This is a genomic window from Undibacterium sp. Ji49W (genome assembly GCF_049340205.1).
Lineage (GTDB): Bacteria > Pseudomonadota > Gammaproteobacteria > Burkholderiales > Burkholderiaceae_D > Undibacterium.
Map to the genome: position 1 here is coordinate 1 of NZ_JBMPOW010000006.1, position 114,145 is coordinate 114,145.

Below are 114,145 nucleotides of genomic sequence, written 5' to 3' on the forward strand. Positions count from 1 at the left end.
GGATTATATTCACTACTATAATCACGACCGGATCAAGGTCAAACTAAAAGGACTGAGTCCTGTGCAATACAGAAATCAGTCCTTGGCTACTTAGATAATTAACGTCCAACTTAATGGGGTCACTTCATTGTACGAAGCTCTTTTATTTTGTGGTTTGCCTGATTTTCTACTTTTTTCTTTGCTTATTTTTCAGGCTGTATGACGACTTTGCCAGTGACCTTGCGTGCCGCCAGGTCGTTCAGGGCCTGGGCTGTATCTTTGAGTGCATAGCGACCCGAAATGTGCGGCTTGATTTTTCCTTCGTGCAGCCAGGTCATCAATTCGCGCATGGCTGCCAGGTTGGCTTTGGGCTCGCGTCGGGCAAATTCACCCCAGAATACACCCACCAGCGAAGCACCTTTCAGCAAGGTCAGATTCAAGGGTAGTTTAGGGATTTCGCCATTGGCAAATCCAACCACCAGATAGCGACCACGCCAGCCGATTGAACGGAAGGCTGGTTCAGCATAAATGCCACCAACCGGGTCATAAATCACGTCGGGGCCTTTGCCCTCGGTTGCTGCCTTGATGGCTTCGCGCAAATCTTCGGTACTGTAGTTGATGGTGTGATCTGCACCATGTTGTTTGCAAATGGCCAGCTTCTCATCGGTTGATGCAGCAGCAATCACACGCGCACCCAGTGCTTTGCCGATTTCTATTGCTGCCAGGCCAACGCCACCGGCGGCACCCAGAACCAGCATGGTTTCGCCAGCTTTCAGTTGTGCACGGTCAACGACGGCATGGTGGGAAGTGCCGTACGTCAGGGTGATTGCGGCTGCCGTGTCAAAGTCCATGCCGGGTGGCATGGGCATGATGGCATGGGCCGGAACCACCACCTGTTGTGCAAATGCACCATTGCCGACAAAGGCGATGACCTTGTCGCCCACTTTGACATGGCTGACACCTTCGCCAACTGCACGGACGACGCCGGATAATTCACTGCCAGGTGTGAAGGGCAATTCAGGTTTGAACTGGTACTTGTTCTGTATGATCAACACGTCAGGAAAATTCACCCCTGCCGCCTTGACATCTATCGCAACCTGACCCTGCCCGGGTACAACATCTGCCAGATCTTCAATCACCAGCGTGTCGGGTAAACCCCAGTCTTTGCAAATAACAGCTTTCATTTTGATGTCTCCATAAAATAGTACGACCGTTTGATTTTGTGATTATGCCGCAAAAATCTATTCTCTGTAGAAATTTATATTTCAGCATCAGGTAGAATACAAAGCATGAAAATTCTGATCAGTAATGATGATGGTTATTTGGCCCCGGGCATCGTTGCACTGGCGGCTGCAATGTCTGCATTTGCCGAGGTCACGGTGGTGGCGCCTGACAGTAATCGCTCCGGCGCATCGAATGCGCTGACCCTGGACCGCCCCTTGAGCGTGCAGCGTGCTGCAAATGGATTTTATTTCGTTAACGGCACGCCGTCTGATTGTGTGCATATCGCCCTGACAGCGATCATGAAGGACAAGCCTGATCTGGTCGTGTCCGGCATTAATCAGGGGCAGAATATGGGGGATGACACCCTGTATTCGGGTACCGTGGCTGCCGCGACAGAAGGATTTTTGTTTGGCATCCCGTCTATTGCCTTTTCGCAAACCGAGAAAGGCTGGCAACATCTGGATGCTGCTGCAAGGGTGGCGGAAGAGATCGTCAAGCGTGGCTTTCCTGAGTTGCCCGCTCCATTTTTGCTGAATGTGAATATTCCCAATCTGCCTTATCAGGATATCAAGGGCATACGCAAGTCGCGGCTGGGCAAGCGGCATACCTCAGAGCCTGTGATCCACATGACAGACCCACATGGCCGTGATATTTACTGGATAGGTCCGCCAGGTGCTGCAAGCGATGCCAGCCCGGGGACGGACTTTGATACGACAGCCAGAAATTTTGTTTCAGTCACCCCTTTACAGATTGATCTGACAAATACCCGGCAACTGACGCACCTGAATCTGGATTTCGCATGACAAACAAAGACAAGCGATTTCCCTTGCCCTTGTCATCGGTCGTCAACCAGAAAGATAAAAACGGTGACCGTTCGCTGAACCGCACGGCAATGCCGCAGACGGCCATGCGCAATGCGGCCCATCATTTGAGCGGCAAGGCTGCGCACCAGACTGCGCCCAGGGCTGAACCCAGATTTTCTCAGGGCGGAAATGTTGGCAATGCAGGTAATACAGGGACGGCTGGCCTGTCACCCTCATTACTGTCCGGCCCTCTGGTGTCCGAAGGTGTGCGGCGGGCCATGGTGGCCAGGGTTGCGCAACAGGGCGTGAAGGATACGACGGTGCTGGCGGCCTTGCAGGCAGTGCCACGCCATTTGTTTCTGGAATCAGGGATGGCGAGCCAGGCTTATGTGGATGCCTCTTTGCCGATTGGTCATCACCAGACCATTTCCCAGCCCTACATCGTGGCACGCATGCTCGAGATCATGCGTAATGGCGCGAATCTGGGGCGTGTGCTGGAAATTGGTACCGGCTGTGGCTATCAGGCGGCAGTGTTGTCGGTGGTGGCGAAAGAAGTGTATTCGATAGAGCGTATCAAGGCCCTGCATGAGTTGGCAAAAACCAATTTACGCCCCATGCGAATTGCCAATATACGTCTGCATTATGGCGATGGCATGCTGGGTTTGCCTCAGGAAGCACCGTTTGACGGTATTATATTGGCTGCTGCCGGCATGGAAGTGCCGCAAGCCCTGTTGCAGCAATTGCGCGTTGGCGGAAGACTGGTGGCGCCGGTCGGTGGCAGAAGCCAGGTGCTGCAACTGATAGAACGGGTTTCAAATTATGAATGGACTCGTGCAGTGATGGAACAATGCCATTTTGTGCCTTTGCATTCTGGCGTCATTTAGGACGCGTTGTCGGGTGGCAGCGAATTTAACTGATTAAAAAGAGAAATGAAGACAATACAGCAGATACTACAAGCAGGTGTCGTACTTACCGTACTGGCGGGATTGAGCGCCTGTACAACCAATTTACCCAATCGCGCACCTGTGGTGGAGCGCGGTGTTGAGCAGAAACCAAGTGACACTCCTCCGGTCGAGGCTGCGGTCAAACCACCTGTCAAGGCACCAGATAATACCCGTGGTACCTACGTCGTCAAACGTGGCGATGGCTTATACCGTATCGCACTGGATCATGGACAAAGCTATGCCGATCTGGTCGCATGGAATGACCTGAAAAATCCGAATGACATCAAGGTGGGGCAAGTGCTGCGTGTAGCACCGCCAGATGGCACGGCAACGGCGCAAACGTCCGGCATTGCCAATTCTTCAGTCGAAGTAAAACCACTGACGAATCCTGCTACCAACAAGAGTGGTCCGCGTGGTGACAAGCGTCCGTACTCCGAAAGTAATCTGGCTGAATTGCAGAAAACAGATGCGACAGTCGTTGCATCTGTGACACCTACTCCGGCTGTCAAGCCTGATGTGCCCGTGCCAGCCAAGGCAGCAGAACCGGTAGCGCCAGAATCCGATTCCGTCGATTGGATGTGGCCAGCCGAAGGCAAGGTTGTGGCAAGCTATGATGATGCAAAAAATAAAGGCCTGGATATTGCAGGCAAGTTGGGGCAGGATGTTCTGGCGGCAGGAGCAGGTAAAGTAATGTATGCCGGTAGTGGTATACGCGGATATGGTAATCTCGTCATTATCAAACACAACAGCAGCCTTTTATCTGCTTATGCGCATAACAAGGCGATTCTGGTGAAAGAAGGGCAGTCCATTACCAAGGGGCAAAAAATAGCCGAGATGGGAAATTCTGACAGCGAAACGGTGAAGTTGCACTTTGAAATACGATTGCAGGGCAAACCGCTGGATCCGATGAAATACCTGCCAGGACGTTAAGCTGATACATGTAGGAAACTTGATAGTCGCTGTAAGATGTCTCCGGGAGTCCATATCTGTAAGAGTGAGAAAGATTCCCCAAATAATAATTGCCCATGCGGAATGAATTTACCGGATACGTGAATTAATACAGGTCATCATGCACAACAATTTAAGTACTTACAAGATGGGAAATTCTGCCGCAAGTGACGACCCGGATGTTGCCGGCGAAGCAGCAGATGCGGATGCGCGTTTGCAGGGCGATGCCGCCGATGAGATGGCGGATGATGTTGGTGAGATTTCCCGCGACGCTCAGGAAGAGCAGGGTGATGATCCGGCTACCCTGATTGTTGCCCCTATTGATGAGTTGAAAACGGTGCTGGCGGCAGAACTGTCAACCGACACGACACAGTATTACCTGAACCAGATTGGTACCCGCCCCCTGTTTGCCTCTTCCGAAGAGCTGCATTACGCAACACTGGCGAAGCAGGGTGATTTTGAAGCCCGGCAAAAGATGATAGAGCACAATCTGCGTCTGGTGGTATCGATTGCCAAGCATTACATTAATCGCGGTGTTGCCCTGCTCGACATGATAGAAGAGGGCAACCTTGGGCTCATGCATGCGATAGATAAGTTTGAGCCCGAACGCGGTTTTCGTTTTTCCACCTATGCAACCTGGTGGATACGTCAGAGTATAGAGCGCGCCATCATGAACCAGGCCAGAACCATACGCCTGCCAGTCCACATGGTCAGGGAACTGAACCAGATACTGCGTGCCAAATACCATTTGGAATCACAAAGGCGGGATGGTCGCGATGCAGCGCTGGAAGATATTGCCTTGCTGGTCGACCGGCCGGTGGATGAAGTGCAGGATATTCTCACCCTGTCCGAACATGCAACATCGCTGGATACGCCGCTGGATAATGATCCGCAATCCAGTCTCATGGATATGCTGCCGGGCGACAGTGACGATGCGCCGGACATTCGTGCAGAACAGCATGAAATGACCATCCTGGTGCGCGACTGGCTGTCCAAGTTGCCTGACAAACAGCGTATCGTCATCGTAAGGCGCTTTGGCCTCGATAATGATGATCCGGCAACACTGGAAACCCTGGCCGATGAAATGGGTATCACCCGTGAGCGCGTGCGCCAGATTCAGCAAGAGGCCTTGATCAAATTGAAGCGGTCTTTTGCCTCGCGCGGTGTTGGGCGGGATTCTGTGCTTTAAATGGCATTTGTCTGGCACTTGTTTTGCACTTGTTTCGCTCTTTTCGCACAGCCATCAGTTCTGGGGCTTGCTGACGTGTGCCAGTCTTGAATAGTTGATTTCAACTATTTTTGGGCGCATGTCTGTGCATCTCTTATAATTCCGTCTTTTAAAATTCCACTTCTCAGCGGTGCGGCGTGTAGGTCGCACTGTCAATTTCCATGAATACACTAGAAATTCGCTCTTTAGATATGGACGCACGTGGCGTCGGTAATTTGCAAAACGAAGACGGTTCGACTGGCAAGGTCGTCTTTGTAGATGGCGCACTGCCAGGCGAACTGGTCGAATTCAGTACCTATAAAAAGAAAGCCAGTTGGGAAGCCGCGACCATGACCAGTCTGGTGCGTGAATCATCGCAAAGGGTGGAGCCGAAATGTGAATTTTTTGGCACTTGCGGTGGCTGTTCCATGCAGCATCTGGATGCCAATGCCCAGGTGGCAATGAAGCAGCGCGTGCTGGAAGATAATCTTTCGCATATAGGCAAGGTCAAGGCAGATATCATGATGCGCCCCATCATCGGCCCAACCTGGGGTTATCGCTATCGTGCCCGTTTGTCGGTGCGTCATGTGATCAAAAAAGGCACGGTGCTGGTCGGTTTTCATGAGAAAAAATCGCGCTATGTTGCGAATATGGAAACCTGTGAAATCTTGCCGCCCCATGTTTCAGCCATGCTGATGCCTTTGCGTGGCCTGGTGGCATCCTTGTCCATCGTCGAAGCATTGCCGCAAATCGAACTGGCGATCGGTGAGGGTGTGACTGCCATGGTGTTGCGGATCATGGCGCCGCTTTCCAAAGACGATGAAGTCAAGCTGAAGGCGTTTGCTGATCAGTATCAGGTGCAATGGTGGTTGCAGGTCAAGGGGCCGGAAACGGCAGAGCCATATTACCCGGCGACTAGTGACTTGCATTATCTGTTGCCGGAATTCGGTATCAAAATGCCATTCAAGCCAACTGATTTTACCCAGGTCAATCACCATATCAACCGGGTGCTGGTGGCGCGGGCTTTGCGTTTGCTGGATGTGCAAAAAGATGAGCGTATTGCTGATCTGTTCTGTGGTCTGGGTAATTTTACTTTGCCTATTGCCACATTGGCAAAAGAAGTGGTCGGCATAGAGGGTAGTGACACCCTTACCGAACGTGCGCTGGAAAATGCACGCCATAACGGACTGGCACAAAAAACCTCATTCAGTACCAGGAATTTGTTTGAAGTCACTGCGGATGACTTTGTAAAGTTGGGTAAATTTGACCGCTTCCTGATTGATCCGCCGCGTGATGGCGCTATGGCGGTTTGCCAGGCCTTGATAGATCTGAGTCAGACTGCGCCACAACTGTTGCCCAAGCGCCTGGTCTATGTATCCTGCAGCCCATCAACCCTCGCCAGGGATGCCGGCATGCTGGTCAATCAGGCCGGCTACCGTCTCAGTAGCGCCGGTGTTGTCAATATGTTTCCACATACCTCGCATGTGGAATCCATGGCAGTATTTGACCTTGTTTAGCTTTAACCAGACCCGATAACGATGTCTTGATGCATTGCTGGTGCTGGCTTCCGCTTATTTGCCGGTTTGCCGGTGCTGCGAATGGCTTTGGGGGTAATGCCCCGAAGTCATTTGATTCATTGTATTTCTTGAAAGACATATCTGATATTGTGGTTTCATGGTAAAATCTAAGGTTAGATGAATTCTCGAATTTTTTCTTAACCCTTTCTTTTTATTGGAGTTTTTAGATGGCTATTGAACGTACATTGTCTATTATTAAACCTGACGCAGTTGCAAAAAACGTGATCGGTCAAATTTACAGCCGCTTTGAAGGCGCTGGCCTGAAAGTAGTTGCTGCTCGCATGGCACAATTGTCCCGCGCTGAAGCTGAAGGCTTCTACGCTGTTCACAGCGCACGTCCGTTCTTCAAGGACCTGGTTGACTTCATGATCTCCGGTCCGGTAATGATCCAGGTTCTGGAAGGCGAAGGCGCAATTTTGAAAAACCGTGACCTGATGGGCGCGACGGATCCTAAGAAAGCAGAAGCTGGCACTATCCGTGCAGATTTCGCTGATTCTATCGATGCAAACGCTGTTCACGGTTCCGACGCTGCTGAAACAGCTGCTGTGGAAATCGCTTACTACTTCCCAGCGTTGAACGTGTATTCACGTTAATTCGGGCTTTATCTGAATTTGGCGTTTTAAGACTTCACCCCGTGCAGCGCTGTGCAGTACGGGGTGTGAAAGAAAGATCATGACGGTGCTCACAAATTTATTGGATCTGGATCCAGCGCAACTCGTCGCTTATTGCGGCGCGTTGGGTGAGAAGCCGTTTCGTGCCAAGCAATTGCAACGCTGGATACACCAGTTTGGTGCCAGTTCGTTTGAAGAAATGACTGACCTCGCGAAATCTTTGCGCGAGAAGCTCACCACGCGGGCCACTATTGCCGCTCCCGCCATTATCAGCGACCATACCTCTACTGACGGTACGCGCAAATGGCTGGTTGATGTCGGGCAGGGCAATGCGGTTGAGACTGTTTTTATCCCTGAAGAAAACCGCGGCACCCTGTGTATTTCTACCCAGGCTGGCTGTGCGGTGAATTGCCGTTTTTGCTCCACCGGCAAGCAGGGTTTCAACCGGAATTTGAGTGTAAGCGAAATTATTGGCCAGTTGTGGATGGCTGAATTCGAATTGCGCAGGACCAAAGGTATCGTTCCCGGCCCCAAAGGCGAGCGTCAAATCACCAATGTGGTGATGATGGGCATGGGCGAACCCTTGTTGAATTTTGAACCCACGGTAACGGCATTGCGCCTGATGCTGGACGATAATGCCTATGGCCTGTCGCGTCGCCGTGTAACGGTTTCCACCAGTGGTGTGGTGCCGATGATAGACAAGCTGGCGCAGGAATGCCCGGTAGCGCTGGCGGTATCGCTGCATGCATCGAACAATACCTTGCGCGATGGTCTTATTCCCCTGAATAAAAAACATCCGCTGGAAGAGTTGAAGGCGGCCTGCAAACGCTACCTTGAATTTGCACCACGCGATTTCATCACCTTTGAATACTGCATGCTGGATGGCGTCAACGACACCGATGAGCATGCGCGTGAACTGATTCAACTGGTGCGCGATGTGCCTTGCAAGTTCAACCTGATTCCGTTTAATCCCTTCCCGGAATCAGGTTTGAAGCGTTCTGCCAATCCCCGTATCAAGGCGTTTGCACAGATATTGCTTGATGCAGGCATCGTTACCACCACGCGTAAAACCCGTGGCGATGATATCGATGCGGCTTGCGGACAGTTGGCCGGTGAAGTGCAGGATAGAACACGCGTGCAGGAACGCATGCAAAAGATGGCGGAATATCAAAAGAAGTTTGGCGAAAATTTTGGCAAGATCGTGGAGATCAATCAGTGAAAATTTTTCAAATGCGTCACCACCTGTTGACCGGCATGCTCATCTTGCTGGCATTGGGGCTGTCAGCTTGTGGGTCCAAGCCGCGTCTTGAAGGCGATCAGCCTGAAGAGAATATCTCAAGCGAGAAAATGGAAGCGCGCAAGCGTGCCTCCATCAGGATGCAACTGGCAATCGACTACTACAAGCAGGGCCAGCAAAAAGTCGCATTGGAAGAAATACGTCAGGCATTGTTGATTACACCTGATCTGGTTGATGCATATAGCGTGCGTGCTCTGATTTTCATGGAAAGCGGCGAGAAGCAACTGGCTGAGGAAAACTTCCTGTATGCGCTGAAGCTGTCGCCAGGGAATTCGGATATCGAAAATAACTACGGCTGGTTTTTGTGCCTGAATGGCCGTGAAAAACAGGGTCTGGCCTATCTTGATAAGGTGATCAAGGATCCTGCTTATTTGACGCTGGGCAAGGCTTTGAATAATGCAGGCCTGTGCAGTCTGCGTTTGAAGGACCCACTGGGTGCCGAACGCTATTTCTTGCAGGGCTTGCGCGAAGATCCGGGCAGCCCGGCAATCAACGCCAACCTGGCCAAGATACTGTTTGACCGTGGCGAATATTCGCAGGCGCGTTTCTATATCAATCGTGTATTGAAATTTGACGTATTGACGGCAGACGTATTGTGGCTGGCAATCAAGATAGAAAAGAAAATGGGCGATGAAGGTGCTGTCAGTGGCCTGGCAACGCAATTGCGTCGTCGTCATCCTAATTCCAAAGAGTATTCTTTGTATCAGCGCGGGGTGTTCAATGAGTGAAGCAGGAATGAATTCACCTGTCGAGCCGATGACACCTGAACAGTCTGAAAATAAGGTTGCGCTGTCGGTGGTGCAGACCGCCGGTGCACAATTATCTGCTGCGCGTATTCAGCAGGGTATGAGTCTGCAACAGGTTGCTGATCAGTTGAAGCTGTCGCAGCGACAGATTCAAGCGTTGGAGAATAATCAGTTTGAACTGTTGCCGAAGATGGTGATCGTGCGTGGTTTTGTGCGCTCCTATGCAAAATTGCTGCGACTCGACCCGGTGCCGGTTGTTGCCTGCTTGCCGAGTGAAGCGGGTGTTCCGGGTCTGGATGCGGATTTGCGTCCTACACTGGCCACCCCCTTCATGGAGTCGCGCACACCATTTTTGGGTCGTCAGGACAATAATAACCGCAAGTACCTGATCGGTGCAGCCTTGCTGGGCGTATTTGCCTTGCTGTTTGTTGGCGGGCAAAAGCTGGAGCAGTCCGGGTACTTCAAAGGATTGTTGACACCATCCGCGACCAAGGCAACAGAAGAAGCCAGTGCCAGCGTGGAGCCGGTAGCGGCAAGTGTTGCCAGTGTTGTAAATGAGTCGACGACACCGAAGTTAGCCGAGGCACCAGCCTCAAGTGTCAGCATGGCCGGCAGCAGTACCCGCCAGGAAAATCAGGAACAGGCTGCATCAGCTGTAAAATTGTCTCAGGATGTGGCACCGGCTTCAGCCGCGACACCAGCACCTGTGCTTGCACCGGTTGCCGCTGCGCCCGTTAGTGTGCCTTCTTTGAGTACGCCGCTGGTGGTAGCTAGCCCGGCCACTGCAGAGACTGGAAATAATCAGTTGAAGCTGAAATTCAAACAGGATTCGTGGATACAGGTCAAACGTGAGAATGGCACTGTCGTTACCTCGCACCTGGCCAAGGCTGGTACAGAAGAGTTTTTTGACATGAAAGAAGCCTTGCAAGTCAGAATAGGCAATGCCGCTGGCGTGGAAGGCTGGTTGCGTGGTAATGCCATGGGTATCGTGCCGGGCAAGGACAGCAACGTTGTTAATTTGAATGTGAAGTAAAGATGACGGATTTTTTATCGGAAATTGCCTCTGGCCCTCAGTTCAGGCGCAAATCCCGTTCGGCCAGCGTCAGTTATGGCAGCCGTGAAGTGATCGTCGGTGGTGGGGCGCCGGTTGTTGTGCAGTCCATGACCAATACCGATACGGCAGATGCGATAGGTACCGCTATCCAGATCAAGGAGCTGGCGCGTGCCGGGTCCGAACTGGTCCGTATTACCGTGAATAATCCGGAAGCCGCTGCTGCCGTACCGGCAATACGCGAGCAACTCGACAGAATGGGTATTGATGTCCCGCTGGTGGGTGATTTTCACTATAACGGTCACACGCTGTTGCATGATTTCCCCGATTGCGCCAAAGCCTTGTCCAAGTACCGGATTAACCCTGGTAATGTAGGCAAGGGTGCCAAGCGTGATACGCAATTTGCGCAAATGATAGAAATGGCCTGCCGTTACGACAAGCCAGTACGCATAGGTGTGAATTGGGGCAGTCTCGATCAGGCCTTGCTGGCCCGCATCATGGATGCCAATGCGCTGCGTCCAGAACCCTGGAGTGTGCAGGCGGTCATGTATGAAGCATTGATCACGTCTGCCATAGAAAGTGCCCAGAAGGCGGAAGAGCTGGGGCTGGCTGGTGACAAGATCATCCTGTCCTGCAAAGTGTCTGGCGTGCAGGATCTGATCGCCGTTTATCGTGAACTGGGACGTCGTTGCGATTACCCCCTGCATCTTGGTCTGACCGAAGCAGGTATGGGTAGCAAGGGCATTGTTGCCTCGACAGCCGCATTGGCGGTGCTGATGCAGGAAGGTATAGGCGACACCATCCGTATTTCTCTAACCCCTGAGCCAGGCGGCGACCGCTGCCGCGAAGTGATCGTGGGGCAAGAGATTTTGCAAACAATGGGTTTGCGCAAGTTTACCCCCATGGTGATCGCTTGCCCGGGTTGTGGCAGGACCACATCCACCGTCTTTCAGGAGTTGGCCGACGATATACAGACTTTCCTGCGGAGTCAGATGCCGAGCTGGAAGCTGGAATATCCCGGTGTGGAAAATATGAATGTGGCAGTCATGGGTTGTATCGTGAACGGTCCCGGCGAATCCAAACATGCCAATATCGGTATTAGCCTGCCTGGTACGGGTGAATCCCCGGCAGCTCCAGTGTTTATTGATGGCGCCAAGGCGCTAACCTTGCGCGGCGACAAGATCGCCGAAGAGTTTCAGGCCATAGTCCTGGATTATGTAAAAAGTCACTATGCGCCAGCTAATGGCGTGTCAGATCATTGAATCAGGTAGCAAGCATGTCGGAAAATAAAAAAGCAGAAAAAATTGCAGGCATCAAGGGCATGAACGACCTGTTGCCGGACGAGGCCCCTTTGTGGGAGTTGTTTGAAAATACCGTGCAATCGGTGTTGAAGAGCTACGGCTTTCAGCAAATTCGTACCCCTATCGTCGAATCGACCCCGCTGTTTGCGCGTGGCTTGGGTGCGGTAACGGATGTCGTCGAAAAAGAAATGTATTCTTTCGAAGATTCCATGAACGGTGACAAGCTGACCTTGCGCCCTGAGGGCACAGCCGGCGTGGTCAGGGCAGCTATCGAACATAATCTGGTGTATGACGGTCCAAGGCGTTTGTGGTACACAGGCCCGATGTTCCGCCATGAGAGGCCGCAACGCGGGCGTTATCGCCAGTTCCATCAGGTGGGTGCCGAAGCTCTGGGTTTCAGTGGTCCGGATATTGATGCCGAACTGATCATGATGTGCCAGCGTTTGTGGGATGACCTGGGCTTGCAGAATGTGCGGCTGGAACTGAACTCGATCGGCGATGCCGCCGAAAGAGCACAGCACCGTGCAGCACTGGTTGCCTATTTTGAGCAGCATCTGGATATTCTGGATGCAGAAGCACAACGTCGCCTGCACACTAATCCTTTGCGCATACTGGATACCAAAAATCCGGCGATGCAGGAAATGGTCAATGGCGCGCCCAAGTTGCTGGATTATCTGGGTGAGGAATCGCTCGCCCATTTTGAAGGCGTACAGAAAATCCTGCGCCATAACAGTATTCCCTTTACCATCAATACCCGCCTGGTACGTGGCCTGGATTACTACAACCGTACCGTGTTTGAATGGGTGACGGATGAGCTGGGTGCTCAGGGTACAGTCTGTGCCGGTGGCCGTTATGATTCTCTGTTCGGTATTTTTGGCGGCAAGCCTACGCCATCTTGCGGATTTGCAATGGGAATAGAGCGCTTATTGGAATTGATGAAGCTCAACGGTGATCTGCATAAGCCAGCCTTGTGCGATGTGTACCTGGTACACCAGGGTGATGCCGGACAGGTTCAATCCATGGTACTTGGCGAACGATTGCGTGATGCCGGGCTGGATGTTGTGTTACATTGCGCAACGGCGGCGGGTGCAGGCAGTTTCAAGTCGCAAATGAAGAAGGCAGATGGCAGCGGCGCAGCCTATGCCGTTATTATTGGTGAGGATGAAGCCAGTAATAATACCGTCAGTATCAAGGCCATGCGCGCCGACGATGCTGAAAACAATCAGGTCAACGTGCCATTCGATACGGCGGTGGATTATCTGGTCGACCAGATTGCCGGTGTGGAAGATGCTGATCATTGCTGCGACGACCCGACTCACATCCATATTCATCATTAATACGCATTAGTACGATTATTAACGTTAATAATATAGATAACAATAGACACTATGGCATACGATTTAGAAGAACAAGAGCAGATAGACAGCCTGAAAGATACCTGGAAAAAATACGGCAATCTGGTTACATGGCTGGTGATTGTTTGCCTGGGCGGCTACGCAGCCTGGACTTACTGGAATACCTATCAGGGCAATCAGTCCTTGCAGGCTTCGCAGTTATATGAGGAAATGCAAAAATCAGTGACTGCCAAGGACAATGCCAAAGTGCAGCGTGCTGCTGAAGATTTGAAAGAAAAATTCCCGCGTGCAGCCTATGCACCCATGGCGGCACTGGTTGCTGCAAAGAGTGCATTTGATGCGGGCGATCTGAAAGCGGCTAAAACCCAGTTGCAATGGGTGGTTGATACGGCAAAGGTCGATGAATACAAGGCCATTGCCAAAATTCGCCTGGCCGGTATTGCCCTGGATGAAAAAGCCTATGACGAAGGCCTGAAACAATTGTCTGGCAGCTTCCCGGCAGAGCTGGAAGCAGATGTGCTGGATGCCAAGGGTGATATTTATGTGGCCCAGAATAATATCGCAGAAGCACGTACTGCCTATAAAGCTGCACTGGACAAGATGTCGGAAAAAAATCCGGGACGTCAGTCTTTGCAAACCAAGCTGGATGCCGTTGGCGGTGCAGCTGAAACAAAAGTTGTTAGTAAATAACAGGAGCCATACATGCAATTTTCTGCCAAGCTGCTGGTTACGGCGTCTGCACTTTTTGCCTTGAGTGGCTGTTCTACACTGTCATCCCTGAATCCTTTTTCTTCCAAGTCAGAAAAAAACACACCTGCTGTTCTGACCGACATTAAAACCACGATGTCCATCAAGGCGAGCTGGACTGTGCCTGTTGGTGCTGCCGGAAATTACCTGTTTACGCCAGCTTCGCTGGCGCAGAACGTGTATGCCGCTGCGGCCGATGGCACGCTGATACGGGTCGAAGTTGCAAGCGGTCGTACCGTCTGGAAAATCAATGCAGGCATGCGTCTGACTGCAGGTGTCGGTGTTGATGCCAGCACGATTGCCGTAGTGGGTGAAAAAGGTCAGTTGCTGGCATTTGATCTGGATGGCAAGCTGCGCTGGAAGACGCCAGGCACGAATGAAATCCTGTCTGCACCCGCAGTCGGCCAGGGCCTGGTCGTAGTGCGCAGCATTGATAACAAGATATCTGCGTATGACGTCAATACTGGCGAGCGCAAATGGTCCGTTGAGCGGCCTTTGCCACCTTTGACCTTGCGTCTGGCACCAGGCATCGTGATCACAGAGCAACAGGTGCTGGTGGCTTTGCCGGGCGGTCGCATGTCTTCCCTGGCGCTGAATAATGGTGGCCTGCGCTGGGAAGCCGTAGTCGGTGAGCCGAAAGGCGCGACCGAACTGGAGCGTGTAGCAGACGTATCCGGCATTCCGGTGATTCTGGGTCGTGATGTATGCGCCAGTTCCTTCCAGGGCCGTGTAGCGTGTTTTGACGTAGGTACCGGTGCTTTGCGCTGGAACAAGAACTTGTCCAGCGAGGTTGGTGTCAGTGTTGACGAACGTTTCGTCTTCGCGGCTGATGTCAATGGCGCAGTAAATGCCTATGCCCGTACTGGCGGTGCCAGTGCGTGGCGTAATGATAAATTGAGTAACCGTCGTTTATCTGCCCCCATTTCATTCGATCGCGCAGTAGCGGTGGGTGATTTGGCAGGTTATGTCCACTTCCTCTCAAGGGAAGATGGTTCGTTCATAGGACGGGTAACTACCGATGGTAGTCAGATTTTAGCGGCACCACTGGTGGTGGATGCTAAACTGATCGTCCAAACAAAATCAGGATCACTGGTTGCACTTGCAACCGAGTAATAAATAATGAAGCCGGTTATCGCACTTATAGGCCGACCTAATGTCGGCAAATCCACGCTGTTCAATCGGCTTACCCGTTCTCGTGATGCTTTGGTAGCAGACTTGCCAGGTTTGACGAGAGACCGCCATTACGGTGAAGGCCGTGTTGGTGAGCGTCCTTTCCTGGTGATTGATACAGGCGGTTTCGAACCTGTTGCCAAGGAAGGCATCATGCATGAAATGGCCAAACAGACCAAGCAGGCAGTGGCTGAGGCTGATGTTGTTGTATTTATTGTCGATGGCCGTCAGGGCCTGACGCCGCATGACAAGACCATAACCGATTTTCTGAGGAAATCTGGCCGTTCTGTCATGCTGGTCGTCAACAAGGCCGAGGGGATGAAATACACCTCGGTGACTGCCGACTTTTACGAGCTGGGTCTTGGTGACCCGTATGTCATTTCCGCCGCCCATGGTGACGGTGTGACTGATCTGGTTGAAGAAATGGTGGACATCGCGTTTGCGCAACGTCCACCAGAACTGGAAGAACCGGAACCAAACGTACGTGGCATCCGCATAGCTATTGTAGGTCGCCCTAACGTCGGTAAATCGACGCTGGTGAACACCTTGCTGGGCGAAGACCGCGTGATCGCCTTTGATATGCCGGGTACTACCCGTGATTCTATCGAAATCCCGTTCGAGCGCGAGGGCAAGCATTATTCCCTGATTGATACCGCTGGTATACGCCGGCGCGGCAAGGTGTTTGAAGCGATAGAAAAATTCTCGGTCGTGAAAACCCTGCAATCAGTGTCTGAAGCCAATGTCGTCTTGCTGCTGCTTGATGCGCAACAGGATATCTCGGAACAGGATGCCCATATCGCCGGCTTCATTCTTGAATCTGGCCGTGCCCTGGTGGTTGGTGTGAATAAATGGGATGGTCTGCAAAGTGACAGGCGGGATGAAATCAAGATGGATATTGAGCGCAAGCTGAATTTCCTGACGTTTGCCAAGTTCCATTTTATCTCTGCACTGAAATCGACCGGTATCGGCCCTTTGATGAAATCGATAGATGCTGCCTATGAAGCGGCGATGTGTAATTTGTCGACACCAAAACTGACCCGTGCACTGATTGAAGCAGTAGAGCATCAGCAACCCAAGCGCAAGGGCTCGATCCGTCCAAAATTGCGCTATGCGCATCAGGGTGGGCAAAATCCGCCTATCATTGTCATTCATGGCAATGCACTGGAGGCGATCGGTGACGTGTACAAACGCTATCTTGAAAAACATTTCCGTGAAACTTTTTCTCTCACGGGAACTCCATTAAGAATAGAAATGCGATCGGGCAAGAATCCGTTCGACAAATCAAAATAATGGAAATAATGCCAGTTCCGATAAAAATTCGGTGCTGGATATGCAATAAAGATAAAAATAGATTACATTACTTTGTAATCAACTTCTTGGATTACTTGTATTTTGCCAAGTAGTCCCCAACTCCTGATCACAACAACACAATGGAGCTGTTATGAGTAATAAAGGGCAACTACTACAAGACCCGTTTCTGAACGCTTTGCGTAAAGAACATATCCCTGTATCAATTTATCTGGTGAATGGCATCAAGCTGCAAGGCCATATTGAATCGTTTGACCAGTACGTTGTTTTGCTGCGTAATACAGTGACACAAATGGTCTACAAACATGCTATTTCGACTGTTGTTCCAGCACGTGCAGTCAGCATTAACACCGAGTCTGAAGCAGAGTAATTTTTGAGCGCTGAATCATTGGAAAGAAGTCGTCTATGCGCGCCGCTCTAGTCGGTGTGGATTTTGGCAAAGACGACTTTGCCGCTAGTTTAGAAGAATTGACTTTGCTCTCGCAATCAGCGGGGGCGGAGCCGGTTACAACCATCACTTGCAAGCGGGCAAGCCCTGATGCGGCGTTTTTTGTCGGTTCCGGCAAAGCGGATGAGATAGCACATGCTGTCGCTGATGCCGCGCTGGATATTGTGATTTTTAATCACGCATTATCGCCAGCCCAGCAAAGAAATCTTGAACGTCACATGAAAGTCAGGGTGGTAGACCGTACCAGCTTGATTCTCGATATTTTTGCCCAGCGCGCCCACAGTCACGAAGGTAAGGTGCAGGTGGAGTTGGCTCAGTTGCAACATCTCGCTACGCGCCTGATTCGCGGCTGGACCCATCTGGAGCGTCAAAAAGGTGGTATCGGTCTGCGTGGTCCGGGTGAAACGCAGCTGGAAACAGATCGTCGCCTGTTAGGTGAGCGGGTCAAAATGCTGAAGCAGAAGCTGGAAAAACTGCATAAGCAGCGTGAGACTCAGCGCCGTTCAAGAGGTCGCAGCAATACTTTGTCGGTTTCCCTGGTAGGTTATACCAATGCCGGGAAATCAACTTTATTTAATACCCTGACAAAGGCCGGTGCCTATGCAGCCGACCAGTTATTCGCGACTTTGGACACAACATCCCGTCGCCTCTATCTGGGAGAGGCCGGTAGTGTGGTAATTTCGGATACAGTAGGCTTTATTCGTGAGCTGCCACATCAACTGGTTGCCGCGTTTCGTGCCACACTGGAAGAAACCATTCATGCTGACCTGCTTTTGCATGTCGTGGATGCCGGTAGTCCGGTAAGATTCGACCAGATACAGCAAGTGAATGAGGTATTGAAAGAAATCGGTGCCGACCATATCCCGCAGATGCTGGTCTGGAACAAGATAGACCTGGCGGGTATAGAACCATCGGTTGACCTGGATGAGTGTGATAAAATCCAACGGGTTTTTTTGAGCGCTCGTACTGGGGCAGGTATCAGTTTGTTGCGTGAATCGATAGCTCAATTTGCGCTGGAAAAAGCGTCAGCTTCGGGGCAAGTGGTATTGCCTCAAGATAATGACGCACGCTTTAATCTTCAGTAGTCCAACCCACTATTCATTGGATAGCGACAGAATGCTTGTTTCACTTCTCAAAAGAATTGGTTTGACCATGTCGTTGAACGACCCTCAATGGGGACGTGGTTCACAAAACAATAATCAGAATAATAATAACAATAAAAAGCCGCCCGAAGGGCCGCCTGATCTCGACCAGCTATGGAAAGACTTTAGCCAGAAACTGAGCCGCCTGCTTGGCCAAAAAGGCAATGGCGGTGGCGATAATGGCGGGTTTTCGCCTGATTCTTCCGGTGCCAAAATAGGCGCTTCACTGATTGTTGGTATTTTTGCCATGATCTGGCTGGCGAGTGGCTTTTTCATCGTTCAGGAAGGTCAGACTGCCGTCATCACGACCTTTGGTAAATTAAGTCATCAGACTTCTGCCGGTTTTAACTGGCGCTGGCCTTACCCTATTCAGGGCCATGAAATCGTCAATGTATCCCAGGTGCGTACCATTGAAGTCGGCTATCGTTCGAATGTAAAGAACAAGCAGGCGCGTGAGTCCTTGATGCTGACCGATGATGAAAACATCGTTGATATTCAATTTGCAGTTCAGTATAAATTGAATAATGCCGCAGACTGGCTGTACAACAACCGCGATCAGGAAGACATGATACGTCAGGTCGCCGAAACCGCCGTGCGCGAAATCGTCGGTAAGAACAAGATGGATTTCGTCCTGTATGAAGGCCGCGAAAAAGTCGCACTGGATGTCAGCACCAGCATGCAAAAAATTCTGGATATCTATACTGCCGGTGTACAGATTACCAATGTGACCATGCAGGGCGTGCAGCCGCCTGAACAAGTGCAGACAGCATTTGATGATGCCGTCAAGGCGGGGCAGGACAAGGAACGTCAAAAGAATGAAGGTCAGGCCTATGCCAATGACGTTATTCCAAAGGCGCGCGGTGAAGCATCCCGTCTGTTGCTGGATGCAGAAGCCTATCAGTCACGCATCGTTGCCAATGCTGAAGGTAATGCCTCGCGCTTCAAGCAGGTGTTGACCGAATACCAGAAAGCACCGGCCGTTACCCGTGACCGTATGTACCTGGAAACCATGCAGCAGATTTTTGCCAGCACCAGCAAAGTGATGGTCGATACCAAGGCTGGCAATAACATGCTGTATTTGCCTATAGACAAAATGATGGCGCCATCTGATTCGTCTGCTGGCAAGGCAGCTTCAGCAGCCACCGTGCAGCCAACGGCACCGTCTGCCGAACAGATTCCTACTGTGGAGATGCGTTACAGCAAAGATGGAAGATCAAGAGATAGCCGTGACTCTCGTGACAGGGAGGTACGATAAATGAATAAGCTCATTTCAGTTGTTGTGGCCTTGTTTGCAGCCATACTGGTGGCGTATTCCACCATATTCGTGGTCGATCAACGTTCACACGCCATTGTGTTTGCCTTGGGTGAGGTACGTTCTGTCATCAGTGAGCCTGGCCTGCATTTTAAACTGCCGCCTCCGTTCCAGAATGTGCTGTTCCTGGACAAGCGTGTCCTGACCATTGATTCTCCAGAAGCCGATCGCTTCATTACGGCAGAAAAGAAAAACATCCTGGTTGATTCCTACGTCAAATGGCGTATCAAGGAACCAAAGCTGTACTACGTCAGCTTTAACGGTGAAGAGCGTCGCGCTACGGACCGTATGTCACAGATCGTCAAGGCCGCCCTGAATGACGAAATTACCAAACGCACCGTGCGCGAAGTGATTTCCGGCGAGCGTGGCAATGTCATGGATGCAATCAAGAAAAAAGTCGCAGAAGAAGCAAAGCAGATCGGTGTGGAAATTCTTGATGTGCGTTTGAAGCGGGTTGATTATGTCGAACAGATCAATAATTCCGTGTATGACCGCATGAAGGCAGAACGTGCTCGTGTTGCCAATGAATTACGCTCTACCGGTGCTGCTGATTCTGAACAGATTCGTGCTGATGCTGACAAGCAAAGAACGGTGATACTGGCAGAAGCCTTCCGTGAAGCAGAAAAAATGCGTGGTGCCGGTGATGCTGAAGCTTCACAGATCTATGCGCAGGCATTCGGACAAAATCCTGAGTTCTACAAGTTTTATCGTAGCCTGGAAGCTTATCGTAACAGCTTCAAGAATAAGAGTGATGTGTTAGTGGTTGATCCTAATTCTGATTTCTTCAAATACTTTAAAGGCTCTGGTGCTTCCGGCGGTAGTGCGCCCGCAGTAAAAGGCAAGTAATTCATTTGTTTTCTCGACAGCGATCTGCACCTCAAGGTGCAGGTCGCTGTTTGTCGGATTGGCCTAGCCAAATTTTTTTGTTTTTTACATAATTCCCCATGCCAAATTGGCTTTTACCTGAAAATATTGCGGATATCTTGCCCTCTGAAGCGCGCAAGATAGAAGAGTTGCGCCGCGCCTTGCTGGATCACTTCCGCCTGTTCGGTTACGAACTGGTGATGCCACCATTGCTGGAATACATAGAATCCTTGCTGACCGGGGCAGGACAGGATACTGACTTGCGTACTTTCAAGCTGGTTGATCAGATGTCTGGCCGTACCATGGGCCTGCGCTCGGATATGACAACCCAGGTTGCCCGTATTGACGCGCATTTGCTGAACCGCCGTTCGGTCACCCGTCTTTGCTACGCAGGCAGCGTATTGCAGACCAGGCCGTCTGGCCTGCATGCCACGCGTGAGCCTTTGCAGATTGGTGCCGAGATCTATGGTCATGCCGGTCTGGAAGCAGATGCCGAAATCCAGGAGCTGGTGCTGGGTTGCCTGGCGCTGGCAAATATCCGTGATGTGCGTCTGGATTTATGTCATGTGGGCGTCTTGCGCACTTTGCTGGCAGCAGATCCGCTCGCCAAGGCGCAGGAAAACACCCTGTTTGCCCTGTTGGAGGCAAAAGACCTGCCAAGCATAGACAAGCTGAGCCAGAATTTCTCTGCCGAAGTCAGGGCTGCCTTGCTGGCCTTGCCTGGCCTGTATGGCGACGCGTCTGTTATTGCCAGGGCACGTGCTGTCTTGCCGGCAATGAAAGGCATTGACGTTGCTTTGGATGAACTGGAATATCTGGTCAACCTGACCGGTGGCGCCCATGTCACCATCGATCTGGCTGATTTGCGTGGCTACCACTATCACAGCGGCGTTATGTTCAACGTATTTGTGCCTGGTTTGCCGAATGCTGTCGCGCGCGGCGGGCGTTATGATCACGTGGGCGAGGCTTTTGGTCGCCTGCGCCCTGCAACCGGTTTTTCTCTGGATTTGCGCGAGCTGGCACGCCTGCTGCCCACCGCCGAGAGAAAAGGCGCGATACGCGCCCCCTGGGGCAGTGAGCAACTGTTGCGCGAGAAAATTGCCCAGTTGCGTAGCGAGGGTGAGATCGTGATTCAAAGCATGCCCGGACACGAGAGTGAACAAGACGAATTTGATTGCAATCGCGCACTCACTTTCGATGGTGGTAAATGGATTCTTCAAAATGTAGGTTGAGTGATGACACAAACTAAAATTGCAAAAAACGTTGTTGTAATCGGTACCCAGTGGGGCGATGAAGGCAAAGGAAAAATCGTTGACTGGCTGACCGATCACGCACAAGGCGTAGTTCGTTTTCAGGGTGGCCACAATGCTGGCCATACGCTGGTGATAGGCGGCCAAAAGACAGCCTTGCAACTGATACCTTCCGGTATCATGCGCGCCGGTACTGCCTGCTATATCGGCAATGGCGTGGTGTTGTCCGTGCCTGACCTGTTGAGAGAAATCGACAAGCTGCAAGCCAATGGCGTGGAAGTGGTGTCGCGTCTGAAAATTTCGGAAGCCTGTCCGGTTATCCTGCCTTACCATACTGCACTCGATGCGGCGCGTGAAATCGCCCGTGGCGCTGCCAAGATCGGTACTACCGGCAAGGGTATAGGCCCGGCCTATGAAGATAAAGTTGCTCGTCGCGCGATTCGTGTCGCCGATTTGCTCAATGAAGAGCGCTTTGCTGAAAAGCTGCGTGATAATCTCGATTATCACAATTTCGTACTGACCAATTATCTCAAAGCGCCAGCCGTTGAATTCCAGAAAACCTTGGATGACACGCTGGCCAATGTGCCGCGCATCCGTCCTATGGTGGCGGACGTATCGAGTGCCCTGTATGCAGCCCATAAGGCTGGTGCCAGCCTCTTGTTTGAAGGCGCGCAAGGCAGCTTGCTGGACGTTGATCACGGGACCTATCCTTTCGTTACTTCCAGTAACTGTGTCGCTGGCAATGCCGCTGCTGGTTCTGGCGTTGGTCCCAACATGCTGCATTACATCCTGGGTATTACCAAGGCTTACACTACGCGTGTCGGCTCTGGCCCTTTCCCGTCTGAGCTGCCGACGGATGCAGGTGTTGGCAAGCATCTGGCCAGTGTTGGTCATGAGTTTGGTACGGTTACCGGACGTGCGCGTCGTTGCGGCTGGTTTGATGCAGCCCTGCTGAAACGCTCGGTGCAGATCAATGGCGTTTCCGGTATGTGCCTGACCAAGCTGGACGTACTTGATGGTATCGAAACACTGCGTCTGTGCACTGGCTATAAAGTGGATGGCAAAGTCGTCGATATCTTCCCTGTTGGCGCTGAAGAAGCGGCACGTTGTGAAGCGATTTATGAAGAAATGCCAGGCTGGACTGATACTACGGTCGGTGCCAAGAGCATGGACGCGTTGCCAGTCAACGCCCGCAACTATATCCAGCGGATTCAGGAGCTGGTCGGTGTTCCGGTAGATATGGTATCTACTGGCCCGGATCGTGAAGAAACGATCGTTTTAAGGCATCCATTTATTTAAGAAGGAAAATAAGAATATGAATATGCCCGCATCAACAGACAAGGACTTATGGGTTTCCTGGGAAGCCTATCATCGCTCGATTGAACAACTTGCCTTGAAAGTACATGAAACCGGCTGGAAATTTGACCAGGTATTGTGCCTGGCGCGCGGTGGTTTGCGTCCAGGTGATATCTTCTCGCGTATTTTTGATGTGCCACTGGCGATATTGTCCACCAGTTCTTACCGTGAAGAGTCTGGTACCGTGCAGGGCGCGCTGGATATCGGCAAGTATATTTCCATGACCAAAGGTGCCTTGCAAGGGCGTGTGCTGGTGGTGGATGATCTGGTTGATTCTGGTGTGACGCTGGAAAAAGTACTGGTGCATTTGCGCGAGAACTTCCCGGCAGTGACTGAGGTCAAGTCAGCCGTAATCTGGTATAAGGCATGTTCATCCGTGGCACCGGATTATTATCTGGAGCACCTGACGACCAATCCCTGGATACATCAACCTTTTGAAGAATATGACAGCATCAGGCCGCATCAATTGAATGCCTGGCTGAAAAAAGGCGCGAAGTAAGGGTATCCCAAAAACGGAAGCATAGCCTTCCGTTTTTTTATGCCTGTCTTGGTCTTGGTGCAGAAAGTGATTGTTGATGCTTTAATGGTGAGGTGAGATGGAGATGTGGTAGTGCAGGGAGGTGATGGTGGTGAGCTTGAGAAGTCAGATGGCGCAGAAATGAAAAAGCCCGCTGACGAATCAGCGGGCCATCAATTTGGTGGTGCCCACGGAGGGACTCGAACCCCCACACCCGAAGGCACATGGACCTGAACCATGCGCGTCTACCAATTCCGCCACGTGGGCAACAGAAGGCATTATTATAGAGCATTTACGTCGTTTTGGGTGAATTCCGGGCGAATTTCTCAAAACTTTCAAAATGAAAATCAAAACTATGCAAATGAGTTGGATTTGATTTTTGTCCGGATGAAAAAAACGCCATGAATAATGGCAAAATCAGGGATACAGCAATGAACTGGAGTGGGCTTGGTAGTGGAGATGAAAATGGACTTGAGAAAGCAGGGCGTTGCGGAAATGAAAAAGCCCGCTGACGAATCAGCGGGCTTCCAATTTGGTGGTGCCCACGGAGGGACTCGAACCCCCACACCCGAAGGCACATGGACCTGAACCATGCGCGTCTACCAATTCCGCCACGTGGGCAACGGAGAACAACATTATAAATTAATACGGACTTTTGTCAAGGCACATGACTTGATGAATACAAGAATTGTTAGGTGAAAGAGGTTTGCTCCGGTAAACTAACGCCTGACTATGGTTCTGGCACAGGCCAGATTAACATTTAAAGAAGACATATAAGATTTGAATAAGCATTTATACCCTATCCCCAGTCGCGAAGAGATACTGGGCGTTCTACGTACTAACAAGGCAAAAATGACGGCTTCCGCCATTGCGGATGGTTTGTCGGTTAAACCTGAGGAGTTAGATGGCATGACACGACGATTAAACGCGATGGAAAGGGATGGGCAGATTAAAGTGGACAAAGGTGGAAGTTACACCATCGCCAATCAGGATAATTTCATCAGCGGAAAAGTCAGCAGCCATCGTGAAGGCTATGGTTTTCTGATACCGGATGACGGCAGTGAAGACCTGTTTTTGCCAGAGCGCGAAATGCAGAAAGTGCTGCATGGTGATCGCGTCATGGCACGCGTGGTCGGTACTGACAGGCGTGGCCGGCTGGAAGGCGGCATTCTGGAAATTCTGGAACGGGCCAATACCCATGTCATCGGTCGTTTGCTGAACGAAAACGGTGCCTGGATCGTGGCACCTGAAGACAAACGCTTCAGCCAGGATATTCTGTTGACCGGTGCACCGGGCAAGGCAAAAGCCGGCCAGGTCGTCAGCGTCGAGTTAACCGAGCAACCGACCCGTTATGCGCAACCAGTAGGCAAGATAGTAGAAGTGCTGGGTGATGTTGACGACCCTGGTATGGAAATCGAAATCGCCGTCAGAAAATTTGGTGTGCCGCATGAATTCTCAGAGGCGGTCAAAAAGGCTTCCTCAAAATTGCCGTCTGAAGTACGGGATGTGGACCTCAACGACAGGGTTGATCTGCGCGATATTCCGCTGGTCACCATCGATGGTGAAGATGCACGCGACTTTGATGATGCCGTGTATTGTGAACCCATCAAAATCGGTCGCAGCAAAGGCCACCGCCTGATCGTGGCGATTGCCGATGTCAGCCACTATGTGCAGCCGAATGATGTGCTCGATGAAGAAGCCCTGTTGCGCAGTACATCCGTGTATTTCCCGCGTCGTGTCATCCCCATGCTGCCGGAACGCCTGTCGAATGGCTTGTGCTCACTGAATCCCGACGTTGATCGGTTGACACTGGTGTGCGACATGGTGATTACGCAGGATGGTGAAGTCACGGCTTACCAGTTTTATCCGGCAGTCATTCACTCCGCTGCACGTTTCACGTACACTGAGGTAGCGGCCATCCTGGGCAATACCAAAGGCCCCGAAGCCGGCAAGCGCCTGACGCTGGTGCCACACCTCCTGCATCTGTATGAAGTCTTTCAGTCATTGCTGAAGGCGCGCCAGGCACGCGGCGCGATCGACTTCGAAACGACAGAAACCTACATCGTTTGCAATCCATCCGGCAAGATAGAAAAAATCCTGCCACGCACGCGCAATGATGCTCACAAGCTGATCGAAGAATGCATGCTGGCGGCTAACGTTTGCGCTGCCAATCTGCTGGAAACCTATAAGCATCCCGGCACGTACCGTATCCATGCCGGCCCGACCAAAGAAAAACTGACCCAGGTCAGAAATTTCCTGAAACAGGTTGGCCTGTTCCTTAACGGTGGCGATTCACCGTCGGCATCTGATTATGCCGAGTTGATGAAAAAAATCAAAGGCAGGCCAGACGCGCCGCTGTTGCAGACCATGTTGCTGCGTTCCATGCAGCAGGCGGTATATAGCCCGGACAATATCGGTCATTTCGGCTTGTCTTATGACGCTTACGCGCATTTCACCAGCCCGATTCGCCGTTACCCCGATTTGCTGACGCATCGCGCCATCAAGGCTATTTTGCAGGGACGTAAATACGAACCCAAAGGTATAGATCTGAGCCTGTTGAACACCACGGTTTCCAATGCGGCGCGCAAGCAGATGGTGGCTGACAAGGCTGCCGGCAAGAAAAAGGTTGAAAAAGATCTGACGATCTGGGACGCACTGGGTGTGCATTGCTCCGCCAACGAAAGACGGGCGGACGAAGCATCACGCGATGTTGAAGCCTGGCTGAAATGCTATTTCATTCGAGGCAAACTGGGTGAAGAGTTTACTGGCATGATCACTGGCGTTACCCAGTTCGGTATTTTTGTGCAGCTTGACGAAATTTATATCGAAGGCCTGGTGCATGTGACTGAACTGGGGGCCGATTACTTCCAGTTCGATGACGCACGTCATGAATTGCGTGGCGAACGCACAGGCAAGCGTTATCAATTGACAGATAAAGTCCGTGTCGTGGTGAGTCGCGTTGATCTGGATGCGAGAAAGATTGATTTGAGTATCGCGCAACCCGCTTCCGGCAAATTGCCTGGTGGGCCAGGTGAACAAAGAAGTGTCGCCGCATCAGATAAAAACCGTAAAAATCCGGCCAATGCGAGAAAGCTTGCCCAGGAACCGGAAGAAAAATTAGCCCCCGTTTTTTCCAAATCGGCCAAGGCCGCGGCGGTAAAAAAAGTCGGTGTCAAAGCAAGTGAAGACAGTTTTTCTGGGGGACGTCGCCAGAAATCTGCTGCCGCACCTGCCAGTGCCAAGACAAAAGCACCTGGTACGGCTGGCAAGTCAGCAAAGAAAAGACGTTAGTAGATAATTGAAAAGAACAAGATGAAAAGTAAAATGATATTTGGCTTCCACGCGGTGACTTCACGTATCCGCCATGAAGCCTCTTCCGTCGACGAAATTTACGTCGATTCCGCCCGTGTGGACAGGCGCATGCAGGATTTGCTGAGTACAGCAAAAGCTGCCGGTGTGCGAATTATCCTGACAGATGACCAGCGTCTCAGCAATATCGTCGGTACCCGCCGTCACCAGGGCGTAGTGGCGAAAGCCAGTGAGCTGTCACTGGCCCGCAATCTGGATGAATTGCTGGATGCCATTGATGGTCCACCATTGTTGCTGGTACTCGATGGCATTACCGATCCGCACAACCTGGGTGCTTGCCTGCGTGTTGCTGACGGTGCTGGTGCGCATGCGGTGATCGCCCCCAAGGACAGGGCCGTGGGTTTGAACGCCACAGCAGCCAAAGTCGCCAGCGGTGCGGCCGAAACCGTCCCTTATATTACCGTGACCAATCTGGCCCGCACCTTGCGCGAGTTGAAAGAGCGTGATATCTGGCTCGTCGGTACGACGGATGAAGTCGAAAAGAATATCTATGACGTTGACTTCAAAACCGGCAGCGCCATCATCATGGGTTCTGAAGGTGAAGGCATGCGTCGCCTGACACGTGAAACCTGCGACGTGCTGGTCAGCGTTCCCATGTTTGGCTCTGTTGAAAGCCTGAATGTCTCAGTGGCTTCGGGTGTATGCCTGTATGAAGCACGTCGTCAGCGTCTGGTAAAAAACTGACGCTAAAGCTCAGTTCGCCGCCCGCCATTCCCTGGCGGGCATCAGGGGCTCTCCACGGGCCTTTGTGAAATACGCTACTATCTATCTCCCGCCAGAACATTTTCAAATTTCATGTTTAGCCGCTTAAGAGAAGACATCGCAAGTATCATCAAAAAAGATCCCGCAGCCCGCAATGCGTGGGAGGTGATTACTTGTTATCCTGGTTTTCAGGCGATTCTCATGCATGGATGGGCGCAATGGTGCTGGACACGTGGCATGAAGTGGCTGGGGCGTTTTATTTCCCATATTGCCAGGGTATTGACCGGCATAGAAATACATCCAGGCGCGACGCTGGGACGCAGGGTATTTATCGACCATGGTTTTGGTGTGGTCATAGGCGAAACAGCCGAAATCGGTGACGATTGCACGATATATCAGGGGGTGACACTGGGTGGCACTTCTTTGTCCAGAGGTGCCAAACGCCATCCTACGCTGGAGGCGGGCGTCATTGTCGGTGCCGGTGCCAAGGTACTGGGTGGTTTTACGATAGGCGCTGGTGCAAAAATCGGCTCCAATTCCGTGGTGTTGAAACCAGTACCTGCCGGTGCAACGGCGGTAGGTAATCCGGCGCATATTATCAAGAGAGAAGTGGCGTCCGCCGATTCAGAGGCAGCGCAACTATTTACTGCCTATGGCGTGACGCAAAATAGTGATGATCCTATTTCCAAGGTCTTGCACAAGCTGATAGATCATGCCGCCTCACAGCAGGAACAGATAGAAAAACTGTCCGCCGCGCTGTCGGGCGCAGGTATTGTTTGTGACGCCGCACAAAAAGCAGAGAAGCTGAATCCTGAACAGATCAATAGCCTGGTAGATTGATTGGTTTTTTGATCGGGCTTTTTGATTGGACTTTTTGATCAGCCCTTTGTCAGCCAGTTCAGGTTTTTTCTGATGAGGGGTAGCAATTCGCTGGCAGTCAGACCTATGGGGCCGGTCCCTTGTTCCACCAGTTCATCCGCCGCATAGCCATGTGCCCAGGCAGCTATTCTCGCGGCTTCTGCGGCGCTGCAACCCTGTGCCAATAAGGCGCCAGTAACACCAGCCAAAACATCACCAGTGCCGCCGCTGGCCAGTGCCGGGTTGCCGGTGGTGTTGATGGACACATCCCCATTCGCTTTACAAATAATACTGCCGGAACCTTTCAGCACAACAACGGCGTTCAATTGCTGTGCCAGTTTGCGTGCAGCAAACAACCGGTCTGCCTGCACTTCTGCCACGCCTTGCTGCAACAATCGTGCTGCTTCCAGCGGATGTGGAGTCAGCACACTTGCTGCGGTTCTGCTCGCCAGAAGCTGCGCAAGAGCCGGGTCTGCGGCGATCAGGTTCAGTGCGTCTGCATCCACCACCAAGGTTTTTGCTGATTTGATCGCTCCGATCAGCAAAGCCTGTACAGCGGCTGATGTACCCAGGCCGGGGCCGATGACGACATGGTGATCCTCAAAATCCATTTCTTCAGGTACACGAAACATGATTTCAGGATGCAGACTGTCATACTGCGGGCCAACACCTGGAATGCAGCAATAAATGCGTCCGGCACCAGAAAACTGTGCTGCCCTGGCAGCAAGGATGGCCGCACCCACCATGCCGCTGGCACCACCTATGATGATGACATCACCATAACTGCCTTTGTGGCTGTTTTGTTTGCGTGGTTGCAATATGCCTTTTAGTGATTCGGCGGTATTCAGATGGGCTTTGGCGGGCGGGAACAAGCTTGATGGAATCCCCAGGCTTTCAACGCTGACCTGGCCAGCATAATCCTGCCCTTGACCCGTATGCAGACCCGGTTTGTCACCAATAAAGCTGATGGTATGTGTCGCGCAAATAGCGATGCCATCCGTGCCTGCAAGTTGCCCGGTTTCTGCGCTCAGGCCACTGGGCACGTCGAGCGCCAACAACGGGATGGCATTCTGTGCAGCAAGCTGGTTGATATGTCTTATCAGCCCGGCGATGGCACCTTCTGGCGCACGTTTAAGACCTATTCCAAACAGGCCATCGATGATCAACGCCCAATCTGAAGGCAAGCTTGCCAAGGCGACTGCATCGATCAATTGAACATGGTAGGACTGGGCTTTGCGCAGACTGGACAATGCATCGCTGGAATAATCAACCGCATTACCACATTGCACAACATGTACGGCATGGCCCCGTGAAGCCAGGATTGCAGCAACTTCAAAGGCATCGCCACCATTATTGCCCGGGCCAGCGAGAACAAGGATTTTTGCTGGCAAATTGCCGACCAGTTCAATGGCCAGGTTGGCGGCTGCCAGTCCGGCTTTTTGCATCAGCGATTTAGTGCCTGGATTTGCCTGATCAAGCTGCATGCTCAGCGCACCTGTTTCTATCGCACGAATTTCTGCCACGCTATACACGCAACCAAATCTGTCATTCTGATTGCCCATGGTTTTCATAGTGATTTATTTGGGTTGTAGTGCAGGCGGAAAGGGCGGCGGCTTTATTGACGGGACATTCGATTGTCCGACAGCCTGCATGGCTTCTATGCCTTGCTGGAACAGGTTTTCCAATGGCACAAGCAAATACGGCATGATCAGTGCCAGCATCAAAAAGCCGACACCGATGGTAATCGGGAAGCCGATACCGAATAAATTCAATTGAGGAGCGGCACGCGTCAGTATGCCCAATGCCACGTTGGTAACCAGCAAGGCTGCAACGATGGGCAGGGATAAATGCATGCCCACACTGAAAATCTGCTCACCCCACAGGGCCATTTTCTGATAATTCAGCCCGGTCTGAAAGGTGGTTGAAATCGGTATGGTCTGGAAGCTTTCAACCAGGGTGGCTAGCATCGATAAATGCACATTCGCCGTCAGCATCAGCAGCGTGGCAGTCAACACCAGAAACTGCGCAATTGCCGATGAACGCCCCTGTGTCTGCGGATCAAAGAAGGTAGCAAAACCCAGGCCCATGGTCAGACCGGCCACCTCGCCCGCCATTTCGATGGCAGAAAAAACGACACGCATGACAAAACCCATGCCCAGGCCGATGATCAATTGCTGGGCCAGCACCAGTATGCCGTTCAGGGATACAGGATCGAGTGCAGGGACTGCGGGTAGGGTGGGGGCCACGATGAGTGACAGCACAATACCCAGCGCCAGCTTGATCTGTACCGGGACGGTATTGTTGCCGAAGGGGGGCGCAACTGCAATCATGCCCAGTATCCTGGTCAGCGGCCAGATAAAGGAATTGATCAGTGCGATCAGTTCATTGCTGGAGAAGGAAATCATTGGTATGACATGTCAGCGCTATGCGTGGCCGCACCTATCCCGCCATGGTTGCAATACTGGTGAACATCTGGCGCATGTAATCCGTCAGTACGGTCAACATCCAGGGGCCGGCAATAATCAGGGTGACAAAGATACCCACCAACTTGGGAATGAAAGACAGTGTGGTTTCATTGATCTGGGTGGCAGCCTGAAAAATACTGACGATCAAACCTATGCCCAGCGCGACCAGCAGTAAAGGGGCGGAAACCATCAGGGTCACTTCCATGGCCTGGCGGCCGAGTGTCATTACGCTATCCGGGGTCATAATTAGCCTTGTTGAAGCCTTAATAAAAACTTTGTGCGAGTGAGCCTATCAATAATTGCCAGCCATCCACCAGGACAAACAACATCAGCTTGAAGGGCAGCGAGACAATTGCCGGCGACACCATCATCATACCCATGGACATGAGCACACTGGCGACCACCATATCGATGATCAGGAAGGGGATGAAAATGGCAAAGCTGATTTGAAAGGCGGTTTTCAATTCACTTGTGATGAAGGCCGGTATCAGGATACGCAGTGGTACATCTTCAGGACCCTGCAATTGCGGGGTATTCGATAATTTGACGTACAGCGCCAGGTCCGACTGCCTGGTCTGCTTCATCATGAATTGCTTGAGCGGCGTGGCACCTTTGTCCATCGCTGCCTGCATGGTGATCTTGTTTTCAGTGAACGGTACGTAGGCTTCGGCATAGATTTTGTCAAACACCGGCCCCATGACAAACAGGGTTAAAAACAGCGACAGCCCGACCATTACCTGGTTGGGCGGCGCTGACTGCGTACCCAGGGCTTGCCGCAGCAAGGATAGTACGATGATGATGCGGGTGAAGCTGGTCATCATCAGCAATGCCGCCGGGATAAAGCTGAGTGCCGTCAGGAACAGCAGGGTCTGAATACTAAGCGAATAATTCTGGCCACCACCGGCAGCAGGCGTCGTTGTAATGGCTGGCAAGCCACCTGTTGTTTGTGAAAAAGCCAGTTCAGGCAGCAGCAGGCCACTCAGAAAAATGGCAAGCCAGACCAGTGGCAGGGAGGAGCGCAAAGTTTTCATGCAGATGTAATTACTTGTTGTCAGATCGTTCGGTAGAACGTTTATCCAGCGTGCGTTTCAGCCATGCAGAAAATGGATCATTGGTTTGTGCCTGTGCCGCCTGTAATAACAACTCTTCCTGTTTTGGCATGCTGCCCAGATTGTTGATATTGTTGGCGGTGACGCCCAGAATCAGCCACTGATCGGCCACTTCCACCACCATCACGCGTTCGCGGTTGCCAACATTGATGCCACCGATGATCTTGACCTGTATCTTGTTGCCACCCTGTATGGGGCCCAGGCGCTTCATGACCCATGCAGCGGCTACCACCAGTGCCAGTACCAGCAGCAAGGCCATGATGATCTGCAACAGCCCGCCACTGGGCGATACGGCAGAGGTATCTGCCGCCAGAACACTGCCAGACCATGCCGCCGTCGCCAGTACTGCATAAAAACGTGGGAAATACTTCATTTGTTCAGTTTGCGTATGCGCTCGGCAGGCGTGACGATATCGGTCAGGCGTATACCAAACTTGTCATTTACTACCACCACCTCGCCCTGGGCAATCAGACAGCCATTGACCAGTACATCCATAGGTTCACCGGCCAGACCATCGAGTTCCACCACCGAACCCTGTGCCAGTTGCAGCAGGTTCTTGATGGCGATTTTGGTCCTGCCCAATTCCACGGTCAGCTGTACCGGGATATCCAGAATGAAGTCGATGTCATTATGGGTTTCCGGTGCCTGGCTTTTGCCGCTGAACTCTTTGAAAATGGCAGCTGTAGGCTGTGGCTCGCTCTTTTCTGCTGCCGCAGCTTCCGCTTTTTCCTGCTCTGCAATTGCAGCACCCCAATCATCTTCACTGATTGGTGCGTCGCCGTTATCATCCATGGTTCTCTCCTTGTGCTACTTCCTGTACGCTGGAACTGATCAGTTTCTCAACGCGTAAAGCATACTGTCCGTTAAATACTCCATACTTGCACTCCATCACAGGCGTGCCATCGACTTTAGCTGAAATGATTTCCGGAATGGATAAAGGGATCACATCGCCTTCTTTCATATTCAGGATATCACCCAGGGTGACACGGGTCGTACCCAGGTCAGCAACGATTTCTACTTCGGCAATCTGTATCTGCTGCGTCATCAGACGCACCCAGCGCTTGTCCACTTCCAGCGTTTCACCTTGCAAACTACTGGTCAAAATGTCGCGGATAGGTTCTATGGTGGAGTAGGGCATGCACAGATGCATCTCGCCACTTACCGGCCCCAATTCTATCGTGAAGGTAGTGGATACCACCACTTCATTCGGGGTGGCGATATTGGCGAACTGGGTGTTCATTTCTGAACGTATGTATTCAAACTCGATGGGATAGACCGGTTCCCATGATTTGGAATAGGTTTCAAAAATGATTTCCAGTATGCGGTGGATGATACGCTGTTCAGTCTGGGTGAAGTCGCGACCTTCCACACGGGTGTGGAAGCGGCCATCGCCACCAAACAGATTATCTACCAGCAAAAACACCAGGCCAGGATCAAGCACGATCAGCGAGGTGCCGCGCAAGGGCTTCATGTGGACCAGGTTCAGATTGGTTGGTACCACCAGGTTACGGATGAATTCACTGTACTTCGATACCCTGACAGTACCTACCGATACTTCGGCACTGCGGCGCAGGAAATTAAACAGGCCTATGCGCAGCAGGCGGGCAAAACGTTCGTTGATAATTTCCAGCGTCGGCATACGGCCGCGGACGATACGCTCTTGCGTGGCAAGATTGTAGGGCCGGACACCGGAGGTATCCTCCAGTGATTGCGAGTCGTCCTGATCTCCCGTGACGCCCTTTAAAAGGGCATCAACTTCTTCCTGGGAGAGAAAATTATCTGACATAGTTTATTGAACGACGAAAGAAGTAAAGAAAACGCCACTCACTTTTTGTGGCTCCCCTTTGGCTGTAAATGGCTGGCTAACTTTTTCAATGATTTCATTGACCAGTTTTTCCTTGCCTTCACCGGACAAAATTTCGGTTGCATCCTTGCTCGACAGCAGTAACAGCAGGCGGCTGCGTATTTGCGGCATATTCGCCTTGATCAGATTGACCTGTTCTTCATCCTGCACTTGCAGTGTCATGCTGATTTGCAGATATTTGTCACCGCCATCAGATTGCAGGTTGACGGTAAACGGTTCCAGCGCCAGGAATACAGGTGCTTTTGCAGGTTCAGCCTTGTGTTCTTTTTCTTTATTGGCAGAACCTTTTTTCATCATGACAAGAGCTCCACCACCAGCTGCCACCAGTAAAAAGACGGCAGCGGCGATCATGATAAGGAGTTTCTTTTTAGATTTGCCCGCTGGTGGGGCATCACCTGAATCAGTCGCTGCTTTTGCTGGTGCTTTCGCCATGGTTTTCCTCTCGATGGGCATTTATTGCCATGATTTATAGGTATTATCGGTGATACGAGGCTCTTAATATCCAAGAAAAAGAAGGTGTATTGCCGCTTAGCTCTGTCATTTGCGCGATGAAAGCAGGGTCATGCTGCATTCACAGCCAGTTGCGGTCAATGTCCGCAAACTTCATGGATTTAGCCTTTGGCAATCATTCTACATGCATGTAGGTGTTTTTTTCCAGACACCCTTGGGTGAAAGCGCGGCAGATGGTGAATTTAGGTGACATTCATCAATGAAGAAGCTTGCTGGTGCAAACTTCTTGAGTAGTCTGTTCTTAAGAAGTCTGTGCGGCCATAACCAGTCTGGATAAGCGCATGAACGCGCAGGAGCGCGCTCGCCAGGCCCGTCAGAGATATGGCGGCCCTGTTTTTACCGGGGTCAGGCGAAGGTATCTACTACGCCATTGCTGACTCTGACTTTAGCCTGGCTGCTGGTTGCAGCTAGCGCTGTACTGTCGCCGACGTCGCTGCCTTGACGTGATGTACCTGTGCCCCTGGCTTGTTGCTGGGCAAAATTTTGCCCTTGACCTGCACCTGCGGCCTGTGAATTGACTGAGAAACCTGTCAATTGCACGCCGGCATCGCTGAGCATCTGACGTAATCGGGGCAGGGCTGCTTCCAGTGCTTCCCGGACTTCTGGCTGGGCGGCGGTAAAGCTGGCATTGGCCTGGTCATTGCTGACTTTCAATACAACTTGCAGCGGGCCAAGATCTGGCGGGTTCAGCGTTAATTCGGCAGATTGCATGGCTTCGCCTACCATCCATACGACTTTTTGACTTACTGCCTTATCCCAGCCCGGGTTGCCTACGCGGGGGCTGATATGGTCTATCGCCATGGCATTTGCCGCATTGGCTTGTGCATTGCTGACGGCCTGTGTGGCAATCGGTGCCGGAGCGATGACCTGAGGTGTTTCCTTGCTGCTTTCGGCCGGTTTGATTTCGGCCAGCTTGTCTGCAATCGCATCACGGGCTTGCGCGACATCACTGGCAAAGTTTTTGGCTGTGTCAGCCGCTATCGCCGTGGTGGCATTGGCCGCCTTGTCGGACGCTTTGCTGCCCATTACGAGATCACTGGTGACGACTTCCGGTTTGCTTGCATCTGCCAGCGCGGCGCTATCAGTTTTGACGGTAGTATCTTTCGGTACCTGTACCGGTGTCAGGGCGGGGGCGGTTGTTAGTGTTGCATCGCCACTGGTCAGCTTATTGTCTATGGCAGTATTGACGGTGGTATTGGTCACTGTCTTGGCTGTGGCCTTGGTTTCAGTAGTTGCCTTGCCTGCCAGTAATTGCGCGGCGATGGCATTGATATCGGCTGCGCTAACGCCCGCATCGCCTACCGCCTTTTCCGTGCTGACTGGCTTAATGTCGTTAGCGGCGGTCTTGGCGTCAGCGATGGCTGCGGCAAGCTTGTCTGCGGTTTCTGCATACTTGCTGTCACCAGCCAGGGCTATTACATCTTTCGTATCTGTTGCGGTGTTGCTGGCAGCGAGCGTGCTGACATCTACACCGGCCAAGGTGTCAGTGGCACTGGCATCAGTGCTGACAGAGGCAGCCTTGCTGGTATCTGTGATCGCAGGTGCCGGGGCCAGGTTGCCTACCAGTGCCAGTATCTGGGCGCTAAGGTCTTCTGCCGGCGCCGTGTTTTTTTCATCATCCTTGCTGACTTTGCTGTTGTCATCCGTATCGTCGGCAGGGGAACTGTTTTTTACCGGTGTGCCGGGGGCATTGTCGGCGGTATTCTGTTTGTTGGTATTGTTATTAACATTGTTGCCGGAATTACTGGACGTAGCATTGGCACTGGTATTGGTGGACTTCGGTGCAGTCGCAGGTTTTGCCACATTGCGATTGACGTCGCTGTCCGGTTTTTTGACGTTGGAAATTTCTTTGTTCAGCATCTGATTGAAATTGTTTCCGGCGTCGCTGGACGTGGTGTTTTTTGCCGATTTAGCGCTTCCAGCCTGTTTGTCCAGGGAAGTCAGTAAGGTTGTCGCTTGCATGTGAGTACCTGTTAAATTTTTGACTAACGCTTATAAAAAAGGGCGCGGGCAGCCATTTCATCGGTTTGTTTCTGGTCGCGCTTTGCTTCTTTTTTTTGCAGCACGTTATGCGCACGATTTTGCAAAGTGTTATATGAAAGGCGCTTTTTTTCCGTCGATTGCCATTCTGTTTTTGCCATGACGATGCGGTGTTCCGCATCCATGACTACTTGCTTTTGTCCTTCAATGGCAGTATCAAGCTTGCCGAGGAAGGACAGGAAATTCGTATACTGCGCAGCACTTAAACCTTTTGTTGCGCCATCTTGCAGTCGTTGCGCATAGTCATCACGGTATTGCTGCAATAAGCTGAGCTTTTTCTGTGTATCTTCATGAGCGCGGATTGCCTTTCCCAGAAGTTTGGCGGCGTCGTCCACTTCTCTTTCTGCAATTTCGATCAGTGTGGTAATAGGGGATTTTAGTGCCATGGTGATTCAAGTATAGTAGGTATCAGAGATTTCTATCCGTTGAATAGGGCCTGAAGTGCCCCCAAGCTCTCTGGTATGGTACTTTTTTCGGTGATGTCTTGTTGTAAAAATGCAATTATTTTGGGCTGTAGCCGAATCGCTTCATCCAGTAATGGGTCGGAGCCCGGCGAATACGCACCGACGCTGATCAGATCCCTGGCGCGTTCATAGCGTGAATACAATTGCTTGAGTTTTCTTGATAGCTGCTGATGTTCTGGTGTGGTAATACTGTGCATGGCCCGGCTGATCGACTGTTCTATGTCAATGGCAGGGTAATGGCCGCTTTCTGCCAGGGTGCGGTTCAATACGATATGACCATCCAGAATCGCCCTGGCGGCATCGGCAATCGGATCTTGCTGGTCGTCGCCCTCGGTCAGTACCGTGTAAAAAGCGGTAATAGAGCCGCCACCGCTTTTACCGTTACCAGCGCGCTCTACCAGAATAGGCAGCTTGGCAAAGACGGATGGCGGATAACCCTTGGTTGCTGGTGGTTCGCCGATGGCCAGCGCAATTTCTCTTTGTGCCATGGCATATCTGGTCAGCGAATCCATGATCAGCAAGACACTGCGTCCCTGGTCTCTGAAATATTCAGCGATGGTGGTGGCATAGGCTGCACCTTGCAGGCGCATCAGGGGAGGGGCATCCGCCGGGGCTGCCACGACCACGGAACGGGCCAAGCCTTCGGTGCCCAGAATCTGTTCTATGAATTCCTTGACCTCACGACCACGCTCACCGATCAGGCCAACTACGATGATATCGGCAGAGGTATAGCGCGCCATCATGCCCAGCAGCACACTCTTACCGACGCCAGAACCGGCGAACAGGCCCAGGCGCTGGCCCCGGCCGACGCTGAGCATGCTGTTGATGGCCCTGACACCCACGTCCAGCGTATCGACGATGGGAGCGCGTTCCAGCGGGTTGTAAATACGCGCGCCCAGCGGGGCGGATTCATGCGTGCCTAGCGGGCCCAGGGTGTCCAGCGGGCGGCCATTGCCGTCCAGCACACGCCCCAGCAGTTCATAGCCTACCGGTAAATGCCTGCTTCTGTCACTGGGGCGGCGGCGGGGGTGATTGACGACTTCATGTGCATCGGGCTCCGCCGGAAAGACGGGAGCACCGGGGGTAACGCCATCAAGATCGCTATGCGGCATCAGAAACAGGCGTTCACCTTCGAAACCGACCACTTCGGCATCTATTTTGGCACCGCTTTGCAGATGAATGGAGCAGGCACTGCCTACCGGCAAGCGCAGGCCAACCGCCTCCATCACCAGGCCGGTGACACGGGTGACGCGCCCTGACAGTGAGGTGGTGCTGACATGCGATAGCTGCTCGCGGCTGTTGTGCAGCCTGGCTTTCCAGTCGCTGATGTAGGCTTCTTGCATCGTATCGGTCTGCCTAGACGGCGTTCACAAAATTGTGTTGCATGCTGTCCATGAGTTTTTGCCAGCGTGTCGCATAACTTGCATCCAACAGGTTGTGCTGTGTTTCCAGCTTGCAGCCACCGCGTTCTATATGTGGGTCAGAAACTATGCGCCAGCCATTTTCAGTCAGCGATTCACCCAGATGGTTTTTGACGATGACAGCATCATCCGGATGCAGCAAGACCTGCGCCGGTTGCTGGACTGTACTTATCTGATTGATTGCATCTTCAACGATAGGCAGTATCAGTTCAGGTTCAGTGTCAAATTTGATTTTCAGCATGGCTTTGGCTAGGTCTATTGCCAGTTCCAGCACTTCATTGCTCATCTGTCCAGATGCCGCCTGCAATTGCTGTGAAAACCCTTGTGCCATCTGTTGCAGAGAATGAATTTCGACCTGCACCTGTTCCATGGTTTCTGCGTAAGCAGTTTCCTGGCCATCTTTCAGACCACGTTCATAGGCTTCCTTGTAGCCGGCGGCAAAACCTTCCTGGCGCGCGCTTTCCCGCAGCTTGTCTGCTTCCATACGACTGATGGCGGCGGCCTGCGCGCTTGCAACTTTTACTTCTTCGACATGTGCCGGCCTATTGTCGCCAAACGAGGTCATTTCCCAGCGTTGAAAGGCGGTCAGATCACCGCTACGCACAGGATTAGACATAAGCGTCTTCGCCTTTTGCACCCAGCATGATCTGGCCTTCGTCGGCCAGGCGACGGACGATCAGCAAGATCTGTTTCTGCTGTGTTTCCACTTCTGACAGACGTACCGGGCCCTTGGATTCGAGATCTTCACGCATCATTTCAGCCGCACGTTGTGACATGTTCTTGAATATTTTTTCCCGCATATCCTGATTCGCGCCCTTCAGGGCCACGATCAGTGAATCAGACTGCACTTCACGCAACAGCAGTTGTATGCCCTTGTCGTCAATTTCGAGGATGTTATCAAAGACGAACATTTCATCCATGATCTTCTCGGCCATGTCGCCATCGTATTTCCGGAGATTGTCCATGACGGATGCTTCGTTTTCACCGCTCATAAAGTTCAAAATTTCAGCCGCAGCGCGCACACCGCCTATGGATTTTTTCTTCAGGCTTTCATTGCCGGTCAAGAGCTTGGTGAGTACGTCGTTCAGTTCGCGCAGGGCAGTAGGCTGAATACCATCCAGGGTGGCGATACGCAATACGATGTCATTGCGCAAACGCTCGGTAAACTGGTTCAGGATTTCACAGGCCTGGTCACTTTCCAGATGGACCAGGATGGTGGCAATAATTTGTGGATGCTCGTTCTTGATCAGTTCGGCAACCGAAGGGGAATCCATCCACTTCAGACTTTCTATACCGCTGGCGTCCTTGCCGCCCAGAATGCGGTTCAATAGCGAGGCAGCCTTGTCGTCGCCCAGGGCCTTGGTCAGCACGTTACGGATATATTCATCCGAGTCCAGCCCGACCGAAGAACTGAGGTCGGCCGCCGCCTTGAAGTCATCCAGGACTTTGGCGATGGCTTCATGCGGTATAGGGCCGATCGCAGCCATGGCTGCACCGATCTTTTGTACCTCACGCGGGCCAAGATATTTCATGACCTCGGCCGCACCGTCTTCACCCAGCGCCAACATCAGGGTGGCTGCTTTTTGAACTCCGTCTTCACTCATTGCTGACCCATGCCTTTACAACGTTTGCGACTATCCTTGGATCGTCTTTTGCCAGGGCTTTTGCCATTTCCAGATTCATTTCATAGCTGGAACCCTGACGCGTATTCTGGTGCTCTGCCTCTTTGGAAAGATTGACGATGGCGGCTTCTTCTTCCTCGCGCTGTTCTTCTTCCAGGGCTTTCTGTTTTTCCGCTTCCAGCGCTTCCAGTGTTTCCTTGTCTTTGCCCATTATCTTATACAACATGGGTTTGAGGTAACCAAAAAACAGGTAAGCCAGTACCAGTGCGGCAAGTGCATATTTACCAAATTCCTTTGCCATTTGGATGACATCTGGCTGTTTCCACAGTGGTAATTCCACTATAGTTTCTTTTTCAGGGCTGGCAAAGGGACTATTGACCACATTCAGGGTGTCACCACGATCTTTGTTGAAGCCCATGGCTTCCCTGGCAAGATCAGTAATTTGTGTTTTTTCTATGTCCGTCAGAGGGCGGGTTGAGGTTTTTCCTGCCTTATCAGTTTCTGTCTTGTAATTAACGACGATGGCCACTGACAGGCGCTTGACACCACCCATGGGCTGCTGGGTGTATTTGATGGTCTTGTCTACCTCAAAATTGGTGGTCGAGTCTTTTTGCATCAAACCGGCATTCGCTGCACCAGCCTGACCAGTCGCGGCTGCACTGGCAACGATGGGGGCGGTTGCCGGTACGGGGGGCTGGTTACTCAATGCGCCAGGTATGCCTGAAGGATTGGCAGATTTGTTGTAGGACTCGCTGGTTTGCTGGCTGCGTATGGTGGACGCTTCCGGCGGTGAGTTGGGGCGATAGCTTTCAGCCGCCTGTTCTGTCCTGGAGAAATCAATATCCGCCGTCGCTTCAGCCCGCACATTGCTGGAGCCGACGATAGGCGAAATAATGGACTCTATGCGTTTGACGATGTTTTGCTGATATTCCTGCACATACTTCAATTGCGAAGGGTCAAGATTATTATTCGCCATCTGTTTGCTGGGATCAGACAGCAGATTGCCGTTCTGGTCAACGATGGTGACGCTCTTGGCCGACAGTTCCGGCACGCTGCTGGCGACCAGGTGAATGATGGCGCTGACCTGTTGCTGATCCAGCACGCGGCTGGGGTAAAGGTTCAGCAAAACCGACGCAGTGGGCTTTTGCTGATCACGGATGAATACGGATGATTTGGGTATAGCCAGATGCACACGCGCGGTCTGCACCGCAGAAACTGCCTGTATGGAACGTGCCAGCTCGCCTTCCAGCGCGCGTTGAAAATTGACTTGTTCCAGGAATTGCGAAATCCCCAGTTTCTGGTTTTCCATCAGCTCGAAACCGACATTGCCGCCCTTGGGTAAACCTTGCGCTGCCAGTTTCAGACGTGCGTCATGCACTTGATTGGCAGGCACAAGAATGGCATTGCCGCCGTCCGAATATTTATAGGGCACGTTCAATTGCTGCAAGGATGCGACGATGGCACCGCCATCTCTGTCATTGAAATTGGAGAACAGGACTTTGTAATCCGGCTGCTGGCTCCACAGCCATACGCCCACCATGATGGCCAATGTGATGGCAGCACCCACCGCCAGCAAGATATTGCGAATGGCAGGCGTTTGCTGTAATCCGAAGATATTCGGAAGAGCAGGGCCTGGTGGGGCAAGTACGGTATTTTCTGCGGTTGCCATAAATTACCTTGTGCCAATAATTGTGTCGATGAGTTGCATGCGAGTACTTCCGGAGATGAGTTTTTTCCTTGATACCGATTTTCCACTGAATTTGCAAAATCAAAGGCAGGAAAAACACTGGTTTTCCTGTTCTTTTCCAGCTTCGCTTTTGTTTTCAAGCTGTTAATGTAGCAGTCATAGAAGTCTGAAAAAAAGGTGATGTGATGAATATCGGCGGAATTGACGCAAGTCGCATAGAAGCCATGGTGGCACAGTTGAAGGCAACTGCGGCAAGAATGGAAGCCAGTGCAGGCGTGGGCACGGGTTTGGGGGTAAATCAGGCGGACAATGTCAGTCCACCAGGCAAGCTCGATTTTGCAGATGCGCTGAAAGCCTCGCTGGATAGCGTGAACCAGGCGCAAACGAGTTCGCAAAAGCTGGGGGAAAAATTTGCCATGGGGGATGATAAGGTCAGTTTGTCCGACGTCATGATTTCCATGCAAAAAGCGAATATATCTTTCCAGACAACGGTGCAGGTCAGGAACAAACTGGTGTCTGCCTATCATGACATCATGAATATGCAGATATAGCCCGTGTATCTTATGCCAGGCAATTTGTGTATTGATTGCCTTGATTGTGTCTGCACAAAAAAACAAAGGGGCAATTTTGCCCCTTGTTCTTTCTGATGGTCTCTTGTTGTCTAGCGTATGCCAGTCATTTTGGCATTGCGCTCACGTTCCAGTTTCATGATGTAACGCTGAACACTGGCAAGCACGTTGTTGGACATATTGATGAACTGGCACCCCAGACGGCGATTGGTTTTGCCATTCAACAAAATAAGATCCTGTGAATTCCTGACTTGCAGCACCACATCCACCAATCCTATGGTTGGCAGATCAAGTTTGCAATGCTCATAGATAACACCTATGGTGCTATCCATGGCTTTTCTTTCATCCAGTATGGCGATGCCGCCGCAACTGATATCAACCAGCGACAGTTTCAGGGTTTCTTGCCGGGTATCCACCTGTACCGGTACCAGGGCACGTATCGGCGTCGATAACGGGGTGTTGATACGATAATACTCGCGCCTTTGCAGGCGTATCACCGTTGCCGGGATACTAAACTGGAAAGCAGGGCGGTCTTCAAACGTGATCAGTTCCAGGTTGTCGGATGAAAACTGTATGCTGATCTTGTCCAGCAAGCCTTCAAAAGAAACCCGTGGCGCTTCAGTAATGCGTTGATTTGCCAGTTGGCTTGGTGCACTGTCGATGATGATTAAATTATTGGTGTCATCAACTTCCAGAATGGACGTGATGAATACTTCGGAACCGCTGTTGATCAGCATGCTGATCAATTGTTTGCTTTCCCTTAAACCGCGTAACAAGCCGATGATCTCCCTCCGGGAGTCGACCTGGAAGGGGCTCTGGTTTTCTGTACCTAGGCTCGGAGGTGAGGATGGCATATATTTTTATAATTACATTCAGTAAATGGGCAATCAAACCGGTTTTTGCCCTGGCGTCTCCGAAATTGCTTCTGAGTTTCCTTTATCAATATGGTAAAGCCAAGCGAGAAGTTCTGCAACTGCGCGATACAAAGCTGGAGGAATATCTCGGTCCAGGTCGACTTTCATCAATAAAGAGACCAATTCCTTGGATTGGTGCACGTGCACACCATGTTCTTTAGCGCGGGCAATGATTTCTTCTGCAATCAGGCCTTTGCCCTTGGCAACCACACGTGGTGCCGCATCGCCATTCTGGTAAGCAAGGGCGACAGCATTCTGAATCTGCGGTTTGGGCTCATTCATCTTGATTGACAACGAAAGACATCAATGGCGAGCCGGCCATTTGCAATGCAGATGCTAGCTCGCTGGCATGGCTTTTTAAAGCGGCTACCGTGTCACCCTGCGTGGCACGCAGCGACAAACCAACGGTGTTCGATTGCAGGTTGATGGTGGCCGTTACTTTCCCCAGTGTGGGAAGATCAAAACTGACGACCGATTGCCAACTGCTATCTTCACTGCCTGCCTGTGTATGCCGCGCCTGCTCGCTTTCCTTCCTGATTTCCCAGTCAATTTTCTGCCCGGGGAAAAGCTCTCCCTGCCATCGTACAACGTTTTGTTCCAAAACATTGAGTTGCTGGTGAATAATTTGCCCCATTTCCTTATTGATGGGTGTGGTATTGCTGGCCTGCAAGCTGTCTGCTGCTTTCGATAAGCTGAGCTGGGATTGCGGTTCACTGCGAATATCGGCGATATCCCGTTTGCCTTGCGCCCATTCTGCGACATGAGATTCATAAAACAGGCCGCTGGTGCTGATCTGATTTTGTAGTTTGGTCGCGGTCCTGATGCTGTCTTTTAATTCTGAAGGGCTGGCAAGAATGGGTACTTCGCTGCTGATACTGGTTTTCGTGCCGGTCTGACGTCCGGTTTGTAAAATTTGGTCAATCATTTTCCCAGTGTTGCTTAATGACGTCGGTGCGCTGCTCAGATGGTCTGGCGTGGTGTCGACAACATTGATATTGGGCAGCTGTGATTTGCTGATAATTTCGCTGGTTTTGGATGGTGCCAACTGCTGTAGTGCCGGTGCCAGCGCCTTGTCCAGGAGTGCGTTGCCGGTTTGCGGCAAGCTTTGTTTGCCGGACAGCGTGACTACTGTCGATGCATCCGCTTCGGGAGCTGCTTCAGCAATGACAGCAGGGGTATTGCTACCGGTCGTAGCTGGTAAGGCGGCTGCCTTTCCTGTCTCTGCTGTCTGCGGCGCAGCATAGTTTTGCGAGGGGGATGGCAATCCGGGTTTGCCCGGATCTGGTGTTAGTAACTGTGGTGCGTTGGTGGGTAACTGATGGGCACCCGTGTCGCTTTCCAGTAAAAAAGTCGGGCGTGGTTCAGTACCTATGAGGCGCAGGGGAATTTGGTCCCCGGTCTTGCTGCCTTCGGGTAACAACATTTTTGCTGTTATACCCGCTACTCTTACGGTAAAACTGCCATCCATCAGTTTCGACAGGACTTCACCCTTCAGTAACTGGCCCGTGACCAGTTGCGCCAGTCGCGGAGTGATGTCCTGCTTGGTTTCAGTAATCGCGCCTACGGCGGCCGGTGCCTCGATATTGGCTACAGGTTTAGTGAGTATATCGAGCCGCGCAGGCATAGTCGTCAGGCGCTATTGCCAACACCATAAGTTCTGGAGAGCTTCTGGCTGGTGCTGGAGCTTTTCATCATGTCAGATAACTGTGCCATCCAGGGTTCGGTAATGTCGCGAATTTCCCTGTCGTCAGCCAGAATCTGTTTGATGATGCGGATTTTTTTGTCGCGCATATCGGCTGGAAGATCGGAAGGAATTTCATTTTCACGCAATAGCTGGACGCGGCTAGAGCAATCACTTTCCAGTCGCCCCAGCAGTTCCCAGTCGCGTGAACGGGCGGCTTCCAGCATATTGCCCGTAATCGTTGCGACATTTTCATACAATGTAATCAGTTCCAGACTATTCATCTTGATTCAAGCCTCAACAAAGTTGGCAGGACGAGGAGACAGTGGGTCAACGTTCATTTTTGGCGCTTCCATGACAGCTTCACTGACAGGTGCAATTGCTTCCCACGAAGTTTTCAGATCCTTCAACAGATTCCTGACTTCATTGAGCATGCCGTCGTTGTTTTCCAGATTCGCCTTGATCAAACGGGCGGTCATGTACTCGTAAAGGGCATCGAGGTTATTGGCGATTTCGCCGCCTGCTTTTTTATCAAGGCTGGCGCGCAGGCCATTTTCGATAATGGCAATCGCTTTCGAAATCGACTGACCTTTAGAGGCTATTTCTCCATTGCTTAAGTGCTGCGAAGCATTGGAGATCGCCACGATTGCGCCTTCAAAAAGCATCACGATCAATTTATGGGGGCTGGCAGCAACAACACCAGTCTCTATGCCAACCTTGGCATAGGCATTTGCACCACGTACTTGAGATGAGCCAAACATAGCGATTAATCCTCTCTGATATTTTCTATTCTACTAACTACTGATATTGCTTATGCTGCTGATCCTGCTTTTTACTTCGTACTGGACGTCAATGCCGCCAGTTGCTGCGACAGGAATGAACTTGTATTGTTCAGGCTGCTTACAATCGTATCCAGGGCAGTAAATTGCGCGCGATAACGTGCTTCCGTGTCAAACAGACGGCTATTCAATATGTCGCGCTGCTTGCCGATATCTTTGATACTGCGATTGATACCGTCGGTTGCGCCCGAAATTGAACCAGAGGTGCCGACCACAGTGGAAAGCAGGGACGTTACCTGGGACGCATATCCTCTGGAAAAGTTGACTTTACCGCGTGCGCCGAGCGAGCCACCGGTGATGAGTATTTTCAAACCCTCTGCATCTGAACCGGTGGCACCAGTCAGGTATTGCCCAGAGCCAGCGGCAGTAATTCCATTCAGTTTGCCTGCGACATCAACCCCGGCAGTGCCGTTAAGAACAGTGCCTGTCAGGCTGGCTGCACCAGTACCCGTACCGTTAGCCAGCGTGACATTGGATGCGCTGCCATAATTGGTTGATTGCAATTGCAGGAAGCCACTGCCATCAATGGTGGCAGTCACTGTTGAGCCATTGTCTTTAAAAGTGGAATTGCCATTGATCGATGTTTGCAACAGAGTTGCCAGCGACGATGCTGTGTATGAACCCGCTGCCAGGGCGACGGCTGCAGTTTTACCATTCAGTGTGACATTGATAGTGGTGTTGGCCGCAATGGTTGTGTTGGCCGCTGTCAGATCCAGATCTCCCTTCAAGCCACCCTGGGTGGCGACGGCAGTTATTTCAAGACCATACGAGCCTTGCTTGGTTGCTGTAGTAGAACTGCTATAGCTGACCAGGCTGTCTGTTGCCTTGCCGACCGATGCAAACAAGCCGCTTATTTCTGAATAATTGGTACTCAGGGCCGTCTGCAATTTGGATGAGTCGACAGAAAGCGTGCCATCTTTTTGAAAGCTGATACCTATGCTTGACAAGGTGGTGATATTTCCACCCAGACCATTTACGGCAGTACTTAATGTAGACCTGACCTGGCTCTGGATGTTTCTGGCGGTCGAGTCACCTATCAGGATGCCGCCCGTTTTGGTGCTTGCATTGTAGCCCGTTAAGGTCTTCAGTGTTGCCTGAAAGTCATTAAATCCTTTTACAAAACCATTAATGGCCGATTGAATACCGCTGGTATTGGTGCTCAATGAAAGGCTGGTGGTGCCAACTTTGCTCAGATTCAGTGTGGTGCCCTGTATAGCACCAGTCACGGCATTTGAAGCGCTGGAAATGGCAATGCCATTGACGGTCAGCGCGGCATTCTGTGCTGTGGTTGTTTCTGTAAAATTCTGAGCACCTGCCGGATCATAATTAACCAGGCTTTGTATAGCGGCATCACCAGACGCCGTGATCTTGAGACTGGATGTCGCTCCGGTCTTGGCTGAAGTAAGTACAAGATGGTAAGGCGTAGCACTACCGTCGCCAACAATGGCGGCGGTTGCGCCGACATTCGCGGCATTAATTGCATCGCGTATGCCTTGCAACGAGTTATTCGCGCCGTCGATTGTGACGGTGCCAATAGACTGGGTTGCATCCTGTGTGAACGTAGCGCCTGTGTACACGCCGTTTGCTGACGTGCCACCGCTAATGGCGCCGAACTCAAAAGTGATGGTTGTGCTGGTACCGCTTCCTATGCTGGCGGTGGAGCTGGCCTGGCCAGCACTGGAAATAGTTTGTGCCTGTGCGAGCTTGGTCACATTGACATTATAGCTGCCCTGGGTGGAGACACTGGTAGTGGTGGCTGACAAAATGGAGCTATCACCGGCAGATGCATTCAGAGACTGAAAGGTACCCAGATTGCTGAGTCCGGTAACATTCGACTGAAACACACTGAGTGCGCTGTTGAGCGTACCGTAAGCAGACAGCTTTGCCTGAAAGCTGGCTTCTTTTTTCGCCAATGTGGTCAGGGGCTGGCTCTCGACCGTCATTAACTTTGAAATCAGACCGTTGACGTCCAGATTGGCGCCTAAGCCTGTAGATTGTATGCCCACGTTATTCCCCCTTGTCAGACCGTACTGTACTAAATTATCGGCTAAGGCAAACTAGACTTTAGAGGGGAATTTACGTGCCAATTTAAAATTTAGGTGTAAGACTGACTAAATAAATGATTAAGCTTGCTGTTTAATTAAGAGACCTTGTAGTTTATCTAAGGAACGCGATATTTCAAGGGCTTCTTCGGAAGGAATCTGACGCAAAACCTCTTTGGTTTGCTGGTCAACCACCTTCACGACTACTTTATTACTATGTTCCTCTACACTGAATTCTAGAGACTGTGACAGAGACTGGATAGTTTTATTGATATCGTCGACTGCCTTGGTCACTTTGTCGATTGCTGGCGGTGACGATGCAGATGATGCGGCTTTGACGGCATCGATGGTCTGAGTTGAAGCAGCTGCTGACTTGTATACCTGTGCGTTGCTGTCAGTTCCTGCTGGTCTATCCGTGATCAGTTGTCCAGATTGAGAAGTATTCCCTATCGATCGGATGTCCATGATCTTTTCCTTCAAGAAAAATACCCCTGGTCAAAATCTTGACCAGGGGGACATGCTTTATGCTTTAAGTATAGACCTAATTTACATAAGCCTACTGCTATTAGCCACGCAACAGGGCCAGAACGCCGTTTGGCAAGCCGTTAGCCTGAGCCAAAATCGCTGTACCAGCTTGTTGCAAGACCTGACCACGTGTCAGAGATGCTGTTTCCTGAGCGAAGTCTGCATCGCGGATACGGCTGCGGGATGCTGTCAAGTTTTCAGAGTTAGTCTGCAAGCTTTCGATCGCGGAAGAGAAACGGTTTTGATACGCACCCAGAGAAGCACGGGAACTATTGATCGATTGCAAGGCCGCATCAATCGTCGTCAACGCGGCGGTGGCCCCGGCAGCAGTACCCAGATTCAGTGAAGATACACCCGCACCGACAGTGACCGAAGCAGAAGTGAAGCCACCAGTCAGGTTGGCAGCTGTCAGACCAGTACCAGTACCGTTAGCCAGAGTAATACCGGCAGAGCTGGTGGAAGTCAGGGACAGTGTCGATGTTGCAATATCAGTTGCACCAGTTGCAGATACAGTGATACCTGTGTTGGCAGCAGCTGCAGCAGCATTGGTGCTGGCAGTCACAGTGATGTTACGGCCATCAGCAGCAGCCAGTGCAACTGCACCAGTTGTTGTATTGAATGTTGCAGTAACGCCTGTTTGTGTACTGATTGCATTAACAGCAGCTGCAACTTGAGCACCACGTTGTGCGCCGGAAGTCGAAGCACTCAAGGCACCCAGATTTACGCCGTTAATAGTGATGTCGCCGGAGGCAATCGCTGTTGCGGATGTGCTGGCTGTACCGGCAACTGTAGTGGAACCTACAGTGGCTGTAACACCTGTGCTGCCGCTGATCGCATTGATCGCTGCTGCTTTAGCGATACCGCTGCCTGTGGAGTTGGAGAAAGATACGCCGTCAGCTGCAGATGCGCCAACCTGGAAACCGTTGATGGACAGGTCACCAGCAGCCAGGGCTGTAGTAGTAACTGCACCGGCACCGGCTACTGTCGTAGCGTAACTGGAAGATGCGCCAACACCCAGAGCGCTAGATTTTGCGCTGCTGATGGAAGCGATATTGATTTGATCGTTTGCGGTACCGTTGGCGCCAACTTGGAAAGTTTGTGCAGAGAAGCTACCGTCGAGCAGGTTCACGCCGTTGAAGTTGGTGCTGCTGGCAACGCGGTTAATTTCAGAAATCAACTGACTTGCTTCGTTGTTCAGAGCAGCACGATCAGAAACGCTGTTGGAGCCGTTGGCAGATTGTACGGCCAGATCACGGATACGTTGCAAGTTGGAACCGATCTGTTGTAACGCGCCCTCAGCGGTTTGCGCCAGAGAGATACCATCGTTCGCATTACGTGCAGCTTGATTCAAGCCGCCGATTTGAGAAGACAGACGTTCGGAAATAGCCAGACCAGCGGCATCGTCTTTCGCGCTATTAATACGCAGACCGGAAGACAGACGTTGCAGGGAAGTGTTCAGAGCAGATTGGGATGTGCTCAAGTTACGTTGTGCATTCAGCGATGCAATATTGGTATTAATAACAGCCATGGTGATTCTCCCTAAGTTATTCAAATTGGCGTAGTAGCCTGAAACTTTGGTCTTTCGTGCTGACTATTGGACCGCCGTTGTAAAGGGTATCGGTACAGACTAAAAAAGTTTTAGCGTGTTTCTGAAAATAAATGTTATTTTTTTCGCTCAAGTTTTAAAGATGTTTCCGTTTGTCGGCGCTTTTTTTGAATACTTTAGGGCTAAATTTGATTTAGTTTTAGGGCCTTATTTAACATATGGAAACGAATTCATTAGCTATACAATAAGCCTGAGCTGGGTAGTTTCTGGTATTTTCCTGTTTAAAGAGGCAAAGCTGTCTTCACAGTAGTGTAAAAAAGTACAGAAATACGCAGAAATGTAAAATCGGTTTGGTTGAACGCCTTATTGGCGTGTTTGGGCTTATTTGTTTAATAATAATTACACCTTATCAGGGCGCAGGCATGAGTAAATCCAGTTTTGATGCACGAAAGGCAATGCGCGAAGTTAACAAACACTTTGATGCAGGTGCTTTACCCCAGGCCAAACAGGTTTGCCTGAATATCATCAGACATTTCCCCCGTCATCCTGATGCCTTATATGCACTGGCCAGGATATGCGGTGACTTGAATGAGTGCGATGAAGCCATGCAGTATCTGAAGCTGGCATTCGACGTCATGCCGCATTTTCCGGACAACAGAAAAGTCGCTTTCGGTATTTTTAATAAATACCTGCTTGGTAAGCAGTATGTGCAACTGGAAGAAGCCAGTTTGTGGCTGTCCAGATATTTACCGCGTGACGGTATAGTCTGGGATTATCTGGGTGTGGCCCGCATCGAGCAGGCCAAATTTGCCGATGCGCTCCCAGTTTTGACCAGGGCGCTGGAACTGCTGCCAACCAATCCGCACATCCTGGTGAATATGGGCAATGTCCTGATTTCTCTGGAGCGGTGTGCGGATGCCATCGTATATCTTGAAAAAGCCCTGGCGATACAGCCCAATATGGTAGTGGGTCTGAATAATCTGGGTAATGCCATGCGATTTATTGGCAGGACCGAAGACGCCATAGAGAATATATCGAAGGCTATACAGATTGATCCAAGTCAGCCATACCTGTTTAATAATCTTGGACTGGCTTACCGTGAACACGGTATGTACAGCTTCGCCATTTTGCAATACCGGCATGCTCTCGAACTGCAACCGGATCTGTTGCAGGTTTATCCCAACCTGATTGACGCCCTGCGCCAGAATGGCCAGGTACAGGAATCGATAGAATGTGGTCAGCATGCATTGACGCTGACCCACGATATTCCCGAAATCTGGGCTGCTTATGGCGATACCCTGCGTGAAGCCAATCATCTGGATGCGGCTATTGAAGCCTATATCAAGGCTTTGTCATTCAAGGAAGATGGACAATCTTCTTTCAATCGCAAGATCTACACCAATTTATTGTTTTGCCTGAATTACCACCCGGACCTGACGCCAGAGGTGATTTATAACGCCTACCATGAGTTTGACCTGCGCTTTGCCGCGCCGCTGAAGGCGCAATGGAAGAAGTTTGAGAATGCGCGCGTTCCCGGCAAGCGTCTGAAAGTGGGTTATGTGACCCAGGCTTTCTATAATCATGTCTGTAAATACTTCCTGCTGCCGCTGCTGGAAGGGCATGACAAGGATCAGGTAGAAGTCTATGCCTATGCCAATCCGCCTTTTGAAGACGATGTCACCGGGTATTATAAAAAACATATAGACCACTGGGTTCCAACCCGTGACATGACGGATGACGTGCTGGCCGAAAGAATACGGGCTGACGGCATCGATATCCTGGTCGATGTGGCTGGCCACACCAACGGCAACCGCCTGCCGGTATTTGCCCGCAAGCCGGCCCCGGTATCCCTGCACTGGCTGGAATATGGCTACACCACGGGTTTAAGTGCCATTGATTATTACCTGACCGACAAGCCGACCATCACCGACAATTGCGCACATCTGTTTGCCGAAAAAGTCTGGTGCCTGGATGGACCCGCCTATGTATACAGGCCAGACACCAGAAAGGCAGAATTGGGTCCGCCGCCTTTTGAATCAAATGGCGTAATTACCTTTGGCAGTCTGTCGCGTTCGACACGTATCAACCACCGGGTGGTGCGCGTATGGGCAACCATACTTGACGCCATGCCAAATTCGCAACTGATTATCAATAGTGGCGATTTTAAAGATCCCCAGGTACAGGATGAAATGGCGTCACGCTTCATGCGGTATGGCATAGACCGTTCAAGATTGCTGATTGGTTTCACTTCACCTTCATGGGAAGTGCTCAAACATATAGATATTGGTCTGGATTGCTTCCCGCATAATTCCGGAACGACCTTGCTGGAATCATTGTATATGGGCATTCCTTTCATCTCATTGACAGACAGGCCATCGGTAGGCCGTATCGGTGCCAGTATCCTGACAGCAGCAGGGCATGAAGAATGGATTGCCGCTACAGAAGATGAATACGCCCAAAAAGCAGTTATCCTGGCGCATGATCTTGATACCTTGCGCCGCCTGCGTGGCAGTTTGCGCACAGAAATGGAACAGTCGCTGCTGATGGATGAGCCGGCATTTGCCCGTTCGGTAGAAAAAGCCTATCGTCAGATGTGGAATATCTATTGTGAAGGACCCGAGCAATGAAAGCAGTGATCCTGGCCGGTGGTTTGGGCACGCGGATTTCCGAAGAGACGCATCTCAAGCCCAAACCCATGATAGAAATTGGTGGCCACCCCATACTCTGGCACATCATGAAATCCTATTCTGCCCATGGCGTGAATGAATTCGTGATTTGCTGCGGCTATAAGGGTTATCTGATCAAGGAATATTTTGCCAATTATTTTTTGCATATGTCGGATGTCACTTTCAACATGCAAAACAATAGTATGGAAGTGCATGAACATCATGCCGAACCTTGGAAGGTGACGCTGGTGGACACCGGCGAAGACACCATGACTGGCGGCAGGCTCAAACGGGTTGCCCGTTATCTGCAAAATGAAGAGGCGTTTTGCTTTACCTATGGGGATGGTGTGGCCGATCTCGATATCGCTGCCTCCATCGCCTTTCATAAGGCGCATGGCAAACTGGCGACCGTAACAGCGGTCTTGCCGCCTGGTCGATATGGTGCACTGGAACGTGACGGCGATCAGGTGAGCGGTTTTACCGAAAAACCGCGTGGTGACGGTGGCTGGATCAATGGCGGCTATTTTGTGTTGTCTCCCAAGGTGCTGGATCTGATCGATGGTGATCCGACCAGTTGGGAATCGGAACCTCTGAACGGCCTGGCAGCACGCCAGGAATTGATGGCTTTTGAACATTCAGGATTCTGGCAACCCATGGACACCCTGCGTGAGAAAAACCTGCTGGAAGATTTGTGGCAGTCAGGAAATGCCCCGTGGCGAGTGTGGTAAACATGACGGCAAGCATACAAAACATTGTTCAACATAATTGTGCTATTCCCGATGCCGAGTTTTGGTGCGGTAAACGGGTGCTGCTGACCGGGCATACCGGCTTCAAAGGCGCCTGGTTTGCCAACTGGCTGGCGCACATGGGCGCGGTTGTGCATGGGCTGGCGCTGCCACCAGAGTCGCGCCCCAATCTGTTTGATGCGCTGGAGATTGATAAAAAGATACATAGCCACTTTGGTGACATACGCCAGTTTGATACCGTCAAACTGGCCGTGGATGCGGCACGGCCTGACATTGTCTTCCATCTGGCCGCCCAGGCACTGGTCAGGGCCAGTTACAAGCAACCGCTGGCGACTTTTGAAACCAATGTCATGGGTACCGCCAATCTGCTGGAGGCACTGCGTGGCCGTCCGGACGTGAAAGTCGCCCTGATGGTGACCACGGACAAGGTATATCGCAACCGCGAGCAGTTGGCACCATACCCCGAAACCGCAGAATTGGGCGGGCATGACCCGTATAGCGCCAGCAAGGCCGCATCAGAACTGGTATTGGCCAGCTATCGCGATTCTTTCCTGCACGAGCAGGGTACGGCCATATTGGCCGCACGCGCCGGCAATGTCATCGGTGGTGGAGACTGGTCAGAAGACCGCCTGCTGCCGGATGCAGTGCGGGCCTGGCGCAACGGCGACACCCTGCACATCAGGCGGCCCGATTCAGTACGTCCCTGGCAACATGTGCTGGAGCCACTGTCTGCTTATTTATGTCTGGCACAACATGCCTGGAGCAATCCGGCGACCAGTCCGGCATGGAATATAGGGCCGGATGGGGCTGCCAGTGTCAGGGAAGTGGTGCAACTGGCGCATGCTGCCTATGGCAAGGGCCAGATTGAATTTGCCACCGAAATAAGTGGCCCGCATGAGGCCGGATTACTGGCGCTGGATGCCAGTAAGCTCAGACAGACGCTGGGCATAGCTCCGCGCTGGAAACTGGGTACAGCGGTAGAGCACAGCATGCGCTGGTACCGTGATTTTGAAAATGGCATGTCGGCAGATGCGCTGTGCGCGCGCGATATGGATGACTATCTGCATGCGGCGCAATTCTTCGCAGAACAGCCAGGCCAGCCTGCATGAACGATATGCTGATAACTTCAAAAGGGCTATGAGTATGTCCGGGCGATTTGATTTCTTGGCCACACCGATAACGGGTTTGCAACTGGTGCAAAGGAAGCCGCGTGGCGATCAGCGCGGTTATCTGCAAAGACTGTTTTGTGCAGAGGATATGCAAACGCTTGGCTGGACAGCACCGATAGCGCAAATCAACCACACCTATACTGCCCGCAAGGGCACATTGCGCGGCCTGCATTTGCAATTGCTGCCATTTGCCGAGATGAAGCTGGTCAGTTGCATGAAGGGGGAGGTGTGGGATGTCGCGGTGGACTTGCGCGCAGGTTCACCACATTTTCTGCAATGGCATGCCGTCCTGCTGTCGGCAGAGAATCAACGTTCTTACCTGATACCGGCTGGCTTTGCCCACGGTTTCCAGACCATGACAGATGACGTGGAAATGCTGTATTGTCATAGTCAGCCCTACATGCCAGCCAGTGAAATGGGGGTGCATCCAATGGATAAGCGCCTGGCCATCACCTGGCCCCTGGCGGCGAGCGAAATGTCAGACCGGGATAATCAGGGAATATTGCTGGATACAGATTTTCAAGGAGTAAATGTATGAAGTGCAGGCATTGTGGCCATGAATTGACCCAGAGTTTTCTTGATCTGGGTTCTGCCCCTCCATCCAATGCATATTTGCGTCCGGATACCTTGAACACTTCTGAAATCTGGCTGCCCATGAAGCTCATGGTGTGTGATGCCTGCTGGTTGGTGCAAACCATAGACTTTACTGGCCGTGAAAATCTGTTTGATGCCGAATACGCATATTTCAGTTCATGCTCGTCAAGTTGGTTGCAGCATGCCAAACGATTTGTGGAAGACATGCGCCGCGAATTCAAGCTCGGCGAACAAAGCCTGGTCATGGAGGTGGCCGCCAATGACGGGTACCTGCTGCAATATGTGATGGAAGCTGGCATCCCCTGTTTTGGCGTGGAACCTACTTCCAGCACGGCGACAGCAGCGCGCGAAAAAGGCATACGCATCATAGAACGCTTCTTTGGAGCCGAACTGGCGCATGAGTTGCTGGCCACCGAGGGGCGGGTCGATCTGGCGGTGGCAAACAATGTACTGGCGCACGTGCCAGATATCAATGATTTTGTCCGTGGCTTTGCCGATATTCTTAGTGAGCAGGGTGTGGCCAGTTTTGAATTTCCGCATTTGCTGAACATGGTGCAGCAAAATCAGTTTGATACTGCCTACCATGAGCATTATTCTTATCTGTCCCTGCATGCAGTCAAGACCGTGTTTGAACGCAATGGCCTGCATATATTTGATGTGCAGGAATGGCCTACCCATGGTGGCAGCTTGCGTGTGCTGGCCCAAAGAGCCGACATTCGCCATTACCCTGAAAAAGATAGTGTCAGCCAGTTGCTGCAAGTGGAGCACGAAGCTGGCATGACGACCCTGGATTTCTACCGGCGTGCCCAGGAAAGGGCAGAAGAAGCCAAGTTTGGCTTGCTGGAATTTTTGCTGGATGCCAAACGCAAGGGCAAGCGCGTCGCCGCCTATGGCGCGGCAGCCAAAGGCAATACCCTGCTTAATTTTTCTGGCGTGCGCCCGGACCTGTTGCCCTATGTGGTCGATATCAATACGCATAAACAGGGCAAATACATGCCCGGCAGCCGGATACCAATTGTCAATGCCGCTTACCTGCTGGCAGACAAGCCGGATTATGTGCTGATCCTGCCCTGGAATCTGAAGACGGAAATCATGCGTGACCTGGCTGCGGTTGAAGAGTGGGGTGGGCATTTTGTCGTGGCAGTTCCCGAGTTAATGAAGATTTAAGCATCACCTGACAATGATGAGAGTAACGATGAAAGTGCTTGAGGCGTGATAGACATACATCCCGACGCACGTGTATCCAGGCTGGCTGATATTGAAGATTCAGTCAGGGGGACACGTATTGTTGTCGCTGCCTTTGCCTGCATAGACAGTTTCGTCAAGATCAAACCCGCAGGTGGTGCCGGCGACGTCATCATCGGTGAGCGTAGTGTGGTGAATTCTGGCTGTGTACTGTACACAGGAAATGGTATCCATATAGGCAATGACGTGGCTATCGCGGCCAATTGTACGTTTGCCCCGGTCAATCATGCATATCAGGACAAAAACAGACGTATCAATCAGCAAGGCTTTTTGCCCAGCAAGGGTGGCATTGTGATTGAGGATGATGTCTGGATCGGCGCCAATTGCATCATTCTGGATGGTGCTATCCTGCGTAAGGGTTGTGTTATCGGGGCCGGGTCTATCGTCCGTGGCGAAATTGCTGCCTATTCGATACAGGTTGGCAACCCATTGAGGCAGATAGGGGAGCGCAAATGATATCGAACGCGCTTCAGGCTCCACGTGCAACCCTGATCGGTGGCAAAGGCTTCATAGGCAGGCATTTGCACCTGACCTTGCAGGCCGCGGGCTGGAACAGTTATGTCGCTGAAAAAGCAGACCCACGCCTGATGGATGAAGACCTGGGGCATGTTTTTTACTGTGCAGGTCTGACGGCTGACTTTCGCCAGCGACCCTATGCAACAGTAGATGCACATGTCCATCTGCTGTCCGATATATTGCAACGCAGCCAGTTTAGCAGCCTGACTTATCTGTCCAGCACCCGTGTGTATGCCGGGGCAACGTCTACTGACGAGCAGGCCGCACTGACAGTAAATCCGAATCTTGCGGGCGATTTATACAATATCTCCAAATTGATGGGCGAAAGCTTGTGCCTGAACAGCCAGCGCAATGTCAGGGTAGTGCGCTTGTCGAATGTATATGGGCAAGGCATGCCGGAGCAGAATTTTTTATCCGAAATACTGCGCGATGCTGCCGGTAATAAAAAACTGTTGTTCCGTTCCGCCGCCAGCTCTGAAAAAGATTATATTGCCGTGGCTGATGTTGTGCGTTGCCTGCCGCTGATTGCAACGGCAGGTGAATCAGGTATTTACAATCTGGCCAGCGGCCATAATACTTCTCATGCCAGCCTGGCTGCGCAATTGCAGACACTGGGTGTGGCCTGTGCATTTGAAGAACAGGCGCCCGAACTACGCTTTCCCCGGATTTCTACGACAAAACTGCATACCTTGTGTGGCTCCATGCAAGGTGATTTGAATACTGAACTGCCGGTCCTTTTTAACTATTACGCCAGGATGCCATGAACCCGATCAAACAATTCGAAGCTGAACGTGACCAACGCATAGAGCAACTGGGCCAGGATAGCGAGTTCAGGGAACAGTCGCGCAGCTGGCTGGAACAAAGCATGCGACGCCAGTATGTGTACAACTTTTCCTGGCTGGGCCGGCCCATCATACAAAACCCCATCGACATGGTCGCCATGCAGGAAATCATCTGGAACGTGCAGCCTGACCTGATTATAGAAACCGGCATTGCGCATGGCGGCTCGATTATTTATTCGGCTTCAATGCTGGAATTGAATGCCGCCTGTGGCGGTAATCCGGATGCTCTGGTGCTCGGCATAGACATCGATATCCGCCAGCACAACAAGGATGCGATTTTGCAGCACCCAATGGCCAAACGCATACAAATGCTGCAAGGTTCCAGTGTTGCGCCAGAGATTGTGCAACAGGTGCAGGATATTGCACGTGGCAAGCAGCGTATCGTTGTGTTCCTGGATTCAAATCACACGCATGAGCATGTGCTGGCAGAGCTACAGGCGTATGCTCCGCTGGTCAGCAAAGACAGTTACTGCGTGGTGTTTGACACCTTTGTGGAGGATGTGCCGGCAGATGTCTTTGATAACCGCCCCTGGCAGCCAGGCAACAGCCCCAAGACAGCAGTGCATGAATACCTGAAGACACACCCGGAATTTGTCATCGACAAGAGCATACACAACAAACTGCAGATTACTGTCGCACCAGATGGCTTCCTGAAGCGCATACAGTAAGTTGCCTGGCCCAGGGGTTTGCGGATAAAAAACGCAGGCATCAGGCCTGCGTTTTTATTGATGCGTGCTGTTTGATAGCTCAGGGTGCCTTGATCACCCGGTTTTTGCCTGACTGTTTGGCCTCGTACATGGCTTTGTCTGCCCGTTTGATAGTGGCATCCTGCGGTTCTTTCGGGTTGCGCAAGGCGACACCGGCACTGAAGGTAATAAACAGCCTTTGTTCGTTTGCCGTAAAAAAGTGCTTGGTCAGCTCGCGCTGCACACGTATCATCGCCTGCGCGGCTTCCTCTAGCTCGGTTTCCGGCATGATGATGACAAATTCTTCACCACCATAGCGGGCTACCATATCGATAGAACGCAGGGTTTGCTTGACTATGCGCACCAGATGCACCAGTGCTTCGTCACCTGCCGCATGGCCGTGAGTGTCATTGAGTTTTTTGAAATTGTCCAGATCAAGCAAGGCAACACACAACGGGGTTTGCCGGCGGTCCGCACGGTCTGCTTCACGCTCGAACACATCATCCATACCGCGTCGGTTCAGGCTGCCGGTAAGCTGATCTTCCCTGACCAGTTCACTCATCTGGGCGAGTTTGTTTTCCAGTTCCTTGATGCGTGCTTCTGCTTCAGTGACTTCTTTCTGTGCCGCCACGATCATGTCCCTGGAGCGCAGGGTTTCAACCTGGACTTCCTTGGTTTCATTGAGAATACTGGTGATCAGGCCGTTGACTTCAGCAATATCTCTGGCGGTACTCAATTGCGCTGAATAGGCTCCCATTTTATGCTGGTAGGCACCAGTACTGTCAGCCATGGCGTTGAGCCTGTCGATAAACGCCGTCATCATATTTTTGACGGAGGTTTTTGACTCTGCAATGCTGGATTTCAGTATGCCCTGCTTGTAGATCACGTCTTTCAGGCTGCGGGTGGCTTCTTGCAAGGCGCGGTGATCTATTGGGCCGGCTATCAGATTCTGCACCACTTCAATCTGGCCGCGCAGCCAGTTATCGTTATCGAGCAGATCATGAATATTCGTCAACAATAAATCAAACAGGCGCAACAGTAGTTCCTGCTGTTCTGCACTGTCACCGCTTTGCAATTCGATTTGAAAGCATAATTGTTTGAGGCGAGCGGCAATGTGGTTCAGTTCACTTTCGTTGCCTGCAATTTTGACTGCCTGTGCCAGACTTTCAGATTCGCCGGCCAGCGGTGGGCTGGGTTTGAGCAGCGAGGTCAGCGCCAGCGCCAGTGTGCGATGCAGCAAATCTTTGAGCAAGCGTACCCGCGTATCTTCAACTGGCACATCATCCACTAGCGAGATATTTTTTGTCTGCGGCACCGGTGCCGGATCAACCAGGCTGATATTGTTGCTGCTTGGTGCGGGGGGCGGGGCGGTAATGCGTTCTGTCAGTTGTGTCAGCGCACGACCCAGGTCAGGCCAGTTGCCGGATTTAATCGCACGATTAACGCGCAGGCCAAAGGTCGATAAATCGGTTTGCGAGGCTTGCAGACCGGTAGCGAAACTACCCAGTAAATTTTCGGCTTCCGATACAGGAGCTAAAGCTTCGGCAACGACTGCCGGTGGTGGTTCAATCACACCGGATATGTCGTTATACAGTTTCTGGTATGCGTCAGGTGTAGGCGCAATTCTTTGTATGGCCAATTGCCGGAAGGTTTCGCGCGCGATGTCAGTCGGGGTTTTGAATTGCGAATTATTTGGAGTTTTTGACATGGTGCTCTGCCAATGGCGTTACCAACAAAGGTGTTGCAATAAAAGTATTGCTGAAGTTCTGGTCGGATTACACATCGATATTGCCTTCTAATCTACAAGCTGATTCTTGATGGCATAGTGCGTTAACTCTGCATTGTGCCGCAATTTCATCTTCAAAAGAATTCTCGAGCGGTATTCGCTAATGGTTTTTACAGAAAGTGACAATTCTTTTGCAATGTCACTGACCGATTTGCCCGAGGCGATCAGCGTCATGGTTTGAAACTCACGGTCTGAAAGAGTCTTGTGCAGGGCATCTTCATGTTCCTGGTTGAGATTGTTGGCCAGTTCCTGTGCCAGTTGCGGGCTGATGTATTTCAGGCCGCGTGCAATCTGGCGTATGGCATCCAGAATCTGGCTGCCTGCGCTTTGCTTGTTCAGGTAACCAGCTGCCCCGGCTTTTAGTGCCCGCACTGCATACTGGTCTTCCCTATGAATGGAAAACATCAGCACGGCAACCGCAGGGTTTTCTGATTTGATCTGTTTCAGCACTTCGATACCGTTCTTGTCGGGCAGGGAAATATCCAGCAAAATCACTTGCAGCTCATGCTGGCGGCATAGGCGTATGGCTTCCAGGCCGGTTTCTGCTTCGGCAACGACGGCGATATCCGCACTGGTAGCTATGATGCTTTTAATGCCTTCGCGGACAACCGCATGATCGTCTACGATAAGTACATTAATTGCTGCTTTTTCTGTCATGCAAAATCCATTTCTTGTTCAGACATCTGCACATTACTGAAGGATGCAAAGCTTGCCACACCATGCGGGCATCGCTAGAGGGCTTGGTTTGAACCAGATCGTAGCGGTAACATTCTTGCTTTAAATTTAATTGCATCCTACATGCAGATCCTAGCTATTTTATAAGGGATGCACAGATTTTGGTGCTACAAAGAAAATTAAATCCTTCAAGTCCGTTACAATCACGCAATGAGCAAAGCATTTACCAAAGAGTCAGACTCCGATGACGACGAAGAATTCGCCGCACCGGCTATTCCTGCTGGCGTAAAAAACTACATGACGCCGGAGGGACACCAGCGCATGAAGGAAGAGTTCTTGCATCTGATGGACGTGGAACGACCCGAAATAGTCAATATTGTGCATTGGGCGGCGTCAAATGGTGACCGCTCAGAGAATGGTGATTATATCTATGGCAAACGGCGCCTGCGTGAAATAGACCGGCGCATACGCTTTCTGACCAAGCGCCTTGATATTGCCGAAGTATTTGATTCCAGCGTCCATCATGGCTCGGATCAGGTATTTTTTGGTGCCACCGTTACCTATGAAAACCAGCATGGCGATGAAGTGACTGTCCGCATCGTCGGAGTAGATGAATTTGATCCTCTGCAAGGCAAGATCAGCTGGATATCACCAGTGGCCCGCGCCCTGATCAAGGCCAGGATAGGCGATACCGTGACCCTGCGCACGCCTGGTGGGGTTGATGAGCTGACGATTCTGGAAGTTGACTACCCGGCGTGAACTTGCGGCAGTATGGTTTGCTAGCTGGCGTGTGTTTGCTGCTGAGGAGGCCCAGGTAGCTTAGCCGTGTTCTCTGACAATGCGCGTGACACCGGTCAGGTGTTTAATATTGCGCATGATTTTGGCAAGGTGGGTGCGACCTTCTATCTGTATTGTGAAATGGATATTGGTCATGTCATTGGCATCGCCGTCTTCCATGTTGACATGACTGATATTGGCATCGGATTCGCCGATTTCGGCAGCGATGCGTGCCAGGGCGCCGCGTTCATTGGTGACGGTGACCGCAATGCGGCAATCAAAGCGACGGTTCAGGTCTTCACCCCAATTAACGTCTATCCAGCGGTCCGGTTCCTTGATGTGAAGGCGCTTGGCGTGTTCACAATCATCGGTATGTACGACCAGACCCTGATCGCGTTTCAACTGGCCAACAATGCCATCGCCGGGAATAGGCAGGCAACACGCTGCCAGTTGTACCGACAGACCTTCGCTGCCATAAATGATGACAGGGTCACGTTTATTGGCCATCTTGTCGCCATACTGCTGGAAAGGAATGGAAGGGGAATCATCCTCAACCAGATCCAGAATGTGTCTGGCAACCAGCGAGGCCATGCGCTTGCCTATGCCGATGTCGGTATGAATTTCATCCAGTGACTTGGCACTGGATTCATTGAGTAGTTTATCGATCAGTGGCTGTGGCAGATCGGGGTTCAGGTTCACTGACAGCAATGCCTGCGCCAGCAACTGTTTGCCCAGTTCGGTCGATTCATTCAGGTTGATGGTGCGCAGGTAATGCCGGATCGCCGACCTCGCCTTGCCTGTGCGCACATAGGTCAGCCAGTTCGGCGTAGGGCGCGAATTGGGCGAAGTAATGATTTCAACGATGTCGCCATTCTTTAATTCTGAACGCAGCGGTACAGGTTCATGATTGATGCGGGTGGCGATGGCCTGGTCACCGATATCGGTATGAATGGTGTAGGCAAAATCCAAAGCGGTTGCGCCGCGGGGCAGCGCAATAATTTTGGATTTTGGGGTGAATACATAGACGGAATCAGGAAACAGGTCGATTTTGACGTGTTCCAGGAATTCAGCCGAATCACCGGTTTGTTTCTGGATATCCAGCAGTGATTGCAGCCAGGCATGTGTGCGTTGTTGCAGGTCAGTCAGGCTGCCTTCTTCATTCTTGTACAGCCAGTGTGCGGCAACGCCGGATTCGGCCACATGATGCATGTCGCGGGTGCGGATCTGGAATTCGACTGGCGTGCCATACGGGCCGATCAGGGTGGTGTGCAAGGACTGGTAACCATTCGTCTTGGGGATGGCGATATAGTCCTTGAACTTGCCTGGCATGGGCTTGTACAGGGCGTGCAGGCTGCCCAGTGCGTAATAACTCTCACGCAGGTCGGTTACAACGATGCGAAAGCCATATACATCCAGTACCTGGGAAAAACTCAGGTGTTTGTCATGCATCTTGCGATAGATGCCGTACAGCGTCTTTTCGCGCCCATAGACTTCGGCCTTGATGCCAGAGTCTGCGAGGGTGGACTTGACTGCTTCCATGATCTTGTTGACCACTTCGCGGCGATTGCCGCGCGCTGCCTTGACTGCTTTGGACAGGGTGCGGTAACGCATGGGGTATAAATGCGAAAACGCCAGGTCCTGCAACTCACGATAAATATTATTTAAACCAAGACGGTGCGCGATAGGCACATACACATCCATGGTTTCGCGCGAGATACGGCGTTTTTTCTCGGGCGACATGACGCCCAGGGTACGCATATTGTGCAGGCGGTCAGCCAGTTTGACCAGGATGACGCGGACGTCGCGGGCCATCGCCAGCAACATCTTGCGGAAATTCTCTGCCTGGGCTTCGATCTGGCTTTGGAATTCAATTTTTTCCAGCTTGGACAAGCCATCCACCAGAGTCGCCACCGGTGCGCCAAAGCGTTCTATCAATTCCTCTTTTTTGACGTCCTGATCTTCCATGACGTCATGCAGCAGTGCCGCCATGATGGCCTGCACGTCCAGTTTCCATTCAGCGCAGATTTCTGCAACAGCAATGGGATGGGAAATATAGGGTTCGCCCGACTTGCGCACTTGTCCCAGATGCATTTCATCTGAAAAGCGATAAGCTTCCTTGACCAGCTTCAATTCGCTGGCAGACATGTATTCACCGATGCGATTGGTCAGCGCGGTGATGGATGCTACACCTGTGCTATTGGCAGGCACGCGCAAGCCGCTCAGGTCGTCGAGTGGCGAAGCATGTTTTGCGGGAATGGCGCGCGCAGGAGGAAGCACGACTGATGCTGATTCGGCCGGTTTGATTTCCAGAGATGAATAACTGTCATTAAGGTTCATTCTGAGTGGTCCCGGCCGATGAATACTGGCTTGATATGAGCGTGTTGGATTACGATATCAATAAATCTATCGTAGAACGACGCTTAAACAGGTACCTTCTTCAACATTTCAATACCGATTTTGCCTTCAGCGATTTCGCGCAGGGCGATCACGGTAGGTTTGTCCTTGGAGTCTACTTTTGGCGTATGGCCTTGCAGCAATTGGCGGGCACGGTAAGTAGCACACAGGGTCAACTGGAAGCGGTTAGGGATTTGTTTCAGAGCGTCTTCAATGGTGATACGTGCCATGTTTTTTTCCTAAATACTAAATTATTTACAAAATACTAAAAAATGCCAATGCTGCCAAGTGGGGTTTTGCGAATTAATTCGGATTGGCGTGAATGCCAAGCTGGGCAAATAGCTCGTAATGGCGAGTTGCCTGTTGTGCAAATCGGCAGCGCGTTGCTTTCACGATTGCATTTAATTCTGACAAGGCTATCGCAAAGTCTTGATTAATAATAACATATTCGAACTCAGGAGAGTGTGCCATTTCACCGCCCGCAGCCAAAATGCGCTTGGTAATCACATGCGGTTCATCCTGGCCGCGTTTTTTCAGGCGTTCTTCCAGCGCCGGAATCGATGGCGGCAAGATAAAAATGCCGACAGCACCGGGAAATTGCTTTCTGACCTGTTGCGCGCCTTGCCAGTCAATTTCCAGCAAGACATCGGTGCCAGAACGCATCTGGTCTTCAATAATGATGCGTGACGTACCATAATAATTGCCATGCACTTCCGCCGATTCCAGGAATTCGCCTTGCGCCTTACGGGCCAGAAAGTCTTCTGCCGTAGTGAAATGATACTCACGACCATTCTGTTCGCCTGGTCGTGGCTGCCGTGTGGTGTACGAAATCGACAACTTGATCGCCGGTTCCTGAGCGAGCAGGGCATTCACCAGGGTCGATTTGCCCGCACCAGAAGGCGCGGCGACCACGAAAAGACTGCCGGCAGTCGAAGTATTGGCTTGCATGGGTCGGTCCTCCGGTGTGGTTAATTCTGGTCAATAACTAAGCGTTTGATGTTCAAGAAACAGGCATGAAAGCGCTGTCTGCCTTGCTTGCTACCCGCTTGCTATTATTTCCCAGAGAAAATAGTGGCGGGAGTATAAGCAAATGTGCCTGCTTATTCAAGGTTTTGCACTTGCTCGCGCATCTGTTCTATCAATAATTTTAATTCCATCGAAGCATCCGACAGTTCTTTTGAAGCCGCCTTGGAACCCAGGGTGTTGGCTTCGCGGTTCAGCTCTTGCATCATGAAATCGAGTCGTTTGCCGACCTGTCCACCTTTTTTCAGGATATGCCGGGTTTCGGTCAGATGGGCAGACAGGCGTGCCAGTTCTTCGGCCACATCGACACGGATGCCATACACGGTCACTTCCTGACGGATACGGTCGAGCGCTTCTTCGCGAGTGATGGTCTGGCCGGCATTGGACCCGCCTGACTGCAAGGCCAGCCCTAGTGCTTCTTCCAGCCTGGTGGTGGCTTTTTGCTGGAATTGCTGCACAATTTGCGGCATCAGCGGCGTAATGCGGGTGACAATTTCTTCCATGGCCGTGATACGGCTGATCAATACCTGCTCCAGTGCGGCGCCTTCACGTTCACGGCTGGTGACAAAAGCTTCCAGCGTTTTGTTGATGGTATCGTTGATGGCGGTCTGCAAAAACTCGGCATTGATTTCACCTTCTTCAATCACGCCCGGCCAGCGCAGGATTTCATTGGTGGTGAGGGGCGCGGCTTCAGGGAACCGGGATTTCAGCGTCGTCTGGAAAATGGACAATTGCTCCAGCAGGCTGGCATTGAGCGATTTATGATTGGTTTCTGCGACTTTTTTACCAAAACTGAAGCGGCACTCGACCTTGCCACGGGCTAGTTTGCGTGTCAGCGCTTCCCGGAACTGTGATTCGACCGCACGAAATTCATCGTTGATCCTGAATTGCAGGTCCAAAAAGCGCGAATTGACACTTTTAATCTCTATGGTAATGGTGCCAGCATCGGTTTCATTGGTGCTGGTGGCGTAGCCAGTCATGCTAAAAATGCTCAAAGTATTTCCTCTAAAAGGGATGAACTGTGTATAAGATTGGCAAAATTGCGCAATAGACACTAGGATATTCTTTACAAATACCGCAATAATCAACACAATCCGTTTTGTAAAGTGAATTGGAAGATTGATGGCCGCACAAAATAACGCACCTCTACCAGATGGACTGGAAATTGCCGGATACCGCATTGTAAAGAAAATTGCGTCCGGTGGCTTCAGTATTGTATACCTGGCTTCTGATGAAGACGGCAATGCCGTCGCCATTAAAGAGTATTTGCCAAGTTCACTCGCCTTGCGTCAGCAGGGCGAGCTGGTACCTGCGATCTCGAATGAGAATTTGCCGATTTATCGCATAGGCCTGAAATGTTTTTTTGAAGAAGGCCGTGCACTGGCCCGCATTTCTCACCCCAATGTGGTGAGTGTTATCAATTTTTTCCGGGCGAACGAAACGGTTTATATGGTAATGGCCTATGAATCGGGGCGTTCGCTGCAAGAGCATATCTTGCGTCGCCGCGACAAGGGTGAAAAACCGCTGGTGTCAGAACGCTTTATCCGACGCATGTTCAATCAGGTCATGAATGGCTTGCGTGAGGTGCACACCAATAAGCTGCTGCATCTGGATTTAAAACCGGCCAATATTTACCTGCGCCTGGATGGTACGCCGATTCTGCTCGATTTTGGCGCTGCCCGGCAAACCCTGAAAACAGATATACCCAAGTTGTACCCTATGTACACGCCAGGCTTTGCGGCACCAGAGTTATATCAAAAAAATGGTAACCTTGGGCCCTGGACTGATATTTACAGCATAGGTGCTTCGATATTTGCCTGTATGGTCGGTGCGCCGCCACAACCGTCTGACCAGCGCAAGACCAATGACAAGATGGAAGGGCATTACCGTAAGCTGGAAGGTTTATACTCAAGCGAATTGATCGAGGTGGTACGCTGGTGTCTGCAACTGGATTCGCTGGAGCGTCCGCAAAGCGTGTTTGCCCTGCAAAAAGCATTGGCAATACAGGCGCAGCCACAGCGGGAACTGACTTTCATGGAAAAAATTCGCTTGAAGATAACCACTTTCATCAATGGCAAAAGAAAAAAAGTAGAAAGCGACCATACAACAATTCAAGAGAGTACCTTGAATTAGGTTGCATTTTTATAAATGGTGACGTCTTTGACGCCACTTTTTGTGCCAATGAACAGAAGTTCCCATTAACTGAATTAAATCAGAATTAACTTTTATATCACATGCGTTTTTCCGTTTATCAAGAAAGTCATATTGGTGGCCGTAAGGTCAACCAGGATCGAATGGGGTATAGCTTCACTCGCGATTCGATTTTGCTCTTGCTGGCGGATGGCATGGGTGGTCATATCATGGGCGAAATGGCCGCTGCCATTGCCATGCAGACCATAGGCAATCTCTTCCAGCAGCAGGCGCACCCGATGATAGGGCGCCCGGAGCGGTTTATGGAAGACAGTTTTTTGGCTGCGCATCAAGAGATACATCGTTATCGCGCCATCAACAACTTGCCGGAAACCCCGCGTACCACCATCGTCGCCTGCCTGATCCAGAATGGTTATGCCTACTGGGCGCATTGCGGTGATTCGCGTTTGTACTGGATACGTCAGGGGCAGATTCTGCTTCGTACCAAAGACCATTCACGTCTGGAAACCTTGATTGCCCAAGGCAAGGTTGATCCGGCAGAGCGCCATACCCATCCCGACCGCAACAAATTGTTCAATTGCCTGGGTGCGCCGAATGCACCTATCGTTGAATTGTCGCGCCGTGCAGTCTTGCAGCCAGGTGATTTGCTGTTGCTGTGCTCCGATGGCCTGTGGTCGGTATTGCCCGACCATATGCTGGCACAGCGCCTGCATGACCATACCATCGTGCGGGCCGTGCCTGAACTGATACGCTCTGCCGTCGATATTGCCGGCAAGCAGAGTGACAATGTCACCGCCCTGGCCATGATGTGGGAAGGTGATGACAGGATGGATAATTCCACCATCATCTCCACCAATACGCTGCCCATCGGTTCTGTCACGACCACCATACAGGCGCCTATGGATGCCGAAGTGGAAACCAGCGATGGTGACGTCTTCAATGACGCCGAAATAGAAAAGGCTATTGCCGAAATCCGCAACGCGATACACAAATCGTCACGCATTACTTCTAAAAACTAAAATACATGTCAAATACATTTCGCCCTAGCGGGCGTACAGCGGACGCATTGCGTCCGGTTGTCATCAGCCGCCATTTCACCAAGCATGCAGAAGGCTCGGTCCTGATCGAGTTTGGTGACACCCGCGTTATCTGTACCGCCAGCATCGAAGACAAGGTGCCCGGCTTTTTAAAAGGTAAGGGCCAGGGCTGGTTGACTGCTGAATACGGCATGCTGCCACGTTCCACCCACAGCCGCATGGACCGCGAAGCAGCCAAGGGAAAACAATCTGGCCGCACCCAGGAAATCCAGCGTTTGATAGGCCGTTCATTGCGCGCTGCTTTTGATCTGGAAGCATTTGGTGAACGCACGCTGCATATTGATTGTGATGTCATCCAGGCAGATGGCGGCACGCGTACTGCTTCGATCACCGGTGCCATGGTGGCAGCGTATGATGCGTTTTCAAAACTGGTTGAGCGTGGGCTTATCGCGCGTGTGCCAGTCAAGCATTTTGTCGCTGCGATTTCGGTTGGTGTGTATCATGCCCACCCTGTACTGGATCTGGATTATCTTGAAGATTCGCAATGCGATACCGACATGAATGTGGTCATGACAGAAAACGGTCATTTTGTCGAAGTGCAGGGCACTGCCGAAGGCGAAACCTTCGATCGTGTCACCATGAATCAGTTGCTGGATCTGGCGCAGGAAGGCATCAACGACCTGATCGCCTTGCAAAAACAGGTGCTGGGCTTGCAGGCGAGCTGAAGAGGGTAGCGCTATGAACAAAAAAATCGTCCTGGCATCGAATAATCAGGGCAAGTTGAAAGAGTTTTACCAGATACTTGCCCCGCTGGGTATCACGCTGTGCTCGCAATCAGAATTTCAGGTGCCGGAAGCAGAGGAGCCTTATCCCAGCTTTGTAGAAAATGCCCTGACCAAGGCCAGGCATGCATCGCGCCTGACGGGCCTGCCTGCGCTGGCAGATGATTCCGGTATCTGCGTGAATGCCCTCAACGGTGCTCCTGGTGTGATTTCTGCCCGTTATTCAGGTGAACCCAAATCCGACCTGCGGAATAATCAAAAACTGATTGCTGATTTGGCTGGTATTGCTGACAAGTCAGCCTATTATTATTGTGTGCTGGTGTTTGTGCGTTCTGAATTTGACCCGCAGCCAGTGATTGCTGATGGCGTCTGGGCAGGGGAGCTGATTGCTGATGCCCGTGGTGAAAACGGTTTTGGCTATGACCCGCACTTTTTCTTGCCCAGCCTTGGCAAGACCGTGGCCGAACTGTCGGCAGAGCAAAAAAATCAGTTATCCCATCGTGGGCAGGCTTTGCGTGCCCTGGTTGAAAAACTCAGATGATACCGATCAAGCCTATTCCGGCAACACCTGCAGTTCAAGCAGCTAAACGCGATTTATCGGCGGTGCCACAAAACGTGGCCAGCCAATTCTTGTCGCCGGGCAGCCTTAACCTGACGCAATTGCCACCGCTGTCGCTGTATATACATTTTCCGTGGTGCGTTAAAAAATGCCCTTACTGCGATTTCAATTCGCATGAAGTGCGTGGCAGCTTTGATGAGCAGGCGTATCTGGATGCGTTGCGGGCTGATCTTGAAATGGCCTTGCCCCTGATCTGGGGCCGCAAGATATACACCATCTTCATTGGCGGTGGCACCCCCAGCCTGATGTCGGCAGCCGGGTTGGACCGGTTGTTGTCAGACGTACGCACCCTGTTGCCACTCGATGGTGCGGCTGAAATCACCATGGAAGCCAATCCTGGGACCTTTGAAGCAGAAAAATTCCGTTCCTACCGCCAGAGCGGCATCAACCGCTTGTCCATCGGCATACAAAGCTTTAATTCGCGCCACCTGGCAGCGCTGGGCCGCATCCATGATGGTGACGAGGCACGTCGCGCCATTGATATCGCCAGGGCAAATTTTGATAATTTCAATCTGGACCTGATGTTTGCCTTGCCCGGCCAGACCCTGGAAGAGGTCAGGCAAGACGTGGAAACTGCCATCGCTTTTGCGCCACCGCATTTGTCCCTGTACCACCTGACGCTGGAACCAAATACCTATTTCGCCAAATACCCGCCAGCCATACCGGATGACGACCTCAGTGCCGAAATGCAGGACCTTATCCATGCCAATATGGCCGCTGCCGGCTATGGTAATTACGAAGTGTCAGCCTATGCCCAGGCAAAACGCGAATCGCGACATAACCTGAATTACTGGAACTTTGGCGATTACCTCGGCATAGGCGCAGGTGCACATTCCAAGCTGTCATTTCCGCACCGTGTGGTCAGGCAGGCACGCTACAAGCAGCCGAAAGCCTATATGGATGCCGTGGCAAGTGGCAATGCAGTGCAGGAATCCGCTGAAATCCAGCCGGATGAAATGGGTTTTGAATTTATGCTGAATGCCTTGCGCCTGCAAGGCGGGTTTAACGTCAACCTGTTCCAGGAACGTACCGGCATGCTGCTCAATACCATTGAGAGCGAGTTGCTTGAAGCAGAAAAGAAGGGCTTGCTATACCGCGATCACCAGACCATCTCGCCCACGCCTTTGGGCAAATTGTTCTTAAATGATCTGCAACAGATTTTCTTGAAAACTACCTGAAGCTGACAGGTACATCATCCATCAATTTTGTAAAATGCTTATGCATTTCGTCAACAGTTTGTCATTCATGCATATCTTGCAGTGAAGCATTTTTACGACACCTGCTTAAGCAGATAGCAAGTTCTGGTCTGGTTTTTAAAGGAAACAGGCTGTCCTGCCGTTAATAGTCGAAATACCTCATGTGTTGCATTAAATTGTGTTGCAATTGGTAAATTCTCAAATTAATATCTGTAACAATTTTTGATCCAAATTGCGCTTCCACCTATGACACAAAACCGAGGAATTGGCACATTTTTGCCAGTCATGAACGGCAAGCAGCAACTACAGGCATTACAAGCTGATTTTGGTGATATGCCTGTGGGAGAAGTGTTTTCAATTCTTCAGTTCTTGAACGAAAGTGAATTCTTTTCCAGGCTAAGCCCCATTTCATTGCTGGTAAAAATCAGTGATGTTGCCCAGATCCCTGTCGATCTGGACACGCGCCTGCCTGTCGCAAGGCTGAAACTGTGTGTGCCAGAGACGCATGCCAGCGATAAAGAGATACAACTCAGGTTAAAGCATTTTTCTTCACTGGGCGTTGCTGTGCTGCTGGATGATTTTAACGCCAGTTGTGACCCCGCCTGGGAAGGTGCCAGACACCTTGCGGTGGATTGCCACGCTGCCATACCAGCCCAGGTCAAACCCTGGTTGGGGCGCCTGCATACTGGCATACACCTCGCAAAAAACCTGTCCAGCGCTGTTATGCAAGAGCAGGCCGACGAGGCAGGTTTCAAATGGTTTGCTGGCGACTATGCGTTTAATCCGCCCGCCAGCAACAAGGCCGCCGATGCCAGCGCCAGAACGCGTTTGCTGAAGCTGTTGGGCCTTGTCGCCAGGGACGCAGAATCGCGTGAACTGGAAGAGCTCTTTAAACAAGATACTACGCTGTCTTTCATGCTGTTTAAACTGGTTAGTTCAGCCGCCTTTGCGCAGGCCGTGCGCGTATCCAGTTTTGGCCAGGCCATCAACCTGTTGGGCCGACGGCAGTTGCAACGATGGCTGCAATTGCTGTTATATGCACGCCAGCACGACAATGGTGGTGGCTTGAACCCCTTGATGCCACGCGCTGCCTTTCGCGCCAGCCTGATGGAAGCTATCTGCCACAAGCAGGGCGGCAACAAAGACCAACTGGATTGCGCCTTCATGGTTGGCATGTTTTCATTGCTGGACAAACTCTTTGGCAACCCGCTGGCAGAAGTGCTGCAACCGCTGAATTTGCATACTGATGTGTTGGATGCCTTGCTGCACAAATCCGGACAACTGGGCAAATGCCTGGACCTGGTAGAGCGGGCTGACCGTGCGTATGCCCATTTCGACATGACGTTGCTTGGCGAAACCGGACTCAAGCCAGACGAGTATTATGACTGCGTGATCTCTGCCTATGCATGGGTCAACCAAGTTTGCCAGGACATGTGACCATGAGCATGCCGTCTGCGATCAACGAACTGGAAATCGGTGTCAGCCTGAGCGAGGCAGTCTTGTGCCTGCAAGATGAAGCGCTGGATGCAGAATTGAATCGTATCGCCAGTGCCATTTTTAACGATGCCAATGCTGCCTTCAAACGTGGCTTGCACGATCCAGGGCAGATGCCGGACGCCATTCATTGTGCAGCCACTGCCGAAAGTTATTACGTGCTGTCCGGTAAAATGGGACGCATCAATCAAGCCGACATACAAAAGCTGAACATCCTGGCTGCACTGACGGCCAGACTGTTTTCACGCCGCGCTTTGCTGGACAAGCAATACCAGGCATCCGCCCAGGCACAACTACAGCAGACCCAGATACTGGATCAGATTCATGAATCCGTCATTACCATGGATCTGGCAGGTTTCATCATCAGCTGGAACCGTGGTGCAGAAAAACTCTTCGGTTATGACGCGCATGAAGTCATCGGCAAGAACATTCTTTTTCTGTATGACGACGAAGATCATGATGACCTCAAGCTGTACGACAGTTTTTTGGAGCAGGGTGGGCGCGAGATGGAAGTGCGCCGCAAAAAGAAATCCGGCGAAGTATTCTGGGCCAGCCTGAACCTGTCACCCTTGTGCGACAGCCATGGCATGCCCATAGGCATCATCGGCTATTTAAGCGACATTACTGCACGCAAAGCGGCCGAAGACAAAATCAATTACCTGGCCTATTACGATGCCCTGACCAACCTGCCTAACCGCAGCCTGTTCAAACAACTGGTGGACAATGCCCTGTTGCAATCACAGCGCAATAACACCAGCGCCGCCATTATCTTTATTGACCTGAACCGCTTCAAGCTCATCAATGACACCCTGGGTCATGAAATAGGCAATGAACTGCTGCGCCAGGTTTCTTCACGGTTTTTGACTACCCTGCGTGAAAACGACATCGTCGCCCGCCTGGGCAGTGACGAATTTGCGATTGCCCTGCTGGATATTAACCAGCATTTCCATGCCAGCCTGGTAGTGCAAAAGCTGCTGCACGCGCTGGAGAATGCGTTTGTCGTGGAAGGGCATGAACTGCGGGTAGGTGCCAGCATCGGCCTTAGCGTTTTCCCTCAAGATGGCGCTGGTGCAGACATACTGCTTCAAAAAGCAGATATCGCCATGGTGAAAGCCAAGCGCAGTGCCGGCAACGTATCCGGCAGCTTTTTGTTTTACAGCGACAACATGAACCAGAGCATAGCTGGCAGGCTGTATCTGGAATCTGCCATGCGCAAGGCGCTGGAAAACCAGGAATTTTATCTGGTATACCAACCCAAGGTAGACTTGGCCAGCGGCAAAATCATCGGCGTTGAAGCACTGCTGCGCTGGCATCATCCAGAAAAAGGTTACATCTCACCAGTAGAGTTCATCCCCGTTGCCGAAGAAACCGGCCTGATCCTGCAAATTGATGAATGGGTGCTGGAAACCGCCTGCGCCCAGGCCAAAGCCTGGCAAGACAGCGGCATTGCACCTTTCCGCATTGCCGTGAATGTGTCAGCGAGAGAATTTACCAATAACCTGCCCGTGCGTGTTAAAGAAGCCTTGCAGCACCATCAGATATCACCCCAGTGGCTGGAACTGGAAATCACCGAAGGCATGCTCATGCACAGCTCGGAAAGCGTCATCGCCATCATGGAACAAATCACCGCACAAGACGTGGTGCTGGCGCTGGACGACTTTGGCACCGGTTATTCCAGCCTGTCATACCTCAAACGTTTCCCTATTGAAACGCTAAAAATCGACCGTTCTTTCATACAAAGCATACCCACCGACCCCAACGATTGCGCCATCGCCAGCGCCATCATCCTCATGGCCAAACAGTTACACCATAAAGTCATCGCAGAAGGTGTAGAAACCCGCGAACAACTCGATTTTTTGATCAAAGCTGGCTGTGACGAGGTACAGGGCTACCTGTATTCCAAACCCGTCAGCCCGGAACAAATCATCAGCCTGCTGGACAAGAATTTTCATACAGAAATTTGAGCCTTGTTGAACAGGCATAATCAGGGTATAATTGGTGGCTCGGAAGCTTGGCAGAGCGGTTGAATGCACCAGTCTTGAAAACTGGCGAGGTGTTATAGCCTTCGTGAGTTCGAATCTCACAGCTTCCGCCACGGAATACGAAAAAGCCCTTGATTATCAAGGGCTTTTTCTTTTCGTGCTTTCGTCAGCATGCCATTTGTGCCATTAATTGTTGGCTAGCATTGGAACGGTCTGGAAGCATCTACAACTCTAAATTACAGATTAATGTACTAGCAAATCGCACGCAGGATTATGCATTTACCGAAACATTTCTCAAATTGTTTTTGTCTTGTGTTCATATTCTTCATCTAATTCTGCCTCAGTTTCCAACCTAACCCAACGCTGAAGTTTCTCGCTCTTAAGCCAATCTGGAACACCATCTTTATCAAACGACGGGGTATCACATTCACGTATGTAAACCGTTTTGGATTCGTCAGCAATCCGCCCCCCCTGAATATACGACCACCAATATTTAGGTCACGAATCCGATGCGCGAATGGGATGTCATATTCGCTGGGTAATGGAATACTGAATTGATCGATAGCATTCAATAGCGCTTTTTCATTGCTATTTTCCAAATACAACTCCCATGCTTTCTTGAGTTCAGTTATAGCTGCGGTGTATAAAGTTAGAGTGAGGAGCGCCGCGCGGCTTCATCGCTCGGCGTCTCTTCGGCTGTTAAGTTAGGAGCACTTTGGCTTCGTTTGCGGGAAGTGCCCGCGGCAAAACCAGCAAGCACGACGCTCCCAAGCCAGAGGTAGTAGCCGAATAGCACCTCGTATTTATAGCTACCTGAACTGCCTACTGGAATAGTTCCGTTAAGCAGGAAGGTAAGAGCCATCATAATCGCCAATATTGAAGCCCCGAGGGCGGCATTGTAATTTTTACTCTCAAACTTAGACCAGGAAAACCAAAGTAATGGATTGGCTAACCACGAGAAGTGCCCTCCGAATAGTCCTATCGGACCCAACAAAAGCGCTGCCCAACCATAGTAGACGCCTGCCTCGGCATAGCCAATAACAGGGTGATATGCAGGCGTCACCAAACAAATAAAATAGAGAACAAGACTCAGCATTGCAAGGAGGCGTGGTGAAATTTTATTTGTTTGCATTGTCTACGTGCGTCCTAACTTCGAATAGGGTGGAAAAAATTCCGTCTAACCTAGGGGCTGTTAACATTCAATAAATCCAAAGGTAAGCAAATACAAGATTGATGAAGGAAAGGAAGTTTCTATCCAATTTTTCATACCGTGTTGCAAGCCTGCGGAATTGCTTTATGCGATTGAAAAAACGTTCAACAACGTTTCTATCTTTGTATAAGTGGCGGTCATATTCACGCTGCACCAGCTCGCGTAGGCGCGATTAGTGAAACGTAATCGCACGCATGTCGATGCTGAAAAATATCAATAACCACAACTGAATCATGCGTGCGAATACGCTGGGCTATTCACGCCTAAGCGGGCTGGAAAACCATTCGATGCTAGCTTGCATTTGGCTTGACAGGAATAACAGTATCTACGCGCTCTATTTATAAAACAAACCAATTGATCCCATAATTAATGAGAATATAAATCCCAATGTCGCCACAATAACCGTGACTTTGGGCGACATTTTTTTGTACTTAAACCAAAGCAATCCATAGAAAAATAAAGATGTAATTAATGCTGAAAAAAAGAAAAAAAACTTATTGGACTCCATTTTAAGCCTCTGTGAAATTGCAAAGAGCAGGGACAGATCTGACATTTATGCATTCTCAACCCGTCGAGCGATTACGCGAAGCTATTCGTACCTACGCTTACTTCCACTTTCAAAAAATTGGTTGCAGCCCAGGCACGACTGGGTGATAGGGTATCCACTGTTGGATTTAGCGAGCGCAATATATATTTGTATAGCTTGGGTGAAAGACCTTCCAAATTCATCCCAGAAAGATATTTTTCTTCGTCGGTCATTGCGATACTACTCATCGTCTGTATAGAGCAGACAACTCATGTGCTTATCATCGATCGCGCAGAAAAAAAGTTCCGTGGTATGACCAAACATAGTGTTCCAGCTGAATGACCTATAGTTGCCCTTAAAATGGAAATTAACAAAAGTACGTGGTTTATGAAAATCCTTTAGGAAATCCATCGCAATTTTTTCTAGATATTCATCTGAATATTTCTGAGACGAATACATAGACATTTCATTTTGCAGCAAAAAAATAAGGTTGGGTATTCGTTTAGGCTCATCAATTTCATGCAAAATTTGAGGATGAATTGCAATACGTGTTTCCCCGAGAGCGTTGAGTTGTTGAATCGCTTGCTTGTTACCAAATATAGATGCGATTGATGAGGCGGTTTTTTCTCCAGTATTGTTGGCAAAATATTCGATTGCCAAATACCCATCGAACCATAACGCTTTGTATTCATCAAGAGTTGCCTTAAATGAGGCTGGTATTTTCAAGTAATCGTTCCTAATTTAATCTCTGATGCGTTTCGGCGGTTAACTTTGTACGAATACGCGGGGAACCATAGAATCTATTCGTGCCTACGCGGGCTACATCTGACATTCACACATTTCAATCCCGTTGGGCGATTAGGCGCTGCTTGTCGACCTTACTTGGGCTTCGGAGTCAGGCTGGTCGCTTCGCCATACCCATCCTGCAGAATGCAAGTCGCATCGTGTGACAACCCAGCTATCAATGATCATTTCAAGTCCAGTCGCGCCGCAAGTCTCACAGATTGCCAGACTTCGCTCAGCCACATCGTCTAAGTAGTCGGTGAACGCCGTGTCGTTGTGTGGAGCAAGATCAAATCTTAATGCCCCCCATTTTTGGAACGCACACGTTATCGAGATATGTGGAGGTAAATTTTCGAATACTTCGTCGACTAAGGGCAGCCAGCCTTCACCACAAGTGTCTCGGATCGCTTCTCGCGCCTGCAGCCTAGTCAAACCATTCGCCAATTGAAGTCTCCGTAGTTTTTTGGCAAGTATCACACACGTGCGAGGTGTCAGGTCTCTTAACCATACATTCTAAGTCATTGATTTCCAATCAGTAAATTTCAGTGTTTGCTTCGGCGCGATTTTCGGCATCGAGCCGATTACTACACTGACATTCATGCATTCCCAACCCGGCGGGCGATTATGCGCAGCTAATCGCCCTTACTCGGGCTGAATACCTGAAGAGCCGAATTTTTAAATGACTCAGCCTCTGGACCAGGCTTTGGCGGTGGATATCCTGATGGAATATCAAGGCTCATAATTCCCCCCATGATTCCCCCTACTATACCACCAGCGATTCCAGCTTGAACCGGTGACATATTTGCAGGCGTACTTCGCATTGCAAGCGCTTGTATGGCCGTAGAATCTTCATTTTTTGCTTCGAAAGCTAGGGGTGCTTTTTCTCTTTTGGCTATAGCTTCTCCAAACGTTTTTGCGCTGTACGCAATACGACTTGGTGTAAAGTAAAAAAATGGCATCAGCGACGAGTCATTAGGAATCCAAATTCCCCCGTAAGCAAATATTATATCGTCACCTAGCTTCCACCAAACTGACGGAAGTTGGCCAATGTAATATTTTCCAATGGAATTTTCCAAATGCAATCGGTAAGGACCATGCAATATTCCGATAGTAGATTCTTTTCCAAATGCGCCAATGACTGTGTAAGAAAGATTTTCTTTCAGTTCTATTGGAGGGGCATTATTTTTGGGAGGTTTTAAATCTGCTATCACGGGAGGTGTTGCACATGCAACCATCGTCACAATAACGGTTGCAAAAACGAAAACTTCCAAGAATTTTTTAATATCGGAAAAAAAGGTTGTTTTTGTATTTTTCATCTAAAGGAATTACTTTCTATTTGTTTGCAAGTTTGACTTAAAGGCTAGAGGGAGGGGGGCAGCCCGCGTAGGCGCGAATACGCGGGGCTTGTACCTACGCTTGCTGACCACTGATGAACTTCACATGGCGATTACATCTTTTAATTTAGCTCATTTCGCGAAAAAACGTGCAATGGCATTGCTTTCAAATGTCGGCTCATTTAACTCTGCAAATAATGTTATAGGCAAAGTCATTTTTCCACTGTTTGATTTGATGACTAAAGAAGATTTTGAGACAATAATCAAGTTTCCAACAACAACTGGTGCGGACTTACCAGGAGCAACACAGCCTACGGCGCTCTAGTTGAGCGAATAAGTTCATCTAATATCTTTACAAGCGAAGAACTAAATAAATTACTAAATGAAAATAAGGCGAGTTGGTTGCTTTTGGTTTAATTGAATACAAATTTGTACGATGTTTTTAAAATTAATACCATTAGGCGCAGGATCAGGTTTGACATTCATACATTTCTAGTCCGATGAGCGATTACGCGCAGCTAAACGCCCCTACGCGGGCTGAAAATCGCTAATATGCGAGTTCAAGGTATGTCAATAACAAAACTTCCCCGCAGATCAAGCATCTGATTCTTGGTTTCATTTCTTACTTCTACTAGCACGTTAATTTCGCATCGATATTCACTGGGCACAAAGTCACTGAAATCATTATCGTGCTCAAATACATTTATTTGTATCAGCAAAGGCATGCTGGGTGTCAGAATGATCGATGGCCTTTTTCCTGGTGTAATGCGTTGGCCGTATCCAAACGACAAATCTTCATCTTCAACCTTGGTGAGCATGGCGTATGTGACGTCGACAGGACCGGTGATCTCAACGGGGACATCAGTCATGATTTCGATATCTACCGGAAATTCATGAACTTTTGTTGAGTATAGAAAGCCCTTAGCCGGGCGGACGACGATATGCATAATTTGTTTTACATTGGGTATCGGTGGACTAGCTTATCATTATTGCCCTGGACGATCTACTGTGCATGGTTGTACCATTGGCGTGTGCGCCGCTGGAGGCGTCGCGGCTGTTTTTGTCATCTACTATGTCTGTCACTCCCCTGAAACCCGCATATCTTATACTTGCGCTTATAGCGCATTTATTTATTTTGTGACATGCTACCCTTACAGCGCTGAATTCCCAATCCTTGGTAATCGGCAGGGTTTGTATGTGGCAACTCTATGGTCGTCACCGGTACCAGAAATTCGTTTGAATTTTAAATTGCATATGTATTCAGCGAAATGACGCTACGTCGAATTTAAGGAGCTGCAAAATTGTATTGTTACGTGGGTAAATTATTACCTTGGTTTACTCGCTTGATGGCCTTGATGTTGATGCTGGTGATGTGGGCTGTGCCAGCCAGGTCGCAACAAATGCCGCTTCGGTACTTCACGCAACAAGATGGTCTTAGCAATCTGTCGGTCAGTGCAATGGTGACTGATAGAGATGGCTATATTTGGGTTGGTACTGAAAATGGCTTGTTTCGGTATAACGGCAGCGAGTTTCGTCGCTATTCCAAAGCTGAAGGGCTGGCCGAACCATTTGTGGCGGCCTTGCATGTTGATTCGCAAAATCGTTTGTGGGTTGCCGACAGTGACACGCTGTATGTCATGAGGGGCGGGCGTTTTGTACCTATCCTGGATAATGGCAAGAAGCTGCCCATCGTTGCTGGTCAAAAATTAAGTTCTTCGCCTGATGGCACACTGTTTTTCGTCAGTCAGCAACGCTTGTATGCGCTGACCATGCAGGGCGACAAACCTCAGTTGTCTGTTCTTTTCCCGAACCAGCAAAGCCTTACTCTGTCGGTACCGGATACCTTGTTTGGTGTGCACAGGGATAAAAGCGGGGATATCTGGCTGGGGTGTGGGCAATCCATTTGTGAATACAGTGACACAAAGGTGCGTGTGTGGGATGTGTCGCTGGGTGTGCCGGGCGACCAATGGCTTAGCTTTCATCGTGACAGTAGTGGGCAGCTTTGGGCCAGAGGCGAGCAGCATATTGTCGTTCTGGAAGTTAACGATACCCGTTTTAAAGATAGAACACCACCAGGCGACATCTTGCATAAGAAGGGCCTGGTCACCTGGATATCTGCCGATGCCGAGGGCAGGGTGCTTACGAATGCTGATCAGGCACTGATACGCTGGAACAAAGATCACTGGGAAAGTTTTGGCAGGCAGAATGGCTTAAAAATAGCCGGTGGCCTGACTGGCTTGCTGTTTGACCAGGATGGCGGCATGTGGCTGGGTTCTCGCGGGCTTGGCTTGATCAAGTGGCTGGGGTCCGGTAATTGGGAAAGCTGGACCATGGCGCAGGGCTTGCCTGACGATGTGGTGTTGTCAATGGCGAGGGGGCAGGACGGTGTTTTTCATGTGGGCACGCGTTCCGGGCCGGCGCAGCTAGAGCCGCGCTTGCGGCAATTCAGGGCCATTACAGATGGACTTGGAAAAATTGATCATCAATGGTCAGGCATGGTGGTCGACAGCGCGGGAACAGTGTGGGGGGGTACCTTTAGCGGGCAGTTGATGCGTTTCGACGCGCAGCGCCAGACTTATAAAGAGGTAGCGAAGCTCCCTTTGATTATACAGATGCTGTCGGATACCAGAGGGTATATCTGGTTGGCGACAGTCAATGGCCTGTTTGTTGTTGATACCAATGCCAGCAAAATTAATGTAACCCGTCCAACTGGTTTGGATGGCCCGGATACGGAAAAAGCCGCAATGATCAGGGATTTGTGCCAAAGCCCGGATGGAAACATCTGGTTTCTGGCCCGAAATCAGTTGCTGCGCTTTGATGGTAAAAACTGGAAGAATTTTGAGGTGAAACTCAAAGACGCGTCACCCCAATTAGGTGCCCTCAGTTGCGCTGGCGATAATAGCTTATGGATTGGTACACGTTTGGCTGGTTTGGTGCTGGCAAAAGTCAGCAATGGGGCATTGCAAGCAATCCAGCAAGATTCCCCCGTTTTGAAAAACAAGATGATATTTTCTTTGCTGGAAGACAGCCGGGGTTGGTTATGGATAGGTACTGATGCAGGTATCGCAGTCTGGAACAAAAAACAGTGGCGATTATTTAATCAAAGCAATGGCTTTGTCTGGAATGAAACCAATGGCCGCAGCTTTTATGAAGATCCTGACGGCGCAATGTGGATTGCAACCAGCAACGGCATTTCACACATTCTTCGTCCTGAACGCTTATTCAAGGCGTATGAACTCAGTGCACTGATCGAAAATATTCATCGTGGTGACGCGTTCTATTCAGTTGACAAGGCAATTGAGCTGCCTTGGTCTACAAAGCCATTGGAGTTTGTGTTGGCCAGCCTCAATTTCAGGAACCGTGGTGCGCTTGAATTTAATTACCGGCTTGGCGGATTGGAAAAAAACTGGTCCACATCGGCGACACCTAAAGTACGCTATACGGCGCTGGAACCCGGCAACTATCGTTTCGAATACTTTGTCAGCAACTCTGACGCGCAGCAAGCTTCCGCTATCAAGTATCTTGAATTGAGCATCCAGCCACCATGGTGGAAAACAATGTGGTTTTATATGTTGATGGGTACGGCTTTTCTGATTCTGGTTTTTGTGATCCATACTTACCGCTTACGCAAGTTGACCGAACTCCAGGCCAAGACGGAAGCCATAGTCAAAGAACGGACCAGGGAATTGGAGCTTTCTCGCGAAGAACTTAAAATCCGCGCTTTGAGGGATGGTTTGACGTCGGCATGGAATCGTTCTGCCATGCTGGAAATTCTGGAAATGGAACTGGGGAAAGCAGAACGTCAGAAAACCCCTTTGCTACTGGTCTTGCTGGATCTGGATCACTTCAAGCGCATTAACGATACCTACGGCCATCCTGCTGGCGATGCAGTGTTGATAGAGGTGGTGCGCCGCCTCAATGTCACGGTGCGTCAGTATGATGCGGTTGGCCGCTACGGCGGCGAAGAATTTTTGATCATCCTCCCCGGGCTTGATTTAGTCCATGGAAAAGGCCTGGTTGAAAGACTGCTTCAATCGATCCGTGAAGAGCAGATTGCCATTGGCGAACAACAATCTATCAACGTCACTGGCAGTTTTGGTGTGATCGCTTTTGATTCACAAAAACCAATGACAGCAACTGAATTGATCTCACACGCAGATCAGGCTTTGTATCGGTCGAAGCAGCAGGGACGGGATAGGGTTGAGTATGTGGGTTGATTGCTGCGCTGGTTTTGCGGGCATCAGTATTGAAGTTTGTGATGCGTAGCATCATTTAATTGTGAATACGCATTTGTCGCTGTAGTTGATGGTTCAAAGAGTGGGTCTTGTTCGAGTTGATCATATCGGTTCATGCACGATGTCACAAACCTGTAAGGTTTTTCCTTTACACTAAGTCAAACATCTCCTCGGTGTTGACGTATTTTTAAGCAGCCTTCGGGCTGCTTTTTTTATGGATAATACATGTCAGTCGTTCGTGATGTAGTAGTTGCACATCGTGATCAGGCCGCTGAGTTTGTCGGCGTCTTTTCTGGTCAACAGAATATCTCTTACTTCGATAATCTGGGTGCGGCTGGGAATGATTTCTGTCGGGCTGCGGCACATCCAGTCGATTAATATCGATGTGATCTTTTTTCGCCCCAATTTGGCGACTTCCTTGCGGGTTGGAACGTAGGTCTGAAAAGAGTGATTCTTTTGTTTGGAAGCGGAATTTTGTGCAGCCAGCAGATTTTCATCTGGCACACCAAACCGGTCATGCAAGTACTGCATACGTATGCTCCTTAATTATTTGGCAGAGCGAAAAAGGCATCATATGCATGGTGCCTGAATGGGTTCTAGTGTAATCCTATATTTGCAGATCGTCTTTTTTGTCATGCAGTATTGTTGAGCTTACGCAAAAATAATGGCTAAATTGGCAAAAAAATATCAGATTTTTTGTTGTCAATGCCAGGCCAGAGGCGGGGAAATCTCAAGGCGATGTAAGCTGCCTCGACACTTCAGGAGTGGAGAGGTGCAGGGCGGTGTTTTTTCGAAATTCCGCTGGTGATGTGCCGAATCGTTTGCGGAATATTTTTCCCAAATAACTGACGTCTGAAATGCCTGCTTCGTCTGCGATGGTGGCAAGGCTGTGGTCAGAATTGAGCAGGCGCCATTGCACGTGCTGTAACCTTATTTCGTTCCAGTAGTTTTTTGCGGTCATGGCATGGCTTGCCAGGAACAGGCGGTCCAGTTGGCGGCGGCTGATGCCGACCATGCTGGCAAGTTCGTCGGCAGTTTTGCTGCTGCCAAGCAGGGTACGCATGAGTGCAATGGCACGACCTACATGGCGTCCTGTATTGACTTCGTTATCCAATGACCGCAGTTGATGACCGCTGCTGCGCGCTTCATCCACCAGCATGTCCGCCAGACCTTTCAGTGCCCTGGTGCGCCCACAGGCACGTGTCAGCATTTCTACGGCAAGGTCTATCGCTGCCGTGCCACCGGCGCATGAGATGCGGTTGCCATCAAAACAGTACATTTGATCGCTCATGACTTCTATGCGGGGAAAGGCGGCGCGAAATTCAGTTTCGTGTCGCCAGTGCAGTGCGACCTTGTGACCTGTTAGCAGTCCACATGCCGCCAGCAGGAAGCAGGCGTTGTCGATGCAAACCAGCTTTACCCCATGTCCTGCTGCCCGACGCAGGATGTTTTTATAGTGCGGGGCCAGTGCTTGTGTCACTTTGGCACTTCTTCCACCAAAAACAACCAGGTAATCAAAATCTTGATAGCTGATTTCCGCAGGGGTGACCTGGGTTTGTACGGCAACGCCGCTGCTTGATTCTACGTGACCAGGTTCAAGGCCCAGGATATGCCATGTGCAGTGGCGCTGACGGCTGTAATCCGCTTCATCTGCGGTAAAGCGCAGCTTATCCAGAAAACCCCCGAAGGGCAGCATCGCAAATTCTGGCAATGGCAGTAACAGGATGCGGATGTCTGCCACAAGTGTTTCAGTATGCATTATTAAAATGTCTAAAATTTATCTAAAAACGTCTAAATAATACCATTGATGATTCGTCCTGTTCTTTACACTATTTCAGGTCTATACAGCGCAAGAGATTGGGAGAATTACATGGCTTTGCATATCTGGATTATTTACGCTATCGCAGTATTGGGTCTGTCGCTTACACCCGGGCCGAATGGATTGCTGGCGATGACGCATGGGGCTTTGTACGGGGTAAAGAAGGCTACCTACACCGTTGTGGGAGGTGTAGTGGGTTTTACCTGCCTGATCGCTTTGTCGATGTTTGGTCTGGGGGCATTGCTGCAAGCATCGTCGAATGCTTTACTGGTGTTGAAATTGGCCGGTGGGATTTATCTGGTCTGGCTTGGTATCCAGCTATGGCGTGCGCCTGCGCTGGACCTTGCTCTGCGAGGCAGTACGGAGGTGCCACGTGCTGCCAGTTTGTTTCGCCTGGGCTTGCTGACTGCGGTTGCTAACCCGAAGGTGTTACTGTTTTACGGCGCTTTTCTGCCGCAGTTTATTGATTTGCAGCGGCCGCTGTTTCCGCAGTTTGTCATTATGACGGCGACATTTGCCGTCATCGAATTTTGGGGCGAATATTTATTGGCAAGGCTTGCGCATTACGTCCGCCCCTGGTTGGAACGGGGCAAGAAGCGTTTCAATCGCGTTTGTGGAACGCTGTTTGTTTTTATCGGTGCTGCCTTGCCCTTGATTAAGTAAGACAGCACCACACTGCACTTTAAGCCCGCAACCGCAGTAATGGCGTACTTTGCCTGGTCCTGAAGACAGACACAGCGCTCATCAGTTCGCCGGACTGTTCGTTCAGGCTGGCAGCAGCAGCGGCCATCTGCTCTACCAGTGCGGCGTTTTGTTGTGTGGTCTGGTCCATAAGCGTGATGGCTTCGCCAACCTGTGCAACGCCGCTGGATTGTTCTGAGCTGGAAGCGGTGATTTCGGCGACGATTTGGCTGACTTTGCGGATGGACCCAACCACTTCATTCATGGTGGTGCCTGCCAGATCCACCAGTTGGGAGCCTTTTTCTACTGATTCAACACTGGTGCTGATGAGGGATTTGATTTCCTTGGCGGCATCGGCACTGCGACCGGCGAGGGATCGTACTTCGGTGGCGACGACGGCAAAGCCGCGCCCTTGCTCACCCGCTCTGGCAGCTTCCACCGCCGCGTTCAGGGCCAGGATATTGGTCTGGAAGGCGATGCCATCAATCACGCCTATGATGTCCTGGATTTTTTTGGATGATTCATTGATGCCACGCATGGTGCCAACAACTTGTTCAACGACCGCACCACCGCGTGTGGCTACTTCGGACGCTTGTGCTGCCAGTTGATTCGCCAGTCTGGCGTTGTCTGCATTTTGATTCACGGTGGAATTGAGTTCTTCCATTGAGGCCGCTGTTTCTTCCAGCGAGCTGGCCTGGCTTTCGGTACGGTTGCTCAAATCCATGCTGCCAGATGCAATTTCATCGGTGGCCTGGGCGATGCCGGTGGCAGAGCTGCGTACGCCGTTGACCAGTGATTCCAGCGAGGTCTGCATTTGTTGCAGCACGCCCATCAGGCTGCTGTCGCTGGCATTGTTGTCTATGCTCTGGGATAAATTACCTTTGGCAATATTCGCCAGGGCTTCCCTGGCCTGGACCGGGTCGCCGCCCAGTTCTTTGTGCAAGGTTTTTTGGCAAAAGAAGTTCAGGAAGATGGCAACCAGGCTGGCCAGCACGGCCAGACAGATTGACAGGGTGATGGCAAAACTGACCTTGTCATTGACGTTGGTATGCTCTTGCGCGGACCGTTTTCCAGCCTCATCGCGTTGCTTCAGCAATTCGCCACGCAGGTTTCTCCAGGCCGGGGTTTCTTCTGCATTCAGTATGACCGTTGCATCGCCTTTTTCTTTGAGTATGGCGACGATCTTTTCTTGTGTCTGGGCATGAATCGCTCTCAGTTTAGGCAGTTCTGCCAGGCTAGCCGTGGTGCCGTTTACGGCAGATACTTTCTGTGCCTGTTCAAAGGCTTTATCGTAGGCCACTTGTGCCGCCAGAAAATTATCGACGCCTTTCTTGTTGGATGGGTCCAGCACGACGTTTCTGAGTGCCTGGCCCATTTGCAGGCCCTGGGCATACATTTCAGAGATGTTTCTTTCCAGCGCCTGTTCAGTCGAAATGTAGTTGTCAAACTGGGCGCGGGTTGACAATAAGGAAGTAATGGAGGTCGCTAAACCTATGGCAAACAGTAATGCGGGTATGGCAGAACACAAGACTATCTTGACTGAAAATTTCATGCTTACTCCTCAGTGTTGCCGTTGATTGGCACGCTATTGCACGGGTTGAATGGTGATTCAGGTATAGATATTGGCAACTTGATGTCAGCAGTTCGCAGACCATTTCTTGCAAGGCTGGCATCTGTTATTGATGAGTGTAACAAAATGTTTATGCAGCTTCGTGAAATATTTTTTTGAAGCATCACTTTGTGTTGCATTCACGAGCAGGTCAAACACAGAGGCTATCTGTTGATTGTCCATGCAGGCATAACCCAGTCGCACTGCCTGCAAAACGCAGTGCGACCAAATTATCAGTTTTAATGAAGTTTTCCAGATCCCTTACGGGTAGTAGCCAGAAGTTGGGCTTATTGTTGAGCTTGTTGTTGAGCTTGTTGTTGAGCTTGTTGTTGAGCTTGTTAGGAGTGCTGATGAGTTGGGTAATCTGCCGGTGAAAGACCAGGCAGATTTAACCATCACGCGAGCACGTCGGCAGGCTTGAGTACGGGTTGATGCAGCCGTATCAATTCGTTCAATGGCTGTGGCCGGCACATCACAAAGCCCTGTATCAGGGTATCGCCAAACTGGCGCAGAAAAGCCAATTGGCTATCGGTTTCCACGCCCTCGGCAATGATATTGAGGCGCAGGTTGCGTCCCAGTTCTATGATGGTACGGACGATGGCGCGATCCTCGGCCTGGTCTGGCAGCCCGCTGATGAAGGAGCGGTCTATCTTCATGGAGGAGATAGGCAGATTTTTCAGGCGCGACAGCGACGAATAGCCCATGCCAAAATCATCGAGGCTGATGCCAAACCCGAGTTGTCGCAGGCTGTGCATGATGGGTATCACGCGATCCGGCTGTTGCATCAGCATACTCTCGGTCAGTTCCAGACAAAGGTGATGCGATGAAATGCCAGATTGCACAACCACGGCGCTGAGTTCTTCCGGCAAGGTATTGCTGGTAAATTCGGATGGCGCCATGTTGACGTGCATCTTTAAATCGCGGAAACCGGCCTTGTGCAGAAGGGCCAGGTCGTGGCATGCTTGTTTCACCACCCAGCTACCGATCTGGACGATAAGGTGGCTTTGTTCTGCAATGGGAATGAAGATGTCGGGCCTGACCATCTCGCCGTTCAAACGACGCCAGCGCAGCAGGGCTTCGACTGCGACGATGCTACGGTTGCCATCGAATATGGGTTGATATTCAAGAAACAGGCCTTGATTCGTCATGGCCTGGTACAGCTCGACTTCCATGGTCAGACGTTGTGCCAGATCGGACTGCTGCATTGCCAGCGTCTGGGTGGTGCTGGTGGAGAAAAAACTGAGGGCATTGCGACCGGTTTTTTTGATGCGATACATGGCTGTATCTGCACTGCGCAACAGGTCTGGACTGCTCATGCCATTTTCAGGGAAAATACTGATCCCTATGCTGGCCGAAATAGCGACTTCATGACGGTTGAATAATACCGGCACCTGGGCTGCATCCAGTACCTGTTTGGCCAGCGCATCCAGCTGCTCTACAAATGGTGTGGATGACGTATCCGGGTGTAGCAGGATGGCGAATTCATCTCCACCCAGTCGGCCTACCAGGTCACGGCCAGAGACGAGCGACTGCAGACGCTGGGCGAAATCCTTCAATACGACATTGCCCGCCTCATGACCAAATGCATCATTCACCGGTTTGAAACGGTCAAGGTCGATAAAGATCAAACCGAATGGTGTTTTGTTGGTGGCGTTGTCCAGACAGGTTTTTTCCAGCATGCGATAAAAATGGCTGCGGTTGGCCAGTTCGGTCAAGCCATCTATCTGCGCCAGTTGGCGTATGGTTTCCTGTTGTTCCAGTCTTTGAGCGGTTTGTGCGATCAGGGCGCCGATGCTGGCTGAAACGGTGGGTAACTGGGCTTCGCGCTGGCGTGACAGACGGCTGTAAAATTCCAACACCCCGGGGCTGTGGCGTTCGCCTTCGTCGGTAACATAGGCAACCGGAAAGACATAGCCCGAACGCAGCTTGCATTGACTGGCGCTGTTGTTGCGCAAAAATTCATGATCACTTTGCATGTCTTCCACCCAGCGCGCTTCACCTCTTTGCCATACCTGGCCAACCAGGCCATCACCGGGTGCCATGTGCATGCTGAGGCTTTCCTGGGTAAAGCTGCCCAAGGCATCCTGAGCACCATGCCAGTAATGCCTGCAACTGAGTTTTTGCTCTCCCTGTTTGTCGGTTTCCAGTGCCCAGTAGGCACCCCATTCCCAACCCAGGTTTTCGCAGACCAGCTGTATCAGTTTGGTGACAGCACTGCCGAGTGTATCGGTGCCAACAAATAAACGGGTCGATTCAAAACTTAATCTTTCGCGCATCGCTGCATGTTTGCTGGCTGTAATGTCCAGCAAGACGCCGGCGATCAGGCCAGAATGAAAAGTCGCTTCCGGCAGGATGACCATGCGCAGCCAGCGCATGCCATGGATTTCACTGATGACACGTATGTCGCATTCTGTTTTCTGGCTGTCTGCCGGTGGAGTTTTCAAGGCAGTTGTCAGGGTGCTCAAATCGTCGAGTACCACCTGATTGAAACCGCTTTCAAGATTTGCATACCAGCCGGCGCTTACCCAAAGCAGGTCTGCTGCATGTTGGGATAACACCAGTTCACCACTTTTTGCATCCAGCCAGCAGCGGCCAAAAGAGGCTGCACTTTCGATGGGGTCATAGCGGCAGGATTTTGCCAGAATCTCGCTCAGTTCAGATGTGGTATGGCGTCCTGACATGCAGTTAGGCCCGGGTAGAGGTGGGGAGACAAATTCATGTATGTCGTAAAGATTCATGGTTGCCCTCGGAAGTGGTATTTTTTTAGAGCAATTTTTATACCATTTATATTTTACTTTCATTTTGAGCAGGAATAAGCGTCATTCCTGCACTTGTCAGGTCTTGTCGGCCTGTGCTGGCGTAGCGCAGGGGAAATCCGGGACAAAACATGCACCATGAAGTAACACTTATGCTGCGGTGCGCTCAGACCTTGCACTAAAGTTGTACCTGATTCTCTTGTGCGAACGCACATAATTTAATGTTAATTGACATTCACAAAAGAAAATTTGCATAGTAGAATAAAAACTGGTCAGACCGGAGTTTAATTCGGTCTGGCCAATAATTTGTTGTTTGAAGCAGGTATTTCTGTATTGATAAAACAGGCAGGGGTAGTGAGGTTTACCGCATTTTTTGTTTTATTTTTAATGATGGTTTGGGCATATGAGAAATGATTCACGCAAGGTCAGGCAGTGTTCATCACGCATTTCAGGCTTTACGCTACTGGAATTGCTGGTGGTGATCGCCATTATTGGCTTGCTGAGTGCATATGTCGGGCCCAAGTATTTTTCCAAGGTTGGTGAATCGCGGCAGAAAGTCGCCAAGGCGCAGATTGAGTCATTCAGCAAGGCGCTGGACAATTACAGGCTGGATGTAGGCCGTTATCCGGCTGCGGATGCCGGGCTGAATGCATTATTGGTCAGACCAGTTGGTGTTGCCCGCTGGAATGGGCCTTATTTGCAAAAAGCGCTGCCCATGGACCCTTGGGGCAATGCGTATATCTATCGTATTCCTGGGCGTAATGGCAAGGAATTTGACCTGTCATCGCTGGGCGAAGATGGCCGTGCCGGTGGTATCGGTGAAGCAGCAGATATCAGCAACTGATGTCTGCAACTAATGTCAGCAACTGATCACTGAGGCCAGCATGCGTTACGCCGTTCGCGCAGTAGGCCGTGATAATCGCGTGCACTTGCTGGAACTGGAAGCAATGGATGCCGATGGCGCATCACGTGCGGCTGTGGCAAGGCAGATGACAGTGCTGGAAGTGCGGCCTGTATCGGTACAGGTCCAAAAACGCGGCAAAAATTTTTCACTGGTCTTGTTTACTCAGGAGTTATTAGCGCTGTTGCAAGCCGGACTGGGCCTGATAGAAAGCCTGGAAGCTCTGGGTGAAAAAGATGCGCAAAGCGAGACCGCAAACATCGTGGCCCGTTTGCTGCTACGGATGCGGGATGGCTTGCGGTTTTCAGTTGCTGTTGCCGCCGAGCCTGAGCATTTTCCACCTCTGTTTATCGGTATTGTCAAAGCAGCAGAACGCACCAGCGACTTGCCGCAGGCCTTGTCGCGTTATATCGAATATCAGGTACGTATCAATGGCATTCGCAACCGCATCGTCAGTGCGGCAATCTACCCGGCGATATTGCTGATTGTTGGTGGGCTGGTCAGCATGTTTTTACTTGGTTATGTCGTGCCCCGGTTTTCTGTGGTGTACCAGGGCAGTGGCAGGGAATTGCCACTGATGTCGCAATGGCTGATTGCCTGGGGCGCAACCGTTGCCGCGCATGGCAAGTTATTGCTAGCGGTTGCCGCAGGCATGATTTTCGTTTTGTTTGCGTGGTGGCGCCGGCTAAAACGCTCGGGGCGTCTGATGTTGATGCTGACGCGTTTGCCTGGTATTTCGCAGCGCGTGAATATTCTGGAGCTGGCACGCCTGTACCTGACCCTGGGCATGTTGCTGGAAGGCGGTATCGCAGTTGTCAATGCACTGGAAATGGTCGGTGGCACCTTGTCTGCGCACAGGGCCAGGGCTTTGTCGGCAGCGCGCTGTAGCATCGTTCAGGGAGGTAATTTTTCTGACGCGTTTGAGAAAAATGGTTTAACGACACCGATTGCCCTGCGCATGTTGCGGGTGGGTGAACACTCGGGGCAACTGGGTTTGATGCTGACACGGGCAGCGCTGTTCTACGATGCCGAAACAACGCTCTGGATAGAAAAATTCAGCAAAACCTTTGAGCCGGTGTTGATGGCACTGATAGGTATCGTGATCGGTTTGATCGTGGTGCTGTTGTATATGCCCATCTTTGATCTGGCGGGTACTTTGCAATAAAGGGATAGCAGGTTTGATCGCAGTATAAATGTGCTGCGCCAATGTGGCGTAGCCCCGAATCAGGGAAAGGAGCTTGTAAGTATGATGGATACTGTGCATACCGCACATCTCAATTCCCGACATTCTGGGAGCAGTTTTTTTATTGAGCTGGAAGCGCTGACTCAACTGGAACCACGTGTTTTGTTGTCGCAGACAGCAGCCTTGTTTCAACTGGCTGTGATAGACATGGCAGGTATGCTTGCCTACGAACCGGCGTTTGAATGTCTGCCACTGGCACGGGCACAGGTAAGGCAATGCGTATTGCTGCGTAATGCGCAGGGACTGACAGCGGTGGTCTGCGATCCCTATGATCAGAATCTGCAAATCTGGCTGGAAACACTGGCTGCCGAGCCATTGCAATGGCGACTTGCCCTGCCGGGCGAGGTACATGCTTACCTGGCCAAGCAGGAGGAATCGGTACGCTCCGTCGATGTGCTGATTCATGACCAGCAAGCTGACGGCGAGCACAAGAATCTGCTGGAAAATCTCAGTTATGCAGCCTTGAGTGATGCGGGAAGTCCCGCTGTCAAACTGGTTAACTCCACGCTATATTATGCCTTGAAGACGGGTGTATCTGACATCCATTTCGAGTCGACCCCGAGTGGCATGTTGACCAAGTACCGTATTGACGGTGTGCTGGATCAGGCGGCGCAGGTGACGGGCAAGGCATTGGCTGAACAGGCTGTTTCCCGCATCAAGGTATTGGCCGAGCTGGATATTTCTGAGCGCAGGGTGCCACAGGATGGCAGCTTCAGGGTGGCCGCGCAAGGGCGCGAGATTGATTTGCGGGTATCCATCATGCCCAGTGTGCATGGTGAAGATGCGGTGATACGGATACTGGACAAGCAGGCCATGGTCAGTGCGCATGGTGGCCTGACGCTGGATGCATCGGGTTTTGCTGATGACCACCTGGCGACCATACGGCGCCTGGTGGCGGAACCGTATGGCATGGTACTGGTGACCGGACCAACCGGGTCCGGCAAGACCACGACCTTGTATGGTGCGATTACCGAGATCAATACGGGCCGGGCAAAAATCATCACGATAGAAGATCCGGTTGAATACCATTTGTCTGGCATCTTGCAGATACCTGTGAATGACAAAAAAGGCTTGTCGTTTGCACGTGGCCTGCGCTCCATATTGCGACATGACCCTGACATTATCATGGTCGGAGAAATCCGCGACCAGGAAACCGGTGAAATAGCCGTGCAGTCAGCGCTGACCGGGCATCTGGTCTTGTCCACCGTACATGCGAATAGCGTGTTTGATGTATTTGGCCGTTTTGCCCATATGGGGATCGATCCGTATTCGTTTGTCTCGTCGCTCAATGGTGTCATCGCACAGCGCCTGGTCAGACTCAATTGCAATCACTGTAGTAGCAGTTATGAACCTGATGATGAGGAATTGCTACGCAGCGGACTGGAGCGCTCCAAGGTGAAAAATTATCATTTCAGGCGCGGGACAGGTTGCGGTGATTGTCGTGGTACAGGGTATCGCGGCCGCCGTGCTGTAGCAGAAATATTGACACTGGATGATGCTTTGGCCGAATTGGTGATAGAGCGCCGGCCTTTGAGGCAGATCAAGGAAATGGCACGCGCCAGCGGTATGCGCAGCCTGTTTGAAGATGCATTGAAGCTGGTCGCCAATGGCCAGACTACCTTAGAGGAGGTGAAGCGTGTCACTTTGGCGGGTTGAAAAAAATTATTTGAACATCGGTGGCCAGGAAATATGCCTAACTCGCGCCGATGGTAGCCCACCACACAAACTGGCTGCAAAGCCGGGTGACTGGCAAGCCTTGCGCGAGGAACTGCATGGCCTGCTGACAACAAAAGCTGCTTTGATCGTCGTTGTAGCAGATTGCTGGGTGCGCTATTTTTTAATGGAATTGCCAGATGAAATAGTCAACCTGGATGATTCTTTTCTATTGTTGAATGCCCGCTTCGAGAGCTTGTATGGGCAACCTGCGGCTGAATGGATGATACAGGCTGACTGGCACAAGGGAGAGCCCATGCTGGCCTGTGCATTGCCGCACAAGTTGTTGCAGGCGATAGATGCTTATGCCTTACGCAGTCTGGTGCCGCAACTGATTGCAGGTTGGCGGCAGCAATGCGCAAATTTGCCGCCGACCGGCGCCTGGTGCTTGTTGCAGGATGGTATCAGCACCTTGCTGTATTGGCAGCAGGGTGTATTGCGGCTGGTACGTCAATTGCGCTGCACGGATGTGGATGCCTTGCTGTCGCTGGAATTGCTGAGACTGGGTGAACAATTGCCCGCCGACAGATTCTGGACTGGCGATGCCAGACCGCTGCATTGGTTGCCATTGGAAGCTGCCGCATGAAACCGATGCAAATCGACTTTGCAGAGAAAAACAATCCCTGGCGCTGGGACAGCCGGAATCGTGGCGTGCAGGTATTTCTTGTCTTGATCTCGCTGGCGTCATGTGTGGCCATTCTGATCTGGCATGGCTGGCAAGGCATGCAGAGTGAGCTGGTCAGACTGGATGAAAAGCGCGTGCAGGTACAGTCTGCCCAGGGGCAGGGTGTTGATGCGGCGCGCACGCAACTTGGTAGTGACGAGGCGCTGTTATTGCGTCAGTCAGAATTGTTGCGAAACCTGCACTGGGAAGCGATCTTCCAGGCATTTGAGGCTGTGCCAGGCGTTGGGCTGGATGCATTTGAACCTGAGTTGGCACGCGGTGTCGTCAGGCTGCAGGCACATAGTGGTGATATTGCAGCCATGCAGGCCTATTTGCGTGATTTGCAGAAAAGTCCGGTTTTTTTGCGGGTGAACTTGTTGCGTCATGAATCGCAGGTGCCCCAGACAACGCAGGATGCACGGGTCAATTTTCATTTCGAGGTCATCCTGGCGGAGCCATATCGCTTGCCGGCTCCAGAAGCGAAGGAGTCATCTTGAATCGATTTGGCGACTGGCGCTGGCATCTGGATATTTTTGTATTGCGCTATGGCTGGTGGCCCTTGGTTGGTGCCACTGTTTTGCTATTGAGTTTGTTGTTATGGCAGGTGTGGCTGCCGATGCAGGAAGCCCGTGTGCGGGCAGAATTGCAGGAACTGTTGGCACAGCCGGAAAATATAGTTGAAGGAACACCAGTGCAGGCAGTGAATGCGCTGAATCTGCCTTTGGAATCAATGGCGAGTGAAAGTGTGCAAAGTGTCTTGCTACTGGCAAAAAAGTATGGCTTGACCATTGCGCAGGCTGACTACAAGCGACATGAAAGTGGTCGCATAGGGCGCTGGCAGTTGCAATTGCCCGTGACTGCCAGCTATCCGCAGATACGCCGTTTTATGCGGGCTGCGAAGGATATTCACGGTCTGTCGATGGATGAGCTGGGTCTGCGCGGTAGTGAAGCCGGGGTTGAGGCGCGCTTGTCATTTTCCATCTGGTTTGAAGTGGAAAAACCAGTTGAAAATCTGGATGTGGCACCCGTTGAGGGAGGTCGCTGATGTCAAAAAGACTGGCACTGATGCTGGCAATATTGGCTGCTATTGGCTTGTTGATGGTATTGGACCGGCCAGCGCCTTCGGTTGTCGCGGAGGTAGAGCCGACCAGGCCAACAAGGCGCGCGCCGGGTGTTGCAACTGACATAAAAAAAGAAAAGAAAACGGACGTGGTAGACGCACCCATCCCTGATTTGTTTGCCGATCATGCCATCCCGGCAGTGCATCAACAGACTCAAGACGCTGGCGCAGAAGGGAAAGATATTGCGGCGGAACAGGAATTCAGTTTGCTGGGATTCAAAGAAGAAAGTGGCAGGCGCGAAGCTTTTTTGATGCGGAATGGTGAAGTATTGATCGCTCATACGGGGGCGGTGTTCGAAAAGCGTTATCGCGTAATGGGCTTGCAAAAAGACAGCGTGCTTATCAGAGACAATCAGTCTGGTCAGGAAATCCGGATCGGCTTCAGGGTGAATCAATGAAACGAATGGCGAGAAATGCGTTGTTGATATGGGGGTTGCTGGGTCTTTCGGCATGCGCGACTACGGCCCAGACAAAACCAACAGAAATTCGTGCCTTGCTGGATGCCGGTAAACTGGAGGAGGGCATTGCACAACTGGAAGCGCTGTTGAAGCAAACACCAAACCATGTTGAAGCCCGTGTTTTGCTGCTCAACGCCCGGCGCCAGTTGGTGACCCAATTGCTGAACAAGGCGGCACAGGATGTGAGGCGCGAAGCCTGGGATGACGCCCAGTCTGCCTACCGCCAGGCTGCGGCGCTTGGTGAGGTAGAGCAGGCCATGCTGGGTGTACGCACGCTGGCCGCCAGCCAGTATCAATCCAGATTACTGAAGAATGTCAATGAATTATGGGATGCCGGCAAGCCGGATGAGGCGCGCAAGGAATTGCATGCCTTTCTCACGGAATTTCCACGCCATGCCAAAGGTTTGCAACTACAGCGAAAAATTGGCGAACCAGAAGCGCGCATGCAGAATGCGGTGCTGAGTACGGCATTCCAGAAGCGTTTGAGCTTGCAGTTCCGGGATGCTCCGGTGAGAGCGGTGCTGGAAGCGATGTCACATTCATCGGGTATCAATTTCACACTGGACCGGGATGTACCTTCCGATTTACGCGTCAATCTGGACTTGCGGGATACCACGGTAGAACTGGCATTGCGTAACCTGCTGATGAGCGTGCAGTTGGAGCAGCGTGTCGTCGATGAGCGTACTGTCCTGATTTATCCTAGTGATCAGGCCAAGCAGCGCAGTTATCAGCAGTTAAGCATACGCAGCTTCAAAATTGCCAATGCCGAGGCCAGGCTGGTAGCAAATAGTCTGAGGACATTGCTGAAGACCCGCGATCTGGTGGTAGATGAAAAACTGAATATGCTGGTCATACGTGACACCCCGGAAACCATACGCATGGCAGCCAAACTGGTGGCGCTGCATGATGTGGCTGAGCCGGAAGTGATGCTGGAAGTGGAAATACTGGAAGTGCAACGCAGTGATCTGGAAGCGCTGGGGGTCAAATGGCCAGGAAATATCGGTTTGAGTCCACTCGCCAAATCGAATTTGAATGAAGATGGCAGCATCAACAGTGGCGCTTTTACCCTGCATGATTTGATGCATATCAATTCGCGCAGTGTGCTGGCAACGGTGGATGCGATGAAGCTGTCTGCCACCGTCAATCGTGAAAACATCAGCGTACTGGCGAATCCCCGTATACGTATTAAAAGCAGAGAAAAAGCGCTGATCAAGGTAGGTGAACGGGTGCCTAGTATATCTTCCAATGTGACGGCGACCGGGGTGACATCGCAATCGGTGAATTATCTTGATGTGGGCCTGAAGCTGGAAGCCGAGCCGGTTGTGTATCTGGATGATGAAATTTCGATCAAGCTGAATCTGGAGGTTAGCAGCATTCTGGGCACCATCTACGATAACAATAATCAGCCATATGGCTACCGCATCGGTGCCCGCAATGCCACCACCGTCTTGCGATTGCGTGATGGTGAAAACCAGGTGCTGGCTGGCCTGATCAGTGATAACGACAAGCGTTCTGTCAATGCGGTGCCTGGTCTGGGTGAGCTACCGGTGCTGGATCGTCTGTTTGGCAATCGCGGTACAGAAAGAACCAAAACTGAAATTGTCCTGTCGATTACGCCAAGGGTCATTCGTAATCAGCCGCTGGGAGCGTCAGGTGATATCGAATTTGATGCTGGCACCGATGCCAGCTTGCGTGGACGTGATGGCTTGCCAGGGCAGCAACCGGTCTTGCAGCCGCAGCCTGTGCCAATGCAGCAAACTCAGCCAGCAATGCTGTACCCGCCAGCGGCCGAGAAGGTGGGCGGCTGACATGCGCAGCCGGGGCTTTACCCTGATAGAGCTGATGGTGACGCTGGTCATTGTCTCTCTACTGGCAGCCATTGCCTTGCCGGTGGCACAAGTAGCGGTGCAGCGCCAGAAAGAGCAGGAGCTACGCCTGGCGCTGCGTGAAATCCGTAATGCGCTGGATGACTACAAGCGTGCCAGTGCAGAGGGGCGCATTTCTTCGACGCCGGACAGCAGCGGCTATCCGCTGAATTTGCTGCAACTGGTGAAAGGGGTAACAGATCAGCGTAGCGCCAGGCCTAAGAAGATATTTTTCTTGCGCCGTATTCCGCGTGATCCGTTTTGTGAAGACAGCAGTTTGCCTGACGAGCAAACCTGGGGGCTGCGTTCATATCAAAGCGAGGCTGACAAACCCACGCCGGGTGAGGATGTCTACGACATACATTCCAATTCTGAACTGGTGGGTCTGAATGGCATCCCTTATCTGCGCTGGTAAATGCGGGGGTAAGCGCGCTGACAGGCGTGGTTTTACCCTGATTGAATTGCTGGTGGTACTGGCGATACTGTCCTTGCTGCTGACCATCGCGGTACCACGGTATTTTCACAGCATCCAGCAATCCAAAGAGGCGGTACTCAAGAAAAACCTGCATGTGACACGTGAGGTCATTGACAAGTTTTATGGTGATACAGGCCGTTATCCGCAATCGCTGGATGAGCTGGTTGAAAGAAGATATTTGCGATCCCTGCCGGTAGATCCGGTGACTGATAGCAGCGCCACATGGGTGCTCATTGCGCCAGAGAAGGGCGGTGGTGTGTACGACATTCAAAGTGGCGCACAGGGTTTGACGCGGGATGGTTTGGCGTTTAACAGACTGTAAGTTATTGCTGGCTTGCCCGTCATGCTGTCGATGTACGTAAGGCACTTCGCCTGATTTGGTTTTTCCATATATTGGACTGACCAAATTTAAAGAATCATCAATAAATCCATAAAATTCCCAATTAATAATATTATTGGTCCATCCAAAAATTTATATTGGATGGATCAAATATCGCTATTGGTTGGACCAATTGTTGTTTTTTAGTCTTATATTTAAGATGTTTTTCAGATATTAAATATTTGTATATTAATTATTTTTGTTAAAAATAAGAGATTTGAGTTTAATTATTTGAAAATTAAAATGAGCTGAATTGATGATTTTTAAGATTATTTTAAGAGGTAATTCGATGAATTTTATTTTAATGTGAATTTTCTTTGCCTTTATATCGATATGTGGAAAGCATGTTTGTTAATGTTTTTAATGATTTTTCTGTCTTCGCATGTCCTTGGTGTTATTGACAGGTAGTCATGGTGACGCGCATTCTCAATCCAGATCAGCATAAACGTTAAAAATCTTTAAATACCGTTTTAAAAATGGCCTGAACTAATTTCAAGCCAGGGTATTTGTGAGGAAATTGAAGCGATATGCCTGGTCTCTCCCATGCTGGGAAATAACGCTGCCGACCGAGCAGTGAGAGCGATTATCTACCTATTGCGCTACAGATGATCGCTTGTCCAGAGCATGGGCAAATCATCAATCAATATAAACGGAGACAAAAATGAAGGCACATTTTCTGAAAATGACAGTGCTGGCGGCGGGTATCGCTGCTGGTGCACATGCAATTGCCGGGCCGGTTGGTTACGGTGCGGCGACAACGGGTGGCGGCAGCAAGACACCGGTAGTCGTTGCCACCATGGCCGCCATGCAGGCTGAGATAGACAAGTATTCTGGCAGTGGCGGGCTGGTGCTGAGCTACACGGGCAAGTTCAATTACGCCAACATCACCGATGTATGCGCGCAGTGGAAAAAGGCCGCACAAACCGTCGAAATCAAAAACAAGAGCGATATCACGATCAAGGGCACGGGCGATTCAAGTGCCAATTTCGGCATTCATGTTGTTGGTGATGCGCACAATGTCATCATACAAAATATGACCATAGGCTTGCTGCAGGGTGGTGAAGCTGCGGACTCCATTTCAATAGAAGGTAACTCTACCGGCAAACCCAGCAATGTCTGGATTGATCACAACACGATCTTCGCTTCGCTGACGATGTGTTCGGGAGCGGGTGACGCTTCTTTTGACGGTGGTATCGATATGAAGAAAGGGGCGAACAATATCACCGTTTCTTACAACTACATCTATGATTATCAGAAAGTGGCGCTGAATGGTTACAGCGACAGCGATACCCTGAATGCCGGTTCACGTACCACTTATCACAATAATCGCTTTGAAAACGTGAAAGCCCGCCTGCCTTTGCTGCGTTATGGCAAGGCGCATCTGTTCAATAATTACTTCGGCAACATTCATACTTCCGCCATCAATCCGCGTATGGGTGCCCAGGTGTTGGTCGAGTCAAACTATTTTGAAAATGTGGTCAATCCTGTCACTTCCCGCGACAGTAGCGCGATCGGCTATTGGGAGTTGAAAAACAATTTTGTCGGCAGTGGTATCACCTGGACTGTGCCTGACAGTACTTCCAAGCCTTACGTCAATGCGACTGACTGGGCAACGACCAAGGCCTACGGTGCCACTGGTTATTCCTATACCGCAGCGGCAGCAGCCGGTGTAAAAGCCAAGGCAACTGCTACTGCCGGTGCACGTACCAATCTGGCGCAATAAGCCCCCTCAAGCATGCTAAAGCATGCTGAAGCAGCCGATTCGGGCGGCTGATTGACAGTGCTCGGGTCGTGCTTTTGATTACCTAATTGAAAAGAGACAAAAATGAAAAAATCACACGGTTTACTCCTCGCAATCCTCGGGTTCGCTTTTGCTGTGGGTGCACATGCGGCACCCGCTAAAAGAGCGGTGCCTGCCTGTACAAAACAGTCTGTGTCATCAACAACTACGGTACCTGCCAATACCGTGTTTGATGGCCTGGTCAAATACGGCAAGATGGTGTGCCTGATCGGTACTGGCAAAAGTATGGCTGGTGATCAGAGCGAAGATCAAATTCCGCATTTCATTCTGGAAGAGGGGGCAACGCTGAAAAATGTGGTGCTGGGTGACCCTGGTTTTGGTTCGGGGCGGGATCTGAAGGCGGGTGGTGCGGATGGTGTACATTGCAATGGCAATTGCAGGATAGAAAATGTGTATTGGGGTGATGTCGGTGAAGATGCTGCGACGCTCAAAGGTCCAGGTACAATGACGGTTACCGGTGGCGCCGCCTACAAGGCTGCCGATAAAATTTTCCAGAACAATGGCAAGGGCGGAAAAATTGTCATCACCAACTTTTATGCAGAAGAAGCTGGCAAGCTGTACCGTTCTTGCGGTAATTGTAGTGCGTCAAAACAAAGCGCGCGGTATGCTGATATCAGTAACGTGACTGTCTTCAATGTCAGCCACCCTGTGATTGTCAACAGCAGTTTCAACAGCAGTAAACTGCCAGCCCTGAAGGACGCCTTTGATGTGGCTACCATCAAGGATCTGAACTCCAATATCACACCTGTCTGCACTGGCAGTGTCGCCACGGTGTCGGGTAATGAACCCAAGGACGATACCAATGCAGCGAACGTCGCCCGTTCCTGCAAGGTATCCAAGTAATTGATGGATAAGCCTCGATAAGCAAGTTTTAAGAGATAAGCTTTAATAAGTAAGTTTTAATAAACAAGCAGTAAAAAAACGCCATCATTTTTATGTGATGGCGTTTTTTGAGGGGCGAAACAGCCTTCATGGCTGTGATGGCTGCGTCGCACGCTTACTGAGTCGATAATGAGTTCTAATTGCTTTCGCGTTGCGGTTTTTCACTGTCCTTGCAATTCGCACCGCATGCCATGACGTATGCAAAAGTCCAGTCGCAATAACGTTTTTGGCCATCCAGATAAGTAAAGTCTCCATGGGTAAAGCTGCGTTTGATGCTGGTCGCGCATGAGCTGCTTTTGATCCCCATGATGCCGCCACCAGGCGCGGCAACCAGTTGCCAATCCAGTTTGCCTGTAATGGGATCAGGATAAAGTTGCCTGATATAACGTTTTACGCCGACTTGCCTGGGGTCGCGCAATAAATCTTCCAGGCGTGACGGAGCACGATTGGCATTGCCTGCCGGTGTATTCAATTCGTATTCGAGTATGGCTTTGATATATTGCTTGCCGACGGTCAGCAATTCCTCTTCTGCTGTCCGCTTTCTGGCGGTATCGGCCACGGTGACTGTTGCAACCGTGGCGACACCGATGATAGCGACCATTATCATGGCACCCACATAGGTAAAACCAGATTGCAGGAGTGGACATGGGGGTAAATGGCGCAGCGGGAGTATCTTCACGATATTTGCCATATGTGGATAGGGTTGCATCATCGCTTTGCACTTTAGCAGCTTGCGCAAGCATGCTTGTTGGCGGCTTTAAATTATATCTGGTCTGCCCGATTCTGCTCCATTGCCAATGCAAATGGTTTGATCCTCCAGGCAAGCAAACACAAAAGCAAATGCCCGGTAGCGAGAGCAATTCGCTACCGGGCATGTCAGCTACGCTGTTATCAGGACTTGACTATGCTTATCTTGATAGGGTGTTGCATTCTTTCTGCTGTTTCCTTGACATAGGCTTGCCATTTTTCATCGCTGTTGTAAGGGCTGGCTCTGTCCCAGGCAGCGCCTACATAATAGCGTAATGGTTTGTCCGATGAAACCGTCGCCAGTATCATGTCATTCAGCTTATCTTCGGCATAGCCTTCGGCATTCGGCAATATGATGGCAGTGCCGATAGAACCATTGCTGGATTGATCTACCCATTGCGTCAGGGATGGATTCGACTGATTTTTAGCCAGTTTGATGACAGGGTTCTGGCCTTTGTCGGTCGGCGTTTTATTCAGGCCCAGGGCGACTTTCAATTGCGCCGGTCCGGCGAAGGTGAAGGTGCTTTCTATCTGGTCGAAATAATGGCCGGCATCGACTGTGAAACGCTTGACTTCGGATACCTTGACGCCTGCTGCATCCCAGTTGCTGTAGGACAGTTCAAATACCGTTCGTACCGGGCCATTGGCGATCACTTTCCAGGTGGAGTAGTTGGCGCTGGTGTACAGGGTCTGGCCATCCCAGATGCCGGTGCCGCCGCAACCGCGTGACCTGCCGACGTTGTACATGTCCATGCCTTCACCTTCGTCCTTGTGGTAATGGTCATGGCCTTTGTTGTACCAGCGATCAACGATGGAGTAGGGCACGCGCTTGAACCAGATGTCCAGCCCGCTACTGCGCAAGACTTCCTTGTTGCTGCCCGGAGGCGCTGGGGCTTCCAGTGCCGGTCCATAGGTGCGGTGGCCGATTTTGTCATTTTCCCAGGCGAAATCATCCAGCCTTTCGGGGATGTAGCGTCCATATGCCTTGGATTCAAATACCGGTACCAGGGTATCGATTTTTTCTACGCTGAACACGGCCTGTTTTTCACCCGGGGCAAAGTCATATTGAAAAATCAGTTCACCATAAGCGATACCTTCTCCCTTGGGGTCTTTCGACAGTGGGGCAATATTGGTTACCTGGTGTGCCAATACTTTACCCTTGGCATCCTTGACGGCGATGCGCTGTATCAGCGCACCAGGCAAGGCCTTATTGACTTCCGACCAGGGCAGGGTGATGGTTTCCGATGGACGTGCTGCATTCAGATCATGGCTGACCTGTATCGTCAGTTTATCTGCAGCGCTGGCCAGACCGGCAGCAAGCATGGCAAGTGAAATGGCAAGAAGACGCAGAGTCTGCTTTAAATTCTGTTTCATAAGTTTGGATTCCATAGTGTGATTGCAAGATTATGGGTGTTCACGATAATCCGTTTTGCTGTTGCCAGCAGGCAGATAGTGGTACGTGCGCACTTTGTGCTGAATTTCAATAGATGGATTTTTCAACAATTTGATCATTTCAGCACCTGCCAGCAACATTGGGCCGTAACCATGCAGCGCATCCACGCTGGTCGGGCGGTTGTAGTAATAAACATGATCGCTGGCGAAGGTTGTGCCTACGCAAGTGCCTTCAACCTGGCCCTTGGCATTGATGCGGGTGGACAAGGCATTCCAACCGGCCTGGGCGATGGAGCCATAGGTGGTCGGGCTGATCCAGTTCTGGTTGATGGCATGCGCAATCACATACACAAACATGGCGCTGGCTGAGGTTTCAAGGTAAGAGTCATTGCGGTCCAGCATCTGATGCCACAGGCCCTGGCCGGATTGCAACTCTGCGATACCGCGCAAGGTGAGGCGCAACTGGCTCAGTACCTTGCTGTAGCCTGGGTGATCTTTTGGCAATACATCCAGCAAATCGGACATGGTCATCACTGCCCAGCCGTTGGCACGTGCCCAGTAAAAACGAGGCGCATCCGGGTTGTTGGCGTTCCAGCCATGGGTATAGATGCCAGCCTGCTTGTTGAACATGTAGGCAGACATTTGCAGGACGTTTTTGACCGCATCATCAAAATAGGCGTGGTCCTTGGTCAGATGCCCCATTTCTGCCAGTGCGGGTACGCCCATATACATATCGTCAGCCCACAATGACGATGCCTGTGGACGTTTTCTGGCCAGAGTGCCGTCTGCCAGCCGGTACTGTTGTTTGGAAACGAAATTGCTACAGACCTTGATCATGTTCGACATGTCGGGTCCGACATTGGCAAAGCGCGCTCTGATCAGCGCCGCGCACATGGAACCACTGTCATCCAGCGAGCGAGGGTCGAGGAAACGGGCAAAGCTGTTGGCGCGTTCCAGGTGGAATTGCTTTTCCTGGGCATCAAAATAAGGCATGGTTTTGGAGAAGAACTGTAAGTGACGTTCAGTCATTGCAGTGAATTTCTTGTCACCGGTGACTTCGGCCGCCTTCAGCAAGCCGGCATGGACCACGCCCATTTCATACACCATGATGCCAAAGTCACCCTTGGCCGGTTCAAAAATGGCATCGGCGACTGGTTTGCTGAAGTCGGTCACTTCTGTACCACTACCTTTCAACACCACACGGGTAGGGGCGACCGCATCCATGTAGGCACGCACACGGTTTAATGCTTCAGTGATTTCGGCAACGTCAGGCTTTTGGTAAGGGATGGGATAAGTCCCCTCGCCGACATCTTTCAGGTCCTTGTTGTCTCTGTTACGGTAAGGTCCTTCTGCATAAGCCGTGGTAGAAAGTAGCAGGGATGCTGCGAGCGTTTTAATAAGAAAAGAGCTGAATTTCATGTTGGCCTGTCAGGGATAATGATGTTGGATGATAGGTATTATTTAATATATAGAGAAATTGCTGGTCCGGATTTGTTCGCCTGGGCATGAAGCTGGCTTATCAAAGATAAAGAGTGCGGGGAGGGCGATGCCGGGGATTGCGCCCGGCCGTGGCCGGGCGCAAATGGCAGGCGACGTGCGGCCACCTGGATGCATATATCCCGGATAAATTCTGCTGTTTTTTGTGCCGCGATACGGTAGAGTCTGGGCTCCTGCGTGATCATGGTGTCTCCATGCACAAGTATTTTCTTCATTCTTTGATGAGATACCTGAATTTTGTGATTTTAATTGGCCAGACCATTCTAAATTGGCCTGTCCAATAATGCAATGTGGACTAGCCAATTATTATTTGATTATGGGATAATTCCTGACTGTAATCCTGTAGACAGGGAAATTACCCTGCCTGCAAGGGGCAGACACCGGGGAGTGGAGCTTGAAATCAATTCTGGTCATGTTTTGCGCTGTTATCCTGCTGCTTGCCTGTGCTACCCCGGGTAAGCCAGCAACGACAGATAATGCCTATACGGCTGCCTCCACTTACCAAAAGCTGGTCGCTACTTATCCTTTTATACAGATTGCCAACCAGACAGCACCTGCATCCATCAAAGTCATCAAAGATATTTCGTATGTCAGCTATGGTGGCAGGGATTTGCAACTGGACTTGTTCATGCCTGCCCGGACACCGGCAAAAGCCTTGCCAGGCATTGTGCTGGTACATGGCGGCGGCTGGCGTTCAGGGTCCAGGGAAAATCTGGCGGCCATGGCCATACGGCTGGCCGGGCGCGGGTACATCGCGGCTGCCATCAGTTACAGATTGTCGGCAGAGGCACCATACCCTGCTGCGATACATGATGTGAAGGCGGCAATACGCTGGATGCGTTCGCATGCAGATCAATACCATATCGATCCTGATCATATCGCCGTGGCCGGCGGTTCGGCAGGCGGTCAGATTGCTGCGCTGGTGGGTGTGACCAATGGCGTGTCAAAGTTTGATCCGCAGGCACAGCACAGTCAGATATCCAGTGCTGTGCAGGCCATTATCAATATCGATGGCTTGTCCGACTTTACATCGGAACAGGCACGTCATTATGAAGATGACCCTGCCAAGAAGCCATCATCAGCCGGTGCCTGGTTTGGCGGTACCTATGCCGAGAAAACAGAATTATGGAAAGAAGCATCTCCGCTCAGCCATGTTGGCAAGAATACGCCTCCCATCCTGTTTATCGGCAGTGCCCAGAAGCGTTTCAGCCTGGGCCGGGAAGAGATGGTGCAGAAGATGACTACACTAGGCATAGCAACGGGAGTCGTGCTGCTACCGGATACGCCGCACAGTTTCTGGTTGTTTGATCCCTGGCTGGAACCGACTGTGAATGCGATGAGTGATTTTTTAGGGCGGGAATTTGCTTTGTCGCCATGAGTTCGCCAAATCAATAAAACCTAGTTACTCGACGCCCTGATCAACTGTTCCAATGCCACCGAAGCCTTGCTCTTGTAGCGTTCCTGGTGTCTGAGCATCTGGAAGTTGCGTGCTGGCAGTTGAAAGTTTGCCTTGGCAAGCAAGCCTGCCTGCAGATGTGAGGCGACTACCAGCTCTGACATGACGGTGGCAAATGGGCCTGCCATGACGGCCGAGCGTACTGCTTCATTCGATGGCAGGGACAGCGCGACCTGTAAGGTCGCGATGGATACGCCTTGTGACGCCAGCGCAGATTCGAAGGCAGAACGGGTGCCTGAACCTTCTTCGCGCAGTATCCATTGGGCGGCAATTAGATCTTTTGGCTTCAGTGCCTTGCCAGATGCCCAGGGATGATTAGGGGCAACCACGGTCACCAGCCGGTCTTGTGCCACGGTTTCGACTGACAGAGCGGGTTCATCAATCTCACCTTCCACAAAACCCAGATCGGCAATCCCCTGAGCGACCGCCTGGGCCACATTGTAGGTGTTGTCTACAGTGATGCTGAGGCCAATTGCCGGATAGGTTTGACGAAACTGCACCAAAAATTGGGGAAGCCAATAACTTGCTATGGTCTGGCTGGCCTGTATTGTTAGCGTACCTCGCTTCAATCCACCCAGTTCGGCCAGCGTCAATTCGGCGGCACGAGCGCTGGCGAGAGTGCGTCGTGCCTCCACCAGAAAGGCCAGACCTGCTTCGCTGATCTCAATGCGGCGTCCTACGCGATTGAATAATGGTGTGCCGTAGCGCTCTTCCAGTACCTTGATGGAGGCGCTGACTGCTGACGGCGTTAACGCCAACACGGCCGCTGCCTGAGTCAGGTGCTGTCGTTCGGCGACTTCTACGAAGATGCGCAACTGTTCCAGTGTCATTTTATCGTTCGAATTTATTTAATGAATCATGCGAAATTGTAAAATAGACAGAATGATCTGTCGACTCGATAATTGCGTCATTGAATTCGTGGTATCGGGAACGACAAATGATCAGGCAAAAATTATATGTGCTGCGGGCTGCTTTGCCAGGATTGGCACTGTGTACTCTTGTCACTGCCTGTGCGTACGCGCTGGAAGGTTTGGAAAGTGCAGTTTTTGGGCGTGCCTGGCTGGAAAGCCTGGTCCTGGCGATTCTGCTGGGAACAGGCATACGGACTTTTTATCGTCTCGATGCGCGTTTCGAACCTGGTATTCAAGTCGGTGCGAAATTATTGTTGGAGATTGCCGTGCTGCTGCTGGGTGCCACCGTCAGCGCCAGTTCGCTGCTTGAAAATGGCGCGGAACTGATAGTCGGCATTGCGGCAGTTGTGGCCATTGTAATTATGCTCAGTTTTATTATTGGACGCAGCTTTGGACTGCCACGAAAAATGGCTATTTTGATTGCCTGTGGCAATTCTATCTGTGGCAATTCCGCCATTGCCGCGGTCGCCCCTGTGATTGATGCCGATGGTGAAGATGTTGCGGCAGCCATTGCTTTCACTGCGGTGTTGGGTGTCGTCGTGGTGCTGGTGTTGCCGCTGCTGATATCGGTATTGTCGTTTTCACCTTTGCAGTTTGGCGTATTTGCCGGGCTAACGGTCTATGCCGTGCCGCAAGTATTGGCCGCGACTGGCGCTGTCTCGTTGGGTAGCGTACATATAGGCACCCTGGTCAAGCTGGTGCGTGTGCTGATGCTGGGACCCGTGGTACTGGTACTGTCGGTGCTGGGGCGAAACGGAGGTGCGCGCAGGCCTTCACTGTCGCATATGGTGCCCTGGTTTATCGTGGGCTTTTTGCTGTTAATGAGCTTGCGTTCTTTGAGGCTGATTCCTGAGGCTGCTATTGCGCCAGCACACGTGGCGGCAAATTTCTTTACCATCATGTCTATGGCAGCACTGGGACTTGGGGTCGATGCCCGCTCGGTCATGCGTGCTGGCGGCCGTGTTGCTGCGGTCGTTATTCTGTCCTTACTGGTGTTGGCGGCAGTGAGTTTCGCCTTAATCAAACTGCTTGGGATAGGCTGAGCAGTTTGCCGGGGATTGATTGACAAAATACCGTCTTACCGTCTCGTCTTACCGCCTCGCCTTACCTTCTATTCCCCGGCCTCTCCCCTGAAGGGAGAGGGGTTTAACTCTTCGCGCTAAGCGCACTTTGAGCACACTGTCAGAATCGCTTAAGTCGTTGGTGCCTGTCGTCGCGTCTTTGTTATGAAGAATTGCCTTATTGATAATCTTAGTTGTTATTGCTAAAAAAGCAATAATTAAAATGATGTTGCATCATCATTTTTGTGGCGAGCGGAAGGGAGTTTGCGTCCGTCTATGCTCGAAGTGTGGATTTGTGGACGAAGTGTGGCCGAAGTATGGTCAAATCAAGGCTGCGCCCCCTGACAGTTGATGTGCTGTCAGGGGGATGGTGATACTTTATGGAGCTTGCTTAACCGCGTGAGAACGTACGCGTGACCCTGTCAAGATGGGCGCGCATTGCCTGACGTGCGGCAACGGCATTGTGGGAAGCGATGGCTTCCAGGATATTGCGGTGGTCTATCAGGGTTTGCTTGCGCAATTCTTCGGTCTGGAAATGTTCTTTCAGCTTGTGCCATAAGGTACCACGCTGATTCCACAGATATTCAACTACGCCTTCCAGGGCGCTATTGCCTGTAGCGCGGGCAATGGCCAGGTGGAAATTGCGATCGGCCATTTCATTGCTATTGCGATTGTCGTGGTTGTTTTCCATCTCGACGACGGTACGCAAAATGGCATCAATTGCCGAATCCGTTGCCATTTTGGCGGCAATCGCGGCAATTTCTGATTCGATCAGACGACGTGCGGACAGGACTTCAAATGGGCCAGGGCCAACTGGTTCCGCCGGGACTTCCAGACTGGTCTGTTCACATACGTAGACGCCGGAACCACCTCTGACTTCGACTATGCCACCCAACTCCAGCGCGATCAGGCCTTCTCTCAGCGAGGTCCGGCTGACGCTCAGCTTGCTGGCCAGTTCACGCTCAGGTGGTAGCCGTTCTCCTGCACCTATGTTTTCTTCACGGATAAGTTCTTGAATCCGGCTTGATACCACCTTGTACAGACGTGGTTCGGTAATATTCGCTTCTTGAGGAGCAGGATTTTTTTTCATTGAGAGAGTTCGATTAATGCAATATATAGCAGCGAAACTATAGCAGGCGAAATCGCCAACTCCCAATCTTAGTTTGATCTGTTCATTGTGGCAAGTTGCGATAGGTAAGAATTTTTTCAATATGTACCGTTGAACCTGCCAGATTTAATCGTCAAGCTATGAAAAACAAAAAATTTGCACCAATTTGGCCCATTCTCAAGCGTCAGTCTTCACTTTCTGTTTGAGCTGCCTGTACACAAATTCCGCCAGGGCAACATCTTCCATGCCTATGCCAATCGCCTTGTATAAGATGATCTGCTCATCGTTTTGCCGGACTGGTGTTGCCGGTGTTAGCACGTCAGCCAGTTCGCTGAGCTTGTTCCAGTCAAGATAAGCTGGATTGCACAGGATTAAATCGCCGGCTTCCTTTTTTGCCTGGGGTATCGATTCCACGACAATCCGGGCGGCGCGCCTGATGACGGTATCATCGATTTCCCTGCTGTCTGGCTTGCTGGAGCCTATCGCGGCAACAAAAGTGCCAGGTTTCAGCAAGTTACCGTCGAACAGTGGCGTGCTTGCTCTGGTTGCAGTGATCAGTACGTCAGCGCTGGCTGCTGCTTCATCTGCACTGACTGCACGGCAAGGGCGTTGGTAGCGTATGGACAGTTCATGTGCAAATTGTTCGGGCTGGGCGATACCTGAGACCAATATTTCGGAGAAGTCGCTTACTGCCATCAGGGCTGGCACGTGGGCACGTGCCTGTACCCCGGTGCCAAAGATGGCCAGGGTGGCGGCATTTTTTCGCGCCATGGCATCTGCAGCCAGTGCCGTGACGGCTGCGGTGCGGTATTCCGTCATGGCTTCGCCTTCCATGACGGCCAGCAAGGCACCATCTGTGGCAGAAAAAAGCACGATCGCGAATGTGAATTTGCCGTTGATGGTGGTATAGACTTTGGCACCGACTGCGTCAAGTCCGGGAACAATCGCACCCATCATGCTGAGCTTGGTGCTGCCACAATCTATGCGCACTCTTTCCTGATTGCTGCCTTGCTGGCTAAAGCCGGGAAATGCCTTGCGCATGACTTGTATAGCTTCTTCTATCGTTAGCAGTTCAGCGATTTGTGCGTTGGTGATGATGTGATCAATGCGGTGGCTGTTGCTATTTTTCATGTGGGTTTTCGTGTGGTTAGATTTAATGGGTTTGCGATGTCTGTAGCGCAGAGGGAATGGGTTCGTTACATAGTTCACTTGCCAGTTTTTCTGCGCTACCGCAGGCCAGCGTCCAGCCCAAAGCGCCATGGCCGGTATTGAGATACAGGTTTTTTATCTTGCTGCGCCCGATGATGGGTATGCCGGTTGGGGTGGCTGGCCTTAGGCCGGTCCAGGGAGACATATCGTCTTGCTGCTGGCGCAGGGCAGGGAAGAGTTGCTGTGCTTCGGTTGCGATGCTGGCCCAGCGATGTCGTTTCAGCGACAGGTCATTGCCAGTCATTTCCACTTTCCCTGCTACCCGCAAATACTTGCCTATGCGTGCGTAGACGATTTTTTTGCTCAGATCAGTGACACTCACGCTGGGGAGTTGCTTATCGTCACTGGCTTCATACGTCAGGCTATAGCCTTTCAATGGGTAGATTGGCAGCTCGATTCCCATTGATGCCGCTGTGGTGACGCTGCCGACACCGTTTGCCAGTACGTAGGCGTCGGCCACGATGTCGCCGGCGGTGGATTGCAGTGCCATGATTTTTCCATCAGCGACGGTGGCTGAGGTAATGCAGGTATTGAAAGCAAATTCGACTTGATTGTCTGCTTGCGCGAGATGCTTGCTCAATTGTGTACAAAATACGCCGCAATCGCCGACCTGTTCTGATGGTGTATAGACGCCGCCAAACCAGTCTCTGCCCGACAAAGCCAGTGATGGTTCTACCTTTAAACAATCAACTGGACTTAACATCTCTTGTACGCAACCGTAGCGACGCTGAAAATCCAGTTGTCTGGAGGCCACGTCTACTGCTTTGGCAGAAGACAGCATGACCAGTTTCCCGGCTGTACGAAGATCAAAATCCAATGCCAGTTCATTTTGCAGCTGGGTCAGGCAATCGCGGCTAAAAAATGCCAGGCGCAACAGTTCGATGCTGCTTTGTCTTGATCTGTGCGTGGTGCAGGCGCGCAGAAACCTGACTATCCATTGCCATTGCCGGATGTCCCATTGTGGTTGCCAGCGTAAAGGTGATTGTGGATCCAACAGGTAAGCAGGCAGGCTTTTCCACACCGTGGCGTCTGCCAGTGGTGCAACGTAGGAATAGCTTAGCTGGGCACCATTCGCCTTGCTGGCACCCTGGCCAGCCTGCTCATGTGCATCGATCACGATAATTTCGTGACCGCGCCTGGCAAGCGCATGGGCGCTGGTCAGGCCAATGACGCCAGCACCGATGATGCAGATTCTCATAGCGAACCCTGGCCTGACAAGATGCCGGAAATGATTCTGAATTCATTGGCTGCCGCTGCCAGAGCCGAAAACAGCTTGTGTTCAGACGCGTGAGCCTGGTATTCGGGATGCCATTGCACACCTATGCAGAACCGGTGACCAATGACTTCAATGGCTTCGACGACACCGTCATCGGCACTGGCACTGACTAACAAGCGCTGGTTTCCCTCTATCACAGCCTGATGGTGCAGGCTGTTGACCTGCAATTCGTCCAGCCCCATTATTTGTTGCAGGCGGCTGTGTTTGGCGAGTTTGATACGATGGGTAGCGACATCGCATGCTGCCGTTTGTTTGTGTTCGATCTGGCCCGGCACATCAGAGGGCAGATGCTGGAACAATCGGGCGCCCATTTCTACGGCAATAAGTTGCATGCCGCCGCATATGCCCAGTATAGGGATATTTCTTTTCAGTGCACCGCGCAGCAGTGCATGTTCGAACTGGGTACGGTCGGGCTTCAGGCACATTTGACTGTTGTGTGCAGGCCTTGCGCCATACCGAATGGGATCAATATCAAACATGCCGCCGCTAAGGACAATGGCATCCAGCGTGTCCAGGTAATGTTCAACCAATTCCATCTGATACGGCAATATCAAGGGGATGGCGCCACCAGCGGCAACGGCGCTACAGTAATTTCTACGCAAAAAGAAATGCGATTCTATGTTGTTTGCTTCGTCATTGCGGTCTGGCGAGATACCGATCAAGGGTTTGCGCATGGCTTGTCTTCCGTTTTTATCCTGACGGTATTCTTTTCCAAAAGCGTCTGGCAGACAAACCAGAATTCCTATTGTTGGCATTAGTTGGGCTAATGCGTAGGATGCTGATATATAATCTCTGTTCCTTTCTCTCACTGTTGGACCGCCATGTCGCAACGCCAATTACTGACACCCTTGGTCATGCATGCGATGAAGTATTTCGATGCTGCCGCCCGCCATCGCAGTTTTACCCGTGCTGCTGAGGAATTGCATGTGACCCAGGGGGCAGTCAGCCAGCAGATAAAAGGATTGGAAGAGCAGGTTGGTGTTGCCTTGTTCAAGCGTCTGCCGCGTGGACTGGCGATTACACCTGAAGGTGAGCGCCTGTATCGCGTCGTGCGCAAGGTGCTGCGTGATCTTGAAACGGAATTGCATGCCATTCAGCCCGCCGGTCCCAATAAAACCCTGCTGATTCGTGCTTCCCCCTCATTTTCCATGATGTGGCTGATGCCGCGCCTGAACAGTTTTAGCCGCTTGTATCCGGACATCGAGATCCGCCTGCGTGGGGAACTGTTTGGCATGAGTGCTGCGTTGATGAATGAAGAGGCGATAGACGTACTGGTGATGTATGGACAACTGCCAGACGATAGCGATCAACAGGTGACTGCGCTGATGCATGAATATCTGATGCCGGTGGCCAGCCCCGATTACCTGAAACAGCAGCCGACTGTGCTGGAACCGGCTGATTTTCTAAAACACAAGTTGCTGCATGATGATTCGCCGTGGGAAGGTGCTCCGGCATTTGATGAATGGGCCGCCTGGCTGCGCAGCTATGCGCCAGGTGGCAATGAAGAACTGGAGGACACGGTCCGGCATGGCAATCAGTTCAATCTGTCGCAATTGGCGATCAATGCTGCCTTGCAGGGGCAGGGAATAGCCATGGCACGTGTGTCGCTGATCATGGATGAATTGCAGCGCAAACAGCTGGTGCCTGTGATATTGCAGGCCGTCGGGTCAAGCGCACAGTATTTCCTGGTTTTTAACCATGGTACGTCGAATCGCGAATCGGTGAAGTTCTTCAAGGAATGGATAGTTGCTGAGTGCGGCAAGTTTGAACTGGAGCGGGAAAGCTTCCTGGTCAGCCTGGCTTAGTCCCTGTGATACATCAGAATTACACGGATTGTTGTAAAAATAAAGCAATCGCCTGTATCTATTTATCCTTGTTTATACCCTGTCGTCACCTGGCGAAGGGGTATTTGCCCCCAAGTTCCATTGGCATTAGTAACGCTAATGCCTTTCTATAGAAATTCTGGTTTGTGATTAAGCAGTGATCATACCAAGATGCGCTTACGGTAAATGCGATGCCTGAACAATATGCGATGTCGCCCTGTTGAAAGCCGGGGCTGTTATCAAAAATTGTGTGCATCGTCCGTTTGGCACCCGTTATGGCGGGTGAATTTTTTGTCGCATTCTGGAGAAAATTATGATCGTAAAATTTGGTCTGCTCACTGCCGCCACTCTGTCTACACTCACCGCTTATCATCAGGCACAGGCTCAGGACCTGGTCGTCAGGATTGGCCATGTCAGCCCACTTTCCGGCCCGTCTGCCCATATGGGTAAAGATACCGAAGAAGGGGCGAGAATGGCGATAGAAGAATTGAATATCAAGGGCATCAGCATAGGTGGAAAAAAAGCCAAATTTGAATTGCTGTCAGAAGATGATGCCAGTGACCCCAAGCAGGCAACGACTGTGGCGCAGAAACTGGTCGATGCCAAGGTGAATGGTGTGATTGGCCATATGAATTCGGGAACGACTATTCCGGCATCCAAGATTTATCAAACTGCTGGCATTCCTCAAATCTCCCCCTCTGCTACTAACCCCAAATATACCTTGCAAGGTTTTAATACAGCTTTCCGGGTCGTTGCCAATGACGGGCAACTGGGTGGGACTTTGGGGCGTTTTGCGGTGCAGATGAACCATGCAAAAAAAGTGGCAGTGATTGATGACCGGTCGGCCTATGGGCAAGGGGTGGCGGATGAATTTGTTAAAGGTGTCATCGGAAAATCCGGGCCAGATGCCATCGTCACGCGTCAATATACGACAGACAAGGCAACTGACTTCAACGCTATCCTGACCATTATCAAAAGCAAAAATCCGGATGTGATTTTCTTTGGTGGTATGGATGCGGTGGGCGGCCCCATGTTGCGCCAGATGAAGCAGCTCGGCATTGAAGCCAAATTTTTTGGCGGTGATGGTATCTGTTCTTCTGATTTGCCCAATCTGGCCAGCGATGCGATAGGTGAAGGCAAAGTCGTTTGCGCCGAAGCCGGTGGTGTCGAAGAAGCCAAGAAAGGTGACCTGATCAAATTCAAGGCGGCATTTGCGAAGCGTTTTGGCCATGACGTGGTGTTGAATGCACCGTATGCCTATGACAGCGTCATGACCATGGTGGACGCGATGCAAAAAGCAGGTTCATCTGAACCAGCCAAATACCTTCCTTTGCTGAGCAAGATTCAACATAAGGGTGTGACAGGTATGATCGCCTTTGATAACCGTGGTGACATTCTTGATGGGACTTTGACGCTGTATACGTATAAAGGTGGCAAGCGCGAATTG

The 114,145-nt window shown here is 51.1% G+C and carries 108 protein-coding genes and 3 tRNA genes (1 of these 111 cut by a window edge); 62 read left to right on the forward strand and 49 right to left on the reverse strand.

Annotated elements, in window-relative coordinates; all coding sequences use genetic code 11:
- The coding region (locus ACO0LK_RS08715) for an IS3 family transposase (RefSeq protein ID WP_422974573.1) at positions 1-94 on the forward strand (94 nt) is incomplete at its 5' end.
- Between the two features lie 88 nt (positions 95-182).
- Here the strand turns inward: ACO0LK_RS08715 and ACO0LK_RS08720 are convergent.
- Entirely contained in the window at positions 183-1,163 is a 981-nt protein-coding gene (locus ACO0LK_RS08720) for an NADPH:quinone oxidoreductase family protein (protein WP_422974144.1), read from the reverse strand.
- A 105-nt stretch (positions 1,164-1,268) separates the two neighbouring features.
- On the opposite strand from ACO0LK_RS08720, the gene surE reads away from it, so the two are divergent.
- The 21 genes from surE to ACO0LK_RS08825 all read left to right on the forward strand — a co-directional run bounded on the left by surE (position 1,269) and on the right by ACO0LK_RS08825 (position 23,139).
- On the forward strand, positions 1,269-2,006 hold the full coding sequence (gene surE / locus ACO0LK_RS08725; RefSeq protein WP_422974146.1) for a 5'/3'-nucleotidase SurE: 738 nt from the start codon (positions 1,269-1,271) through the stop codon (positions 2,004-2,006).
- Positions 2,003-2,890, forward strand: a complete 888-nt coding sequence (locus ACO0LK_RS08730; protein ID WP_422974148.1) for a protein-L-isoaspartate(D-aspartate) O-methyltransferase — start codon at positions 2,003-2,005, stop codon at positions 2,888-2,890. Before surE ends, ACO0LK_RS08730 begins: the two co-directional genes overlap by 4 nt.
- 45 nt (positions 2,891-2,935) lie before the next feature.
- Positions 2,936-3,880 carry a peptidoglycan DD-metalloendopeptidase family protein gene (locus tag ACO0LK_RS08735; protein WP_422974150.1) on the forward strand — a complete coding sequence of 315 codons (945 nt, stop codon included), beginning with the start codon at positions 2,936-2,938 and terminating at the stop codon, positions 3,878-3,880.
- A 139-nt stretch (positions 3,881-4,019) separates the two neighbouring features.
- Positions 4,020-5,087: an RNA polymerase sigma factor RpoS gene (gene rpoS / locus ACO0LK_RS08740; RefSeq protein ID WP_422974152.1), complete on the forward strand. Its 1,068-nt coding sequence runs from the start codon at positions 4,020-4,022 to the stop codon at positions 5,085-5,087.
- A gap of 200 nt (positions 5,088-5,287) precedes the next feature.
- Complete coding sequence (rlmD, locus tag ACO0LK_RS08745) at positions 5,288-6,622, forward strand: 23S rRNA (uracil(1939)-C(5))-methyltransferase RlmD (protein WP_422974154.1); 1,335 nt, start codon at positions 5,288-5,290, stop codon at positions 6,620-6,622.
- A gap of 227 nt (positions 6,623-6,849) precedes the next feature.
- The gene (gene ndk, locus ACO0LK_RS08750; protein ID WP_422974156.1) at positions 6,850-7,275 is read left to right on the forward strand and encodes a nucleoside-diphosphate kinase; all 426 of its coding nucleotides are present in this window, start codon (positions 6,850-6,852) and stop codon (positions 7,273-7,275) included.
- Between the two features lie 76 nt (positions 7,276-7,351).
- Positions 7,352-8,512, forward strand: coding sequence for a 23S rRNA (adenine(2503)-C(2))-methyltransferase RlmN (gene rlmN, locus ACO0LK_RS08755; RefSeq protein ID WP_422974575.1), 1,161 nt, complete (start codon positions 7,352-7,354; stop codon positions 8,510-8,512).
- Positions 8,509-9,318: a type IV pilus biogenesis/stability protein PilW gene (gene pilW, locus ACO0LK_RS08760; protein ID WP_422974158.1), complete on the forward strand. Its 810-nt coding sequence runs from the start codon at positions 8,509-8,511 to the stop codon at positions 9,316-9,318. Before rlmN ends, pilW begins: the two co-directional genes overlap by 4 nt.
- Entirely contained in the window at positions 9,311-10,369 is a 1,059-nt protein-coding gene (locus tag ACO0LK_RS08765; protein ID WP_422974160.1) for a helix-turn-helix domain-containing protein, read from the forward strand. Before pilW ends, ACO0LK_RS08765 begins: the two co-directional genes overlap by 8 nt.
- Positions 10,370-10,371: 2 nt before the next feature.
- Positions 10,372-11,649: a flavodoxin-dependent (E)-4-hydroxy-3-methylbut-2-enyl-diphosphate synthase gene (gene ispG, locus ACO0LK_RS08770; protein ID WP_422974162.1), complete on the forward strand. Its 1,278-nt coding sequence runs from the start codon at positions 10,372-10,374 to the stop codon at positions 11,647-11,649.
- 14 nt (positions 11,650-11,663) lie between these two features.
- Positions 11,664-13,025, forward strand: a complete 1,362-nt coding sequence (gene hisS, locus ACO0LK_RS08775; protein WP_422974164.1) for a histidine--tRNA ligase — start codon at positions 11,664-11,666, stop codon at positions 13,023-13,025.
- 51 nt (positions 13,026-13,076) lie between these two features.
- On the forward strand, positions 13,077-13,733 hold the full coding sequence (locus tag ACO0LK_RS08780) for a YfgM family protein (protein ID WP_422974166.1): 657 nt from the start codon (positions 13,077-13,079) through the stop codon (positions 13,731-13,733).
- Positions 13,734-13,745: 12 nt separating this feature from the next.
- On the forward strand, positions 13,746-14,903 hold the full coding sequence (bamB, locus tag ACO0LK_RS08785) for an outer membrane protein assembly factor BamB (protein ID WP_422974168.1): 1,158 nt from the start codon (positions 13,746-13,748) through the stop codon (positions 14,901-14,903).
- 6 nt (positions 14,904-14,909) lie between these two features.
- A complete protein-coding gene (gene der, locus ACO0LK_RS08790; RefSeq protein ID WP_186946603.1) occupies positions 14,910-16,250 on the forward strand; it encodes a ribosome biogenesis GTPase Der in 1,341 nt (446 codons plus the stop codon).
- Between the two features lie 151 nt (positions 16,251-16,401).
- Entirely contained in the window at positions 16,402-16,638 is a 237-nt protein-coding gene (gene hfq, locus ACO0LK_RS08795) for an RNA chaperone Hfq (RefSeq protein WP_186946602.1), read from the forward strand.
- Between the two features lie 35 nt (positions 16,639-16,673).
- A complete protein-coding gene (hflX, locus tag ACO0LK_RS08800) occupies positions 16,674-17,801 on the forward strand; it encodes a GTPase HflX (protein WP_422974171.1) in 1,128 nt (375 codons plus the stop codon).
- A gap of 31 nt (positions 17,802-17,832) precedes the next feature.
- Positions 17,833-19,113 carry an FtsH protease activity modulator HflK gene (gene hflK / locus ACO0LK_RS08805; protein WP_422974173.1) on the forward strand — a complete coding sequence of 427 codons (1,281 nt, stop codon included), beginning with the start codon at positions 17,833-17,835 and terminating at the stop codon, positions 19,111-19,113.
- Positions 19,114-20,016 (forward strand): protease modulator HflC, encoded by a 903-nt coding sequence (gene hflC, locus ACO0LK_RS08810; RefSeq protein ID WP_186946599.1) that lies wholly within the window; start codon positions 19,114-19,116, stop codon positions 20,014-20,016. It begins immediately after the preceding gene.
- Positions 20,017-20,114: 98 nt separating this feature from the next.
- Positions 20,115-21,266, forward strand: a complete 1,152-nt coding sequence (locus tag ACO0LK_RS08815; protein WP_422974175.1) for an ATP phosphoribosyltransferase regulatory subunit — start codon at positions 20,115-20,117, stop codon at positions 21,264-21,266.
- 3 nt (positions 21,267-21,269) lie between these two features.
- Complete coding sequence (locus ACO0LK_RS08820; RefSeq protein ID WP_422974177.1) at positions 21,270-22,583, forward strand: adenylosuccinate synthase; 1,314 nt, start codon at positions 21,270-21,272, stop codon at positions 22,581-22,583.
- 22 nt (positions 22,584-22,605) lie between these two features.
- A complete protein-coding gene (locus ACO0LK_RS08825) occupies positions 22,606-23,139 on the forward strand; it encodes a phosphoribosyltransferase (protein ID WP_422974577.1) in 534 nt (177 codons plus the stop codon).
- A gap of 200 nt (positions 23,140-23,339) precedes the next feature.
- Here the strand turns inward: ACO0LK_RS08825 and ACO0LK_RS08830 are convergent.
- Positions 23,340-23,424: transfer RNA gene (locus ACO0LK_RS08830), tRNA-Leu, on the reverse strand.
- 269 nt (positions 23,425-23,693) lie between these two features.
- Positions 23,694-23,778: transfer RNA gene (locus ACO0LK_RS08835), tRNA-Leu, on the reverse strand.
- Between the two features lie 159 nt (positions 23,779-23,937).
- On the opposite strand from ACO0LK_RS08835, the gene rnr reads away from it, so the two are divergent.
- The 3 genes from rnr to cysE all read left to right on the forward strand — a co-directional run bounded on the left by rnr (position 23,938) and on the right by cysE (position 28,068).
- Positions 23,938-26,448: a ribonuclease R gene (gene rnr, locus ACO0LK_RS08840; RefSeq protein ID WP_422974179.1), complete on the forward strand. Its 2,511-nt coding sequence runs from the start codon at positions 23,938-23,940 to the stop codon at positions 26,446-26,448.
- Between the two features lie 21 nt (positions 26,449-26,469).
- Positions 26,470-27,210 (forward strand): 23S rRNA (guanosine(2251)-2'-O)-methyltransferase RlmB, encoded by a 741-nt coding sequence (gene rlmB / locus ACO0LK_RS08845; RefSeq protein ID WP_422974181.1) that lies wholly within the window; start codon positions 26,470-26,472, stop codon positions 27,208-27,210.
- Between the two features lie 111 nt (positions 27,211-27,321).
- The gene (gene cysE / locus ACO0LK_RS08850) at positions 27,322-28,068 is read left to right on the forward strand and encodes a serine O-acetyltransferase (RefSeq protein WP_422974182.1); all 747 of its coding nucleotides are present in this window, start codon (positions 27,322-27,324) and stop codon (positions 28,066-28,068) included.
- Positions 28,069-28,106: 38 nt separating this feature from the next.
- Here the strand turns inward: cysE and ACO0LK_RS08855 are convergent, their stop codons facing one another.
- The 14 genes from ACO0LK_RS08855 to fliF form a co-directional block, all read right to left on the reverse strand.
- The gene (locus ACO0LK_RS08855; protein WP_422974183.1) at positions 28,107-29,657 is read right to left on the reverse strand and encodes an NAD(P)H-hydrate dehydratase; all 1,551 of its coding nucleotides are present in this window, start codon (positions 29,655-29,657) and stop codon (positions 28,107-28,109) included.
- A 6-nt stretch (positions 29,658-29,663) separates the two neighbouring features.
- Positions 29,664-30,491 (reverse strand): flagellar biosynthetic protein FliR, encoded by an 828-nt coding sequence (fliR, locus tag ACO0LK_RS08860; RefSeq protein WP_422974184.1) that lies wholly within the window; start codon positions 30,489-30,491, stop codon positions 29,664-29,666.
- Positions 30,492-30,525: 34 nt separating this feature from the next.
- A complete protein-coding gene (gene fliQ / locus ACO0LK_RS08865) occupies positions 30,526-30,795 on the reverse strand; it encodes a flagellar biosynthesis protein FliQ (RefSeq protein WP_186946592.1) in 270 nt (89 codons plus the stop codon).
- 19 nt (positions 30,796-30,814) lie between these two features.
- A complete protein-coding gene (gene fliP / locus ACO0LK_RS08870) occupies positions 30,815-31,582 on the reverse strand; it encodes a flagellar type III secretion system pore protein FliP (RefSeq protein ID WP_186946591.1) in 768 nt (255 codons plus the stop codon).
- A gap of 10 nt (positions 31,583-31,592) precedes the next feature.
- Positions 31,593-32,033, reverse strand: a complete 441-nt coding sequence (fliO, locus tag ACO0LK_RS08875) for a flagellar biosynthetic protein FliO (protein WP_422974187.1) — start codon at positions 32,031-32,033, stop codon at positions 31,593-31,595.
- Complete coding sequence (gene fliN / locus ACO0LK_RS08880; RefSeq protein WP_186946589.1) at positions 32,030-32,452, reverse strand: flagellar motor switch protein FliN; 423 nt, start codon at positions 32,450-32,452, stop codon at positions 32,030-32,032. Before fliN ends, fliO begins: the two co-directional genes overlap by 4 nt.
- Positions 32,445-33,446: a flagellar motor switch protein FliM gene (fliM, locus tag ACO0LK_RS08885; RefSeq protein ID WP_186946588.1), complete on the reverse strand. Its 1,002-nt coding sequence runs from the start codon at positions 33,444-33,446 to the stop codon at positions 32,445-32,447. The genes fliN and fliM overlap by 8 nt, the downstream gene beginning before the upstream one ends.
- Before the next feature lie 3 nt (positions 33,447-33,449).
- Positions 33,450-33,956, reverse strand: coding sequence for a flagellar basal body-associated protein FliL (gene fliL, locus ACO0LK_RS08890; RefSeq protein WP_422974189.1), 507 nt, complete (start codon positions 33,954-33,956; stop codon positions 33,450-33,452).
- Between the two features lie 423 nt (positions 33,957-34,379).
- Positions 34,380-35,996: a flagellar hook-length control protein FliK gene (locus ACO0LK_RS08895; RefSeq protein ID WP_422974191.1), complete on the reverse strand. Its 1,617-nt coding sequence runs from the start codon at positions 35,994-35,996 to the stop codon at positions 34,380-34,382.
- Positions 35,997-36,019: 23 nt separating this feature from the next.
- Complete coding sequence (gene fliJ / locus ACO0LK_RS08900; RefSeq protein ID WP_422974193.1) at positions 36,020-36,460, reverse strand: flagellar export protein FliJ; 441 nt, start codon at positions 36,458-36,460, stop codon at positions 36,020-36,022.
- Positions 36,461-36,492: 32 nt separating this feature from the next.
- Positions 36,493-37,881 carry a flagellar protein export ATPase FliI gene (gene fliI, locus ACO0LK_RS08905; RefSeq protein ID WP_422974195.1) on the reverse strand — a complete coding sequence of 463 codons (1,389 nt, stop codon included), beginning with the start codon at positions 37,879-37,881 and terminating at the stop codon, positions 36,493-36,495.
- A gap of 13 nt (positions 37,882-37,894) precedes the next feature.
- The gene (locus ACO0LK_RS08910) at positions 37,895-38,575 is read right to left on the reverse strand and encodes a flagellar assembly protein FliH (RefSeq protein WP_422974197.1); all 681 of its coding nucleotides are present in this window, start codon (positions 38,573-38,575) and stop codon (positions 37,895-37,897) included.
- On the reverse strand, positions 38,568-39,563 hold the full coding sequence (fliG, locus tag ACO0LK_RS08915; protein WP_422974199.1) for a flagellar motor switch protein FliG: 996 nt from the start codon (positions 39,561-39,563) through the stop codon (positions 38,568-38,570). Before fliG ends, ACO0LK_RS08910 begins: the two co-directional genes overlap by 8 nt.
- Positions 39,556-41,250 (reverse strand): flagellar basal-body MS-ring/collar protein FliF, encoded by a 1,695-nt coding sequence (gene fliF, locus ACO0LK_RS08920; protein WP_422974201.1) that lies wholly within the window; start codon positions 41,248-41,250, stop codon positions 39,556-39,558. Before fliF ends, fliG begins: the two co-directional genes overlap by 8 nt.
- Positions 41,251-41,453: 203 nt before the next feature.
- On the opposite strand from fliF, the gene fliE reads away from it, so the two are divergent.
- Positions 41,454-41,819 carry a flagellar hook-basal body complex protein FliE gene (gene fliE / locus ACO0LK_RS08925; RefSeq protein ID WP_422974203.1) on the forward strand — a complete coding sequence of 122 codons (366 nt, stop codon included), beginning with the start codon at positions 41,454-41,456 and terminating at the stop codon, positions 41,817-41,819.
- 110 nt (positions 41,820-41,929) lie between these two features.
- On the opposite strand, the gene ACO0LK_RS08930 is transcribed toward fliE, so the two are convergent.
- From ACO0LK_RS08930 to ACO0LK_RS08965, 8 genes are all read right to left on the reverse strand, one after another.
- Entirely contained in the window at positions 41,930-42,691 is a 762-nt protein-coding gene (locus ACO0LK_RS08930) for a flagellar brake protein (protein ID WP_186946579.1), read from the reverse strand.
- Between the two features lie 33 nt (positions 42,692-42,724).
- Entirely contained in the window at positions 42,725-43,033 is a 309-nt protein-coding gene (locus tag ACO0LK_RS08935; RefSeq protein ID WP_422974205.1) for an EscU/YscU/HrcU family type III secretion system export apparatus switch protein, read from the reverse strand.
- Positions 43,026-44,375 carry a flagellar hook-length control protein FliK gene (locus ACO0LK_RS08940; RefSeq protein WP_422974207.1) on the reverse strand — a complete coding sequence of 450 codons (1,350 nt, stop codon included), beginning with the start codon at positions 44,373-44,375 and terminating at the stop codon, positions 43,026-43,028. Before ACO0LK_RS08940 ends, ACO0LK_RS08935 begins: the two co-directional genes overlap by 8 nt.
- Positions 44,376-44,380: 5 nt before the next feature.
- Complete coding sequence (locus tag ACO0LK_RS08945) at positions 44,381-44,716, reverse strand: flagellar protein FliT (RefSeq protein ID WP_422974208.1); 336 nt, start codon at positions 44,714-44,716, stop codon at positions 44,381-44,383.
- 6 nt (positions 44,717-44,722) lie between these two features.
- The gene (gene fliS, locus ACO0LK_RS08950) at positions 44,723-45,193 is read right to left on the reverse strand and encodes a flagellar export chaperone FliS (RefSeq protein ID WP_422974210.1); all 471 of its coding nucleotides are present in this window, start codon (positions 45,191-45,193) and stop codon (positions 44,723-44,725) included.
- 71 nt (positions 45,194-45,264) lie between these two features.
- Positions 45,265-47,277, reverse strand: a complete 2,013-nt coding sequence (gene fliD, locus ACO0LK_RS08955; protein ID WP_422974212.1) for a flagellar filament capping protein FliD — start codon at positions 47,275-47,277, stop codon at positions 45,265-45,267.
- 117 nt (positions 47,278-47,394) lie between these two features.
- Positions 47,395-47,778 (reverse strand): flagellar protein FlaG, encoded by a 384-nt coding sequence (locus ACO0LK_RS08960; protein WP_422974214.1) that lies wholly within the window; start codon positions 47,776-47,778, stop codon positions 47,395-47,397.
- A 100-nt stretch (positions 47,779-47,878) separates the two neighbouring features.
- Positions 47,879-49,366 (reverse strand): flagellin, encoded by a 1,488-nt coding sequence (locus ACO0LK_RS08965; protein WP_422974216.1) that lies wholly within the window; start codon positions 49,364-49,366, stop codon positions 47,879-47,881.
- A 440-nt stretch (positions 49,367-49,806) separates the two neighbouring features.
- On the opposite strand from ACO0LK_RS08965, the gene ACO0LK_RS08970 reads away from it, so the two are divergent.
- The 8 genes from ACO0LK_RS08970 to ACO0LK_RS09005 are packed head-to-tail and all read left to right on the forward strand — an operon-like array spanning position 49,807 to position 57,830.
- Positions 49,807-52,011, forward strand: a complete 2,205-nt coding sequence (locus ACO0LK_RS08970; RefSeq protein ID WP_422974218.1) for a tetratricopeptide repeat protein — start codon at positions 49,807-49,809, stop codon at positions 52,009-52,011.
- On the forward strand, positions 52,008-52,778 hold the full coding sequence (gene rfbF / locus ACO0LK_RS08975; RefSeq protein WP_422974220.1) for a glucose-1-phosphate cytidylyltransferase: 771 nt from the start codon (positions 52,008-52,010) through the stop codon (positions 52,776-52,778). Before ACO0LK_RS08970 ends, rfbF begins: the two co-directional genes overlap by 4 nt.
- Complete coding sequence (rfbG, locus tag ACO0LK_RS08980; protein WP_422974222.1) at positions 52,763-53,905, forward strand: CDP-glucose 4,6-dehydratase; 1,143 nt, start codon at positions 52,763-52,765, stop codon at positions 53,903-53,905. Before rfbF ends, rfbG begins: the two co-directional genes overlap by 16 nt.
- A gap of 55 nt (positions 53,906-53,960) precedes the next feature.
- Positions 53,961-54,503, forward strand: a complete 543-nt coding sequence (locus tag ACO0LK_RS08985) for a dTDP-4-dehydrorhamnose 3,5-epimerase family protein (RefSeq protein ID WP_422974224.1) — start codon at positions 53,961-53,963, stop codon at positions 54,501-54,503.
- Positions 54,500-55,726, forward strand: a complete 1,227-nt coding sequence (locus ACO0LK_RS08990; RefSeq protein WP_422974226.1) for a methyltransferase domain-containing protein — start codon at positions 54,500-54,502, stop codon at positions 55,724-55,726. Before ACO0LK_RS08985 ends, ACO0LK_RS08990 begins: the two co-directional genes overlap by 4 nt.
- 45 nt (positions 55,727-55,771) lie before the next feature.
- A complete protein-coding gene (locus ACO0LK_RS08995; RefSeq protein WP_422974228.1) occupies positions 55,772-56,260 on the forward strand; it encodes an acyltransferase in 489 nt (162 codons plus the stop codon).
- Positions 56,257-57,084, forward strand: a complete 828-nt coding sequence (locus ACO0LK_RS09000) for an NAD-dependent epimerase/dehydratase family protein (RefSeq protein ID WP_422974230.1) — start codon at positions 56,257-56,259, stop codon at positions 57,082-57,084. Before ACO0LK_RS08995 ends, ACO0LK_RS09000 begins: the two co-directional genes overlap by 4 nt.
- Positions 57,081-57,830, forward strand: a complete 750-nt coding sequence (locus ACO0LK_RS09005; protein ID WP_422974232.1) for a cephalosporin hydroxylase family protein — start codon at positions 57,081-57,083, stop codon at positions 57,828-57,830. Before ACO0LK_RS09000 ends, ACO0LK_RS09005 begins: the two co-directional genes overlap by 4 nt.
- A gap of 79 nt (positions 57,831-57,909) precedes the next feature.
- Here ACO0LK_RS09005 and ACO0LK_RS09010 read toward each other — a convergent pair whose 3' ends face one another.
- Both ACO0LK_RS09010 and ACO0LK_RS09015 read right to left on the reverse strand, forming a co-directional pair.
- Positions 57,910-59,556, reverse strand: a complete 1,647-nt coding sequence (locus ACO0LK_RS09010; protein WP_422974234.1) for a GGDEF domain-containing protein — start codon at positions 59,554-59,556, stop codon at positions 57,910-57,912.
- Positions 59,557-59,643: 87 nt separating this feature from the next.
- Entirely contained in the window at positions 59,644-60,291 is a 648-nt protein-coding gene (locus ACO0LK_RS09015) for a response regulator (RefSeq protein WP_422974236.1), read from the reverse strand.
- 228 nt (positions 60,292-60,519) lie between these two features.
- On the opposite strand from ACO0LK_RS09015, the gene greB reads away from it, so the two are divergent.
- On the forward strand, positions 60,520-61,068 hold the full coding sequence (greB, locus tag ACO0LK_RS09020; protein ID WP_422974238.1) for a transcription elongation factor GreB: 549 nt from the start codon (positions 60,520-60,522) through the stop codon (positions 61,066-61,068).
- Positions 61,069-61,128: 60 nt separating this feature from the next.
- Here the strand turns inward: greB and ACO0LK_RS09025 are convergent, their stop codons facing one another.
- From ACO0LK_RS09025 to ACO0LK_RS09040, 4 genes are all read right to left on the reverse strand, one after another.
- On the reverse strand, positions 61,129-63,423 hold the full coding sequence (locus ACO0LK_RS09025; RefSeq protein ID WP_422974240.1) for a RelA/SpoT family protein: 2,295 nt from the start codon (positions 63,421-63,423) through the stop codon (positions 61,129-61,131).
- Positions 63,424-63,506: 83 nt separating this feature from the next.
- The gene (gene rpoZ / locus ACO0LK_RS09030; protein ID WP_186946559.1) at positions 63,507-63,710 is read right to left on the reverse strand and encodes a DNA-directed RNA polymerase subunit omega; all 204 of its coding nucleotides are present in this window, start codon (positions 63,708-63,710) and stop codon (positions 63,507-63,509) included.
- 73 nt (positions 63,711-63,783) lie between these two features.
- Complete coding sequence (gene gmk, locus ACO0LK_RS09035; RefSeq protein ID WP_422974242.1) at positions 63,784-64,428, reverse strand: guanylate kinase; 645 nt, start codon at positions 64,426-64,428, stop codon at positions 63,784-63,786.
- A gap of 152 nt (positions 64,429-64,580) precedes the next feature.
- The gene (locus ACO0LK_RS09040; RefSeq protein ID WP_422974579.1) at positions 64,581-65,483 is read right to left on the reverse strand and encodes a YicC/YloC family endoribonuclease; all 903 of its coding nucleotides are present in this window, start codon (positions 65,481-65,483) and stop codon (positions 64,581-64,583) included.
- Positions 65,484-65,625: 142 nt separating this feature from the next.
- Here ACO0LK_RS09040 and ACO0LK_RS09045 point away from each other — a divergent pair, with 142 nt between their 5' ends.
- The 8 genes from ACO0LK_RS09045 to ACO0LK_RS09080 all read left to right on the forward strand — a co-directional run bounded on the left by ACO0LK_RS09045 (position 65,626) and on the right by ACO0LK_RS09080 (position 73,877).
- Positions 65,626-66,636 carry a serine/threonine protein kinase gene (locus ACO0LK_RS09045; RefSeq protein WP_422974244.1) on the forward strand — a complete coding sequence of 337 codons (1,011 nt, stop codon included), beginning with the start codon at positions 65,626-65,628 and terminating at the stop codon, positions 66,634-66,636.
- Positions 66,637-66,737: 101 nt separating this feature from the next.
- Positions 66,738-67,673 (forward strand): PP2C family protein-serine/threonine phosphatase, encoded by a 936-nt coding sequence (locus tag ACO0LK_RS09050; protein ID WP_186946556.1) that lies wholly within the window; start codon positions 66,738-66,740, stop codon positions 67,671-67,673.
- 5 nt (positions 67,674-67,678) lie between these two features.
- On the forward strand, positions 67,679-68,416 hold the full coding sequence (rph, locus tag ACO0LK_RS09055) for a ribonuclease PH (RefSeq protein WP_422974247.1): 738 nt from the start codon (positions 67,679-67,681) through the stop codon (positions 68,414-68,416).
- A gap of 13 nt (positions 68,417-68,429) precedes the next feature.
- Entirely contained in the window at positions 68,430-69,014 is a 585-nt protein-coding gene (gene rdgB / locus ACO0LK_RS09060; protein WP_422974249.1) for an RdgB/HAM1 family non-canonical purine NTP pyrophosphatase, read from the forward strand.
- Positions 69,011-70,270: a radical SAM family heme chaperone HemW gene (gene hemW / locus ACO0LK_RS09065; RefSeq protein WP_422974251.1), complete on the forward strand. Its 1,260-nt coding sequence runs from the start codon at positions 69,011-69,013 to the stop codon at positions 70,268-70,270. Before rdgB ends, hemW begins: the two co-directional genes overlap by 4 nt.
- Before the next feature lie 264 nt (positions 70,271-70,534).
- The gene (locus ACO0LK_RS09070) at positions 70,535-71,725 is read left to right on the forward strand and encodes an EAL and HDOD domain-containing protein (RefSeq protein WP_422974253.1); all 1,191 of its coding nucleotides are present in this window, start codon (positions 70,535-70,537) and stop codon (positions 71,723-71,725) included.
- 2 nt (positions 71,726-71,727) lie between these two features.
- The gene (locus ACO0LK_RS09075) at positions 71,728-73,746 is read left to right on the forward strand and encodes a putative bifunctional diguanylate cyclase/phosphodiesterase (protein WP_422974255.1); all 2,019 of its coding nucleotides are present in this window, start codon (positions 71,728-71,730) and stop codon (positions 73,744-73,746) included.
- Positions 73,747-73,787: 41 nt separating this feature from the next.
- A tRNA-Ser gene (locus tag ACO0LK_RS09080) sits at positions 73,788-73,877 on the forward strand.
- Positions 73,878-74,413: 536 nt separating this feature from the next.
- On the opposite strand, the gene ACO0LK_RS09085 is transcribed toward ACO0LK_RS09080, so the two are convergent.
- From ACO0LK_RS09085 to ACO0LK_RS09100, 4 genes are all read right to left on the reverse strand, one after another.
- Positions 74,414-74,896 carry a hypothetical protein gene (locus ACO0LK_RS09085; protein ID WP_422974257.1) on the reverse strand — a complete coding sequence of 161 codons (483 nt, stop codon included), beginning with the start codon at positions 74,894-74,896 and terminating at the stop codon, positions 74,414-74,416.
- Between the two features lie 67 nt (positions 74,897-74,963).
- Positions 74,964-75,128 carry a transposase gene (locus ACO0LK_RS09090; protein ID WP_422974259.1) on the reverse strand — a complete coding sequence of 55 codons (165 nt, stop codon included), beginning with the start codon at positions 75,126-75,128 and terminating at the stop codon, positions 74,964-74,966.
- Positions 75,129-75,740: 612 nt separating this feature from the next.
- Complete coding sequence (locus ACO0LK_RS09095) at positions 75,741-76,226, reverse strand: hypothetical protein (RefSeq protein WP_422974260.1); 486 nt, start codon at positions 76,224-76,226, stop codon at positions 75,741-75,743.
- A 689-nt stretch (positions 76,227-76,915) separates the two neighbouring features.
- Positions 76,916-77,599 (reverse strand): hypothetical protein, encoded by a 684-nt coding sequence (locus tag ACO0LK_RS09100; RefSeq protein ID WP_422974262.1) that lies wholly within the window; start codon positions 77,597-77,599, stop codon positions 76,916-76,918.
- A 124-nt stretch (positions 77,600-77,723) separates the two neighbouring features.
- Between ACO0LK_RS09100 and ACO0LK_RS09105 the strand changes: the two genes are divergently transcribed.
- Positions 77,724-77,942: a hypothetical protein gene (locus tag ACO0LK_RS09105; protein ID WP_422974264.1), complete on the forward strand. Its 219-nt coding sequence runs from the start codon at positions 77,724-77,726 to the stop codon at positions 77,940-77,942.
- A 235-nt stretch (positions 77,943-78,177) separates the two neighbouring features.
- Here the strand turns inward: ACO0LK_RS09105 and ACO0LK_RS09110 are convergent, their stop codons facing one another.
- Positions 78,178-78,564, reverse strand: a complete 387-nt coding sequence (locus ACO0LK_RS09110; RefSeq protein WP_422974266.1) for a hypothetical protein — start codon at positions 78,562-78,564, stop codon at positions 78,178-78,180.
- A gap of 399 nt (positions 78,565-78,963) precedes the next feature.
- Between ACO0LK_RS09110 and ACO0LK_RS09115 the strand changes: the two genes are divergently transcribed.
- Complete coding sequence (locus ACO0LK_RS09115) at positions 78,964-81,834, forward strand: ligand-binding sensor domain-containing protein (protein ID WP_422974581.1); 2,871 nt, start codon at positions 78,964-78,966, stop codon at positions 81,832-81,834.
- A 246-nt stretch (positions 81,835-82,080) separates the two neighbouring features.
- On the opposite strand, the gene ACO0LK_RS09120 is transcribed toward ACO0LK_RS09115, so the two are convergent.
- Positions 82,081-82,383: a hypothetical protein gene (locus ACO0LK_RS09120; RefSeq protein ID WP_422974268.1), complete on the reverse strand. Its 303-nt coding sequence runs from the start codon at positions 82,381-82,383 to the stop codon at positions 82,081-82,083.
- A 199-nt stretch (positions 82,384-82,582) separates the two neighbouring features.
- The gene (locus ACO0LK_RS09125) at positions 82,583-83,611 is read right to left on the reverse strand and encodes a GlxA family transcriptional regulator (RefSeq protein ID WP_422974270.1); all 1,029 of its coding nucleotides are present in this window, start codon (positions 83,609-83,611) and stop codon (positions 82,583-82,585) included.
- 111 nt (positions 83,612-83,722) lie between these two features.
- Between ACO0LK_RS09125 and ACO0LK_RS09130 the strand changes: the two genes are divergently transcribed.
- Positions 83,723-84,334, forward strand: a complete 612-nt coding sequence (locus tag ACO0LK_RS09130) for a LysE family translocator (RefSeq protein ID WP_422974583.1) — start codon at positions 83,723-83,725, stop codon at positions 84,332-84,334.
- Between the two features lie 19 nt (positions 84,335-84,353).
- On the opposite strand, the gene ACO0LK_RS09135 is transcribed toward ACO0LK_RS09130, so the two are convergent.
- On the reverse strand, positions 84,354-85,904 hold the full coding sequence (locus tag ACO0LK_RS09135; RefSeq protein WP_422974272.1) for a methyl-accepting chemotaxis protein: 1,551 nt from the start codon (positions 85,902-85,904) through the stop codon (positions 84,354-84,356).
- A 452-nt stretch (positions 85,905-86,356) separates the two neighbouring features.
- A complete protein-coding gene (locus ACO0LK_RS09140; RefSeq protein ID WP_422974274.1) occupies positions 86,357-88,699 on the reverse strand; it encodes a putative bifunctional diguanylate cyclase/phosphodiesterase in 2,343 nt (780 codons plus the stop codon).
- A gap of 421 nt (positions 88,700-89,120) precedes the next feature.
- Between ACO0LK_RS09140 and gspG the strand changes: the two genes are divergently transcribed.
- From gspG to ACO0LK_RS09200, 12 genes are all read left to right on the forward strand, one after another.
- Complete coding sequence (gspG, locus tag ACO0LK_RS09145) at positions 89,121-89,561, forward strand: type II secretion system major pseudopilin GspG (RefSeq protein ID WP_422974276.1); 441 nt, start codon at positions 89,121-89,123, stop codon at positions 89,559-89,561.
- Positions 89,562-89,601: 40 nt separating this feature from the next.
- Positions 89,602-90,783, forward strand: a complete 1,182-nt coding sequence (locus ACO0LK_RS09150; protein WP_422974278.1) for a type II secretion system F family protein — start codon at positions 89,602-89,604, stop codon at positions 90,781-90,783.
- A gap of 84 nt (positions 90,784-90,867) precedes the next feature.
- Entirely contained in the window at positions 90,868-92,517 is a 1,650-nt protein-coding gene (locus ACO0LK_RS09155; RefSeq protein ID WP_422974585.1) for a GspE/PulE family protein, read from the forward strand.
- Positions 92,498-93,160: a hypothetical protein gene (locus ACO0LK_RS09160; protein ID WP_422974280.1), complete on the forward strand. Its 663-nt coding sequence runs from the start codon at positions 92,498-92,500 to the stop codon at positions 93,158-93,160. The genes ACO0LK_RS09155 and ACO0LK_RS09160 overlap by 20 nt, the downstream gene beginning before the upstream one ends.
- Complete coding sequence (locus ACO0LK_RS09165; RefSeq protein WP_422974282.1) at positions 93,157-93,735, forward strand: hypothetical protein; 579 nt, start codon at positions 93,157-93,159, stop codon at positions 93,733-93,735. Before ACO0LK_RS09160 ends, ACO0LK_RS09165 begins: the two co-directional genes overlap by 4 nt.
- Positions 93,732-94,283, forward strand: a complete 552-nt coding sequence (locus tag ACO0LK_RS09170; protein ID WP_422974284.1) for a hypothetical protein — start codon at positions 93,732-93,734, stop codon at positions 94,281-94,283. The genes ACO0LK_RS09165 and ACO0LK_RS09170 overlap by 4 nt, the downstream gene beginning before the upstream one ends.
- Complete coding sequence (locus tag ACO0LK_RS09175; protein ID WP_422974286.1) at positions 94,283-94,756, forward strand: hypothetical protein; 474 nt, start codon at positions 94,283-94,285, stop codon at positions 94,754-94,756. The genes ACO0LK_RS09170 and ACO0LK_RS09175 overlap by 1 nt, the downstream gene beginning before the upstream one ends.
- On the forward strand, positions 94,753-96,624 hold the full coding sequence (locus ACO0LK_RS09180) for a secretin N-terminal domain-containing protein (RefSeq protein ID WP_422974288.1): 1,872 nt from the start codon (positions 94,753-94,755) through the stop codon (positions 96,622-96,624). Before ACO0LK_RS09175 ends, ACO0LK_RS09180 begins: the two co-directional genes overlap by 4 nt.
- A gap of 1 nt (position 96,625) precedes the next feature.
- On the forward strand, positions 96,626-97,096 hold the full coding sequence (locus ACO0LK_RS09185; protein ID WP_422974290.1) for a type II secretion system protein: 471 nt from the start codon (positions 96,626-96,628) through the stop codon (positions 97,094-97,096).
- The gene (locus ACO0LK_RS09190) at positions 97,071-97,478 is read left to right on the forward strand and encodes a type II secretion system protein (RefSeq protein ID WP_422974292.1); all 408 of its coding nucleotides are present in this window, start codon (positions 97,071-97,073) and stop codon (positions 97,476-97,478) included. The genes ACO0LK_RS09185 and ACO0LK_RS09190 overlap by 26 nt, the downstream gene beginning before the upstream one ends.
- Before the next feature lie 718 nt (positions 97,479-98,196).
- Positions 98,197-99,258 (forward strand): pectate lyase family protein, encoded by a 1,062-nt coding sequence (locus ACO0LK_RS09195; protein ID WP_422974294.1) that lies wholly within the window; start codon positions 98,197-98,199, stop codon positions 99,256-99,258.
- A 102-nt stretch (positions 99,259-99,360) separates the two neighbouring features.
- Positions 99,361-100,179, forward strand: coding sequence for a pectate lyase (locus tag ACO0LK_RS09200; RefSeq protein ID WP_422974296.1), 819 nt, complete (start codon positions 99,361-99,363; stop codon positions 100,177-100,179).
- Between the two features lie 175 nt (positions 100,180-100,354).
- Here the strand turns inward: ACO0LK_RS09200 and ACO0LK_RS09205 are convergent, their stop codons facing one another.
- The 4 genes from ACO0LK_RS09205 to ACO0LK_RS09220 all read right to left on the reverse strand — a co-directional run bounded on the left by ACO0LK_RS09205 (position 100,355) and on the right by ACO0LK_RS09220 (position 104,039).
- Positions 100,355-100,825, reverse strand: a complete 471-nt coding sequence (locus ACO0LK_RS09205) for a type II secretion system protein (RefSeq protein ID WP_422974298.1) — start codon at positions 100,823-100,825, stop codon at positions 100,355-100,357.
- A 284-nt stretch (positions 100,826-101,109) separates the two neighbouring features.
- Positions 101,110-102,339, reverse strand: a complete 1,230-nt coding sequence (locus ACO0LK_RS09210; RefSeq protein WP_422974300.1) for a DUF4861 family protein — start codon at positions 102,337-102,339, stop codon at positions 101,110-101,112.
- A gap of 30 nt (positions 102,340-102,369) precedes the next feature.
- Entirely contained in the window at positions 102,370-103,776 is a 1,407-nt protein-coding gene (locus ACO0LK_RS09215; RefSeq protein WP_422974301.1) for a glycoside hydrolase family 88/105 protein, read from the reverse strand.
- Between the two features lie 38 nt (positions 103,777-103,814).
- Positions 103,815-104,039, reverse strand: a complete 225-nt coding sequence (locus ACO0LK_RS09220) for a hypothetical protein (RefSeq protein ID WP_422974303.1) — start codon at positions 104,037-104,039, stop codon at positions 103,815-103,817.
- Between the two features lie 209 nt (positions 104,040-104,248).
- Between ACO0LK_RS09220 and ACO0LK_RS09225 the strand changes: the two genes are divergently transcribed.
- Positions 104,249-105,232 (forward strand): alpha/beta hydrolase fold domain-containing protein, encoded by a 984-nt coding sequence (locus ACO0LK_RS09225; protein ID WP_422974305.1) that lies wholly within the window; start codon positions 104,249-104,251, stop codon positions 105,230-105,232.
- A gap of 20 nt (positions 105,233-105,252) precedes the next feature.
- Here ACO0LK_RS09225 and ACO0LK_RS09230 read toward each other — a convergent pair whose 3' ends face one another.
- Positions 105,253-106,140: a LysR family transcriptional regulator gene (locus tag ACO0LK_RS09230; protein WP_422974307.1), complete on the reverse strand. Its 888-nt coding sequence runs from the start codon at positions 106,138-106,140 to the stop codon at positions 105,253-105,255.
- Between the two features lie 107 nt (positions 106,141-106,247).
- Between ACO0LK_RS09230 and ACO0LK_RS09235 the strand changes: the two genes are divergently transcribed.
- The gene (locus tag ACO0LK_RS09235; RefSeq protein WP_422974309.1) at positions 106,248-107,264 is read left to right on the forward strand and encodes a YeiH family protein; all 1,017 of its coding nucleotides are present in this window, start codon (positions 106,248-106,250) and stop codon (positions 107,262-107,264) included.
- A gap of 409 nt (positions 107,265-107,673) precedes the next feature.
- Here ACO0LK_RS09235 and ACO0LK_RS09240 read toward each other — a convergent pair whose 3' ends face one another.
- The 4 genes from ACO0LK_RS09240 to ACO0LK_RS09255 form a co-directional block, all read right to left on the reverse strand.
- Positions 107,674-108,372 (reverse strand): FadR/GntR family transcriptional regulator, encoded by a 699-nt coding sequence (locus ACO0LK_RS09240; RefSeq protein ID WP_422974311.1) that lies wholly within the window; start codon positions 108,370-108,372, stop codon positions 107,674-107,676.
- 195 nt (positions 108,373-108,567) lie between these two features.
- Complete coding sequence (locus ACO0LK_RS09245) at positions 108,568-109,521, reverse strand: ornithine cyclodeaminase family protein (RefSeq protein ID WP_422974313.1); 954 nt, start codon at positions 109,519-109,521, stop codon at positions 108,568-108,570.
- Between the two features lie 22 nt (positions 109,522-109,543).
- Positions 109,544-110,797 carry a D-amino acid dehydrogenase gene (locus ACO0LK_RS09250; RefSeq protein WP_422974315.1) on the reverse strand — a complete coding sequence of 418 codons (1,254 nt, stop codon included), beginning with the start codon at positions 110,795-110,797 and terminating at the stop codon, positions 109,544-109,546.
- Positions 110,794-111,549 (reverse strand): gamma-glutamyl-gamma-aminobutyrate hydrolase family protein, encoded by a 756-nt coding sequence (locus ACO0LK_RS09255; RefSeq protein WP_422974317.1) that lies wholly within the window; start codon positions 111,547-111,549, stop codon positions 110,794-110,796. Before ACO0LK_RS09255 ends, ACO0LK_RS09250 begins: the two co-directional genes overlap by 4 nt.
- Before the next feature lie 147 nt (positions 111,550-111,696).
- On the opposite strand from ACO0LK_RS09255, the gene ACO0LK_RS09260 reads away from it, so the two are divergent.
- Positions 111,697-112,680, forward strand: a complete 984-nt coding sequence (locus tag ACO0LK_RS09260) for a LysR substrate-binding domain-containing protein (protein ID WP_422974319.1) — start codon at positions 111,697-111,699, stop codon at positions 112,678-112,680.
- A gap of 331 nt (positions 112,681-113,011) precedes the next feature.
- Positions 113,012-114,145, forward strand: partial view of a branched-chain amino acid ABC transporter substrate-binding protein gene (locus ACO0LK_RS09265; protein ID WP_422974321.1) — the 5' portion only. The gene runs 18 nt beyond the window's last position; the window shows 1,134 of its 1,152 coding nt (coding positions 1-1,134); the start codon lies at positions 113,012-113,014; its stop codon lies beyond the right edge, outside the window.

What these genes read in the sequence shown, in the direction of transcription:
- fliM (WP_186946588.1), bottom strand. Translation starts at nt 33,446, where the DNA reads ATGTCAGATAATTTTCTCTCCCAGGAAGAAGTTGATGCCCTTTTAAAG.
- gmk (WP_422974242.1), bottom strand. Translation starts at nt 64,428, where the DNA reads ATGCAAGCCAATACTTCGACTGCCGGCAGTCTTTTCGTGGTCGCCGCG.
- rdgB (WP_422974249.1), top strand. Translation starts at nt 68,430, where the DNA reads ATGAACAAAAAAATCGTCCTGGCATCGAATAATCAGGGCAAGTTGAAA.
- ACO0LK_RS09100 (WP_422974262.1), bottom strand. Translation starts at nt 77,599, where the DNA reads ATGAAAAATACAAAAACAACCTTTTTTTCCGATATTAAAAAATTCTTG.
- cysE (WP_422974182.1), top strand. Translation starts at nt 27,322, where the DNA reads ATGTTTAGCCGCTTAAGAGAAGACATCGCAAGTATCATCAAAAAAGAT.
- hflK (WP_422974173.1), top strand. Translation starts at nt 17,833, where the DNA reads ATGCTTGTTTCACTTCTCAAAAGAATTGGTTTGACCATGTCGTTGAAC.
- ACO0LK_RS08945 (WP_422974208.1), bottom strand. Translation starts at nt 44,716, where the DNA reads ATGAATAGTCTGGAACTGATTACATTGTATGAAAATGTCGCAACGATT.
- ACO0LK_RS09135 (WP_422974272.1), bottom strand. Translation starts at nt 85,904, where the DNA reads ATGAAATTTTCAGTCAAGATAGTCTTGTGTTCTGCCATACCCGCATTA.
- ACO0LK_RS08780 (WP_422974166.1), top strand. Translation starts at nt 13,077, where the DNA reads ATGGCATACGATTTAGAAGAACAAGAGCAGATAGACAGCCTGAAAGAT.
- ACO0LK_RS09070 (WP_422974253.1), top strand. Translation starts at nt 70,535, where the DNA reads ATGACACAAAACCGAGGAATTGGCACATTTTTGCCAGTCATGAACGGC.
- ACO0LK_RS09195 (WP_422974294.1), top strand. Translation starts at nt 98,197, where the DNA reads ATGAAGGCACATTTTCTGAAAATGACAGTGCTGGCGGCGGGTATCGCT.
- ACO0LK_RS09000 (WP_422974230.1), top strand. Translation starts at nt 56,257, where the DNA reads ATGATATCGAACGCGCTTCAGGCTCCACGTGCAACCCTGATCGGTGGC.
- rfbF (WP_422974220.1), top strand. Translation starts at nt 52,008, where the DNA reads ATGAAAGCAGTGATCCTGGCCGGTGGTTTGGGCACGCGGATTTCCGAA.
- gspG (WP_422974276.1), top strand. Translation starts at nt 89,121, where the DNA reads ATGAGAAATGATTCACGCAAGGTCAGGCAGTGTTCATCACGCATTTCA.
- ACO0LK_RS09220 (WP_422974303.1), bottom strand. Translation starts at nt 104,039, where the DNA reads ATGATCACGCAGGAGCCCAGACTCTACCGTATCGCGGCACAAAAAACA.
- ACO0LK_RS09085 (WP_422974257.1), bottom strand. Translation starts at nt 74,896, where the DNA reads ATGCAAACAAATAAAATTTCACCACGCCTCCTTGCAATGCTGAGTCTT.
- fliJ (WP_422974193.1), bottom strand. Translation starts at nt 36,460, where the DNA reads ATGGCACTAAAATCCCCTATTACCACACTGATCGAAATTGCAGAAAGA.
- ACO0LK_RS08765 (WP_422974160.1), top strand. Translation starts at nt 9,311, where the DNA reads ATGAGTGAAGCAGGAATGAATTCACCTGTCGAGCCGATGACACCTGAA.
- ACO0LK_RS08940 (WP_422974207.1), bottom strand. Translation starts at nt 44,375, where the DNA reads ATGCCTGCGCGGCTCGATATACTCACTAAACCTGTAGCCAATATCGAG.
- ACO0LK_RS09240 (WP_422974311.1), bottom strand. Translation starts at nt 108,372, where the DNA reads ATGAAAAAAAATCCTGCTCCTCAAGAAGCGAATATTACCGAACCACGT.
- ACO0LK_RS08815 (WP_422974175.1), top strand. Translation starts at nt 20,115, where the DNA reads ATGCCAAATTGGCTTTTACCTGAAAATATTGCGGATATCTTGCCCTCT.
- ACO0LK_RS09040 (WP_422974579.1), bottom strand. Translation starts at nt 65,483, where the DNA reads ATGACTGGCTACGCCACCAGCACCAATGAAACCGATGCTGGCACCATT.
- fliR (WP_422974184.1), bottom strand. Translation starts at nt 30,491, where the DNA reads ATGATTTCCTTCTCCAGCAATGAACTGATCGCACTGATCAATTCCTTT.
- fliG (WP_422974199.1), bottom strand. Translation starts at nt 39,563, where the DNA reads ATGAGTGAAGACGGAGTTCAAAAAGCAGCCACCCTGATGTTGGCGCTG.
- rph (WP_422974247.1), top strand. Translation starts at nt 67,679, where the DNA reads ATGTCAAATACATTTCGCCCTAGCGGGCGTACAGCGGACGCATTGCGT.
- ndk (WP_422974156.1), top strand. Translation starts at nt 6,850, where the DNA reads ATGGCTATTGAACGTACATTGTCTATTATTAAACCTGACGCAGTTGCA.
- ACO0LK_RS09210 (WP_422974300.1), bottom strand. Translation starts at nt 102,339, where the DNA reads ATGAAACAGAATTTAAAGCAGACTCTGCGTCTTCTTGCCATTTCACTT.
- ACO0LK_RS08735 (WP_422974150.1), top strand. Translation starts at nt 2,936, where the DNA reads ATGAAGACAATACAGCAGATACTACAAGCAGGTGTCGTACTTACCGTA.
- rpoZ (WP_186946559.1), bottom strand. Translation starts at nt 63,710, where the DNA reads ATGGCACGTATCACCATTGAAGACGCTCTGAAACAAATCCCTAACCGC.
- ACO0LK_RS08910 (WP_422974197.1), bottom strand. Translation starts at nt 38,575, where the DNA reads ATGTCTAATCCTGTGCGTAGCGGTGATCTGACCGCCTTTCAACGCTGG.
- ispG (WP_422974162.1), top strand. Translation starts at nt 10,372, where the DNA reads ATGACGGATTTTTTATCGGAAATTGCCTCTGGCCCTCAGTTCAGGCGC.
- ACO0LK_RS09105 (WP_422974264.1), top strand. Translation starts at nt 77,724, where the DNA reads ATGGCGATTACATCTTTTAATTTAGCTCATTTCGCGAAAAAACGTGCA.
- ACO0LK_RS09165 (WP_422974282.1), top strand. Translation starts at nt 93,157, where the DNA reads ATGAAACCGATGCAAATCGACTTTGCAGAGAAAAACAATCCCTGGCGC.
- ACO0LK_RS08730 (WP_422974148.1), top strand. Translation starts at nt 2,003, where the DNA reads ATGACAAACAAAGACAAGCGATTTCCCTTGCCCTTGTCATCGGTCGTC.
- ACO0LK_RS08930 (WP_186946579.1), bottom strand. Translation starts at nt 42,691, where the DNA reads ATGCCATCCTCACCTCCGAGCCTAGGTACAGAAAACCAGAGCCCCTTC.
- fliO (WP_422974187.1), bottom strand. Translation starts at nt 32,033, where the DNA reads ATGAAGTATTTCCCACGTTTTTATGCAGTACTGGCGACGGCGGCATGG.
- ACO0LK_RS09185 (WP_422974290.1), top strand. Translation starts at nt 96,626, where the DNA reads ATGCGCAGCCGGGGCTTTACCCTGATAGAGCTGATGGTGACGCTGGTC.
- ACO0LK_RS09120 (WP_422974268.1), bottom strand. Translation starts at nt 82,383, where the DNA reads ATGCAGTACTTGCATGACCGGTTTGGTGTGCCAGATGAAAATCTGCTG.
- hisS (WP_422974164.1), top strand. Translation starts at nt 11,664, where the DNA reads ATGTCGGAAAATAAAAAAGCAGAAAAAATTGCAGGCATCAAGGGCATG.
- ACO0LK_RS09150 (WP_422974278.1), top strand. Translation starts at nt 89,602, where the DNA reads ATGCGTTACGCCGTTCGCGCAGTAGGCCGTGATAATCGCGTGCACTTG.
- fliS (WP_422974210.1), bottom strand. Translation starts at nt 45,193, where the DNA reads ATGTTTGGCTCATCTCAAGTACGTGGTGCAAATGCCTATGCCAAGGTT.
- ACO0LK_RS09010 (WP_422974234.1), bottom strand. Translation starts at nt 59,556, where the DNA reads ATGTCAAAAACTCCAAATAATTCGCAATTCAAAACCCCGACTGACATC.
- ACO0LK_RS09140 (WP_422974274.1), bottom strand. Translation starts at nt 88,699, where the DNA reads ATGAATCTTTACGACATACATGAATTTGTCTCCCCACCTCTACCCGGG.
- ACO0LK_RS08855 (WP_422974183.1), bottom strand. Translation starts at nt 29,657, where the DNA reads ATGAAAACCATGGGCAATCAGAATGACAGATTTGGTTGCGTGTATAGC.
- ACO0LK_RS09005 (WP_422974232.1), top strand. Translation starts at nt 57,081, where the DNA reads ATGAACCCGATCAAACAATTCGAAGCTGAACGTGACCAACGCATAGAG.
- fliE (WP_422974203.1), top strand. Translation starts at nt 41,454, where the DNA reads ATGAATATCGGCGGAATTGACGCAAGTCGCATAGAAGCCATGGTGGCA.
- ACO0LK_RS09025 (WP_422974240.1), bottom strand. Translation starts at nt 63,423, where the DNA reads ATGAACCTTAATGACAGTTATTCATCTCTGGAAATCAAACCGGCCGAA.
- ACO0LK_RS09110 (WP_422974266.1), bottom strand. Translation starts at nt 78,564, where the DNA reads ATGCATATCGTCGTCCGCCCGGCTAAGGGCTTTCTATACTCAACAAAA.
- fliQ (WP_186946592.1), bottom strand. Translation starts at nt 30,795, where the DNA reads ATGACCCCGGATAGCGTAATGACACTCGGCCGCCAGGCCATGGAAGTG.
- ACO0LK_RS09015 (WP_422974236.1), bottom strand. Translation starts at nt 60,291, where the DNA reads ATGACAGAAAAAGCAGCAATTAATGTACTTATCGTAGACGATCATGCG.
- fliL (WP_422974189.1), bottom strand. Translation starts at nt 33,956, where the DNA reads ATGGCGAAAGCACCAGCAAAAGCAGCGACTGATTCAGGTGATGCCCCA.
- ACO0LK_RS08820 (WP_422974177.1), top strand. Translation starts at nt 21,270, where the DNA reads ATGACACAAACTAAAATTGCAAAAAACGTTGTTGTAATCGGTACCCAG.
- greB (WP_422974238.1), top strand. Translation starts at nt 60,520, where the DNA reads ATGAGCAAAGCATTTACCAAAGAGTCAGACTCCGATGACGACGAAGAA.
- ACO0LK_RS09045 (WP_422974244.1), top strand. Translation starts at nt 65,626, where the DNA reads ATGGCCGCACAAAATAACGCACCTCTACCAGATGGACTGGAAATTGCC.
- ACO0LK_RS09230 (WP_422974307.1), bottom strand. Translation starts at nt 106,140, where the DNA reads ATGACACTGGAACAGTTGCGCATCTTCGTAGAAGTCGCCGAACGACAG.
- fliP (WP_186946591.1), bottom strand. Translation starts at nt 31,582, where the DNA reads ATGAAAACTTTGCGCTCCTCCCTGCCACTGGTCTGGCTTGCCATTTTT.
- surE (WP_422974146.1), top strand. Translation starts at nt 1,269, where the DNA reads ATGAAAATTCTGATCAGTAATGATGATGGTTATTTGGCCCCGGGCATC.
- hflC (WP_186946599.1), top strand. Translation starts at nt 19,114, where the DNA reads ATGAATAAGCTCATTTCAGTTGTTGTGGCCTTGTTTGCAGCCATACTG.
- ACO0LK_RS09050 (WP_186946556.1), top strand. Translation starts at nt 66,738, where the DNA reads ATGCGTTTTTCCGTTTATCAAGAAAGTCATATTGGTGGCCGTAAGGTC.
- ACO0LK_RS09215 (WP_422974301.1), bottom strand. Translation starts at nt 103,776, where the DNA reads ATGAAATTCAGCTCTTTTCTTATTAAAACGCTCGCAGCATCCCTGCTA.
- ACO0LK_RS09205 (WP_422974298.1), bottom strand. Translation starts at nt 100,825, where the DNA reads ATGATAATGGTCGCTATCATCGGTGTCGCCACGGTTGCAACAGTCACC.
- ACO0LK_RS09175 (WP_422974286.1), top strand. Translation starts at nt 94,283, where the DNA reads ATGTCAAAAAGACTGGCACTGATGCTGGCAATATTGGCTGCTATTGGC.
- ACO0LK_RS09235 (WP_422974309.1), top strand. Translation starts at nt 106,248, where the DNA reads ATGATCAGGCAAAAATTATATGTGCTGCGGGCTGCTTTGCCAGGATTG.
- ACO0LK_RS09255 (WP_422974317.1), bottom strand. Translation starts at nt 111,549, where the DNA reads ATGCGCAAACCCTTGATCGGTATCTCGCCAGACCGCAATGACGAAGCA.
- hemW (WP_422974251.1), top strand. Translation starts at nt 69,011, where the DNA reads ATGATACCGATCAAGCCTATTCCGGCAACACCTGCAGTTCAAGCAGCT.
- ACO0LK_RS09125 (WP_422974270.1), bottom strand. Translation starts at nt 83,611, where the DNA reads ATGCATACTGAAACACTTGTGGCAGACATCCGCATCCTGTTACTGCCA.
- der (WP_186946603.1), top strand. Translation starts at nt 14,910, where the DNA reads ATGAAGCCGGTTATCGCACTTATAGGCCGACCTAATGTCGGCAAATCC.
- ACO0LK_RS08720 (WP_422974144.1), bottom strand. Translation starts at nt 1,163, where the DNA reads ATGAAAGCTGTTATTTGCAAAGACTGGGGTTTACCCGACACGCTGGTG.
- ACO0LK_RS09245 (WP_422974313.1), bottom strand. Translation starts at nt 109,521, where the DNA reads ATGAAAAATAGCAACAGCCACCGCATTGATCACATCATCACCAACGCA.
- ACO0LK_RS08935 (WP_422974205.1), bottom strand. Translation starts at nt 43,033, where the DNA reads ATGAATGAGCCCAAACCGCAGATTCAGAATGCTGTCGCCCTTGCTTAC.
- rlmB (WP_422974181.1), top strand. Translation starts at nt 26,470, where the DNA reads ATGAAAAGTAAAATGATATTTGGCTTCCACGCGGTGACTTCACGTATC.
- fliI (WP_422974195.1), bottom strand. Translation starts at nt 37,881, where the DNA reads ATGCAAGAAGCCTACATCAGCGACTGGAAAGCCAGGCTGCACAACAGC.
- ACO0LK_RS08965 (WP_422974216.1), bottom strand. Translation starts at nt 49,366, where the DNA reads ATGGCTGTTATTAATACCAATATTGCATCGCTGAATGCACAACGTAAC.
- hfq (WP_186946602.1), top strand. Translation starts at nt 16,402, where the DNA reads ATGAGTAATAAAGGGCAACTACTACAAGACCCGTTTCTGAACGCTTTG.
- ACO0LK_RS09250 (WP_422974315.1), bottom strand. Translation starts at nt 110,797, where the DNA reads ATGAGAATCTGCATCATCGGTGCTGGCGTCATTGGCCTGACCAGCGCC.
- ACO0LK_RS08990 (WP_422974226.1), top strand. Translation starts at nt 54,500, where the DNA reads ATGAAGTGCAGGCATTGTGGCCATGAATTGACCCAGAGTTTTCTTGAT.
- ACO0LK_RS09190 (WP_422974292.1), top strand. Translation starts at nt 97,071, where the DNA reads ATGGCATCCCTTATCTGCGCTGGTAAATGCGGGGGTAAGCGCGCTGAC.
- ACO0LK_RS09115 (WP_422974581.1), top strand. Translation starts at nt 78,964, where the DNA reads ATGGCCTTGATGTTGATGCTGGTGATGTGGGCTGTGCCAGCCAGGTCG.
- ACO0LK_RS09260 (WP_422974319.1), top strand. Translation starts at nt 111,697, where the DNA reads ATGTCGCAACGCCAATTACTGACACCCTTGGTCATGCATGCGATGAAG.
- hflX (WP_422974171.1), top strand. Translation starts at nt 16,674, where the DNA reads ATGCGCGCCGCTCTAGTCGGTGTGGATTTTGGCAAAGACGACTTTGCC.
- ACO0LK_RS09180 (WP_422974288.1), top strand. Translation starts at nt 94,753, where the DNA reads ATGAAACGAATGGCGAGAAATGCGTTGTTGATATGGGGGTTGCTGGGT.
- rlmD (WP_422974154.1), top strand. Translation starts at nt 5,288, where the DNA reads ATGAATACACTAGAAATTCGCTCTTTAGATATGGACGCACGTGGCGTC.
- ACO0LK_RS08970 (WP_422974218.1), top strand. Translation starts at nt 49,807, where the DNA reads ATGAGTAAATCCAGTTTTGATGCACGAAAGGCAATGCGCGAAGTTAAC.
- ACO0LK_RS09130 (WP_422974583.1), top strand. Translation starts at nt 83,723, where the DNA reads ATGGCTTTGCATATCTGGATTATTTACGCTATCGCAGTATTGGGTCTG.
- fliF (WP_422974201.1), bottom strand. Translation starts at nt 41,250, where the DNA reads ATGGCAACCGCAGAAAATACCGTACTTGCCCCACCAGGCCCTGCTCTT.
- ACO0LK_RS08960 (WP_422974214.1), bottom strand. Translation starts at nt 47,778, where the DNA reads ATGGACATCCGATCGATAGGGAATACTTCTCAATCTGGACAACTGATC.
- ACO0LK_RS08895 (WP_422974191.1), bottom strand. Translation starts at nt 35,996, where the DNA reads ATGCAAGCGACAACCTTACTGACTTCCCTGGACAAACAGGCTGGAAGC.
- ACO0LK_RS09200 (WP_422974296.1), top strand. Translation starts at nt 99,361, where the DNA reads ATGAAAAAATCACACGGTTTACTCCTCGCAATCCTCGGGTTCGCTTTT.
- bamB (WP_422974168.1), top strand. Translation starts at nt 13,746, where the DNA reads ATGCAATTTTCTGCCAAGCTGCTGGTTACGGCGTCTGCACTTTTTGCC.
- rpoS (WP_422974152.1), top strand. Translation starts at nt 4,020, where the DNA reads ATGCACAACAATTTAAGTACTTACAAGATGGGAAATTCTGCCGCAAGT.
- ACO0LK_RS09155 (WP_422974585.1), top strand. Translation starts at nt 90,868, where the DNA reads ATGGATACTGTGCATACCGCACATCTCAATTCCCGACATTCTGGGAGC.
- ACO0LK_RS09075 (WP_422974255.1), top strand. Translation starts at nt 71,728, where the DNA reads ATGAGCATGCCGTCTGCGATCAACGAACTGGAAATCGGTGTCAGCCTG.
- ACO0LK_RS08825 (WP_422974577.1), top strand. Translation starts at nt 22,606, where the DNA reads ATGCCCGCATCAACAGACAAGGACTTATGGGTTTCCTGGGAAGCCTAT.
- fliN (WP_186946589.1), bottom strand. Translation starts at nt 32,452, where the DNA reads ATGGATGATAACGGCGACGCACCAATCAGTGAAGATGATTGGGGTGCT.